At 40.4% G+C, this 115,343-nt stretch carries 97 protein-coding genes (2 of these 97 running past the window's edge); 53 read left to right on the top strand and 44 right to left on the bottom strand.

Annotation, left to right across the window (positions count from 1 at the left end):
- Together CYAN7822_RS17770 and CYAN7822_RS17765 are read left to right on the top strand one after the other, a co-directional pair.
- A protein-coding gene (locus CYAN7822_RS17770; protein WP_013323641.1) for a hybrid sensor histidine kinase/response regulator crosses the window boundary here: on the top strand, positions 1–1,583 show its final stretch. Its footprint begins 4,429 nt before the window's first position; 1,583 of the gene's 6,012 nt are visible here — the last part of the coding sequence; the start codon falls outside the window, past its left edge; its stop codon occupies positions 1,581–1,583.
- A 19-nt stretch (positions 1,584–1,602) separates the two neighbouring features.
- On the top strand, positions 1,603–3,540 hold the full coding sequence (locus CYAN7822_RS17765; protein ID WP_013323640.1) for an ATP-binding response regulator: 1,938 nt from the start codon (positions 1,603–1,605) through the stop codon (positions 3,538–3,540).
- Positions 3,541–3,554: 14 nt separating this feature from the next.
- Here CYAN7822_RS17765 and CYAN7822_RS17760 read toward each other — a convergent pair whose 3' ends face one another.
- Positions 3,555–4,532, bottom strand: a complete 978-nt coding sequence (locus CYAN7822_RS17760; RefSeq protein ID WP_013323639.1) for a bestrophin family protein — start codon at positions 4,530–4,532, stop codon at positions 3,555–3,557.
- 358 nt (positions 4,533–4,890) lie between these two features.
- Positions 4,891–6,651: a DNA repair protein RecN gene (gene recN / locus CYAN7822_RS17755; RefSeq protein ID WP_013323638.1), complete on the bottom strand. Its 1,761-nt coding sequence runs from the start codon at positions 6,649–6,651 to the stop codon at positions 4,891–4,893.
- A gap of 433 nt (positions 6,652–7,084) precedes the next feature.
- Here recN and CYAN7822_RS17750 point away from each other — a divergent pair, with 433 nt between their 5' ends.
- The 3 genes from CYAN7822_RS17750 to CYAN7822_RS17740 are packed head-to-tail and all read left to right on the top strand — an operon-like array spanning position 7,085 to position 9,104.
- Positions 7,085–7,756: a hypothetical protein gene (locus CYAN7822_RS17750; protein WP_157871823.1), complete on the top strand. Its 672-nt coding sequence runs from the start codon at positions 7,085–7,087 to the stop codon at positions 7,754–7,756.
- A gap of 26 nt (positions 7,757–7,782) precedes the next feature.
- On the top strand, positions 7,783–8,796 hold the full coding sequence (locus tag CYAN7822_RS17745) for a DnaJ C-terminal domain-containing protein (RefSeq protein ID WP_013323636.1): 1,014 nt from the start codon (positions 7,783–7,785) through the stop codon (positions 8,794–8,796).
- The gene (locus CYAN7822_RS17740; protein WP_013323635.1) at positions 8,793–9,104 is read left to right on the top strand and encodes a chaperone modulator CbpM; all 312 of its coding nucleotides are present in this window, start codon (positions 8,793–8,795) and stop codon (positions 9,102–9,104) included. Before CYAN7822_RS17745 ends, CYAN7822_RS17740 begins: the two co-directional genes overlap by 4 nt.
- 126 nt (positions 9,105–9,230) lie before the next feature.
- Here CYAN7822_RS17740 and CYAN7822_RS34660 read toward each other — a convergent pair whose 3' ends face one another.
- The 5 genes from CYAN7822_RS34660 to priA form a co-directional block, all read right to left on the bottom strand.
- The gene (locus CYAN7822_RS34660) at positions 9,231–10,664 is read right to left on the bottom strand and encodes a helicase-related protein (protein WP_013323634.1); all 1,434 of its coding nucleotides are present in this window, start codon (positions 10,662–10,664) and stop codon (positions 9,231–9,233) included.
- Positions 10,665–10,708: 44 nt separating this feature from the next.
- Positions 10,709–11,401 (bottom strand): hypothetical protein, encoded by a 693-nt coding sequence (locus tag CYAN7822_RS34655; RefSeq protein WP_049802582.1) that lies wholly within the window; start codon positions 11,399–11,401, stop codon positions 10,709–10,711.
- Between the two features lie 399 nt (positions 11,402–11,800).
- The gene (locus CYAN7822_RS17730; RefSeq protein WP_049802581.1) at positions 11,801–13,441 is read right to left on the bottom strand and encodes a hypothetical protein; all 1,641 of its coding nucleotides are present in this window, start codon (positions 13,439–13,441) and stop codon (positions 11,801–11,803) included.
- Positions 13,404–13,631: a hypothetical protein gene (locus CYAN7822_RS38430; RefSeq protein ID WP_041933295.1), complete on the bottom strand. Its 228-nt coding sequence runs from the start codon at positions 13,629–13,631 to the stop codon at positions 13,404–13,406. The genes CYAN7822_RS17730 and CYAN7822_RS38430 overlap by 38 nt, the downstream gene beginning before the upstream one ends.
- 97 nt (positions 13,632–13,728) lie before the next feature.
- A complete protein-coding gene (gene priA, locus CYAN7822_RS17720; protein WP_013323633.1) occupies positions 13,729–16,236 on the bottom strand; it encodes a primosomal protein N' in 2,508 nt (835 codons plus the stop codon).
- A gap of 480 nt (positions 16,237–16,716) precedes the next feature.
- Here priA and CYAN7822_RS17715 point away from each other — a divergent pair, with 480 nt between their 5' ends.
- A complete protein-coding gene (locus tag CYAN7822_RS17715) occupies positions 16,717–17,835 on the top strand; it encodes an RNA polymerase sigma factor, RpoD/SigA family (RefSeq protein WP_013323632.1) in 1,119 nt (372 codons plus the stop codon).
- A gap of 968 nt (positions 17,836–18,803) precedes the next feature.
- Positions 18,804–19,886 carry a PIN/TRAM domain-containing protein gene (locus tag CYAN7822_RS17710; protein ID WP_013323631.1) on the top strand — a complete coding sequence of 361 codons (1,083 nt, stop codon included), beginning with the start codon at positions 18,804–18,806 and terminating at the stop codon, positions 19,884–19,886.
- Positions 19,887–20,055: 169 nt separating this feature from the next.
- On the opposite strand, the gene CYAN7822_RS17705 is transcribed toward CYAN7822_RS17710, so the two are convergent.
- The 3 genes from CYAN7822_RS17705 to CYAN7822_RS17695 form a co-directional block, all read right to left on the bottom strand.
- Positions 20,056–21,048, bottom strand: a complete 993-nt coding sequence (locus CYAN7822_RS17705; RefSeq protein WP_013323630.1) for a glycosyltransferase family 2 protein — start codon at positions 21,046–21,048, stop codon at positions 20,056–20,058.
- Positions 21,049–21,128: 80 nt separating this feature from the next.
- The gene (locus CYAN7822_RS17700) at positions 21,129–24,323 is read right to left on the bottom strand and encodes an efflux RND transporter permease subunit (RefSeq protein WP_013323629.1); all 3,195 of its coding nucleotides are present in this window, start codon (positions 24,321–24,323) and stop codon (positions 21,129–21,131) included.
- Complete coding sequence (locus tag CYAN7822_RS17695) at positions 24,320–25,630, bottom strand: efflux RND transporter periplasmic adaptor subunit (RefSeq protein ID WP_157871822.1); 1,311 nt, start codon at positions 25,628–25,630, stop codon at positions 24,320–24,322. Before CYAN7822_RS17695 ends, CYAN7822_RS17700 begins: the two co-directional genes overlap by 4 nt.
- Positions 25,631–25,817: 187 nt before the next feature.
- On the opposite strand from CYAN7822_RS17695, the gene CYAN7822_RS17690 reads away from it, so the two are divergent.
- The 6 genes from CYAN7822_RS17690 (at position 25,818) to CYAN7822_RS17665 (ending at position 32,334) form a co-directional block, all read left to right on the top strand.
- A complete protein-coding gene (locus tag CYAN7822_RS17690; RefSeq protein WP_041933294.1) occupies positions 25,818–26,264 on the top strand; it encodes a MarR family winged helix-turn-helix transcriptional regulator in 447 nt (148 codons plus the stop codon).
- Between the two features lie 13 nt (positions 26,265–26,277).
- On the top strand, positions 26,278–26,529 hold the full coding sequence (locus CYAN7822_RS17685) for a hypothetical protein (protein WP_013323626.1): 252 nt from the start codon (positions 26,278–26,280) through the stop codon (positions 26,527–26,529).
- Positions 26,530–26,620: 91 nt separating this feature from the next.
- On the top strand, positions 26,621–27,670 hold the full coding sequence (locus tag CYAN7822_RS17680) for a restriction endonuclease-related protein (RefSeq protein ID WP_013323625.1): 1,050 nt from the start codon (positions 26,621–26,623) through the stop codon (positions 27,668–27,670).
- Positions 27,660–31,004, top strand: a complete 3,345-nt coding sequence (locus CYAN7822_RS17675; protein ID WP_013323624.1) for a pPIWI_RE_Z domain-containing protein — start codon at positions 27,660–27,662, stop codon at positions 31,002–31,004. The genes CYAN7822_RS17680 and CYAN7822_RS17675 overlap by 11 nt, the downstream gene beginning before the upstream one ends.
- Positions 31,001–31,942, top strand: a complete 942-nt coding sequence (locus CYAN7822_RS17670; protein ID WP_013323623.1) for a pPIWI_RE module domain-containing protein — start codon at positions 31,001–31,003, stop codon at positions 31,940–31,942. Before CYAN7822_RS17675 ends, CYAN7822_RS17670 begins: the two co-directional genes overlap by 4 nt.
- Positions 31,909–32,334 (top strand): RNaseH domain-containing protein, encoded by a 426-nt coding sequence (locus CYAN7822_RS17665; RefSeq protein ID WP_041933293.1) that lies wholly within the window; start codon positions 31,909–31,911, stop codon positions 32,332–32,334. The genes CYAN7822_RS17670 and CYAN7822_RS17665 overlap by 34 nt, the downstream gene beginning before the upstream one ends.
- Here the strand turns inward: CYAN7822_RS17665 and CYAN7822_RS17660 are convergent.
- Genes CYAN7822_RS17660 through CYAN7822_RS17650 form a run of 3 tightly spaced genes read right to left on the bottom strand, consistent with a single transcriptional unit; the run spans position 32,331 to position 34,052 of the window.
- Complete coding sequence (locus CYAN7822_RS17660; RefSeq protein WP_013323621.1) at positions 32,331–32,735, bottom strand: pepsin/retropepsin-like aspartic protease family protein; 405 nt, start codon at positions 32,733–32,735, stop codon at positions 32,331–32,333. The genes CYAN7822_RS17665 and CYAN7822_RS17660 overlap by 4 nt on opposite strands.
- Positions 32,736–32,739: 4 nt before the next feature.
- Positions 32,740–33,105, bottom strand: coding sequence for a DUF5678 domain-containing protein (locus tag CYAN7822_RS17655; RefSeq protein WP_013323620.1), 366 nt, complete (start codon positions 33,103–33,105; stop codon positions 32,740–32,742).
- Positions 33,106–33,125: 20 nt separating this feature from the next.
- Positions 33,126–34,052, bottom strand: a complete 927-nt coding sequence (locus CYAN7822_RS17650) for a DUF1338 domain-containing protein (RefSeq protein WP_245602594.1) — start codon at positions 34,050–34,052, stop codon at positions 33,126–33,128.
- 258 nt (positions 34,053–34,310) lie between these two features.
- Here CYAN7822_RS17650 and CYAN7822_RS39515 point away from each other — a divergent pair, with 258 nt between their 5' ends.
- Complete coding sequence (locus CYAN7822_RS39515; RefSeq protein ID WP_013323618.1) at positions 34,311–34,907, top strand: PEP-CTERM sorting domain-containing protein; 597 nt, start codon at positions 34,311–34,313, stop codon at positions 34,905–34,907.
- Between the two features lie 133 nt (positions 34,908–35,040).
- Here the strand turns inward: CYAN7822_RS39515 and CYAN7822_RS17640 are convergent, their stop codons facing one another.
- Entirely contained in the window at positions 35,041–38,817 is a 3,777-nt protein-coding gene (locus tag CYAN7822_RS17640) for a PAS domain S-box protein (RefSeq protein WP_013323617.1), read from the bottom strand.
- Positions 38,818–39,817: 1,000 nt separating this feature from the next.
- Here CYAN7822_RS17640 and CYAN7822_RS17635 point away from each other — a divergent pair.
- On the top strand, positions 39,818–40,768 hold the full coding sequence (locus CYAN7822_RS17635) for an NAD(P)-dependent alcohol dehydrogenase (RefSeq protein WP_013323616.1): 951 nt from the start codon (positions 39,818–39,820) through the stop codon (positions 40,766–40,768).
- A 17-nt stretch (positions 40,769–40,785) separates the two neighbouring features.
- Here CYAN7822_RS17635 and rd read toward each other — a convergent pair whose 3' ends face one another.
- From rd to CYAN7822_RS17620, 3 genes are all read right to left on the bottom strand, one after another.
- Positions 40,786–40,947, bottom strand: coding sequence for a rubredoxin (gene rd, locus CYAN7822_RS17630; RefSeq protein ID WP_013323615.1), 162 nt, complete (start codon positions 40,945–40,947; stop codon positions 40,786–40,788).
- A 113-nt stretch (positions 40,948–41,060) separates the two neighbouring features.
- The gene (locus tag CYAN7822_RS17625; protein ID WP_013323614.1) at positions 41,061–41,918 is read right to left on the bottom strand and encodes a phosphodiester glycosidase family protein; all 858 of its coding nucleotides are present in this window, start codon (positions 41,916–41,918) and stop codon (positions 41,061–41,063) included.
- A gap of 56 nt (positions 41,919–41,974) precedes the next feature.
- On the bottom strand, positions 41,975–42,610 hold the full coding sequence (locus CYAN7822_RS17620) for a transaldolase family protein (protein WP_013323613.1): 636 nt from the start codon (positions 42,608–42,610) through the stop codon (positions 41,975–41,977).
- 154 nt (positions 42,611–42,764) lie between these two features.
- Between CYAN7822_RS17620 and CYAN7822_RS17615 the strand changes: the two genes are divergently transcribed.
- A complete protein-coding gene (locus CYAN7822_RS17615; RefSeq protein ID WP_013323612.1) occupies positions 42,765–44,699 on the top strand; it encodes an ABC transporter ATP-binding protein in 1,935 nt (644 codons plus the stop codon).
- 21 nt (positions 44,700–44,720) lie between these two features.
- Here CYAN7822_RS17615 and dnaX read toward each other — a convergent pair whose 3' ends face one another.
- The 3 genes from dnaX to CYAN7822_RS17600 form a co-directional block, all read right to left on the bottom strand.
- The gene (gene dnaX / locus CYAN7822_RS17610) at positions 44,721–47,252 is read right to left on the bottom strand and encodes a DNA polymerase III subunit gamma/tau (RefSeq protein ID WP_013323611.1); all 2,532 of its coding nucleotides are present in this window, start codon (positions 47,250–47,252) and stop codon (positions 44,721–44,723) included.
- Positions 47,253–47,881: 629 nt separating this feature from the next.
- A complete protein-coding gene (locus CYAN7822_RS17605) occupies positions 47,882–48,337 on the bottom strand; it encodes a hypothetical protein (protein ID WP_013323610.1) in 456 nt (151 codons plus the stop codon).
- Entirely contained in the window at positions 48,309–48,776 is a 468-nt protein-coding gene (locus CYAN7822_RS17600; RefSeq protein ID WP_013323609.1) for a protein tyrosine phosphatase family protein, read from the bottom strand. The genes CYAN7822_RS17605 and CYAN7822_RS17600 overlap by 29 nt, the downstream gene beginning before the upstream one ends.
- A gap of 181 nt (positions 48,777–48,957) precedes the next feature.
- On the opposite strand from CYAN7822_RS17600, the gene CYAN7822_RS17595 reads away from it, so the two are divergent.
- The 8 genes from CYAN7822_RS17595 (at position 48,958) to CYAN7822_RS17565 (ending at position 61,170) form a co-directional block, all read left to right on the top strand.
- The gene (locus CYAN7822_RS17595; protein WP_157871820.1) at positions 48,958–49,353 is read left to right on the top strand and encodes a hypothetical protein; all 396 of its coding nucleotides are present in this window, start codon (positions 48,958–48,960) and stop codon (positions 49,351–49,353) included.
- Positions 49,353–49,490 carry a hypothetical protein gene (locus CYAN7822_RS37760; protein WP_013323607.1) on the top strand — a complete coding sequence of 46 codons (138 nt, stop codon included), beginning with the start codon at positions 49,353–49,355 and terminating at the stop codon, positions 49,488–49,490. Before CYAN7822_RS17595 ends, CYAN7822_RS37760 begins: the two co-directional genes overlap by 1 nt.
- Positions 49,491–49,637: 147 nt before the next feature.
- Positions 49,638–50,288, top strand: coding sequence for an HAD family hydrolase (locus CYAN7822_RS17590; protein ID WP_245602593.1), 651 nt, complete (start codon positions 49,638–49,640; stop codon positions 50,286–50,288).
- A 591-nt stretch (positions 50,289–50,879) separates the two neighbouring features.
- Positions 50,880–52,250, top strand: a complete 1,371-nt coding sequence (locus CYAN7822_RS17585) for an NF038122 family metalloprotease (RefSeq protein ID WP_013323605.1) — start codon at positions 50,880–50,882, stop codon at positions 52,248–52,250.
- 237 nt (positions 52,251–52,487) lie between these two features.
- Entirely contained in the window at positions 52,488–55,649 is a 3,162-nt protein-coding gene (locus CYAN7822_RS17580) for a two-partner secretion domain-containing protein (protein ID WP_013323604.1), read from the top strand.
- A gap of 29 nt (positions 55,650–55,678) precedes the next feature.
- The gene (locus CYAN7822_RS17575) at positions 55,679–58,294 is read left to right on the top strand and encodes a CHAT domain-containing protein (RefSeq protein ID WP_013323603.1); all 2,616 of its coding nucleotides are present in this window, start codon (positions 55,679–55,681) and stop codon (positions 58,292–58,294) included.
- A 256-nt stretch (positions 58,295–58,550) separates the two neighbouring features.
- A complete protein-coding gene (locus CYAN7822_RS17570; RefSeq protein WP_013323602.1) occupies positions 58,551–59,318 on the top strand; it encodes a DUF928 domain-containing protein in 768 nt (255 codons plus the stop codon).
- Positions 59,319–59,418: 100 nt separating this feature from the next.
- Complete coding sequence (locus CYAN7822_RS17565) at positions 59,419–61,170, top strand: CHASE2 domain-containing protein (protein WP_013323601.1); 1,752 nt, start codon at positions 59,419–59,421, stop codon at positions 61,168–61,170.
- Between the two features lies 1 nt (position 61,171).
- On the opposite strand, the gene CYAN7822_RS17560 is transcribed toward CYAN7822_RS17565, so the two are convergent.
- Positions 61,172–63,475 (bottom strand): two-partner secretion domain-containing protein, encoded by a 2,304-nt coding sequence (locus tag CYAN7822_RS17560; RefSeq protein ID WP_013323600.1) that lies wholly within the window; start codon positions 63,473–63,475, stop codon positions 61,172–61,174.
- A 128-nt stretch (positions 63,476–63,603) separates the two neighbouring features.
- Positions 63,604–63,804 (bottom strand): hypothetical protein, encoded by a 201-nt coding sequence (locus CYAN7822_RS17555; protein WP_013323599.1) that lies wholly within the window; start codon positions 63,802–63,804, stop codon positions 63,604–63,606.
- A gap of 653 nt (positions 63,805–64,457) precedes the next feature.
- Here CYAN7822_RS17555 and CYAN7822_RS17550 point away from each other — a divergent pair.
- Positions 64,458–64,925, top strand: coding sequence for a DUF1816 domain-containing protein (locus CYAN7822_RS17550; protein WP_013323598.1), 468 nt, complete (start codon positions 64,458–64,460; stop codon positions 64,923–64,925).
- 85 nt (positions 64,926–65,010) lie between these two features.
- Here CYAN7822_RS17550 and rdgB read toward each other — a convergent pair whose 3' ends face one another.
- The gene (rdgB, locus tag CYAN7822_RS17545) at positions 65,011–65,598 is read right to left on the bottom strand and encodes an RdgB/HAM1 family non-canonical purine NTP pyrophosphatase (RefSeq protein ID WP_013323597.1); all 588 of its coding nucleotides are present in this window, start codon (positions 65,596–65,598) and stop codon (positions 65,011–65,013) included.
- 83 nt (positions 65,599–65,681) lie between these two features.
- A complete protein-coding gene (locus CYAN7822_RS17540; protein ID WP_013323596.1) occupies positions 65,682–66,641 on the bottom strand; it encodes a PRC-barrel domain-containing protein in 960 nt (319 codons plus the stop codon).
- A gap of 393 nt (positions 66,642–67,034) precedes the next feature.
- Here CYAN7822_RS17540 and CYAN7822_RS17535 point away from each other — a divergent pair, with 393 nt between their 5' ends.
- From CYAN7822_RS17535 to CYAN7822_RS17525, 3 genes are read left to right on the top strand one after another with little or no spacing between them, the layout of a single operon-like run.
- Complete coding sequence (locus tag CYAN7822_RS17535) at positions 67,035–67,610, top strand: DUF3611 family protein (protein WP_013323595.1); 576 nt, start codon at positions 67,035–67,037, stop codon at positions 67,608–67,610.
- 11 nt (positions 67,611–67,621) lie between these two features.
- Positions 67,622–67,972, top strand: coding sequence for a DUF565 domain-containing protein (locus CYAN7822_RS17530; RefSeq protein WP_013323594.1), 351 nt, complete (start codon positions 67,622–67,624; stop codon positions 67,970–67,972).
- Positions 67,973–67,990: 18 nt separating this feature from the next.
- Positions 67,991–69,055, top strand: coding sequence for a hypothetical protein (locus CYAN7822_RS17525; RefSeq protein ID WP_013323593.1), 1,065 nt, complete (start codon positions 67,991–67,993; stop codon positions 69,053–69,055).
- A gap of 157 nt (positions 69,056–69,212) precedes the next feature.
- Here CYAN7822_RS17525 and CYAN7822_RS17520 read toward each other — a convergent pair whose 3' ends face one another.
- Positions 69,213–69,626, bottom strand: coding sequence for a hypothetical protein (locus tag CYAN7822_RS17520; protein WP_013323592.1), 414 nt, complete (start codon positions 69,624–69,626; stop codon positions 69,213–69,215).
- A gap of 344 nt (positions 69,627–69,970) precedes the next feature.
- Positions 69,971–71,152 (bottom strand): NAD(P)H-quinone oxidoreductase subunit H, encoded by a 1,182-nt coding sequence (locus CYAN7822_RS17515; protein ID WP_013323591.1) that lies wholly within the window; start codon positions 71,150–71,152, stop codon positions 69,971–69,973.
- Positions 71,153–71,541: 389 nt separating this feature from the next.
- Here CYAN7822_RS17515 and CYAN7822_RS17510 point away from each other — a divergent pair, with 389 nt between their 5' ends.
- The 5 genes from CYAN7822_RS17510 (at position 71,542) to CYAN7822_RS17490 (ending at position 75,529) form a co-directional block, all read left to right on the top strand.
- The gene (locus CYAN7822_RS17510) at positions 71,542–72,294 is read left to right on the top strand and encodes a hypothetical protein (protein WP_013323590.1); all 753 of its coding nucleotides are present in this window, start codon (positions 71,542–71,544) and stop codon (positions 72,292–72,294) included.
- A 4-nt stretch (positions 72,295–72,298) separates the two neighbouring features.
- Positions 72,299–72,724, top strand: a complete 426-nt coding sequence (locus tag CYAN7822_RS17505; RefSeq protein WP_013323589.1) for a type II toxin-antitoxin system VapC family toxin — start codon at positions 72,299–72,301, stop codon at positions 72,722–72,724.
- Between the two features lie 120 nt (positions 72,725–72,844).
- Positions 72,845–73,855: a tryptophan--tRNA ligase gene (gene trpS, locus CYAN7822_RS17500; RefSeq protein WP_013323588.1), complete on the top strand. Its 1,011-nt coding sequence runs from the start codon at positions 72,845–72,847 to the stop codon at positions 73,853–73,855.
- A 251-nt stretch (positions 73,856–74,106) separates the two neighbouring features.
- Positions 74,107–74,997, top strand: a complete 891-nt coding sequence (locus CYAN7822_RS17495; RefSeq protein ID WP_013323587.1) for a methylenetetrahydrofolate reductase — start codon at positions 74,107–74,109, stop codon at positions 74,995–74,997.
- A gap of 160 nt (positions 74,998–75,157) precedes the next feature.
- On the top strand, positions 75,158–75,529 hold the full coding sequence (locus CYAN7822_RS17490) for a hypothetical protein (RefSeq protein WP_071881443.1): 372 nt from the start codon (positions 75,158–75,160) through the stop codon (positions 75,527–75,529).
- On the opposite strand, the gene CYAN7822_RS17485 is transcribed toward CYAN7822_RS17490, so the two are convergent.
- The gene (locus tag CYAN7822_RS17485) at positions 75,526–75,705 is read right to left on the bottom strand and encodes a hypothetical protein (protein WP_013323585.1); all 180 of its coding nucleotides are present in this window, start codon (positions 75,703–75,705) and stop codon (positions 75,526–75,528) included. The two genes, CYAN7822_RS17490 and CYAN7822_RS17485, sit on opposite strands and share 4 nt — an antisense overlap.
- A gap of 275 nt (positions 75,706–75,980) precedes the next feature.
- On the opposite strand from CYAN7822_RS17485, the gene kaiC reads away from it, so the two are divergent.
- The 4 genes from kaiC to CYAN7822_RS17465 are packed head-to-tail and all read left to right on the top strand — an operon-like array spanning position 75,981 to position 80,130.
- Positions 75,981–77,693, top strand: coding sequence for a circadian clock protein KaiC (kaiC, locus tag CYAN7822_RS17480; RefSeq protein WP_013323584.1), 1,713 nt, complete (start codon positions 75,981–75,983; stop codon positions 77,691–77,693).
- A gap of 49 nt (positions 77,694–77,742) precedes the next feature.
- Positions 77,743–78,054, top strand: coding sequence for a circadian clock protein KaiB (gene kaiB, locus CYAN7822_RS17475; protein WP_013323583.1), 312 nt, complete (start codon positions 77,743–77,745; stop codon positions 78,052–78,054).
- A 29-nt stretch (positions 78,055–78,083) separates the two neighbouring features.
- Complete coding sequence (locus tag CYAN7822_RS17470; protein ID WP_013323582.1) at positions 78,084–78,446, top strand: circadian clock KaiB family protein; 363 nt, start codon at positions 78,084–78,086, stop codon at positions 78,444–78,446.
- 13 nt (positions 78,447–78,459) lie between these two features.
- Positions 78,460–80,130 (top strand): PAS domain-containing sensor histidine kinase, encoded by a 1,671-nt coding sequence (locus CYAN7822_RS17465; RefSeq protein ID WP_013323581.1) that lies wholly within the window; start codon positions 78,460–78,462, stop codon positions 80,128–80,130.
- Positions 80,131–80,216: 86 nt separating this feature from the next.
- On the opposite strand, the gene CYAN7822_RS17460 is transcribed toward CYAN7822_RS17465, so the two are convergent.
- Both CYAN7822_RS17460 and CYAN7822_RS17455 read right to left on the bottom strand, forming a co-directional pair.
- Complete coding sequence (locus tag CYAN7822_RS17460) at positions 80,217–80,657, bottom strand: response regulator (RefSeq protein ID WP_245602592.1); 441 nt, start codon at positions 80,655–80,657, stop codon at positions 80,217–80,219.
- Positions 80,658–80,909: 252 nt separating this feature from the next.
- On the bottom strand, positions 80,910–82,469 hold the full coding sequence (locus CYAN7822_RS17455; protein ID WP_013323579.1) for a ferredoxin--nitrite reductase: 1,560 nt from the start codon (positions 82,467–82,469) through the stop codon (positions 80,910–80,912).
- A 299-nt stretch (positions 82,470–82,768) separates the two neighbouring features.
- Between CYAN7822_RS17455 and cobA the strand changes: the two genes are divergently transcribed.
- From cobA to CYAN7822_RS17435, 4 genes are all read left to right on the top strand, one after another.
- Positions 82,769–83,563 carry a uroporphyrinogen-III C-methyltransferase gene (cobA, locus tag CYAN7822_RS17450; RefSeq protein ID WP_041933291.1) on the top strand — a complete coding sequence of 265 codons (795 nt, stop codon included), beginning with the start codon at positions 82,769–82,771 and terminating at the stop codon, positions 83,561–83,563.
- 12 nt (positions 83,564–83,575) lie between these two features.
- Complete coding sequence (locus tag CYAN7822_RS17445) at positions 83,576–84,751, top strand: HEAT repeat domain-containing protein (RefSeq protein ID WP_013323577.1); 1,176 nt, start codon at positions 83,576–83,578, stop codon at positions 84,749–84,751.
- 47 nt (positions 84,752–84,798) lie between these two features.
- The gene (locus CYAN7822_RS17440) at positions 84,799–85,851 is read left to right on the top strand and encodes an anthranilate phosphoribosyltransferase family protein (RefSeq protein ID WP_013323576.1); all 1,053 of its coding nucleotides are present in this window, start codon (positions 84,799–84,801) and stop codon (positions 85,849–85,851) included.
- Between the two features lie 214 nt (positions 85,852–86,065).
- On the top strand, positions 86,066–86,761 hold the full coding sequence (locus tag CYAN7822_RS17435) for a response regulator transcription factor (RefSeq protein WP_013323575.1): 696 nt from the start codon (positions 86,066–86,068) through the stop codon (positions 86,759–86,761).
- 193 nt (positions 86,762–86,954) lie between these two features.
- On the opposite strand, the gene CYAN7822_RS17430 is transcribed toward CYAN7822_RS17435, so the two are convergent.
- Complete coding sequence (locus CYAN7822_RS17430; RefSeq protein WP_013323574.1) at positions 86,955–87,239, bottom strand: TatA/E family twin arginine-targeting protein translocase; 285 nt, start codon at positions 87,237–87,239, stop codon at positions 86,955–86,957.
- 102 nt (positions 87,240–87,341) lie between these two features.
- The gene (gene psbH, locus CYAN7822_RS17425) at positions 87,342–87,545 is read right to left on the bottom strand and encodes a photosystem II reaction center phosphoprotein PsbH (protein WP_013323573.1); all 204 of its coding nucleotides are present in this window, start codon (positions 87,543–87,545) and stop codon (positions 87,342–87,344) included.
- Between the two features lie 84 nt (positions 87,546–87,629).
- Here psbH and psbN point away from each other — a divergent pair, with 84 nt between their 5' ends.
- Positions 87,630–87,761 carry a photosystem II reaction center protein PsbN gene (gene psbN, locus CYAN7822_RS17420; RefSeq protein WP_041933290.1) on the top strand — a complete coding sequence of 44 codons (132 nt, stop codon included), beginning with the start codon at positions 87,630–87,632 and terminating at the stop codon, positions 87,759–87,761.
- A gap of 109 nt (positions 87,762–87,870) precedes the next feature.
- On the opposite strand, the gene CYAN7822_RS17415 is transcribed toward psbN, so the two are convergent.
- The 4 genes from CYAN7822_RS17415 to CYAN7822_RS17400 all read right to left on the bottom strand — a co-directional run bounded on the left by CYAN7822_RS17415 (position 87,871) and on the right by CYAN7822_RS17400 (position 97,037).
- Entirely contained in the window at positions 87,871–90,969 is a 3,099-nt protein-coding gene (locus CYAN7822_RS17415; RefSeq protein ID WP_013323571.1) for an alpha-mannosidase, read from the bottom strand.
- Positions 90,970–91,113: 144 nt separating this feature from the next.
- The gene (locus tag CYAN7822_RS17410; RefSeq protein ID WP_013323570.1) at positions 91,114–94,392 is read right to left on the bottom strand and encodes a CHAT domain-containing tetratricopeptide repeat protein; all 3,279 of its coding nucleotides are present in this window, start codon (positions 94,390–94,392) and stop codon (positions 91,114–91,116) included.
- 288 nt (positions 94,393–94,680) lie between these two features.
- Complete coding sequence (locus CYAN7822_RS17405) at positions 94,681–95,745, bottom strand: tetratricopeptide repeat protein (protein ID WP_013323569.1); 1,065 nt, start codon at positions 95,743–95,745, stop codon at positions 94,681–94,683.
- Positions 95,730–97,037 (bottom strand): tetratricopeptide repeat protein, encoded by a 1,308-nt coding sequence (locus CYAN7822_RS17400; protein WP_013323568.1) that lies wholly within the window; start codon positions 97,035–97,037, stop codon positions 95,730–95,732. Before CYAN7822_RS17400 ends, CYAN7822_RS17405 begins: the two co-directional genes overlap by 16 nt.
- 359 nt (positions 97,038–97,396) lie before the next feature.
- Here CYAN7822_RS17400 and CYAN7822_RS17395 point away from each other — a divergent pair, with 359 nt between their 5' ends.
- Positions 97,397–97,654 (top strand): prefoldin domain-containing protein, encoded by a 258-nt coding sequence (locus CYAN7822_RS17395; protein ID WP_013323567.1) that lies wholly within the window; start codon positions 97,397–97,399, stop codon positions 97,652–97,654.
- 90 nt (positions 97,655–97,744) lie between these two features.
- Here the strand turns inward: CYAN7822_RS17395 and CYAN7822_RS17390 are convergent, their stop codons facing one another.
- On the bottom strand, positions 97,745–99,274 hold the full coding sequence (locus CYAN7822_RS17390; protein ID WP_013323566.1) for a YifB family Mg chelatase-like AAA ATPase: 1,530 nt from the start codon (positions 99,272–99,274) through the stop codon (positions 97,745–97,747).
- Positions 99,275–99,434: 160 nt separating this feature from the next.
- Here CYAN7822_RS17390 and chrA point away from each other — a divergent pair, with 160 nt between their 5' ends.
- Positions 99,435–100,607 (top strand): chromate efflux transporter, encoded by a 1,173-nt coding sequence (gene chrA, locus CYAN7822_RS17385; RefSeq protein WP_013323565.1) that lies wholly within the window; start codon positions 99,435–99,437, stop codon positions 100,605–100,607.
- 72 nt (positions 100,608–100,679) lie between these two features.
- On the opposite strand, the gene CYAN7822_RS35810 is transcribed toward chrA, so the two are convergent.
- The gene (locus CYAN7822_RS35810) at positions 100,680–100,856 is read right to left on the bottom strand and encodes a YqaE/Pmp3 family membrane protein (protein WP_013323564.1); all 177 of its coding nucleotides are present in this window, start codon (positions 100,854–100,856) and stop codon (positions 100,680–100,682) included.
- A 225-nt stretch (positions 100,857–101,081) separates the two neighbouring features.
- On the opposite strand from CYAN7822_RS35810, the gene CYAN7822_RS17380 reads away from it, so the two are divergent.
- From CYAN7822_RS17380 to CYAN7822_RS17365, 4 genes are all read left to right on the top strand, one after another.
- The gene (locus tag CYAN7822_RS17380) at positions 101,082–101,489 is read left to right on the top strand and encodes a phage holin family protein (protein ID WP_013323563.1); all 408 of its coding nucleotides are present in this window, start codon (positions 101,082–101,084) and stop codon (positions 101,487–101,489) included.
- Between the two features lie 222 nt (positions 101,490–101,711).
- Positions 101,712–102,383, top strand: a complete 672-nt coding sequence (locus CYAN7822_RS17375; RefSeq protein WP_041933811.1) for a ParA family protein — start codon at positions 101,712–101,714, stop codon at positions 102,381–102,383.
- Positions 102,383–103,081 (top strand): hypothetical protein, encoded by a 699-nt coding sequence (locus tag CYAN7822_RS17370; protein ID WP_013323561.1) that lies wholly within the window; start codon positions 102,383–102,385, stop codon positions 103,079–103,081. Before CYAN7822_RS17375 ends, CYAN7822_RS17370 begins: the two co-directional genes overlap by 1 nt.
- Positions 103,082–103,130: 49 nt before the next feature.
- The gene (locus CYAN7822_RS17365; protein WP_216701552.1) at positions 103,131–105,059 is read left to right on the top strand and encodes a bifunctional acetyl-CoA hydrolase/transferase family protein/GNAT family N-acetyltransferase; all 1,929 of its coding nucleotides are present in this window, start codon (positions 103,131–103,133) and stop codon (positions 105,057–105,059) included.
- Between the two features lie 17 nt (positions 105,060–105,076).
- Here CYAN7822_RS17365 and CYAN7822_RS17360 read toward each other — a convergent pair whose 3' ends face one another.
- A complete protein-coding gene (locus tag CYAN7822_RS17360; RefSeq protein WP_013323559.1) occupies positions 105,077–105,712 on the bottom strand; it encodes a Uma2 family endonuclease in 636 nt (211 codons plus the stop codon).
- 67 nt (positions 105,713–105,779) lie between these two features.
- Here CYAN7822_RS17360 and CYAN7822_RS17355 point away from each other — a divergent pair, with 67 nt between their 5' ends.
- A complete protein-coding gene (locus CYAN7822_RS17355) occupies positions 105,780–106,010 on the top strand; it encodes a hypothetical protein (protein ID WP_157871819.1) in 231 nt (76 codons plus the stop codon).
- A 43-nt stretch (positions 106,011–106,053) separates the two neighbouring features.
- Here CYAN7822_RS17355 and CYAN7822_RS17350 read toward each other — a convergent pair whose 3' ends face one another.
- The 4 genes from CYAN7822_RS17350 to crtO form a co-directional block, all read right to left on the bottom strand.
- A complete protein-coding gene (locus CYAN7822_RS17350) occupies positions 106,054–106,530 on the bottom strand; it encodes a GUN4 domain-containing protein (protein WP_013323558.1) in 477 nt (158 codons plus the stop codon).
- Positions 106,531–106,664: 134 nt separating this feature from the next.
- Positions 106,665–107,300 (bottom strand): hypothetical protein, encoded by a 636-nt coding sequence (locus CYAN7822_RS17345; RefSeq protein WP_013323557.1) that lies wholly within the window; start codon positions 107,298–107,300, stop codon positions 106,665–106,667.
- Positions 107,301–107,326: 26 nt separating this feature from the next.
- Complete coding sequence (locus tag CYAN7822_RS17340) at positions 107,327–108,430, bottom strand: saccharopine dehydrogenase family protein (RefSeq protein ID WP_013323556.1); 1,104 nt, start codon at positions 108,428–108,430, stop codon at positions 107,327–107,329.
- 108 nt (positions 108,431–108,538) lie between these two features.
- Positions 108,539–110,182: a beta-carotene ketolase CrtO gene (gene crtO / locus CYAN7822_RS17335; protein WP_013323555.1), complete on the bottom strand. Its 1,644-nt coding sequence runs from the start codon at positions 110,180–110,182 to the stop codon at positions 108,539–108,541.
- A gap of 405 nt (positions 110,183–110,587) precedes the next feature.
- Here crtO and CYAN7822_RS17330 point away from each other — a divergent pair, with 405 nt between their 5' ends.
- A complete protein-coding gene (locus CYAN7822_RS17330; RefSeq protein ID WP_013323554.1) occupies positions 110,588–110,911 on the top strand; it encodes an STAS domain-containing protein in 324 nt (107 codons plus the stop codon).
- 34 nt (positions 110,912–110,945) lie between these two features.
- On the opposite strand, the gene CYAN7822_RS17325 is transcribed toward CYAN7822_RS17330, so the two are convergent.
- A complete protein-coding gene (locus CYAN7822_RS17325) occupies positions 110,946–112,091 on the bottom strand; it encodes a PP2C family protein-serine/threonine phosphatase (RefSeq protein WP_013323553.1) in 1,146 nt (381 codons plus the stop codon).
- 273 nt (positions 112,092–112,364) lie between these two features.
- Between CYAN7822_RS17325 and CYAN7822_RS17320 the strand changes: the two genes are divergently transcribed.
- From CYAN7822_RS17320 to CYAN7822_RS17310, 3 genes are all read left to right on the top strand, one after another.
- Positions 112,365–112,802: an ATP-binding protein gene (locus CYAN7822_RS17320; protein ID WP_013323552.1), complete on the top strand. Its 438-nt coding sequence runs from the start codon at positions 112,365–112,367 to the stop codon at positions 112,800–112,802.
- On the top strand, positions 112,795–113,628 hold the full coding sequence (locus tag CYAN7822_RS17315; protein ID WP_013323551.1) for a sulfurtransferase: 834 nt from the start codon (positions 112,795–112,797) through the stop codon (positions 113,626–113,628). Before CYAN7822_RS17320 ends, CYAN7822_RS17315 begins: the two co-directional genes overlap by 8 nt.
- Before the next feature lie 316 nt (positions 113,629–113,944).
- Entirely contained in the window at positions 113,945–114,487 is a 543-nt protein-coding gene (locus CYAN7822_RS17310; RefSeq protein ID WP_013323550.1) for a LabA-like NYN domain-containing protein, read from the top strand.
- Positions 114,488–114,670: 183 nt separating this feature from the next.
- Here CYAN7822_RS17310 and pstB read toward each other — a convergent pair whose 3' ends face one another.
- Positions 114,671–115,343 carry the 3' portion of a phosphate ABC transporter ATP-binding protein PstB gene (gene pstB / locus CYAN7822_RS17305; protein ID WP_013323549.1) on the bottom strand. Its footprint extends 149 nt past the window's final position, so the window shows 673 of its 822 coding nt (coding positions 150–822); the start codon falls outside the window, past its right edge — the gene reads right to left on this strand; its stop codon occupies positions 114,671–114,673.

Raw genomic sequence — 115,343 nt, 5'->3', positions numbered from 1 at the left:
AATTGTTGTCCTCTCAGGCGGCAATTTCTCTGGAAAATGCCCGTCTTTATCGAGATTTAGCCAGTGCTAATGCTAAATTACAAGCTTCTCACCAACAATTAGAGGCAAAAGTCAAAGAGCGAACTCAACAGTTAGAAGAAAAAAATTTACAGCTAGAACAGGAAGTTCGAGAGCGCCAACGAGCCGAAGAAATTGCTGAGGCTGCTAACCGTGCTAAAAGCGAATTTCTCGCGAATATGAGTCATGAACTTCGGACTCCTCTCAATGGCATATTAGGTTACGCCCAAATCTGTAAAAAAGATAAAAACTTAAATGAGCAACAAAAGAATAGAATAGAAATTATTCATCAATGTGGGGAACATTTGTTAACTTTAATTAACGACATTTTAGATATTTCTAAAATCGAAGCCCGAAAAATGGAACTTTGTCCTACAGATTTTTATTTTGGGGATTTCCTGAGAGGAATTCTAGAAATTTGCCAAATAAAAGCAGAACAAAAAGGAATTTCCTTAATTTTCCAACCCCTTTCTTCATTGCCAAAAATTGTTCAGGTTGATGAAAAGCGACTGCGACAAATTTTGATTAACTTACTTAACAATGCCGTAAAATTTACCGAAAAAGGGTCTATAACATTTAAAGTAAGCTATCAAAAAGGAAAAGTTAATTTTCAGGTGGAAGATACAGGTATTGGCATTGCCCCCAATCAATTAGAAGAAATCTTTTTACCCTTTCAGCAAGTAGGAGAATATAGCCGCAAAACTGAAGGGACTGGGCTGGGACTATCCATTAGCCGTCAATTAGCTCAGATGATGGGAGGAACCATTACCGTCAAGAGTTCTCTAGGCAAAGGCAGCATTTTCTCATTAGATTTAGATTTACCTGAAATAACGCTCTTAACAGAATTAAGTTCGGTTTCAGAGGTCAATATTATTGGTTTTAAAGGGAGCAAGCAAAAAGTTTTAATTGTAGACGATAAAGGAACAAATCGCTCAGTTTTAGAGAATTTATTAAAACCCCTTGGCTTTAATGTTAAAGAAGCAAAAGATGGACTAGAGGCTTTAAAATGCGCCCTCGAATTTGAACCCGATATTATTTTGATGGATTTGGTAATGCCTAATTTAGATGGCTTTGAAGCAACCCGGCAACTGAGAATGCTACCTCAGTTAAAAGAGGTTGTGGTCATTGCTACTTCAGCCAGTGTGTTTAATTTCGATCAGCAGCAAAGTTTAAAGGTTGGCTGTAACGATTTTATCCCTAAACCCATCAGAGAAAGCGAACTTTTAGAAAAATTACGGAAGCATTTAGGGCTAGAATGGATATATGAAAGTAATAAAGCAATTCGAGAACAGACACAGGAGAGAGTTTTGCCCATTGCCCTATCTTCTAATCTCTGTATCCCCCCGGCTCAAGAAATCGCTACTTTACTAGATTTGGCAAAAAGAGGCGATCTTAGAGGCATTATCCAGCACGCTACCCAATTAGAGCAAAACAATTCTCAATGGCAGCCTTTTACGAGTTATTTGTGTCAACTAGCCAAAGAGTTTAAGGGCAAACAAATTCGGGAATTTTTAAAACAATTTTAAGGAAATAACAGAGGGTTGAATGAACGATATTGCTGAAAAAAGTGTCATTTTAATTGTTGATGACACGCCAACGAATTTAGAAATGCTGCTCGATATTTTAGAAGATGCAGGCTTTAAAGTTGTGGTGGCTGAAGACGGGGAAAGTGCTATAGAAATGGTAGAATATGCGCCGCCAGACTTGATTCTACTGGATATATTAATGCCGAGATTAGACGGTTTTGAAACCTGCCGTCGCTTGAAAAGCAACCCCAAAACGGCAGATATTCCCATTATTTTTATGACGGCCTTAATTGATAACGTCGAGAAGCTCAAAGGGTTAAATCTAGGAGCCGTAGATTATGTGACAAAGCCTTTTGAACATGAAGAGGTGTTAGCCCGCATTAATATTCACCTCCGTCTGCAAAATTTGACCAAAAAGTTGCTGGAGCAAAATGAACATCTCACTCAACAAGCGGCTTTACTCAATATCACCACAGATGCCATTATGGTGCGAGATTTGGACGATAAAATTAGTTTTTGGAATCAAGGGGCAGAACATCTGTATGGTTGGCAAACCCAAGAAGTGATGGGGAAAAATATTAATAAACTTTTGTATCGAGAAAGCTACCTATCTCAACCACAAAACAATTGGAAAAATTTGATCAAATATGGTGCCTGGGAAAGTGAACTGCATCAAGTAACCAAAGAAGGCAAAGAAATCATCGTCAATAGTCGTTGGACATTAATGCGCGACTCCCTAGGAGAACCTAAATCAATTTTGATTGTCAATACCGATATTACAGAAAAGAAACAGCTTGAAGCCCAATTTCTTCGCGCTCAACGATTGGAGAGTATTGGCACTCTCGCCAGTGGCATCGCTCACGACCTTAATAATATTTTGACTCCTATTTTAGGCATCGCTCAAATCCTGCCCATGAAATTTCCCGATATTGACGAGCGCACCCGAGAACTCTTAAAAATTCTTGAAGACAATTCCAAACGCGGCAGTGCTTTAATCAAGCAAGTGTTGTCTTTTGCCCGAGGACTCGAAGGAAAGCACAGTATTTTGCAAGTGAATTATCTTCTCTCAGAAATTCAGCAAATGATGCGGCAGACCTTTCCTAAATCCATCGAGATTAGAACAAATATATCCCCCGACCTTCGTCCAGTACGTGGCGATACCACTCAACTACACCAAGTGCTGATGAATTTAGTCCTCAATGCTCGTGATGCTATGCCTAATGGGGGGATTTTAACCCTAGGGGCTGAGAATTTGTTTGTAGATGAAAGCTATGCTCGTCAGCATCTCGATGCAAAAGAGGGTCTTTATAGTGTGGTTAGCGTCTCAGATACGGGTACAGGGATAGCCCCTGAAGTGCTTGAGAGAATCTTTGAGCCTTTTTTCACCACTAAAGAGCATGGTAAAGGTTCCGGGCTAGGTCTTTCTACTGCGATGGGGATTATTAAAAGCCATAATGGTTTTTTGAGTATCAATACTAAGATGGGACAGGGGACTGTCGTTAAAGTGCATCTTCCGGCTCAGGAAAGTTTTCACACTTTTACGGCACAAAGTTTAGAACTGCCACAAGGACACGGCGAGTTATTGTTACTGGTGGATGATGAAGCGGGGATTCGAGAAACCACAAAAATCCTCCTAGAAAACTATAATTATCAAGTTTTAACGGCTAATAATGGCATTGAAGCCATTGAATTATATGCTCAGTATGAACATAAAGTCTCTCTCGTATTAATGGATATTATGATGCCTGCTATGGGGGGTGATACTGCTATTCGCACTTTGCAAAAAATGAATCCTGAAGTCAAGATTATTGGCATTAGTGGGCTGATCTCGAGTGAAAAGCTTTCCCAAGAGATGAAAATGAAAACTCAAGCTTTTTTGCCTAAACCCTATACGGCACAGGAGTTATTACATACTATTGATCTCATTCTTTCACCCTCGGGAGTATCTTGCCGATAAGTTCTGTAATTTACCTATAGTTCTCGGCTTCCTGCATCAAAAGAGTTTAAATCAGGCTCTATTCTATTTAATGGTGTATCTTGCCAACGTCTGACACAGGGAGCTAAAGTAATTAAATCTTCAATATTTCTGGTCATGGTTTCACAAATCTGCTCTAAAGGCAAATCATTGGGGTCTTTGCCAAAAGGGTTTTCGATTTCTATGCCAATTTCTTCTATGCCAAAGACGGTAAAGCTAATTAAGGCCACGATCAAGGGAGTTAACCATTCAAATTGAGCAATTAGTTGAAAGGGTAAGGTAAAACAATACAAGAGAATTAATTGCTTAAGATGAATATTATAAGCTAAAGGAATCGGCGTTTTTAGGATTCGTTCGCAAATCCCTAACACATCAACTAACTGATCCACTAATTTAAACATAGCGGTTAATTGATAAGCATTCACATATCCTCGGTCAAATTGTCGCTGTAAATAATCCCCTATCCAAAAAGCCACTTCTATAGGAGGGTTATTCATGATTTTTAATTTTTCATAGCGCAGGGGAGACATAAACGGCGCTAATTCCGAGTTAACGGGTTCGCCCCTTAAATGCAGTTTTGTCGCGATAGCAAAGGCAACTAATAACCGCAAAGTAACTATCTTTTCAGTTCTATCTTCGGGTTCACGTTCTTCTATACTCACCCAAATTGATCTAGCTAAATTCCGAACCGTATTAATTAACGTTCCCCAAGCTTTGCGACCTTCCCAAAATTTATCATAAGCGGTATTAGTACGGAAAACTAATAATAAACCTAAAACTATACTCGGAACAATTCCACTTTCTAGCGGCAAAGATAAATTGAGTCCACCTGTTTCTAATAAAGCAATAATAATACTAAATGCCCCACAGAGTAAAACTTTAGGAAGTATAGAGGGAAGAACTGAACCGTGCCATTGAAAAAGTATTCGAAACCAAACTCTTTGTTTTTGTTCTCGTTTAATTTGATTTTTCATCTGAACTATCTGCTGGAGACTCTCGCTTTAATCGATAAAAGAGTTCATTGATTACTTTATCATGTTCACTCCGCAGGCGGCTAGGCTGGGAGCAGGGCAAGCGGCAACAGTTAAGAGGTAAGCGTTTCAGGCCTTTTTAAGCGTTCATTTGTCGAAAAATTTACTGAAAAACTGAGAATTTTATGCTCAATTTCTGCGCCTAGGCTTTTAGGCAAAAGTTGTCCTTTCTCCTTGGCTCAATAAAACTTAAGTTAATTCAGACGATTTATCAGCCACCAACTCATAATTATTGCCAGAAAAATTATCATTAATAATCCTTTTTTCGGTTGGGGATTTTCAACGATAGGCGGCTTAGATTCTAAGGCTTTCCCAAACGATAAGCGGCAGCTTTTAATAATAATGAGTCAGCAAAGGCGATCGCTTCATCGGCTGAATGTCCGCCAGTGAGCAAGGCTAATTCTTCCCGCCGAGTTTGATGATTTTCTAACTTTTTGACTCGCACAACGGTACGAATTTCGGGAAATTTTAATTGTCCATTATGAGACTCTTCTTCCTGGGAATATTCTTCAATCATTTCTTTTTCTACGCGAAAATGCACGTCGGCCATCGCTGCCACTAAAGGTTGATGAGTAACACATAAGACCTGATGATTTTCACTCAGTTGATGAAGTTTCTGTGCGATCGCTTGGGCAACTTTTCCCGAGACTCCTGCATCAATTTCATCGAAAATAAGGGTTTGAGAAGGATTATCCGCACCCGAAAAACAGGCTTTTAAGGCTAAGAGAAAGCGGCTCATTTCTCCCCCAGAAGCGGTACTTGATAACGGTTGAATTTTTTCTCCGGGGTTAGGACTAAAATAAAAGATGATTTGATCAGCACCGCTTGCACTCGGGGAAATAGGAATCATCTTACAGACAAAAATGACTTTTTCCATCGCTAAGGGTTTCAATTCTTTGACCAATTGTTGCTCTAATTTTGCGGCGGCTCCTAAGCGTAGTTCGGTCAAGTTTTGACAGAGTTCGTCGAGTTTTTTTTGGGCGGCTTGATAGTCTTGTTCTAATTTTTCCAGAGATTGTTCACTGTCGTTTAATTCGCTTAGTTCCTGTTGCAATTTTTCATAATGAGAAATCACCTCAGTTAAACTTGGACCGTATTTGCGGCATATTCTTTTTAAAAGATTAATTCTTTCTTCGACTTCGGTTAATCTTTCTGGATCAGCTTCTAACCCGTCTCCATAGGCATTAATTTGTTGTCCGGCTTCTATGACTTGGGTGAGGGCGTTTCTCACCATCTCCAAAATGGAATTGATTTCTTTATCATATTCTTCCATATTTGTCAAGATTGCCTCAGCATCTCCTAGCAGATCGGCGATCGCTAATTCGCCGCTATCATTTTGGTAGAGGAGTTGATAAGCTTGGTAACTGGACTTTTGCAAGTCTACCACATGAGAGAGGCGGTCGCGTTCTTGTTGGAGTTGTTCAAGTTCATCGGCATCAGTTAAGCGAGCTTCTTCAAGTTCTTTGAGTTGATATTGCAATAAATCGAGGCGTTGTAGTCGTTGTTGTTCAGATTGGCGGCGTTTTTCTAAGGCTTGCAGGGCAGTTTTAGCGACTTCATAAGCGGCGGCTACCACTTGACGTTGGGCGAGAATGGGTTGACCGCCATAGAGGTCTAGTAAGTCGCGTTGGATGGTAGAATCCATTAATTGTACGGTTTGACCCTGTGCGGTGATTTCGACGAGAGATTCTCGCAGTTGGTTCATTAAAGATAAGTTGACTAAAACTCCGTTGAGACGACAGCGCGAACGCATAGAGTTACCCGTCAGGGAGAGTTCTCGGGTACAGACTAGCGTTCCATCTTCTAAGGGGTCAATTTCTTGGGCACTTAGCCATTGCCTTATCTTAGTATTAGTCTGGAAAGTTGCTTCTATGATGGCCTGTTGGGTTCCTTGGCGAATGAGACGGTTATTGACTTTCCCTCCTAAGACAATATCAATCGCATCTAGAATAATTGATTTACCTGCCCCAGTTTCCCCTGTGAGAACGTTTAATTTTGGGCCAAACTCTAGTTCTAGCTGGTCAATCAGGGTAAAGTTTTGAATCCTAAGTACAGAGAGCATGGAGTTTTAGATAAGCCTTAAGAATTTTGAAACCGTTGATCTTACTTTTCTAGGTTAGAAAAAAATTCGGACTTTAGGTAAATTGTTATGGCTAATCTATTATAAGCTCTCGGTTCGGTTACAATTCGTAACGTGAGTTAGCGAAATGGTGATGATAGGTTACTGGAGATGCCCAACCCGGACAATTTCCTCTTAAATGAGGAAAAAGTTCAGAAATTTTCGGTTTTAAAAAAATTTTTGCCGGAGAAGGCTGGCGCTACGGTAAAATTCTGAAAGCCTTCTGTCAAACTTCATGATAAAGTGCAAAAATGAAATGTATCTATCTTATAACAAGGAGTTTTGAGGCATGAAATACACCTTTGAACAACTCCGAATTCATTTCATCGAACATACGGTCAGCCGAGTCTCACGTGACAGCAATGCAGCAGATTTAGTGATTGCGTCTCTGCTTAATGAGTTGCAAGATGAATTGACCGGTGAAGAACGCGAAGAAGCCAAGCAACGAGTTCAATTTTTGTCTAGCGAAGCCGAGAAACTCTTAAGAAGCCGCATTCCCCACGATATTGTTTCACCGAACGTCGGCGTTGAACTCTGGGGCTATGAACAGATCGAGCCGCTATCCCCTGCTATCTACATCCATCATCATCAACCCACTCAAACGGATTTCGATCTTCAATTTCAGTTACCAGAGGGGGAAGTCTGGGCGTGGAATGTGGTTTACACTCTAACCGGACCCTACTTTGGTGTCCAAAATTCCCAGGATGGTGAGCCTGCAACCCGTTTTAGTGATTTAGGACCGATAAATTTTTTCCTCCAGACGGTTGAGGTTTTGAAGGGCTTTGCCGGGTTTGACTTGTTGGGCGACCTTAGCGTCGATAACCTCGATGGGTTTACCTTAGAGTTTGATGAGTGTCAAACCATGTATGAAGCCCTGCAACGGCAAGGCGATCAGATCGGTGCAGCTTTGTCCCAATTGATCCAGGGGGAAGAAAATTACCAGCACGCACAAGAGTTGGTTGATCTCTGGGCAAAACCCTTGGCCTCTGGCATGAAACAGGGCATTGCTCAATTCAAGCGCGGCAAAACCATCGGCTTGAGCAAGTAAGACTAACGTCAAGGAAATCGGCAGATATGGCTACGGCTCAGGGTTTTAAAGACTATTACCAGATTTTGGGAGTGGACAAGACGGCGACTGCGGATGAGATTAAAAAAGCATTCCGAAACTTGGCCCGCAAGCACCATCCCGACCTCAACCCGGATGATAAAACCGCCGAAGAGAGGTTTAAAGAAATCAACGAGGCTTATGAAGTCCTCTCAGATGAGGAAAACCGCAAAAAGTATGATCAGTATGGTCAATACTGGAAATATGCCCAGGAAGGAGCAACGCCGCCAAGGGGAGCCGCACAGCCCGATACAACGGTAGACTTCGGGGAATACGGGAACTTTGAGGACTTCATCAATGAGCTATTACACCGTTATAGCACCGGAGATCGCCAAGGCCGCCGGGTCTATCAGTATTCCACCTCACCGGATCACGGTGAAGGTCCAGAGGACTTCGATGAAGGCTACCGTTCCACCTACCACAGTTACGCACCACACCCTGACACTGAAGCGGCGATCGTTTTGACATGGGCTGAAGCTTTTAAGGGTACGGTTAAACAGTTACAATTAGAAGGGGAACAGCCCTTTAAGGTGAGGGTGCCGGCAGGAGCCAAACCAGGCAGCCGTATTCGTATTAAAGGTAAAGGCCGCATGAATCCTTTTACCAAAGAACCGGGAGACTTGTATCTGACGATCGACCTTGCCCCCCATCCGTTTTTTAAGTTTGATGATAATGACAATATTACCTGCGAAATTAGTTTGGCTCCTGATGAGGCGGTACTGGGTACCCAGTTACAGGTGCCAACACCAGACGGGTTGGTGAATCTAAAAATTCCGGCTGGAAGCAACTCCGGCCAAGTGTTGCGACTACGCGGCAAGGGCTGGAAACTGCCCAAAGGTCAACGCACCGATCAATGGGTGAAACTGAAAATTGTCACACCACCGAGTAACGAACTCAGCGAAGTGGAACGTCAGAGTTACGAAACGATTCGCAGTAACCGTCAATTCAATCCCCATGCTGATTTGGAGAGCATTACCCTATGAGCGAAGCTGATATCGATCTGTCCCAACTTGAGGTACAAGAGAGCGAAGAACGTTTTTACACCTATGAAGAGGCGGCTGGTATGGTGGCCATTTCAGTCAACCTGATCCAACGGTTGGTCATTCTCAATGTGGTTGAGTCAGACAATGCCCAACTGCGTGCTAGAGAGATTGCCCGTATTGCCCAAATCCTGCGCTTGCGTCGTGACCTCGGTGTGAATTGGGTAGGGGCGGGCATGATGCTGGATATGGCTCAGGAAATTGCTCGCTTAAAAGCCCGGTTGCGTTTATACCACTCGCCAGAGGATTGACTGGCAGCACTATGGCAAAAGGCAAGAGACCACCGTAACTCCTTGCCTTCTCTAGGTTTGACGCTTTAAGGCTATCTTAAGCACCTTGGCGGTTGATATGTAGTGCCTAGACTTTTTGATGTACTGTTAGTTGTCTTGATAAAGGATCAAATTTAAAACATTCAAATCATTAGAAGTTAAAAAATATTTATCGGTAAAAAGTTTACTTCTAATTTCATTGAGACTATAACTTCTAAAAACGAGAAAAGGAAAATCTTTATACTTATGTCCAATCGGTAAAACGTTGCCCACAGGATAAATCGAGCGAATATAATTTTCTAATATATCTCGAAATCTTTGGTCTTCGGGTTCTTCCTCACCCCTAGAAAAATACTCATTGATGAACTCACCACTAAGAAAGGTAAATAAAGGGAAAAGATAATATTGATCATTACACTGGCTATTTTGCTCTAACCTTTGGGTCTTGAAAGGTTGCTCTTGTAAATTTTGTACTAATTCCATTGCTTCATAAATGGCAAAACGTAAATTAGGAGGGTTATTAAGGTCTTTATAAATTTCATTTAATTGATTTAATAAATTTTTATTTTGCCCATTCATCTGTTTTTGATCAATTCGCATTTTATATGTTTCTTTAACGATTCTGTGTGCAACGGGAACAATTAATAAACTCCCACTAATATAACCAGTTTCAACAGGAGCAAAATCTAATAAGTCAGCAAAATTAGTATTTAAAATTTTTATAAATTCGCGTTTGAGTAATTCTTGTAACTTTAAATAAGAGCTTTTTTTATCTTCTTCTGAATAACTGTTATCGCCCTGCAAAGTAAATTCTGCTGATTTTAGTAATTTTTCTAATTGAGAATAAATTTCTTTTAAACGCTCATTATAACGATCCTTATAATGTTCTTTTTTCAATTGCTTAATTAGGGAACTCATTTTACTACTAAAGGTGTAACCGGCAGTAAAAACGGATTTTCCCCCAATAGGAATGAGAATAAACTTATCATTACCAATTTTACCATAGCCAAAAATTCGAGTCATTATCGAGACTTTTAAAATTAACAAAATGTTGAACAGACTCAGTACACTTTCCCGTAGAGATAATTTCCTTTTCTCGGCAGAATCTTCTATAGATGAGTTGAGGTTATTAGGATCATAAATGGCCTGTTCAGACAGGTAAAAAATTAATTCTTTTTCTTGATCATCTAAAGTTTTTTTGACACCATCTTGTTCATAATTTCCACGACCTCTATAAATCACCTGTATGACTTCCATCAGGTTTTTTTCTATCTCAAAACGGGGAATATCCACGAGGATATGTTTAGTTTTTGGAAAAGATAACCCCCGACTTGCAGAAGCAGTCATAAAAATAATTTTAACTCGGTTTTGATACTCAAAAATTTGTTTTTTTTCAGTTTCAGAAAGACTAGCATGAATTTCTAGATAATCTTGATATTTGATAAATTCTTCTCTTTCGTCTTTCATTTGAGAAATTAAATCAGCCAAACGTGCTTTATCTTGGATATAAACAATAATTTGCCCTGAAGAGGGTTGAGACAAGATTGCATTAATATCCTCGATGATTTGACTTTGAATCTGTTCGGTTAAATCCTTTTTTTCGTTAAATAAATTTTTTCATGAAACTTAAGCGATTCAATCAAAATTTTATAAGTAATGTTTAAACTTTTTGCGGGATAAGAATTAGCATTAATGACTACGGCATCTTCGGGTTTTTTAAACTTAAATTTTTGGATTGATAAGGGAACAGGTTCAGAAATAGCTTTTGCTTTTCTAAAAAATATTTTATTCGGTTCTGCTGAAGTTTCAGAAAGATGTTGTTTAATGACATCGGGTTCCACAATAGAAGCATCAGCAACAATTATTTTGAGGTTAAAACCATACTCAGGCTCAAATAGTTTAAAATTTCTCAAAATACCACTTACTCCGTTTAAAAATTCAACGCCGCTATGATCTCCTGTAATTTCATCAATCATGATAAATAAATTTTTTATCCGCCCGGAGAGTGCTTTCATTTCTTTTTCAATCGGGTTACCTTCTGTGTCGTTATAAACACCTCTAAAAATATTTTTAAAATAATTTAAAGTATCTTGACCATTCGATAATTTTTTCAAAGACTGAACAGCGACAGTCGCTACAATATTATTAGAAATTTTTTGATTAATAAGCGTGTAAATTCCCTCACAAATACTATCTAATACGGCTCGGTTTATTCGACTTACATGGTGCAGGTCTTCTTCAGTTAATCGCTGAAAACTTTTAGAAGATTTTGTTATCAATTCAGAGTCTTTTCTCTGATCAATAAATTGAACCGTTTGCGCCTTAAAATTATCGTGATGTCTATTAGAAACATAATGGACTGTACAACCTCCACCATGATTATTAATGAGGATAGAATTAGTATTTATAGTAAAGATTCGGTCATCATGTAGAGACTTAGTGACCGGATCTGTGAATTTTTCAATAATATCTAGGTTAACTTGTATTCGGGGACTAATATAAAAAAATAAAAACCCTTCATCTAAACACTTTTTGGTTTTGAGAAACTCGGAAATTGCTGTAGTTTTCCCAATCCCAGGATTCCCGGTTAAAAAGATATAATTGGCATCAGAAGCTAGTGCTTTTTTGATTAGTTCAGCGTGAGCTTGTCTAAGTTCTAAATTGGGACTAAGCTGTAATTATTTGGCTAAATCTGGCGAAAGAGGAGCAACTGAGTTAGGAAAACCTTCGATATGTTCTTGATGAACAATAGTAGTAATTCCTTCTTCCGAAATATTTAAAAGTTTATCGAAAAAAACTTTTCCACCGTCAAAACTTCTAATGACTTTACGTTTCATTAACTCGAAAAGCTGTTGACGCGCTTCTATTATTGTTTCATCTCTTGTTTCATTCTTATATATATGGGAGCAAGTCTCTAAAATCTCAGAATTATCTTTATTAATAGTCATGGCGCTAATGCCGCGATCACTATACCCGACAATATTATAAATAATTGAATCTTCATCCCTCAGAAATTGCTTGGCTTTTAAAAATTCTGTGAAACTATGCGACCTAGCTATATATAAAAAATGTCTAAATCCTTGTTGATAAAGCTTATTAAATTCTTCGATGAGAATATCTGGATGAGTATGAATTTCTTGACTATTGTAATTAGCTGAAAAACTTCCGCTTGTATAGAGTCGAATTGTGCCATCTTGCTGACGGGTTATTCCTACCATTTCTCCATATAAATTAGCAAGTCTATATTCATCAGTTGTATTGCGATCGCTTTCTCGACTAGATACAACCACAATAGCTAATTTGTCTATCTCAGTATGAGGAGAATCCTCATTAAAGTTAAATGTTTTGGGTAAAATAGAATATAGAGAGCTTAAAGCATTATTGATTTTATTTATGTTAATATTTTTAATACAAAATCCCTGAGAATTAGAGCGATGTTTTTCATTGAGCAGATGGGAAATAACGAAAAATGCTGAACGCATAAACTCTTCTTCGGGCGAGGGATCTTTTCTATCGGTTAAATGCAGCCGCAAAATAGGTATAAAAAAACGACGTTCAACAGAATCTAACAACAGTTTTAGACTGATATAACTCAGCAGCATAAAGGTAAATTGATAAATAAAAATATTAGGATTTTTTTCATCGGTAAAAAGGGTTTCTTTGAGCCGCTTATAGTTATAAGTAAATTCGATTAATTTTTTTAAGTTAGCTTCTTGATTATTTGCACCGAGTAGCTTACTAGCAATTTTTTGACACCTTTCATGTTGAGGAACTAGAATCACAGGAATAGCTTTAATTTTTCTTAAGTCATATTTCATACTAAAGGTTTGTTTATCCCCAGTGGCATAATAATGAATATCACTAATCTGGATACTAGCAGGTAGACTACATAGAGATGTATTATCAACCTTGGCATCACTGATAGATATATATGGCAATGCGGCTGTTATATTTTTTCTTAAAACATCTTTAAAAAAACTACTATTGTTATCAATTGTTGTATAGTCTCGCTCTAAAATTCCTTGTTTAACACTAATATGTAGAGGGTAAGTCCGGGATTGTAGTACATTAGGTTTTCCAATCACCGTAAGCAAAAGTCTTTTAAGTTTTTCAATTTTTTCATTAACTTTATAGGTTTCTAATCCTCGTTTAATGCTAACTAAGCGTCTTTGTTTGTCGCTCTCATTAGATTTTTTAAGGACTGATAAAACTCTTTGCTCAAAGGTAGATACTGGATCATAATCTAAATCAGATTCAGGTGTATAATTTTCGGCTGAGGGATCATTGCCGGCAAAAACAAAGTAATAACGTAATTGCAAGAGGTTTAGATCCCTTTAAAATAGCTAATCTGTAAAAATGGGATGCTCCCAACAGCTTCTTATCTTTAGGGAACTTAAAAGGATTCTTTGTTTCTTGCTCTTGTAAGACTGTAATAATAGTATTGAGTAAATCGCTGTAGTCTAAACGGACTAATGTGTTGTCATCCTCTTTTAAAATATTTTTGGGCATATTTACTCCATTACGCTGTCTTTACTCAAGAGCGTGAAACTATTTTAGTACAAAAGTATTATAAATGGGCAAGCTCTATCAAACAAGCGTGAAAATATCAGTCTATACTCAAGGGATCAACATCAATCGTAATACTGACTGACCCAGGACATAAAGCGCGTAACACGGTTAAATCCGGCAAACTATCCTCTACATCCCCAGGAAACTTTAATAAAATATGCCAGCGATAGCGCTGTGCTACCCTCATAATACTTGCCGGTGCAGGTCCTAAAATTTCACACTCATTCCCTAAGCGATCACGACAAACATCTGCTAACATTTCAGCAGTTTGCTGTACTTCTACCCCATCTATCCCACTAAGCCGCAACAAAATCAAGCGACCATAGGGAGGATAATTTAAACTCTCGCGTTGGGGTAACTCTCCTCGAATAAATTGATCATAATCATGGTGTCGTACTGCACCAATAACAGGATGTTCAGGAGAATAAGTTTGAACAATGACCCTACCGGGTTCATCTCCCCTACCGGCCCGGCCTGCGACTTGAGTTAAGGTTTGAAAAGCCCGCTCCGATGCCCGATAATCAGAATGATACAATAAGCCATCAGCCGCTACTACCCCCACCAGCGTCACTCCGGCAAGGTCTAACCCCTTGGTTAACATCTGAGTTCCCACCAAAACATCCGCCTCCCCTCGAGCAAACTGACTGATTAATTCGCGGTGAGCGCCTTTTCGACTGGTGGTATCACTATCAAACCGTAGAGAGCGCAAATCCGGAAACATTTGTGTTAACTCTTGAGTGACTTTTTGCGTTCCACTCCCGAAGAATTTTAAATAAGGAGAACCACATTCAGGACAATTACGGGGATGCAGTTGTGTATGGTTGCAATAATGACAGCGTAACAGTTCCGTTGCTCCCTCATGGGTGTAATGATAGGATAAAGACACATCACAATCAGGACATTCCATCACATAGCCACAATTGCGACAAGAGACAAACGTGCTATGGCCTCGACGGTTGATAAAAAGGATACCCTGTTGTTGCTGTTCTAGCAGATTTTGGAGTGCCGCTTGCAGAGAACGACTAAAAATCGAACGGTTTCCCGCCTGCAACTCCTGTCTCATATCTACAATTTCCACAGGCGGTAAAGGACGAGATTGAATTCTTTCGGGTAACGATAAATAATAACTCGTATGTCCTGAGCGTTTTTGATTAGTGCCTTCTGGTTCCACATTAACCCAACTTTCCAAAGACGGGGTAGCAGAACCCAGAATAAGCGGACAATTTTCTAAAGCCGCTCGCCAAGTGGCCACAGTACGCGCATGATAAGTAGGAATGGGAGACACTTGCTTAAAACTCGAATCATGTTCCTCATCGAGAACAATTAAGCCTAAATTCGACAAAGGTGCAAAGATCGCCGAACGAGTTCCTATCAGGACTTGAGGCGTTCCCATCAGCATTTGCCGCCAAGTGTCATAACGTTCCCCGTCCGAGAGTCCACTATGATAAACATACACCCGTTCCCCGAAACGAGCGCGAAAACGATCCGTTAATTGAGGCGTTAAGCCAATTTCTGGCACCAGCACTAACACCGACTTTCCCGATTCTAATAAAGGTGCAATGGCTTGTAAATAAACCTCTGTCTTTCCTGAACCCGTTACCCCATGTAACAAAACTTGAGCAAACCCGTTTAAATGAGAAATCACCTGTAAAGCATCTGCTTGTGCAGGGGTTAAAGGTTTCGCCTCATCTGTGATCATTTCTGGTTCTTGCAAAAAGCGTAATTTTTCCCGTTCTTCGATCACCACACAGCCTTTTTTTTCTAAGCTATTTAAAATAGAAAGACTGATCTTAAAATGCTTCTTTAAATCGGTGATCCACATTTCACCCCCTTGATGGCGGAGAATTTCTAAGGCCTCTCGTTGTGACTTCGTTAAATCCGGTGGAAATGACTGTACTACTACAGTAGCCGCTTTTTGCAATTTAGCCCGTATCGGTTTTGGAGCTTCGAGATAACTTTCAATCCATCCCCGTTTGATTAACTCGCGAATCGCTCGATAAGCACCTTTCACCTGTCGCTGAAGATACTGGGCACTATAGTCTCCATCTTTCTGAGATTTTAGCAGTTTAAGCACCTCTTGGGCAGGCCTACTACAAAATGCCTCTGCTCCTTCTGGTAACACCTCGGTATTTAAACGCAAACGACGCTGAGATTTTTCTAATAATCCTGGCGGCAAAGCCATGCGAATCACCGTAATCAGTTCTGTACAGTAATATTGAGCCACCCGGTTGAGCAACTGCCAGTAATAGGGAGGAAAAAACCCAGAAGTAATCACTTCTTCTACCTCTCGAATTTTACTAGCGTCTAAATCGGCTGGAGGAGAAGAAATATAACGAATGGCAATTGCACCGATGATCTGCGGGCCAAATGGCACACTTAAAACATCTCCCGGTTGTACCGACAGTTCACTCCTGACGCGATAGGTGAACAACCCCTCAACCCCAGGACAATCGACCAAAACTTCTATCAACCGTTCCCGAACTCCTCTGGAGTCGTAACTAGATGTGGGTTCAGCTAAAACAAGAGTCTTAGAGGAATTAGACATAAACAGAAGTTATCGAAGGGTTGATTTGACTAATTTACCATAGCTTAATTGTACGCCAGTTGGCGATCTACATTCGGCTGTCTTGACCTTGTCTGCAACGTTTTTACACCCTTTCCCCCTTTCCCCTGTTCCCTGAGCCGGTGTTCCCTTTGATAAAAGTTTGAAAAAAAGTTAAGAACTGAGTGATTCTACTAGGCTTTTTTTTATTAATCGGATACAGTGTAAAGATAGACAATTATTTATTACTTTCATAACCACAGGAGAAGAAACCCTTTTAGCCATTTTGTAATTATACAGACAAAAGCTTAAAACACTTCTGGTAGGCTTATTACTTAGTAGATTGTCGAGGACGAATAATTAAAAAAAGTTTAAAGATCACAGCCAAAGTTGATCAACTGTAACCATCAGCCCATCAGGGAAATTAATCTTTCCCAAAAACAACCCTTAATTTGACAAGAGTGAAGCTCAAAAATAACAGTTATGAAGACCGCGAACATAGACTCAAACGACTCCCTCAAAACCCAAGTTAGTGCAGAGCAAAGAATATCCCAAGAAAAGGATAAAATCATGCAGCAAGTGGAATTGGAAATTTCATCGATGAATGATGAAACGGGCAATCCCTATCCCCCGGGATATACAAAAACCAATTCAGATGATACAGTTGGGGCTTTTTTCAAAGAAATGGCCCGTTATCCACTGCTGAAACCGGAAGAAGAGATCGAGTTAGCATATACAGTCAAATTTTTAATGGAGTCCGAAGAAAAACGGCAAGAACTCCAAGTTCAATTAGAGCGTCCTCCTAGCAAATTAGAATGGGCGCAAGCAATGGGATTAAAGAATGAACGTCAATTAGAAAATAGACTATATCGTGGGCGGGCAGCCAAACGAAAAATGATTCGCTCGAATCTAAGATTAGTGGTTTCTATTGCTAAACGTTATCTGAATCGGGGAGTGCCTTTTTTAGATTTGATTCAAGAAGGAGCCATCGGTTTAAATCGAGCCGCCGAGAAATTTGATCCCAATAAAGGCTATAAATTTTCTACTTATGCTTATTGGTGGATTCGCCAAGCGATTACCCGAACAATTGCCAATGATGCGCGCACCATTCGTTTACCGATTCACATCGTAGAAAAGCTAAATAAACTCAAAAAAGCTCAACGAGTTCTTAAACAACAACTTCATCGCAATCCCACCGAACAAGAACTTGCTCAAGCTTTAGAGATAGATTGTGAACATTTACGGCAGTTATTGCAACTACGCCGTCAATCCTTATCATTAAACCATCGAGTCGGAAAAGGAGAAGATACCGAATTAGTAGACTTGCTCGAAGATGAAGAGTTACAACTGCCAGAAGAGAAAATGAATGAAGCAATGATGCGTCAGGATATCGCCGCCGTGCTGACAGATGTACTCACCGAGCGGGAAAAAGATGTGATTGCCTTACGCTATGGCTTAATTACCAGTCAGCCTTATACTCTAGAAGAAGTCGGCGGAATTTTCAACCTCTCTCGCGAGCGGGTGCGCCAGATTCAAAGTAAAGCCATGCGAAAATTACGTCGTCCTCAAGTCGCTCGTCGTCTGAAAGGATGGCTCAACTAAAAAAACTTTCTCTCAACTGATGAGGTTGATTTCCAGTCCTCAATAGGATTGTACTTCTTCTGTAGCTTTCAGGTTATGGAAAATAGGTAATCTTGCTGCGACTTCAGCCAATTGTCAAAATCTATACAAAATTCTTTAAGGAGCGCCGAGTACCCCCCTATGCCGGGTTTTTTATCCTCTATCTCAAGTATCAAATTTATGAAAGGACGACTACTTATTGATCAGCGTTAGTTTTCCCCACTGACAGAAAAGTTAAAGGATTAGTTTCATAATCCCATAGCTATACCCTGAAAACCTTTATAGCGAAAATAAGAAGCCCATAGGTTAAAACCGCCAGAAGACTACAAGCGGCTTGGAAATCCTCTTATTCTAGTTGGCTTTAAATGTCATCTTCGAGATCAACCCTAGGCTAATTAACAAAAGTCAACTGTCACCCTTACCAGCAACAACAAAGAAAAATGTGTCGAATGTTTATCATTTTGATAATTTTCATTGATAAACATTCAACACCAACTCTACCACCAAATTTGTCAAATCAGCTTTTTGTACTCTGATTTTTTTGAATAACGGGCTTAATTCTCAATTGTTAATTGAACTAAAATAATTTTGCTTATTAATTATCATCTTAATATTTAATGAGCCATTTTCCTCTATCTGTGAGTTGATCTTTAGGGAATCTATTCCCTCTAAAGAACTAATCGTTACCTACCCTAGAAGACAGATGGGGAATTCCAGCCCTTAAACCATCCTAAGAGTTAAAACAGCGATCAAGGTTTTGAGCTATCAAATCAGAGATTATGGCTAAGACTAAGGGTTTTCAGTCCCAAAAAGGATAAAATGTATCAAAACCTTACAAGCAAATGAAAAGCGGGTCAAAGATATAATAGTTTAAAGGTAAACTATCTTAGTCAGCAAATCCCTGAAATTTGCTCGAACTGCCCATATCTATCAATGATGACTAAAAAATTATGTTTGATGCAATTATTATTTTATTATTTGTCATAGCGGCTGCCAGTGCCGGTTTTAGTAGCGTTGATTTACTTCCCCCAGAGGTCAAACAGCAAATTTCCAATATGGAGGCCTTGCGGTGGTTAGCGGCGGGTTTTACCTCGATTTTAGGTTTAGCGATGGGTTTGGTGGCACAAACCACCTATCGCCGCTTAGAAATGAGAATTCGCAATACAGCGATCGAGGTGTTATTAACCCGTGCTATTGGCTTAATTATTGGCTTGTTAATCGCTAATCTAATGTTAGCACCCATTTTTCTCTTGCCTATTCCTCAAGAATTTTCTTTCATTAAGCCCTTAATGGCCATTTTAGGCAGTGTCATGTTTTCTTATTTAGGGGTTAGCCTAGCGGATATGCACGGACGGACTTTTCTACGTCTAATTAACCCCAACAGTATCGAAAGTATGCTAGTGGCCCAAGGAACTCTCCAACCAGCCGCCACTAAAATCATTGATACCAGTTGTATTATTGATGGACGAATAGAACAATTATTAGACACTGGGTTCATTGAAGGACAAATTTTAATCCCTCAATTTATTTTGCAGGAATTACAGCAATTAGCCGATGGAAGCAACGATCAAAAACGAGTGCGAGGAAGACGAGGACTCGATATTCTCAATCGAATTCAGCAAACTTTTCCGGACCGCATCGTGATTCATCCGGCTGATTATGAGGAGATTGCCACCGTAGATGCCAAATTAGTTCATCTGGCTCAAGAAATCAATGGTACTCTCTTAACCAATGATTATAATCTCAGCAAAGTGGCCAATTTACAAAGAGTCCTCATTCTCAATGTCAATGATTTAGCCCAAGCGGTGCGTCCCATTTATCTCCCTGGAGATACACTCGACCTAAAAATCCTCAAACAGGGAAAAGAACCCTCTCAGGGTATTGGCTACCTAGAAGATGGAACAATGGTGGTAGTAGAAGAAGGACGAGACTATGTAGGGGGAGAAGTACGAGTGGTAGTGACTTCGGCGTTGCAAACCTCAGCCGGACGTATGATTTTTGCCAAACCTCAAACCTCTCTCATGGCATCATGAAAAAAGTCGACAGTTAAGAGTTTCATCGATACTAGGACTTACGTACTGTAACGATCAGCTTATGGCTGACGCTGCTCGATGACATAAAATAAAATCGTTGTTTTTAATCAGAAGTGCGTAACTCCTATATCCTAAAACGAATGACTGGTAACTGTTAACTGTTAACTTTCTAGGGTTTGGCAGATAGTTTTTCTGACTCTCGATTAAAAGAATTATCGATAAAACCATGAGATTCTCGCACTAAATACAGGGGACGTTGTTTGACCTCTTCATAAATTCGTCCCAAATATTCCCCAATCACTCCTAAACTAATCAATTGAACACCGCCAATAAATAAAACCGTAACCATCAAAGAAGCATATCCAGGCACATCAATACCAAAAATTAACGTTCTAGCAATTAAAAAGCTGGCATAGGCAAAAGCCAGTAGGGATAAAATTAAGCCTAAATAACTCCAAACCTTCAAAGGAACTAGACTAAAAGAAGTAATACCATCTAAAGCAAAGTTCCACAGTTTCCAATAATTCCATTTCGTTTGTCCTTTATAACGGGGTAGGCGATCATAAAGAATATAAGTTTGTTTGAAACCCACCCAAGCAAAAAGCCCTTTCATAAAACGAGTTCGCTCCGGCAATTGTTTAAGGGCTTCTACCACACGTCTATCTAATAAGCGAAAGTCCCCAGTATCTCGAGGAATAGCAATGGAACTAAGCCGCTCAATCACGCGATAAAAAGCATTAGCACTAAAGCGCTTGAACCAAGTTTCGCCTTGTCTAACCCGTCGTTTCGCATAAACCACTTCATAACCCTCACGCCATTTAGCCATTAACTGTTCAATCAGTTCAGGAGGGTCTTGAAGATCAGCATCTATGGGTATAACCGCTCGTCCCTGAGCATGATCAATGCCTGCGGTTAAGGCAATTTCCTTGCCAAAATTACGAGATAAAGCCACGACTTTAATTTCTGGATGACGAAAATGATATTCTCTTAAACGCTCTAAAGTTTTGTCTCGACTGCCATCATCAACACAGACAATTTCATAAGTTATATTAAGACTATTTAACGTCCACAGCAGCCGCTCAAACAGCTTATTGATATTAGGTGCTTCATTGTAGAGAGGAACAACTATCGATAATTCAATGTGATTTGAGTAAAGAGACATATCTCTATATTGTCATTTAATGGAGTTTTATCATAATTAATCAATGATGACTAAACTCAGAGGATTTAAGTGCCGCGTTTTTAAGAGGAGCGGCTTGAGGATTGATCAGCCGTAGAAGCTTGCTTAAATGACTCTTTTAAGTCTGACTCGGACTGTTTTAAGTCTGAGGAGGGTTTTTTACTCAACGCTTCCATATAAGTGTAAAAAACCGGCGTGAGATAAAGCGTCAGAAACTGAGAAAATAGCAGCCCTCCCACCACCGCTAAACCCAGAGGACGACGAGCTTCTGCCCCTGCTCCCCAACCAAGCGCAATGGGAAGTGTCCCCATCAGGGCGGCCATGGTAGTCATCATAATCGGCCGAAATCGCACGATACAAGCGGTATATATAGCATTGTAAGCTGTTTTTCCTTGCTGACGGGCTTCCCGAGCAAAGTCAATCATCATAATGCCATTCTTTTTCACAATTCCTATCAGCAAAATAATGCCCACAAAGGCATAAATATCCAGAGCATAACCAAATATTAATAAAGTTAATAAAGCACCAAAACCGGCTGAGGGCAAACTCGAAAGAATGGTTAAAGGATGAATAAAATTCTCATACAAAATTCCTAACACAATATAAATGGTCACAATGGCAACCACTAATAACCACCCTAAACCTTGTAAAGAAGATTGAAACGCTTGTGCTGAACCTTGAAATCCTGTGGTAATACTTGAGGGTAAAGTAGAAGCGGCTAGTTGGTTAATTTTATCAGTAACACTTCCCAAGGACACACCCGGTTTTAAATTAAAAGATAGGGTAACTGAAGGAAGTTGCCCTAAATGAGTAATCGTTAAAGGGCCAACGCTTTTATTAATCGTTGCTACCGCATTGAGAGGAATTAGCTGTCCACTCGGAGCGCGTACAGAGAGTAAATCTAGGGCTAAGGGGTCTTGTTGATAGGGAGTTTCTACCCCGATAATAACTTGATATTGGGCATCAGGCGCATAAATCGTAGAAACTTGGCGAGTTCCGTAAGCATTCCCTAAAGTCCGTTCAATTTGATTCGCACTCAACCCCAAGGCCGAAGCTTGGTCACGATTAATGTCTACTCGTACTTGAGGGTTATTAATTTGTAAATCACTGTTGACATCTTGTAATTCGGGTAAAGAACGCAGTTTATCTTCGAGTTTGGGTGCATATTCATAGAGTTCTTGAATATTGGGACTTTGTAGCGTGAATTGATACTGAGCTTTGGTTTGCTGTCCCCCAATATTAATAGCTGGCGGATTTTGTAAAAAGACTCTAACCCCTGGAACTTTTGAGAGTTTCGGGCGTAGTTTTTGGATCACTTCATCAGCACTTAAGGGGCGTAAATGCCGAGGTTTCAGTTTAATAAAAATTCGTCCTGAATTCGCACTTGCATTGGCTCCTCCTGCCCCGACACTAGAGTTAACCGCTTCTACATTCTTGTCTTTGCGGATAATACTCGCTACGGCCTGCTGATGTTTGACCATTTCATCAAACGAAATATCTTGCGCCGCCTGAAGATTTACCGTTATTTGTCCCACATCTACATTGGGGATAAATCCTTTGGGTACAGTCATAAATAGATAGCCGGTCATGACGACAATTAGGGCAGAAATTGCCATCGTGATGCGATGATGCTTAAGGGCTAATTTTAAACTCCACTCGTATAAATAAAGCCAAAAATCAAAAAAGGATTCTAATAAGTTATAAAAATTTAAAAGATTGCGTTTTTGGGAATTTTTATGACCGTTTCCGTTGCCGTTCCCGTTTGGCACTTCGTGATGAGTAGCACGCAAAAAACGCGAACATAACATCGGCGTTAAAGTTAAAGAAATGACTCCATAGATTAAAATTGCTACGCTAATAGTGACAGCAAATTCATGAAATAATCTACCTAAAATGCCGCCCATAAAAAGAACCGGAATAAAAACAGCTACTAAAGAAATAGTCATAGATAAAATCGTAAAACCGATTTCTTTAGAACCATTTAAAGCGGCACGAGAGCGGCTTTCTCCCATTTCTTGGTGACGCACAATATTTTCGAGCATCACCACCGCATCATCTACCACAAACCCCACACAAAGGGTTAAAGCCATCAAGGAGAGATTATCAAGCGAGAAATTTAAAAGTTTCATTACGCCAAAGGTGGCGACGATGGATAAAGGAACCGCTAAAGAGGGAATGAAGGTGGCCCAAAAGTTGCGAAGAAAAAGAAAAATCACGCCTACCACCAGCGCAATGGTAAAAAGCAGGGTGAATTGTACATCATTTACAGACTCTCGAATCGATTCGGAACGATCATAAAGAATATTGACATTGATAGCCGCCGGAATTTGTTCACGCAAACTCGGTAACAACTTTTGAATGGCTTCGACCACTGCAAGGGTATTGGTTCCGGGCTGTCGTTGTATCGCTAAAACAATGGCTCTTGTGCCGTTATACCAACTTGCAACCTTATCATTTTCGACACTATCGGTAACCTGAGCGATTTCTCCGAGCCGCACGGGTGCCCCATTTTGGTAAGTGACTATCAGGGAGCGATAATCTTCAGCATTATTGAGTTGTCCGGATGCCTGAATGGTATAGTTTTGCTGTGTTCCGTAAAGGGTGCCGGTGGGTAAATTGGCATTTCCAGAAGCAATAGCATCGGCCACTTCATCGAGGCCAATTCCTTTAGCACTAATCGATTGAGGATCAACTAAAACCCGAACCGCGTACTTTTGTGACCCGTACACCTGCACTTGGGCCACTCCCTCAACCATAGATAAACGTTGTGCGATCAGCGTTTCAGCGTATTTATCCACAGTTGACAGAGGTATGATCTCACTGTTGAGAGACAGAAAAAAAATCGGTTGATCGGCGGGATTGACTTTGCGGTAAGAGGGAGGAGAAGGCATATCATCCGGCAACTGTCTCTGAGCTTTGGCGATGGCCGCTTGTACATCTTGGGCGGCTCCATCGATGTCTCGAGTCAAGTTAAATTGTAGGGTAATTTGAGTGGAACCTAGAGCGCTCGTGGAGTTCATGGAACTCAATCCATCAATACTAGAAAATTGTTGCTCTAGGGGAGTCGCCACTGAAGCCGCCATAGTTTCTGGACTCGCTCCCGGCAGATTAGCACTCACTTGAATGGTGGGAAAATCTACATTCGGTAAATCACTCACACTCAAAGAGCGATAACCGATCAACCCAGAGATTAAAATCGCCACCATCAGCAGGGTGGTCATAATAGGGCGACGGATAAAGAGTTCAGAGATATTCATCGGCTCAGTCCAGGTTTAATGTTGACTTTGGCATGGGGGACTAAGTTAAACTGTCCGTCTGTGACCACTTGCTCACCGGCTTGTAATCCCCGTTGAATGACTGTCTGGTTGTTGAAAGTTTGGCCCACCACGACCGGACGAACTTCTGCGGTTTGGTCGGCTGTGACCACATAGACATACTGTCCCTTTTGTCCCGTCTGCACCGCTACAGAAGGAACCGTAATCATATTCGGTTGTTGGGTTAGTCTCAGTACCACATTGACAAACTGACCCGGAACTAGGCTACCCTCTTGATTGGGAAAGGTTCCTTTGAGTTCAATGGTTCCTGTCTGGGGATTAACCCCGCTATCGACAAAAGTCAGTTGACCTCGTACTGGACGACCTGGCGTTTTAGGCGGCTGCGCTTCCACGATTAATTTATTTTCGGCACTGTATTTTTTTAGGTCTGGTAAAAGCCGTTGAGGAAGGGAAAAGGAAACGTAAATCGGGCGGATTTGACTAATCACAATAATGGGATCATCAGCATTGGCTTTGACGAGGTTTCCTTGATTGATTTGTAGGTTGCCGGTACGTCCATCTATGGGGGATTTTATGGAAGTATAGGAAAGTTCAATCTGAGCATTGGCGATAGCGGCTTCATCGGCTTCCACTACCGCTTGTGCATTGGTGACATCGGCTTTAGCGGCGGCTACGGCAGCGATCGCATCGGCTACGGCATTTTGAGCGGCGGTGACTGTGGCTTGTTGAGAGATGGCGTTGGTTTGAAATTGTTCTGCTTGTTCTCGACTGATGGCCCCTTCTTTTTCAAGGCTTAAGTAACGTTGAGCCTGGGCATTTGCATATTTACTCTCGGCTATTGCTTTAGCTAAATTGGCTTTTGCTTGATTCACTTGGGCTATGGCTTTACCGACATTCGCTTTTGCCTGTTGTATTTGGGCTAAATCTTTGGCTCGCATTGCCTGTGCCTGCCTCAAATTGGCTTCTAATGCACGAGAATCAATGGTAAATAATAGTTTACCCTTTTTGACCTCTTGTCCTTCTTGAAAATAAACTCCCGTTAACCGTCCTTCTACTTGCGACTTAATAGAAACTGTAGAATAAGCTTTGACCGTTCCTGTGGTGCGTACTTGTACAGGAACCGTTTTTTGAGCCGCTCTTGAGACAACGACGCTCACCACTCGATTACCCTTGTCGCCTTTCCCATCTCGGCTTGATGTCGCGTCAGAGGCATTACAAGCGGATAACCCCATCAATGCTACTAGCAATAATGAGAATTTTATTAATTTTAAACCGTCTAGATTGAGCATTTTATCCGATAGTAGATAGAGATGCAGTTGCTTGTTGCCTAACTTAGAAAGACCCCGATAGTTAGTTATACTAATAATTAGTTTAGCTAACTATTTTAGATATAGTATACTTTTTCGCTTGGATTATTTCCTCTAACTAAAGTAGCAAGCGGGATGTCTATCTTTATTTTAATCAGTCAAGATCATCATGAATCTTAAATCAAACTCAGAAAAATGTGCATCTGACTTAATGGAAGTAATGCCTTTGGTGATGAATTTTATCCGAACCCAAATGCGTAGTCATAGTGCTTCGTTGTTGACTGTACCGCAATTTCGGGTGTTAGCGTTTCTCAAGCGTCATCCGGATTGTTCACTTTCTGCGGTCGCTGAACATTTGGGAGTGAGTCGTCCGACGGCCTCGGCCATGGTAGAAAGATTAGTACAGCAGGGTTTTGTCAATCGAAGTGAACATCCTCAAGAGCGTCGTCAGGTGGAGTTGAAGCTGACGGAGGCAGGTTATCGTTATTTTGAGCAAATTCGTGAAAAAACCCGTAAGGAAATAGCTGATCAGCTAGGCAATCTCTCAGAAACTCAATTGTCTAGTTTAAGAGAAGGTATCGCTTTACTGTATCAGGTGTTTAATCAGTGGCATTAGCCTGATAAAATTTATGATCAAACGCCTGTTTGATGGAGAAAAAAAACTCGGGAGCGGCTATATGAGTGAAAATCCTCCGGTTTTAAATGCGGCTGAACTTAAAGAATGGCAAACAAAAATTGAGACGGCTAACCGCTATAATATTTTTTGCCATTGTCGCGGTTGTCATGCCCAATGGGTTGATTCTTCGTTTGATGTGATTTGTTCTTCTTGTGGGAGTAAGGATGTAGAGCAGATTTCTTGTTGGCAATTTCCGGATGATTAGTTGAATTATATATTAGTTATATCAGAGAATATAAGAGTTAATTAAACCTATAAAAATTTTTATCGTTAAGGTTTTTTGAGAGCCAGTAGATATGCAATTTAGCAAAGAACAAATACTTTTTATTAAGTTATGCAAAGGACTTGTGCAGATCTGCGATCGTATTAACCGAGGCGAGCCTGCTTATCTTGTTGATGCCTCCCAACCCTTTCCAAAGCCCTTGTATGAAGCTTTTCAGGAATTAAGTCTTAAATGGATACTGCGGGATGGAAAAATGCGGCATCCGTCGATATTGTGCATGATTGAGGCAGCAAGAGACAAGGTAGAGGCAGTTGAACCTGAGTTTATTGAGTGCGTTGACTTTCCTGATGAACCGTTAATTGAAAACATGACACGCCCCTCAGAAGAATGCGAAGCATGGGCCAGCAAGTACGCAATAAATCTAGAACGGGATCAAAATCAAAGTTATATCCCTCGCCTAATACAAGAAATTGAAAGGCTAAGTCTCCCATATAGTACCTATCCCTTATTCCGTAAATTTATTGCAGAAAACCAATTTCCTTCGGATTTTGACCTTACCCGTTTTGGGTCTGATAATCCCAATATTAGGCCAGTTCAAGAGTTAGTCAGGCAGGCTTATCGAGAAGCACCTCCCCAGTCTGTATCAATGCCATTATGCAAGACTTGCGGTGGCTATTTAGACTGTGCTGCCAGAGATATTGAAGACTGCTGTGAGCCATTAGATAGAAGAGTAGACCGAGTGCCAACTGAAGATACTGTTATTTGTCTAATTCGACCATCTTTCCTTGAGTTGCGTTTAGCTCGAATTTTAGAGGAAATGGGATTGCAGGTAGAATTATGGCCTGACTTAGATAAGGCTGATTTAAGAGTGAAATTTCCAACCGGCGAAGTTTGGGCACTAGATGCCAAGGACTGGGGAAGTGCAACCCTTTTAGCTATAGAGTTAAATCAAGACACTATTCCTGATCTTGGTCAATCTCAGTCATTTTTTGTTGTACCTGATTACCGATGGCAGAAATTAGCCTATCAGGCAGCCTTTGAGAGTCGTTATAAAAATGATATTTCGGTTCTTTCTGAATCAGAATTAATTAAGCGTGCCAGAGGGTACTTAAATGAGAGATAGCTCAAGTTGGATTAATAAGCTCAGAAAAAAATTGGCTGATAGCGTCCCTATGGAATTTTCAAGCTTTGCTCGCATAGAATTGATGCTTTATGCCCTACAAGCTTACTTTCCTGAGCAACCTATCCGCCAAGCTCACTTATTAATGCAGGGTTATCGAGAACCAAACATAACAGATTTCCAATGGGGAATTTTGCAACATTTACACCATTTAACCCCAGAATTTCGCAGTTCAATTAGTTGGGAGATTGCCCTCCGTGCTTATGATGATATAGCTAATGATGGTGCTTCTAGTTGCCTTGGATTTGAGATTAACTACGCTACCAATCAAATTACCCTTACTCATACGATGGTACGAGAACGGTATGAAATTTATGAAAGCTTACTGATTAAAGAACCTCTAAAGTTTGTCAAGCAAAAATATAAACCTGCACCCGTTGGTGAGTATGAATTTAATATTAACCCAGAGCAGGTGCGGCTCATCCGAATAGAACCAGAAATTGCCAATATTGGAATACAGTATGCTTCGAGAATTCCTAGTATTAACCTTTCTAAAAATCGTCAAGCCATTAGAGTATCCTTAGCTGATTTAATTCAAAAGGGAAGGGAACTAGAACCAGTATTAGGGTATGACGCGGGGGCAGTATTAGAGCAATCCAATTATTGGAATATTCAAGAAGATCAACAAGCAACAGAAATTATTATTGATGGGGAAAGTGAGATTTTAGGACCGACTGGAAGCGGCAAATCGACCAAAGTTGAATGTTTAGTAACACTACTCACCAGTCAGGAAAAACGAGTAGCGATCGCTACAAATAGCGTTGGAGAGGTTCAAGACTGGCTGGAATTTGCTCAAAAAGTCGGCATTAAGGCAGTTCCCATTATTGGAGACTCTGAACGACACCAGCATCTAAGTCGATTAAATCAGGCAGTGATGTTTAGTAATAGACAGCAACCTTTTACTCATCCGGGTTTTCGGTGGCTGAGTCAGTCTTGCCCATTATATGCTTTATCAGAGCCTAATATTCCACAGTCAGGGGATGGTCAACACCATAAACCCCCGTGCTTTGGTAAACTACGAAATATTAACGATACCGATAAAGCTTATGACTGTCCCCTAGCTCCCATCTGTCCTAGACATATCCAAGCTGATGAATTAGAAAAGGCTCAATTAATTGTCGGAACGTTGCCAGGATTTATTCACAAAAAAATTGCCCGTCACAATCTGGAGGAAAACATTACTGTTTTTGAATATTTAGCCTTAACAACAGACTTATTTATCATTGATGAAGTTGATCTCGCACAGCCCAAACTCGACGAAATATTTTATCCAATAGTTACCCTTGAATCCTTCAATTTGACACAAGATACTTGGACTCGTACCGAATCTTATCAGCACGTTCATGGTATTCTCAAAGGCTCAGTGGTCGTACCGGGAAAGTATAGTGATCCCTATTTAGAGCAATCTGAGGATCAGCGACATTTGGCCAACCGAGCGATTGAAATTTTAATGTATTTGCTCAGAAATATTGGGGCTACTCTTAAGGGTAAAAAATCAAGCAAACAGCAAATAATCGAAAAAATTTTAAAAGACTATAGTCGGGAAGGAAGACTCTTTTCTGCCTGGACATTGTTTGATAATTTAGCTGAACAACTCTCAGGAGAAGCCCATTTAAAAAACGAGAAAAAAAATACAATAACCGAAGAAAGCCGAGAGCAAATTAAGCGTAGTTATGAACGATATCGAGAGATTTTTAAGCGAATCCAAAATAATCCTGTTAGACCTAATTATACTGGGCTTAATGATACTGATACAAGAATTGTAGAACGACTAGCATTACTTTCTGGAGCCGTATTAGCAGGGGATTTACTGACAACCGTTCCTCATCCAGATTGCAAAAGATTTATTACAGAAACGCAATGGGATATACAATTTGAGCAACTAGAGTCGGATGTTGAGCGATTTAGCAAAAATTTAGCGATATTACTTCAGTTAGCCATTTGTACAGCCCAAGCACTAGGCGCTTTAGGCAAGCACGTCTCTGCTAGAGGACGCACCAGCGTAGATTTAGACTCTAGCTTGCCCTTAATTCCTCCTGTGGATTTTGATCGCTTGCTTCCTAAGTGTCCGGTTGGCTCTGTAACTAGCACTCAATTTCTCGACGGACAACTTAAAATATTTCGTGGAATTGCCATCGGGAGATCACTGTTAAGCCAATGGCGGTCAATCTTTAGCGTGGACGGTCTTACCCCGTCAAATCTTTTAGTAACATCAGCGACCAGTTATTCAGGAGATACTGAACAATCTTACACTTTTCACGTCCAATTAATGCCAACATTATTAATTGAGCCGCCACCCGAAAAAGCTCAAGCAGTCGCTCATGATAGTGAATTTTTCTATTGTCCCGTCATTGATGATACAAACGAGCCGATTTTTATCTCAGGTTCACAAGGAGATCAGCGCAAAGAGAATATTTATCGAATGGTTTCAGGTTTGTGTCGTTCCAGTAGACATGGCAGAGCTTTACTTGATCAATTCCAAGATTATTTAGCTGAAAATGTGGGGATTGAGCGCAAAAATTTACTGCTGGTTACCAATAGTTATGTAGAAGCCGAAGTCTTATATAATTCTTTGCAATTCCCCTACAAAGACAAAGCCTCTTTTGTAGTTCGGGATGGTCAATGGAAATCAGATATATTAGATAGTAAAGTTGCCCGTTCTAAGATTACTGAATTTCCCACCAAAAACAAAGAACTCTTAATTGCTCCTATGGGAGCGATATCACGGGCGGTTAATTTAATGAATCCTACCACAGGAGAACCCTATTTTGGTGGCATAGTCATTGTTGTTAGACAACATCCTAGCCCTGATGATAATCAATTAGTAACTAGCGGTGTTAATAAAGAGACAATTGATCTTATCGGTCAACACTCAGTCGAAACTATTCAGGAACACGCCCGGCACGTGCGCGATGTTTTTTTAGCAGTTCCTCAGATTTTCTCAAAGCTACCTGAACAAAAAATAGCTGGTGTTGCCTTCAAAAAACCCCTTGTCTGGACTCTGGCGGTGAATTTGACCCAACTAATAGGACGCAGTACCCGTGGCGGTCGGAAAACGGTTATTTGGTTTGTCGATGCCGCGTTTATGCCAGAAACGGCTAAAGGAAACCCCTCTGCTGACTCAGAACAAAATTCTCTTTTAATAGCAGTCCGCAAGCTTTTAAGAGAAGCTATTAATAAAGGAGGGGTTTCTGGACGCATCATCCAAACTTTATACGGGCCTGTCTATTATCCCCTAACTCGACTCACCCATTTTATTGACGGAAGAAATCTATGAAGCAAAAGAAAAATGTAAATCTTAATTACCTTCAGCCCATCTATCTTGACTATACCGAGAGTCTGACTGAAAATATTAGCGGCTATATCATGCCCTTTCCCAATATAGAAAGATTTAATCAGCATTACGGAAAACCACACGAAAATGCTCGGACTTCTGTTTTAGAAGATATTATGCGGCTTTTGCTGCCTCAGATTCGAGTTATCAACAAACCTACCGTTAACCGTCAACCGAACCCTGCCGCTTTTTTGGCTTATACACCCGTCGATCCACAAATTTTAGCTCTCTTGTTTAAAATATGGGTTGAAGTATGTTACCCAGCCTCTCAACATACAGCATTAATGCCATTTTGTCAAGCGGATCAATTTCATTGGTTGCCAGCAACAGCAGAGGATTTGAAATTTTGGGCCCCTTCTTGGGTGATCGCAGTGGAACTTACTAAACATGAATATCAAATAGGAGACTATCATTTTAAGCTTTTATTTGGCCCAGGTCGACAGAAAAATACTGTTGAGTTAGTCTCTTGGCCGCCGCGTCAAAACATTCATGGTCATCGAACTTCTATTGCGATTATTATTTCAACTCAAAGTGATCTTGCTCATCTAAAAGTCAATCTCCACTTTCAGATGAAGCGTTGGATAGTCAAGCAGGGAAATACTCCAGAGGTTCGGTTGGAGGATAAAACCACCCGATGCTACGTTCGACGACTACGGTCTTGGTTAGGAGATTACACCTTACTAGAACCTAACGCATTTACTGTTATTGAAGCTCATTATCGTAAAGAAAAAAAAGGCTATGTTACTGAATGGAAAAGCCCAATATTCAGGGAAATGTTACAACGTTTAGAGGTAGCGAACGTGCTGCCTCTTTTGCACAAGGAATATTTATTCCCCAAGATTTTAATTTGGATACCACTAAATTCACTCAAACTGTGTTAAGTGTTGCTAAAAAAGGAACAACAAATAATAATTTAGGCAATCAAATGAGTCGTTTTGACACATGGGAATCAAAGGGATATGAGCAAGAGACTAACGAAGAGGGAAAGAAGGTAAATCGACGCGACCCTGAGACAGGTATGTGCATTCCCAAATATATTCCTCGTAACCCATCTCAAACAACATATTGGAAAGCCCCACAAGCTCGCGCTTATAATATTTTAGCAACGCCGTCTCCTGAAAAATTTTATCTTCATCATGCAATTACTCACGAACTTAGAGATAGTCATTGGTGGACTTCTGAAGAGTGTGAATATCCCCTACCTCTTTCTTTAGCTAAGAAAACTAAAGAGTGGTCATATAATCAGTCTGAAGAAGAATCCGAAAACTCTTAATCATTAATGATTATCTGTTTGTTAATCCCGTCGAAGGTGATACTAAATCTATTAAGAATGTTTCTACCGATAATCATGATTCCCTGAGTATCATCTTCTGCACAACCATAAACTATTGTCTTAAAAAAATTTCCCGTGTCTAGGCTGACAGCAAGGCGGTAAGCAATACCTATTGTTTTTTTATTACCTACTCCGTAAAATTCAATAGGCTTTCTTTTCGCAGTTAAAGTATTTAATCTAGAAAGTACAGAAAAAGGAATGAGGGTAATATCAGAGCCAGTGTCTAATATACCTAAGTCTTTGATTTCAAAGTCAGGATTTTTAAGATTTCTAATTTTGATTTCAATAATAGGAAGATATTGTTGGGTAAGTTGATTGTATTGATAGGGATAAATTTCCATTCAGCTAAAGAGTATATTGAGGCACTTGTCTAACATAAATAGCATTTCTTGATTGATAAAAATCAGTTTCTTCAACTCTATCTAATAAAGTATCTTCATCAAGGTCATAATCTATAACTTTTCCATCCTCAAATAAAACATACTTACCTGAATACTGTTTAATCAAAATCGGTAAATTTTTGTTAAAACTTTCCTCTTGTCGTTTTCCATAATAATATTCTTCTTCCCCTACATATTGAAAGTACAATTTTTTTAATTTTTCTTCTTGTTCTTCGGTTAGCTTATCTTTTTCAATAGCCGCCTCTGCTATTTTACGGATTTTTTCATCAACTTCGTGAGAGTTGTAAAGGTCGGTATTATGAGCAAACATAGTTTTTCAACTCCTACTTTCTAACTTTTTCGGGTCATTTCAAATAAATTCTTAGCCTGGGCATCCAAAAACCCTTCAAAGAGAATCGTTTTCCCCGCTTCACTTTCTATTATATTGCGCTGGGCTATTTCATAATAAGCATAAGTCCAAGGAATCTGGGTTAATTCTCCTGTAGTATCATCCTTGAGTGTCACCATTTCTGTAACCGCATGAGTAGCTGTTTGTCTTAAGCCGCTTCCTCGACTTCCCTCAATAGTAGATTTCATCGGCACACCCAAATCAGCCAACCCTTTAGCCGTACTTTCAATATCCGGATATTTAGCTGTATTTTGACGGTTAATATAGCCTGTAAAATGATTAACGCCGTAACCATGAATTAGCACCCAAGCGCCATATTGAGACACCTCATTAACCGCTTCTACCACTGACTTAGAAGGCACAGCCCAAGGACGAGTAAAAACCCCTTGTAATTGAGTTAATAGCTGTTCTTTTTCCCCATCAAAAGAAACTTGCTCTAAATCAAAAAATGTGCCAGAATCAACGGTTTTTTGAATTTGTTGAATAATAAACTCTGGTAACTCATCAACCATCAACTCACTAATAAAAAGCTTAGGTAAATCATATAAATCTTGTTCAGGGTGCTGATAATGGCGGGCGTAGAGATGGGAAGAAGGAAAATGGTATTCTCCCCTAACAACATAGCCTAACTTTTCCACCAAATTAGCCAAATAAGGAATGCCTAAATTAACACTTTTATGATCACAATTAACCGTCAGCCGCAAAGAACGAAAAGCAATATGATCATTAGCCACCTTTCCCCCTGCATCCAAAATCATCTGCTCATAAATCCGGGCATAGGTTACCCGTTCACGGTAATCAACCCATAACCGGTGCCACAATTGAAAAGTCAACTCAGAATAATTCATATCTAAAAAAAACATTGCCATCGACATCTTGTACCATGCACCCTTGTCTTCGGGCAACCACCAGAGGATAATCACGGGTATTAACCATCGGCTCTGTCCAGAAAAACAATAAGTTTTGTCTTATTGAAACACAATTTTTTAAGATTTGTCAGGCTAGGGTTAATCTGGCTGAACAGACCTTGCATTTTAGTGACAATTATGACAATTTATAAATAGATCTATCTAGAGTATTTACTTAGCTAAGTCTTTAGATTGAAAATTCTTTACACAGGGGTACTTATGAGCTTAAAACAGGTCATATCTTTAAGCTTAGGAACTATAATTGTTATAGGTTCTAGCTTGTTCGCCACTTCCGCCAAAGCCGTCACCTTTTATTTCAGTTTTAACCTGAATCCTTACCCTGATGATTTTACTTCTCTAACGGGTAAATTCAGCACATCAGGAACCATTAACGAAGGTTTAGCGAATGCAGTCTCTTTAGATAGCTTACCCGACTGGAGTTTTGCCTTTACATACCAAGGGCCTGCGGGAGAACAAACTTTAAGAGCATCTAAATCTAACTTTGAAAAAGGAGAAGGAGACTTAATGGAGCGTGATGGCATTAGCCTCTATATAGATGGGGGAAATTTGCTCTTTGATGCCCCACCAGAGCGAGAGGTCATTACTTTTTTTAACGGGGGTAATTTCGTACAATTTCAAGAACATACAACAGAGCTTTCACAACTCATTTATATATACAATAATACTTCAGCGAGTCAAAACTCAGGAGCCTTTTACACAGCCACATCCGTTGTACCTGAGCCGCTAACCCTTCTCGGTGTAGGAGCGGCTTTAGGATTCGGGAGTTTTTTCAAGCATAAATTAGCCAAAAAATAGGCTTTTCGCTATGCTCAAACCTTTGTAGTGATCAGCTAATCTTCTTGCAAAGAGGACGCAAGCAAAGTTACCGACAGTGAGGAATTTTTTCACCATCTAGGGAACTGTGGGGAGTTCATTTGCTCAAATAGGATTATTTCGGCCAGCTAAAGTGAAAAGTTGTCCCTTGATTCACTTCAGACTCAACAGTAATATTACCCCCTTGAAGCTCGACAATTTTTTTAACAATTGCCAAACCAATGCCTGTACTTTCCGGTTTTTCAGATTTTTCTAAGGTTTGAAAAATGCCAAAAATTCGTTGGTGATGTTCTGGGGCAATGCCTTTCCCATCATCAGAAACGGCAAACTCATAAAAATTTTCTAGCTCCTTGGCGCTGATCCAAACATGACCATCAGCACGAGGATGATGGTTAATGGCATTACCAATTAAATTAGAAAATATCTGCCCTAAAAATAATTTAATTCCCGTTAACGTTGGCATAGGTGAAACAATTTCGATAGTAAACGTTGGCGGTGGAGATAATGAATCAATCACATCTGTTAATAGTTCCAAAACCGAAAAAGTTTCTATGGTGGTTTCCTTACGCCCAACCCGAGAATATTCTAAGACCCCATTAATTAAATTTTCCATCCGATAAACACGCTGTCGTAACAACTGCAATTGTTGTTGATTTTCCGGAGGCAGTTCAGCTTGCAAGTCTTCTTCTATCCATTCCGATAAATTAGCAATTGCCCTCAAGGGCGCTTTAAGGTCATGAGAAACAATATAGGCAAATTGATCTAATTCCTGATTGCGTTTTTGCAACATGGCAGTAGTGCTGGCCAAAACCGTATTGAGAGAGGTCAATTCTACTGCCCGTTCTTGTAAAGCCCTTTCTGCTTGTTTGCGTTCACCAATCTCTTCTACAACAGTAATAAAATATTGAGGCTGACCTATTTGCTGGCTGGAATGACCGGCTTCTCGCACCAAAGAAACGGTGATTTCAACCCAAATTAGCGATTGATCTCGGCGGATATAGCGTTTTTCCATTGAGTAGGTTTCAATCTCACCGGCTAACAGTTGCCGCACGTAATTGAGGTTGGTTTCTAAGTCTTCGGGGTAGGTAATCTCTTGAAAAGTCATTTCTAGTAATTCTTCTGGAGAATATCCCACAATAAGAGAGAGTTTGTGATTGACTCGCAACCATCGACCCTCAAGATTCAAAAGGGACATCCCCACCGCCGCTTGCTCAAAGATACCCCGAAAGCGTTCTTCACTTCTGAGTAATGCCGCTTCTACCTGCTTACGTTCAGTAATATCATCACTAATTGCTAAAATAGCAATGGGTTGACCATCTGAATTATATTGTAGTGTCCAGCGACTACTGACAACAATTTGACTACCATCTTCCCGGGTTTGAGTTAATTCTCCCTGCCAGTATCCCAAAGTTTTGAGGATATCGTGAATTTCTGAGATCGATTGAGGAAAAACGGTTTTGAGTAAACTATTAATCCGTTGTCCTTGTACTTCCGCTTTTGTCCAACCGTAGAGACGTTCGGCTCCCTGATTCCAATAAGCGATAGACTCATCTAAATCGCAAATAATAATACTATCATTGGCTAAATCGAGCATTTGAGCGTGTTGCTGGAGTGCTTGTTCGCTTTCTTGCAAAGCTTGTAGGGCGCGTTGTCGTTCTGTAACATCGGTACAAGAGCCAATATAACCGCTAAACTTAGCAAACTTAGTAAATCTAGGACATCCGCGCTCCAAAATCCAGCGATATTCACCATTGGCGGCTTTAATACGGTATTCGATTTCAAAAGGTTGATGAGCGTCTAAAGCATATAAATAAGTATCTAAACAACGGGATACATCCTCTGGGTGTAGGCTTTTTGTCCAACCGTCTCCTAATTCTTCTTGAAAACTCCGTCCGCTTAAATTTAACCATGTCTGATTGACAAAAGTACGCCCTCCAGTTTCATCGCTTACCCAAATCATCACAGGGGAACTATTAGCCATCATGCGGAAACGCTCCTCACTTTCGCGTAAGTTGTCTTCTATGCGCTTGCGATCAGTGATATCGTTAATGAGGGCCACAAATCCCTCCACTTTTCCCTCACCATCAAACCGGGGCACATAGTTAGCTCTAATGTAACGACACTCGCCGATGGGTAAAAATATTTCCTGCTCATAGCTGACTTCTTCTCCTTTCAAAACTTGCTCAATGCGAGGACGAATATCTTGATAAAGTTTGTCTCCGATTGTTTCTTTAATGGTTTTTCCTTTGATTTGCTCAATGGGAATGCCAAACCACTGTTCATAACGACCGTTATTGAATCGATAACATTCATTAGCATCTACATAGGCAATTAAGGCCGGAGCCGCATCAGCAATTAAGTGTAATTCTTCTTCTCGGCGTTGTAAGGCTTTTTCGGCTTCTTTGACGCGGGTTAAGTCTAGAAAAAAGCCGATCATTTCTGTCGCTTTTGAGTAGGGTTCATCGAGAAAAGCCGCACCAATGAGAATGGGAACTCGTTGACCTTTTTTGTGAAAATATTCTTTTTCAAACGCAGTAGCTACTCCTTTGATTTTCAGTTCTTCTAAGGCTTTAAAATCTAGAGGTAACCATTCTGCCGGAGTCATCCGCTCCCAAGAAATTAAACCCGCTTGTAATTCTTGTTGAGTGTATCCTAGCATCCGCAGATAATAATCATTGGCATAGTGAACTTTTCCTTGGGTATTAGCAAAGGCTACGCCAAAAAGATTTGATTCTACTAAACGACGAAAACGCCGCTCACTTTCTTTATTTGCTTCTTCTGCTCGTTTGCGTTCGGTTATATCTTCAGCGAGTCCTGCCACTCGATATTTATTGCCATTTTCATCGCGAATAAAAAAGGTTCTGGCGGCTATCCAACGAATTTCTCCGTCTGGTCGAATAATGCGATAATCTTCCTTAAAGTCTTCTTGCGTACTTCGCAATTTTTCAGTGGCTTTAGCCACTCGTTGTTGATCTTCTGGATGCACAGAATCTAGCCAAGAGCGAGGAAATTCATAAAGACTATCACAGCTTTTTCCCCAAATAGTTTGATAGGCTGGACTAATATAAAGTAAATTGGCTTTTTGAGCCGAGGAAATCCAAAAAACTTGGTCAATATTCTCGGCTAGTTGTCGAAAACGCAATTCCGATTCTTTTAATTGTCGGTTAGCCAGTCGTTGCTCTGTCACATCTAAAACATACACCGCTAATCCTTTTGGAATTGGGTAAGCACGGATCTCATAATATTGTTCAGATTGACTAAAAATACTTTTTTCTAAACGGATTGATCTTTGTTGAGCGAGGGCTTGATGAAATTGTTCATAAACGGTGGCTTCGACTTCGGGTAGCACTTGCCAAATATTTTGACCTAATAGTTCTTGCTTTGCTCTCTCAAAAATCATTTCACAATGATGATTAATATAGGTAAAACCCCATTGATGATCTACCGTAAAAAATCCTTCCGTAATGCTTTCTAAAATTTGAGAAACTTGTGTATTAGTCATCTCGAGCAGAGCTTCTTTTTCTTGAAGAAATTGTAAATTTTGCTCCACTCGTTTTTTAGCTTGATGTAACGCTTCGCACAAGATACAAATTAAACAACATTCTATGAAAAAAATTAGAGTACGAAAAGCCTCGGTTAAAATTAAATCAAAGCTGTGAAGCGGCAGAACAAACCAATAATAACTAGCCAATGCCGATAAGATGGTTGCCACTAATCCGGGTTTGATTCCCCCATACCACGCGCTGACGGTAACAGCCAAGAAAAACATTAAAAAAGGCGATGATTGCATTGAAATCCAAGGATTAATGAGTAACATCAGCAATAGGGCTATTGTGACGGATAAAACCGCGATGGTGTGGCGTTGAATCTGAGGGCGATAATCTATCAGCATAGGACAGGATGCACAAAAGTTGGAGCAAATTTAACCCTAAATGGCTTTGAAGCGATGGCTTCTCTATAAATCCATTTTAATCTTTTTTTAACAGATAATTTTAAGATTGTCATTTTTTTAAGTATGCCAATAAGCTCTATGAATTATATATATTTTTTTATTTAACTTTTTTTTGATCTGATAATTTTTGACAAATTATCACAAGTTTGGCTTTTATTCATACCGCTTGCGATAGATTTTTTGGGGTTTGGCTTAAGAAGAGAGGGCTTAATACATACCTTGCCCTCGCTAAAAGTCTTAAATTTTAACAATTATTAATGGTTAGGGAGCCTATTTTAGGGTAAGATATTTTTTGCTTAATTTTTAATTAAATATTAAGAAAAAAGCTTAAATAGATTGACTAATGTATAATTCATTTTAAGAACTCTGTTTGGTGAATAATTAGTTGATTGACTAATAGTGCCCCTCCCCATTTAATTAGGAGAGGGGTTTAAATTATAAGAGACAATTTTTAAAATAAATCGGTAGGCTACTGTAGGGTGTGTTAGCGGAGCGTAACGCACCTAAATTGTTCTTGGCGGCAGGGTGTTTCTAATTCAATTTTGTTCTGCCGCGAGGCAGTATAGCGGAGCGTAACGCACCTAAACCGTTCTTGGCGGCAGGGTGTAGGGGAATGGGTGTAGGGAAAGGGTTAGAGGTTTATTTCTTAACTTGAGCAGATTAAATTAGGACTTACGCACTCTCCACGATATCATTGGGGTCTGAGATTGTCCGCGATCCTTCGCAAGGCTGGGGTGCGGAACGCGTTCCGCACTCGCTTGGGACATAAAATCGTTGTTTTTAATTGGGAGTGCGTAAGTCATATAAATTTAAATGCGTCCTAGGAGCGGCTAGTTTACATTTCTTAAGAGCATTCTCTTTAGCCATTCAAAAAAAGTTACCCAGGCAGCCGAGGAACTGATTAAAATTGAGCGAGTAACTTGTAAATTTATGGGAAATTATGAAAGCCGTCATAATTAATCGCTACGGAAGCGCTGATGTATTGCAATATCAAGAAGTTGAAAAGCCTTCGCCGTCACCTGATGAAGTATTAGTTCGAGTGATTGCATCAAGCGTTAATCCGGTAGACTGGAAACTCAGAAAAGGAGATTTGCAACCCTTATCCAATTTAGTCGGACTTCAGAGGTTAGGATGTGACTTTGCTGGTGTGGTGGAAGTTGTGGGAGAACGAGTGACACAATTTCGAGTGGGAGATGAGGTTTATGGTATGGTTAACCCGCTCTTTGGAGGTGCTTATGCTGAATATGTTGCGGTTAATGCTTCTGCTGTGGCGCTTAAACCCAAACAGGCAACTTTTGAGCAAGCGGCGGCGGTACCGGTTGCCGGTTTGACTGCGTTTCAATCTTTGGTAGATTTAGGAGAATTACGCCCAGGATACCAGGTTTTGATTAATGGAGCATCGGGAGGCGTGGGAGTTTTTGCGGTTCAAATTGCTAAAAATTTATACGCTGAAGTCACCGGTGTTTGCAGTGGAAAAAATCGAGAATTAGTTTTAGCTTTAGGCGCTGATGAAGTTATTGATTATACCCAAGAGAATTTTCTGGAGCAGGGGAAAAAGTATGATTTAATTTTAGATGCGGTGGGCAAAAGTTCTTTTAGTCAATGTCAAAAAATTCTCAAACCTGAAGGGGTTTATATAAGTACCCTGCCGAGTTGGGATATTTTATTAGGTATGGGACAAAGTTTGCTGGGTTTTGGTCAAAAAGCTAAAATCGTTTTAGCTCTACCTAGAAGTCGAGATTTTCAAGCTTTGAGTCAATTAATCGATCAAGGTAAAATCCAAATTATTATTGATAGTGTTTATCCTTTATCGGAAATTGCACAGGCTCATCGTTATAGTGAAACTGGGCGAGCAGTGGGGAAAATCGTTTTAAAAGTCGCTTCAAGTTAAATCAACCGAGCCATAGATTATTCTTGTTGCTGAAACTCAGATTTATCGGCTCCGCACACGGGACAAGACCAATCGTCGGGTATATCTTCAAAGGCTGTTCCGGGTGCAATATTATTATCCGGATCGCCTTGAGTGGGGTCATAAGTATAGCCGCAAACGGTACAGATATAAGTTTTCATCTTTTGCCTGCTCATCAATAGGTTTTTATTTGGCTCATTTTAGAATAATAATCCTCAAAAAATATCCCCCCTTGGTAAGGGAGAGTTAATTACAGGATTAGAGAAAAATGGGTTCACAGCTTTTTCTGCAAAATTAACACAGACTTAACCGGACGCTCAAGAAAATTCTCCTCCCGATCTAATTTGCCTTTGTAGGTTTTCCCTTGATAATAAAAGGTAGATGAACTGCCCCCGTCAAGATTTAAAGCCTCTTGAACTCCCAAGGTTTTGAGAAATTCAGCTAATTCTAATAAAGATAAACCCGTAGCACGAGAAGAATGGGCCTTTTGAGCCGCCATGATCCAAATTAAATCCCCATTAGCAGTAATTCCTATAGCCGTGCGAGCATTGGGTTCTTTAAGTCCCAAAGCATCTTTAATCATCGTGCCGTTAACTAAGTCAATAAATCCCTCTGTTTGTGCTGTCATTTCTGGAAGCAGACGAGGCCCTGCCCCCAGAGAATCTAATAATTGACATCCTGTGAGCGTTGGCTGATTATGAAAGGAAATACTATATCGAACCGTAGCCCCACATTGATAACGTCTCCATTCACTGCGGTTGAGAATTTTATCGAGATAACGAGTTAAATCTGGATTTTTCATCAACCGTTCATTGTTTTTTGGATCGGCTATAATTTTTCCTTGGTGAATAATATAAGAGGTCGTTTTGCCATTATTTGGATCAAAAAAACCGCCGTTAATGGCTGCCATTGCCCCTTGTTTTTTAGCCAGATTTTCCACAGTTTCTAAAGAACGAGCAAGAGTTACCGTTACCTGATAGGGACTATCAACAGGAATCGTTAAAGTATGAACCGTGCTTTGGGGCAAATCATAAACTTTATACAAGGGTTCCGGTTGCACAACAGCAGACTCTGATCTTTGGGGTTTTTCTGATGAGGATTGAGTGGGAGTACAAGCCGAAACAACACCCATGATCAAACTTATTATAATTAATTTGACTAACCGATTCATGCCCTGAAACTGAAATGTTAACTTAAAATCCCTCGTCCGTTTTGATTAAATTCTTCTACGGTTTGGTTAGATAACTCATGGTAAGTCATCGCCTCTAAAATATTTAAAGGTAGGGTGAGATGATGAGAACCCGCCATGATGGCATTCGCCGCTTCTTCGGGTGATTTAAGACTGGCGGCTAAAATTTCTACCCCACTGCCTTCTAGAACGGCTGACATTTCCCGCACTAATTTTAACCCATCTCCTAAAAGTCGGGTGGCACGATTGACATAAGCGATCGCATATTTAGCCCCGGCTTCGGCGGCTATGGCGGCTTGTGCTGCACTATAAATAGCGGTTACCGAACAGGGAATATCCGATGATAAACAGGCCACCACTTGAAATCCTGTAGGAGTAGCGGGAACTTTTAAGACGGTTTTTGAGCCAATAATCTGAAAAGCTTGCCAAGCTTCCGCCACCATCGAGTCAAAATCCGTTGCTGTCAGTTGATAATATAATTCTCCTGGGCTAATAACAGCCAACTGTTTTAATGTTTCTTGAGGAGATAAATCGCTCTTGGCGAGTAAAGTAGGATTCGTGGTAATTCCCTTAACCCATCCCAATTTTTCAGCGATTTGCGCTTCTTTAATAATTGCTGAGTCCAGATAAATCATAATTTAAATACGGTATACGATTATAGAGTAAATCTGGGATCAAATCGGTTATGATCCAGTTAAACTAGCTCAAGTTTAATCACAGATTCTAAACTATTGTGTATTAAACGGGTCTTTTTTAGATCATTAATTTTGAAGCGTTTATTTTAGCGTTATGAATGAACCTGTTCTCGATGTCCATAACCTACAAGTCAAGTTTACTAACGATAATAGAGCAACTATAGCCGTTGACGATATTAGCTTTGTTGTTGAACCTGGACAAGTCTTAGGGATAGTAGGTGAGTCAGGTTCAGGAAAATCTATCACTTCTTTAGCGGTGATCGGATTAGTGCCTAGCCCTGGTAAGATTACTCAAGGAGAAATTTGGTTTCGCACTGACCCTTCCACTCAAGGCGTGAATTTATTAACTATCGGAGAAAATGCCAAGCGAGATTATCGCGGGGAAGCCATCGCTATGATTTTTCAAGAACCGATGAGTTCCCTTAATCCTGTGTATACAATCGGATTTCAAATTACAGAAGCCATCCGACTTCATCAACGAGTAACGGCTGAACAAGCGGATCAGCAAGCAATAGCCCTTTTACAAAAAGTGCGGCTTCTTCCCAGTGATGAGCAATTAGAACAAAAATATTTAGAAAAAATTAAATCTGAATACGATCCTCAACAAGGCTCATCTGGCCTTACCGACAACATTAAAGCTTACATCGCACAGGAAAAGCAAGCCATGCTTAAACGTTATCCTCATCAGTTGTCCGGGGGACAATTACAACGAGTGATGATCGCTATGGCTATTTCCTGTAATCCTACTCTGTTAATTGCTGATGAACCGACAACCGCTTTGGATGTCACGGTGCAAAAAGAAATTCTTGACTTATTGCGCGTTTTGTGCAAAGAAGACACTCAAGAAAAGAAAATGTCGATGATGTTTATTTCCCATGATTTGGGAGTGATTGCTAATATTGCTGATACGGTGGCGGTGATGTATCGAGGCAAAATTGTTGAGTACGGAAAAGTCGAACAAATTTTAAAGTATCCTCAGCATCCTTATACTCAGGGGTTGTTAGCTTGTCGTCCTGACATCAATAGAACCGTGAAAAAATTAGCGACGGTTTCGGATTTTATGGAAGAGGTAAAAGACCCCGTAACGGGACAGATTCAAATTCAACAAAAAGAACAAGTCAATTTAAGTTATATTCCCTCACCCGAAGAACAAAATAAAATTTTAAAAGAACAAAAAAAGAGATTATTAAAGTTAGAAACGAATGAAGATATTTTATTTATAGAAAATCTCAAAGTCTATTTTCCCATTAAGGGGATGTTTGGTCAGGCGAAAGATGTATTTAAAGCGGTAGATGATGTCAGTTTTATTGTGAAACGTGGAGAAACATTAGGATTAGTGGGAGAGTCCGGCTGCGGAAAATCTACTTTAGCCCGGGCAATTTTACGTTTGATTCCCACTACAGGCGGTACTATTCGCTTTCGGGCTAATGATTCCGGATGGGAAGATATTTCTAAAATGTCTATAGCTGATCAACGGTTACGACGTTTACGCCAAAATTTGCAAATTGTTTTTCAGAATCCCTATAATTCTCTCAATCCTCGTTTAACCATTGGTCAAGCCATTCGAGAACCGATGGTCATTCATAAACCTAAAGAATGGTCAACCGAAAAACAAAAAAGAGAGCGGGTTAGAGAAGTTTTAAAACAAGTTAAATTAGACCCAGATTGGGAAAACCGTTATCCTCATGAATTATCGGGAGGACAACGCCAAAGAGTCTGTATTGCAAGAGCGATAGTCTTAAAGCCTAAGTTTATTATTTGTGATGAATCGGTATCAGCTTTAGATGTTTCAGTACAGGCTGAAGTTTTAAATCTGTTCAAAGATTTACAAAAACAAATGGATTTAACTTATATTTTTATCTCCCATGATTTAAGCGTAGTGAAATTCATGAGTGATCATATTATGGTGATGAATAAAGGAAAAATAGAAGAAAAAGGGACAACCGAGGAAATTATTAATAATCCTCAGACAGAATATACTAAACGATTAATTTCATCAATTCCTAAGTTTCCTGAAGAATTTAATTAGACGTTTTAGAGAATAAAGTTATTAAAACTCTAAGTCATCCTCGGATATATCTGATATATCTTCACGTCCGATAATTTTAGGTCGGGTTTGAGTTGAGGGTTCTTGTTGTTCAAGCCGCATTTCTTCAGGAGGAGGAACCGAGTTAGTTAATTTTGAGTCTAATTCGTTATTAATATCTTCTTTAAATTTGGGTACAATATCAACTAATTCTCCATCAAATGCTTTAATTAATTGCTCAACAGCTTTTTGAATTTCTTTGTCTGAATAAACTTGTTGAGTTTCTTCGGAAGAAGCCGCAGAAAAATTTGAGATGGCAGGAGATTCTCCCCCAGTATTATCATTCTCAACAGATGGCGGCTGAGGAGCGGCTTCAGGAGTTGATGAGGGTTCTATTGGAGGATGTTTTCCATTCGTATTAACCGCCGGCTTTTCCTCTTGAAACGAAGTTGGATTTAACGGTTCAAGTTCTTTAACTGATTCAAGGGGTTTAGGTGGAGTCTGAAACCTTGCAGGTTGTTCGGGAGATTTATCAATAGTATTAACTTCGATCTTAACTTTAATCGGTTTTTGATAAATCTCTTTAAAAGCGTCTTCAATCTCAGCAGTTTTCCCTTTAAAGAGGATTAATAAATTTGGTGAACTAATCCTAACAATGGCCACTGAACCATCAAAACTGCTTAAATGTCCCTGCTGAGAAAATAAGGCATAAGTTGATGGTACTTTTAAATAAGTCAGTACCATTTTCCAAATTTCTTCGAGATCTTCTAAAGGTTGAAGATTGTGTTCAGGGGTAAAGGGTTCTTCTCTTGGGGGTGCAGGGGGAGGAGATTCTTGAATGGGTTCAGGTTTAACTTCAGGTTTAGTTTGAGGTGGTGGAGGAGTGACTCTCGAGGGAGGGATAGAAGGAGTTTGTATCTCTTGATAATTGCCTTTTCCATTGTTTCCATTGCTTCCATTCACAGATTTTTGTTCAACAGAAGGCGCAACAGTCACCCCGACAGATAATAATCCTAATAAAGTTACTTCTAACCATAAACGGGGTTGAGTGGTATTTTTTAACTGTACTTCACTGTCTTTGAGATGTTGTTGTCCTTGCAAAATTTCTTCTAATCTCCACTGTTGCGCTTCTTCACATAAGGCATTCCAAGTAGAGGCCGTTACTGCGACTAAATCTGCGCGTGAGGGGGCAGTTTTTGCGATCACTAAATTAAGATAAAATCCGGCTAAGTTTTGTAAGACGGTTAAAGGTTCTTTTCCTCGGTTCATTAAGCCGCGACATAGATCAAGTATTGTATCTGGGTTTTGGGTGCGAATGGCTTTGATCAGATCTAATAAATCAATTTCAGGAATAGCGCCGACTAATTCCCAAACTCGCTCAGGGGTAACTGTACCCGATAATAAACTTAATTGATCTAATAAACTTTCTGCATCTCTAAGTCCGCCATTAGCAATTTGAGCCACTAGAGTAATGGCTTGATCATCTATATTAATGTTTTCTTGATTGGCGATATATTTTAAATGGTTCACCATATCTAAAAGCGGAATGCGGCGATAGTCAAAGCGCTGACAACGAGAAATAATCGTGGGTAAAACTCGTTGAGGATCGGTAGTAGCTAGTACGAAAACTACACGATTTGGGGGTTCTTCTAGGGTCTTTAGTAACGCATTAAAAGCCGCCACCGATAACATATGACAGTTATGAACGGTTAATCCATTGGCAACAAAGTTATGATTGTCTTCTACTTCAATATCATAAACATTTTCTTGTTGTCCCTTTTTAATAGATTCAACAGTTTCTAAATTTGTAGTCCATAGAGGTAATTGAATATTTTTTACGGATACGTCCATCTGTCGCGTATTTGTCAATGAGTTAACCATCTCCACATTCACAGGGGATAGTATTTTCATTCCTTGTTTTACGTTTCGCGCCTGTATCCATCCTTCATCAGTTCTGATTAAATGATTTTCCGTACAGCGAATGACTCGGTTAGTGGTTTTAATTACTAGAGTGGGTTTCACGCCTTGATCTAACCAGCGTAAAACTTTTTTGTATTCCCAGACTCCTGTCTTGTCATGATAACTGAGAACCATTTTGCCTTGAATATTGGCATTATCAAGCCGCATTAAGCCTTCACGGGTTAATACTAAAGAATCTCCGGTTAGACATTCATCTATGACATAAACCTTATAACGACACTGTACCGGCGCAAATTGTGACCTTTCGATAATTTCTCGGATGTTATCTACCCCGGTGTTACTCGCCGCGTCAATTTCGATCACATCTAACGCTGAACCTCGGGCGATGGCCTTACAAACGTCACATTTTCCGCAGGGGGTAGGCGTGGGTTTGTCAGTTTCAAGACAGTTGAGGGACTTAGCTAAAATTCTCGCACTCGAGGTTTTACCGGTTCCTCTTGGCCCTGTAAATAGGTAGGCCGGGGCGATGCGGTTAGTATTAATAGCATTGATGAGGGTCACAGATATAGCATCTTGACCTACCAAGTCTTTGAAAGTTTGAGGGCGGTATTTGTGATGTAGGGGTTCGTATGACATTTGGCTAGGGTGTTAAAACCTCCGAGAGTCCTTATTATCCTAGGTCTGCTACCTTTTGGGTCAGAACACTTGTATTATTTTCCAGTTCGATTTTAACCTATTTTCTCGTGCTATGTCATGGGGAAAAATAAGGTAAGAGGCAAGGGAAACAGTAGTACAGAAATATTGACCCTGAGCCACCTCTACAACTGGCCACTGACCTCTGACAACTGACCACTGACCCAGTAAAATCTTCTTGAGACAAAAAGGGTTCCTATAAACAATAAAAAAATAATAGATTTTTTAAACAGTTAACCGTTAACAATTAACAGTTAGCCTGGATTATTTATGACTATTAATATAACTTTTTAATCTTTGTAGAATTGGCTAAGTGAAGGGGGCAAGATCAACAAAGAACAGAATAAGTTTTAGAAAAACTTTTAGCACAAAAAAGTTAAGAAATTAGAAGAAAAATTGTCAAATTAAAGAATTAAGTTACAATAATATCAATCAAATTAAAGTAAGGTAAGTAACTTTTTTATCGGGGAATCAACGATCTTTCGGTGTTTTCCCCTATCATTATTTATCATTGAATGATCAAGAGCCAAGGAAAATAAAAAGAGAGCCTGCGTAGGGAGTTCATAACTCGATCATCTAACTATCAAAGCCAAAGAAAAACCACCGCGCCAGGGCTGGCCAGCCATCGTATTTTGTGAAATATAGATAATGTATGTCCCTGATCTAGGCAGTTCAATAGTATTCCCCTCTCCATCAAAAGGGCCATCCCCACCACCGCCCGGAAACGTAATTCCCGCCCGCAACGGTCCAGCACCCGCAAACGTAAGGGTTAAACGCTGACCCCCTGTAGCCGCCAGAGAATAGTAGCGCGTTTGAGGAGAAGAAGACAGACGATCATTCACCAACGCCCCATAAGCGCCCTGAGCAAACGTTATCGGTTGGGGACAACTTTGAGAAGACCCCCGTTGTGCAGTGGTGCAAGCTTGGGCGTACTCAATGGGTAGCGGCTGATCAGAAAAACCCATTAAACCAAGAGACAGAAACACCCCTAAAAATACATTAATCATTCGCCAATTTTTGCCTCTCATAAAAATCTCCTACCTCAAATATAAAATGTTGCCAAATTTCATTAGGTTGCCAAATATTATACATCGGATAACGCGCATCTTTTTCAGACAAATTTAATCCATATTTTTGATACAAATAAACAAAACAAGAAACCCTTTTATTAACAGCACAATGAACCCAGACTTTTCGCTCCTTCAAAGCCTCCATCACCGAAAAAAACCACCTCACATCATCTAATTTTGGGGCTTCCCAAACCACCGGAATGTTAAAATAAGGCATTCCTAACCCTGTCACTATAGCCGCTTCATTCGCCAAAGCCTGATCAGAAGTCGGCAAAGCTAAATTAATTACTGTTTCATAACCCGCATTTTTAATTACTTGAAACTGTTCTGATGTCGGTTGTCCAGAAGTAGCAATATTAGGATTAACTTGATAATAATTTTTGATATCTTCTAGCATACAATTAAAATTTTCTCTCGATGAATTAGCTTATCTTTACACTCATCCACTCACTATCCATGAGTATAATCATTGCCTATATGGAGACTAAAAAAATCTTCTCAGCTACCTATTCACAAAATTAATTATCCATGTTATAGTTCAAATGAACTATGTTAAAGCGAATAGCCGCACAATAAAAATGAAACTATCCAAAATAGATTTAAGTAATATCGTAGCAATTAATCACTCTCAAGACAAATTAGGACTACTTATTGATCGAGGTTCAGAGGTGGAGTATTTAGAAATTCCTGCACCCAGGGCAGCCTATCAAGGACTCAATCAGGTGGCTAATTTAGCTAATAAGATTTCTCCTCTTGCAACTCCAACCCTTTCTGATGCTCTTAATATCCCTAATCAACCTAAAAGTGTATCTTATGGGGCTTCTATAGAGGTTGACCAACTCAAAAAAGTTGTCCGAGTAGAATTATCTTGTGAGTTAGTTTATTCTCTGGAAGAGTCTGGGGATTTTGAGGAGGAATACGACGATTTTGAGGATTTTGATGAAGATTTTCATTGTGAAGAACAGGACTATTAATGATTATTTTTTGGGGTAGAGATTGTCTGAGGTGCGGAACTCGTTCCGCACTGCCCCATTTCCTCGAGTTAGTTAATCCTTTAGAAAGTAGGGAAGTCGGGAGTTGTGCTAAAGGGGAACTAACGACTAATGACTAATGACTAATGACTATTGACTAATGACTAACGACTAACGACTAATGACTAACGACTAAGAGTCAGTTACCTTCTACACAAGAAAATTTGAAAAAGTAAGCTACAATAACCTATGTTGTCAATGTTACAAAATGTAACCAACCGGAATGAATGATGCTGTCTGCAATTCTGTTTGACTTAGACGGAACTTTAGCCAATACAGATCCCCTACATTTCCTAACTTGGAAAGAGATTTTAGCTCACTTTGATTTGTTCATCGATCAGGAGTTTTATAACCGACGAATCTCCGGACGATTAAATGAAGTGATTATTAAAGACATTCTGCCTCAATTATCCGACACTGAAGGAATTAAGTTAGCCGAGGAGAAAGAAGCTCAATTTCGACAATTAGCCCAAGGACTGCAACCGATGAACGGTTTAATCCATTTACTCGAATGGGCACAATCTCGTCAAATTAAACAAGCTGTGGTAACTAATGCGCCTCGGAAAAATGCAGAATTTATGCTAGAAGTTCTAGGTCTTCAACAACGATTGCCTACAGTGATTTTAGCTGAAGAAGCCCCAAAAGGAAAACCCGATCCTGCTCCTTATCTATTAGCCTTAAATCGTTTGGGAGTCAGTGCGGCTGAAGCCGTCGCTTTTGAAGATTCACCTTCAGGAATTCGTGCGGCTACGGCAGCCGGAATTTTTACCATAGGAGTCAATTCAACTCATGACTCTAATCATCTCCTTGAGTCGGGTGCTAAATGGATCATTGAAGACTTTAACGCCTCACAGTTATGGCAATGGTTAAATCAGTAACCTTGGGTTAAAACTTAAAATTCTTGTAGAGACGTTGCCGGTAACATCTCTACTTTTAAGTATCTGAACAGAAATCAAGCACTCTGTCTAAAGAAATCTAAAAAACTCTACACTTGGGCCTTTGCTGTTCCCACATCCGGTGTTCGGGTGTTCCCTTGTCACAGAGTTAACTTTAATGAGAGTCCATTTACCTATTATATTTTCTAGTTTTTTCTCGACCAACCTATAAATTTTAATTAATCAAAAAGTGAAAATTCCGTAAAAATACAGAAGACTTTTAGGGGAATTAAGTATTTTCACAGAAAAGATTTTCAGTTTTTTTATCTTATACAAAAGTTAAGGGTTAAAATTATTAACATTTATGAATCATTCCGCCAAAAAATCCGCAAATTTTCGCATTAAAAAATTTCTCAAACTGCTTATACTAAAGATGAAAATACTGAGAACAATTCAAATAACGAACCCAATCAACCCTAGTATTCATGAAAAATACCGAAACTCCCTTAAGTAGTTAATCACAGCTATTGCTGTTATTGTCATCCAAGAGATAACTGATATCTTAAACTTCTATTGAAAAAATCTAAGCTCACCATGACTAACAACCTTGTCAACTCGGAATCTCAAAACCAACTGTCCTCTCAAGCCCATCAACTGAAATCTCGATGGCAATCAGTATTATCCATGGCCAAAACCGTAGGAGGAACCCGATTAGGTAAACAGTTAGCCAAACGATGGAAAGGAAGAGTCGCCCTATCTTTAGCAGGAATCGTAACAGTCGCCGCTCCCGCACAAGCCCTAAACTTTAACATCACTTATGCCCCAGGAACAACACAACAACAAATCGAAGGGGTAGAATTAGCGGCGGGGCTTTGGTCTTCTTATCTAAAAGATGACATCACTGTTAATTTTCATTTTCAAATGACCGATGGCTCACTAGGAACCGCCTTAGCAGGAGCCACTCCCGGCATTCAACGTAACATCAACTATTTTAATTTTCAAACGTCGGCCCTCGCCGAAGCCAAGGCAGCCAACCAAAGCTTATTTCTTCCTCAGTCTCAATCTTTCAGCCAACTGTTGCAAGATGGCACGGTTAATAATAGCTCCAAGATAATGCTCACCTCAGCCAATGCCAAAGCTTTAGGACTCAACACTAGCACTAACAGCAAACTCGATGGCTACTTACAAGTCTCATCCTCTGCCAATTGGAATTACAGTTATGATTCCCAAACCATCAATAAGAATAAATATGATTTTGTCAGTGTGGTACTTCACGAGATGGGCCACAATCTAGGTTTTATCAGTGGATTAGACGCAACCGATAACAGTGCCAAAAATCAAAACCAAGCCACAGCATTAGATCTGTTCCGCTACTCAACAGAAAGTGCCGCCAAAGGTGCAATTGATTCTACTATTGGCAACAATCCTTACTTTTCCCTGAATGGAGGTCAAACTGCCTTCAGCATTGATCTTAATAAAAACCAAATCATTGAAAGCGGCGAACAAGCTTATTTTGCTCAAGGAGAAGACCGTAGCTTAGGGGGCGACGGTTTTCAAACTGGACATTGGAAACCGAGTGCTAACAATATTATCGGCATTATGGACCCACTCATCAGCAAAGGAAAAGTTCGCTCTGTTTCTCAGTTGGATATGTCCTTATTCGATGCTATTGGTTGGGATATCAACTCGGCGGCTCAGACAAATATAACCCTTCTTAAATCCCAAGCTAAAGCCAAAGCTAAAAATGCTGTGATTGTTGAGCGCAGCAGTGAAGTTGAGGAGATGATGCAAGAAAGTGGAGTGTACAATATTGCTAGTAGTCGAGGAAGTGGCTGGTGGCAAAAAGCTAATACGGCTGAGGCTTCTCCAAATAATAGCGTTTCAGTACCAGAACCCAATTCAACGATGGGATTATTTGCCCTAGCGGGAATGGTAGGAATGGGAGCCATGTTTAAACGTCGTTAAACTATGGGTGCAACTCAGTGCCGTCTAACTACAGGATCAATCCATCAAGCAATTAAGAGCGAATCTAAAAGCAGATCTAAGTCTTTTCACTCCCTAAGCGTTTCTGAAATAGCTCTAAATGATTTGTAACTGATAGTCTCCTTTGCCCACTGATTATTGATTAACATGAAGATACTCTCTAAAGTTGAGAGATTAGATTTATGATTAGAATAAGAAGAATGGGAAAATCTGTACCCTATGAAGACATTAGCGACGTTAACCATCTCTTCAAGCATCTGTCTGGCATGGGGAGTATTGTTTCTAGATATCGCCCAAGGCCAAATTGTCCCCGATACGACCTTATCTAATCCTACGGTGGTAACGGTTAACGGTAATCGTCAAGAAATCACAGGGGGGACAACCGTTGGTAATAATCTTTTTCATAGTTTTCAACAATTTTCTGTTCCAACAAATATAGAAGCCGCTTTTAATAATAATCTTAATGTCGTCAATATTTTTAGTCGAGTAACTGGCCATTCTATCTCCACTATCGATGGAATAATTAAAGCCAACGGCACAGCAAATTTATTTTTAATTAATCCGAATGGAATCCTTTTCGGCCCCAACGCCTCTCTCAATATTGGGGGGGCATTTGTGGCTAGTACAGCTAACAGCATTCAATGGGCAAATAACCAAGAATTTAGTGCAGTTAATCCTCAAGATGCCCCATCCCTACTAACTCTGAATGTGCCAATGGGATTACAATATGGCTCTAACCCAGGAAAAATAGTCGTTCAAGGAATGGGGAATAATTTAGAATTAAATCTTGACAATTTTGAAATTATTAGAAATTTTCGACCCGTCGGACTAGAAGTTAATCCCGGCCAAAGCCTAATCTTAGCCGGTGGGGATATAGAATTACAAGGAGGAAATATTACCAGCCAAGGCGGACAAATAGCACTCACTTCTGTGCGTAATGGTCAAGTGGGCGTTATTAATAATAATGGAACCATTAAACTGAGTGCCCCCGCCACAAGTATAGAGTATGGAAATATACAGCTTACAGGAGCCGCTTCTATTGATGTTAGTGGTAATCGGGGAGGAGATATCGACATCCTCGGACAAAATTTAATCCTCAGCGATGGCTCGATTATTTTAGCTGATACCCTCGGGAGCTATATAGGGGGAAATGTAACCATTAAAACCCATGAGTCCCTACAAGTTCAAGGAATTTCCCCAACAGGTTCAATTTTTAGCGGAATCTTCACCGATGTAGCCTCAAATGCTACAGGAAAGGGCGGAAATTTAACCCTTGAAACCGGACGTTTACAACTGACCCAAGGAGCGCAGATTGGTGCTAATACCTTTGGGGCGGGCAATGCAGGAACCCTAACTATTAAAGCCAATCAGATAGATTTAATCGGCGAATCCAATTTAGGGGGTAGTGGTTTATTCACCGTCGTAACCCCCTTGGCAACGGGTAACGGAGGTAACTTATCGATTACAACTAATAATCTATCTGTTGTAGGTGGAGCGCAAATCTCTGTAGGGACTTTTGGAAGTGGTAACGCAGGAATATTAACAGTCAATGCCTCTAAAATTGAAATAATCGGCATCAGTAGCTTATTCCAAAACACCCCAAGCAGCATACTCGCTAATGTAGAAAACCAGGCAACCGGTAAAGGAGGCCAAATAGCAATTACCACCAACTCTTTACAACTGATTGACGGGGGACAAATCGGTACAATCGTTTTTGGAACCGGTAATTCAGGAATATTAACCATAAAAGCCTCTCAAATCGAGATTAGAGGCGGAACACAGGCCAACCCGAGCGGCTTATTTACTACAGTTGTTCCCACCGGAACAGGTAACGGAGGAGTCGTTAATATAGAAACTCAATCCTTGCGGCTCGTTGACGGAGGACAAATCGCCGTCAGTACGGCAGGAACAGGTAACGCCGGAAATTTATCCATACAAGCAGATACCATAGAACTGCTTGGTACATCAGAATTTGGGGCTAGTGGTTTATTTGCTAATGCTCTCGTGGGTATAGGAGAAGGTGGGAATATTTCCTTAAGCAGTGAGCAACTCATACTTAGGGATGGCGCAACGATTAATATTAGTAATTTTTCCAGCCGCAACCCCAATATTCCGCCGGGCCAAGGTTCTCCAGGGAATCTAAACATTCGCGCTAACTCGGTATCGCTAGATAATCAAAGTACCATCACAGCCGCCACCGTAACCGGCACCGGAGGCAATATGACTCTCTCTTCCCAAAACCTGCTACTACGTCAAGGAAGTTTCATTACAACCAACGTTTCAGGAGAAGGCAAAGGGGGAAGTATTACTATCACCAGCAACCATTTAGACATTCAAAGCAATAGCGGCATTACGGCTAATGCTACAGGTTTAGGGGCAGCCGGTAATATCTTGATTGAAGCCAATAATATTAACCTCAATCAAGGCTTAATCTCTGCTAGTGGCAATCAAGGAAATATTACCCTCTCTTCCCAAAATCTGATCATCAGTAATAACAGTGCGATCACCACTCAGGCTTCTGGGGCAGGAAGTGGAGGAAACATCTCCATTACCACCGCTAACTTAGCCCTCACAGAAAACAGCGACATTTCTGCTAATGCTGTTGGCATAGGATCAGGAGGAAATGTCAGTATTCGCACATTTTCCCCTCTATTACTCGACCAAAATAGTAAAATTACCGCTACTGGAGGACAAGGCAATATCTTCCTTCAATCTCCAGGGGTAGCACTTCGTCGCCAGAGTAATATCAGTACCAATGGGATTGGAGAGGCACAAGGCGGTAATATTGTGATCACCGCCAATTATTTATTCGCGATTCCTCAAGAAAACAGCGATATCACCGCTAATGCTCAAAATAGTTTTGGGGGTCGAGTCATCATCTCTAGTCAGGGAATTTTTGGCTTGGAAGTTCGCCCACAGCTTACCCCTCTCAGTGATATAACCGTTTCTTCTCAACTCGGTGAGGAGTTTGGGGGAGTGGTGCAAATTAATAATCAAGGTCTTGATCCTCGTTCGGCATTAGTTAAACTCCCGACACAAGTCATTGATACTAGCAATCTAGTGGCGACGGGATGTCCTGCTGATCAAGGAAATGTTTTTGTGGTCACCGGACGAGGAGGTTTACCCGAAAATCCTAATCAAACCATACAAGGCCAAACTCTATGGCAAGATTTGCGAACTTTATCGGAAAATAATCCTCAATCCTCGCCTTCCACTCCTCAAATTTCCCAAAATCAGCCTATTACTGAAGCTGAAGACTGGATCATTGATATTAATGGTCGAGTAACTCTCATTTCCCACAACCCCAACCAAAAAATATCCGTTTCATCAGCGCAACCTAGCAGTTGTAATTTAGAAGGGAACCAAGAGAGGAAAAAATAGAAAAATTAATCGAGAGGGTAACAAGCTTTATGCGCCTATTATTGATCAAAAATACGGCTCAATTTTTGATGATGCGGGCAAAAAGATGTTTTGCTTATATCATAAACTTTAAAAAAAGTCAATATTTATGGGTAGCAGTCCTAACTCTCTTCCTCGTGACTGGCATACATAGCGCAGTGGGTCAACCGCCGGTTATCCCCATAGCACAACACCTCCTCGAAGAGGGCAGACAATTCTATAGAGACGGACAATTTAATCAAGCTATTGAAATCTGGAAACAAGCCGCCGAAACCTATCAACAGCAAGGCGATCCTCTCCGTCAAGCCTTAAGTTTAAATTATCTATCCCTAGCTTACCAAGCTACCGGACAATGGAACAATGCTCAAACAGCCATTAATCAAAGCCTAGAACTGCTCAAAAATCGATCTACACAAGAAACAATCTCCATTCGCGCTCCGGTTTTAAACACCCTAGGTAGTCTTCAATTAGCTCAAGGCGAAACGGAAAACGCGCTCGCTACCTGGCAAGAAGCAGAATCCTTATATACTCAACTCGGGGACCAAGAGGGACGCATAGGAACACAAATTAACCAAGCTCAAGCCTTACAGCAATTAGGACTCTATCGACGCTCCCAACAAATCTTAACTCGAGTCGCTCAAACTTTACAATCTCAACCCGATTCTTCCCTGAAAGCAAGCGGGTTACAAAGTCTCGGCGTGGCTTTATCCAGCATCGGGGACCTCAAAAACGCTCAAGAAATTCTCCAAGAAAGTTTAGCCATTAGTCAAAAATTAGCCGATAAAAATAGTCAGTCTACTACTCTCTTAAGTCTGGGTAATATCATGCGCTTAGAGGATAAACATTCACAAGCTTTAAAGTATTATCAACAAGCGGCTGATATGGCCCCTGACACTCTCCTACAACTAGAAGCTCAAATTAATCAACTCAGTTTATTGATCAAACTGCAACAATGGGAAAACGCGACTATCGTTTTATCTCAAATTGAGTCTCGAGTGCCTACTCTAACCCCGAGTCGTCGTAGTATCTATGCAATTGTCAATTTTGCTTCTAATCTGATGGAAGCTTCCCCCTTGCTCACCGATACACGCTCTCGCCAGTTAGCTTCGTTACTCGCTTCCTCGGTTCAAGCGGCAAAAACCCTCTTTGATCTAAGGTCCCAGGCTTATGCTTTAGGTACATTAGGGAGACTATATGAACTTAAACAACAATGGAGAGAAGCTCAAGACTTAACTGAACAAGCCAGACAACTCGCACTCGCCATCAATGCAGACGATATCATTTATCAGTGGCAATGGCAACTGGCCAGATTACTAGAAGCGCAAGGAAATTACCCCCAAGCGATCGCGGCTAATACGGCGGCGGTTGACACCCTCCAAAGCTTACGCAAGGATTTAGTGGCGATCAATCCTGATGTGCAGTTTTCTTTTCGAGAAAGTGTAGAACCTGTCTATCGAGATTTAATCCGATTATTATTAACTCCTTTAACCCCCTCAACTCCCATTAGTCAACCTCATCTTCAGCAAGCTCGTCAAGTCCTTGAATCTCTCCAATTAGCCGAATTAGAAAATTTCTTTCGGGAAGCTTGTATTACAGCCCAACCTAAACAAATTGATCAAATCGATCAAACGGCGGCTGTTATTTATGCCATCATTTTAAAAGATCGTTTAGCCGTTATTTTATCTTTACCAGGACAACCTCTAAGCTACTATGAGACTCGGATTTCTCAAGAGGAAATCGAAAATACTTTAGACTTATTATTTCAATCGTTTAATCCCGCTTATTCTAATCAAATTCGTTTACAATTATCTCAACAAGTATACAATTGGTTGATTCATCCGGCTCAAGAAAAATTGACCGCCGCCAAGGTAGAAACCCTGGTTTTTGTTCTCGATGGTTTTTTACGCAATTTACCCATGTCTGCGCTTTATGATGGGCAAAACTATCTCATAGAAAAGTATAAAATTGCTTTGACTCCCGGCTTACAACTTCTCGACCCTCAAGCTTTAAGCACTAAAAATATTAAAGCTATTTTAGCCGGAGTTAGTGAAAAAAATGAAGGCTTTTCTGCCCTGCCAGCCGTCGAAACAGAATTGGCGGATATCTCTCGAGAAATTATCGCCACTAAATTACTTAATCAAGATTTTACTCGCAGCCGCTTCACGAAACAATTAGAGCAAACTCCTTTCCCGATTATTCATTTAGCGACTCATGGCCAATTTAGTTCTGATCCTGAAGAGACTTTCATTTTAGCTTGGCAAGATCCCATTAAAGTCAAAGACTTACAAAACCTCCTGCGAATTCGCCAACAACAAAACCCGATTCCCATTGAGTTATTAGTTCTCAGTGCCTGTCAAACTGCAAGCGGAGATAAACGCGCTACTCTGGGGTTAGCTGGTATGGCGGTGCGTTCCGGGGCCCGCAGTACCGTCGCTACCTTATGGTCCGTTAGAGATGAATCTACCGCACAATTAATGACAGAATTTTATCGCTCACTCTCTGAGCAAAACCGTCAAACTAGCAAGGCGGCGGCTTTACGTCTAGCTCAGTTAAACTTGATTAATTCTCCTCAATTTGAGCATCCTTTCTATTGGGCACCTTTTGTCTTAGTGGGTAATTGGCTTTAATTGAGGTCTTGCACCTGTGTCATAAACTATTAGTGAAGGTGGGGTGTGGGGTGTGGGAAAAAGGTTTTAGGGTCTGTTTTGTAGCATCATAATACTCAGTTTAAATGCACATCAGCTTAAGCATATTCACTCCGTATTTTTACAGAATTTTTGGGTAGTTTTACTGATGATTTTTACTAACCTCAGTAAATTCTCTATCTTGTTTACCTCATGAAAATTGGCTATAATATGGCAAAATAACTAATTTTTTGGTAAAATGACGTTTAAAAATTTTAATAAACAATTAATATTATTATTAATCTTGGTAGAGTCAGTAACAATAATCTATTCAGGATTGCTTTTAGCTAAAGAAAATGCACCCATTAACAAAAATCCTAAAATTGTCTTTAAACCTCCTGAAAGTGCTAAACCGAGAACCTCTGTAGGAGGAGCTTCAAGACGTGACGAAAAATGTCCAGAAGATGCTCAACAAATAGGGCCTTTTTTAACGGCTGTTATTCCAGCTAATCAACAAGCATTAACATTACAAGATCATCCAACAGTTTTAGTTTATTTACCCGCGACATCAACTGAAGTAGCCTTTTTTAGCATCACAGAAGAGACTTCATCTTCCTCTAATAAACAACAACATTATCAGACCTTTTTCCCCCTTCCTAAAAAAGCGGGAATTATTAGGCTGAAATTGCCCGCAGATGCTTTCGACTTACAAATAGGGAAAACCTATAAATGGTCTTTTGTGATGATGTGTAATAATAAACTTAGACCGGATAATCCTTCAGTAGCAGGGACCATTGAAAGAGTTGCTTTGAGTTCAACTTTGACAGAACAATTAAAACAAGCAAAACCTTTAGAACAAGCCGCCTTATACGGAGAATTCGGTCTTTGGTACGATGCTATCAATACTTTAGCAAAACTCCGTGAAGCTGACCCCAATAATTCAGAATTAATGATGGTTTGGCAAGACTTATTAAACTCAGCAACGGTAGGTCTAAATATGCTTGCTAAGCAACCCTTAGTTCATTAAATTGTGATCAGATTTGAGGTGGTAGAAGTTGAAGTTTGAAAACCTCAGAAAAGCCAATTTAAACTACACCTCGCGGGTCAACTCACCAAGAGGAACTACCATGTGGTCAACCATTAAAAAAACGCTCGAACAATGGCGAGGGATAGTGATTACAGTGCCGCCTATGGTGGCTTTAACTATCGCGGGAAGTGTCGCCGGTTTATTTCAGATGGGAGAAATGAGAGCTTTTGATTATTTTATCAGTAGGCGACCCGAAGAAAGCAGCAGTTCGAGAATTGTAATTGTTACCATTGATGAACCCGACCTACATAACTATAATTTTCCCATTCCTGATCATCAATTAGCTCAAGCAATTGAGATTATTAAAAAACAACAGCCTAGAGTGATTGGATTAGATATCTATCGAGATATGCCGGTAGAACCTGGAACTGAAGAATTGAGCAAAGTTTTTAGAGAAACGAACAATTTAATCGGAATAGAAAAAGCCACAGATCAATTCACCGCTAAGTCGGTCAATCCTCCTCATAGTATGCCGGCTGACCGAGTAGCCATCTCTAATATTGTTGTAGATCCTGATGGAAAAGTCCGTCGGGCTTTATTATCTATTGAACGGGAAAATGGCGATATTCAATTGGGCATAGCAACAGAATTAGCTTTAATTTATCTCGCTCAAGACAATATTTTTCCCGAAACAGTAAAAGCAGATAACTCTTCCTCTATAATCCAGTTGGGAAAAACCCAAATCACCCCTTTTCGTTCTGATGATGGAGGCTATGTTAATGCTGATAATGGAGGCTATCAAATTTTATTAAATTATCGAGGTGGAGAAGATAAATTTCCCACAGTTTCTTTCACCGATGTCCTGGAAGGTAAACTGCCTCGTGACTGGGCCAAAAATCGTATTGTTTTGATCGGCTCAAAAGCAGAAAGCCTCAATGATAAATTTTATACGCCTTATAATAATAAAGATCTATTCGGCAATAATCCTATAATAATGGCTGGCGTTTTTATTCATGCTAATATGGCCAATCAACTGCTGGATGCGGCTTTAGAGGGTCGCCCTTTAATTCGGGTGGTTGCTGAACCTTTAGAGACTCTCTGGGTGATCTTTTGGGGATTGGTGGGCGCTTCAATAAGTTGGTTATTTTTTGAGCAAAAGTCTTTAAATTTTAATGTGGCCTTGTTAGGGAATTTATTAATTGTTAGTATTATTCTTCCTAGCGGCATTTTAGTGGGTATTAGTTATTTAGCCTTTGTGCAAGGCTGGTGGATTCCGGTTTTTACTCCCTTTATCGCTTTAACCTTATCAGCATTAGCACTTCCCAGTTATAAAAATTATGAACTAAAGCGCATAGCCTGTTTAGATGGGTTGACTCAAATTGCTAACCGTCGTCATTTTGATCAATATTACGAACAAGTATGGGAGCGCCTTAAAGCGGCTCAACAACCGTTATCCGTTATTTTATGTGACATTGATTATTTTAAATTTTATAACGATCAATATGGACATCAAGCGGGTGATCGCTGTTTACAACAAGTGGCTCAAACCTTGGCTAAAGCAGTTCGTTCTACAGATTTTGTTGCCCGATATGGCGGAGAAGAATTTATTATTGTTTTGCCCTCAACCGATGGAGAAACCGCTTATAAAATTGGGCAAAGAATTTGTTCTCAGGTGCGAAGTTTACAAATCCCTCATAGTAAATCACGAGTCAGTCATATTGTCACCCTCAGTTGTGGGGTAGCCACCTTGATACCTGACACAGTCAGTAGTTCAGGGATTTTAATTGCTACTGCTGATAGTGCGCTTTATGAGGCTAAAGAAAAAGGGCGTAATGGTGTTGTTTTAAAATAAACTAAAGCTTATGGTCTAAGGCCTTTTCCCCTTGACACTGAGTGGAATTGAGTCCCGAAGAGCTTGGGGTTACCTGAGAGCCAATAGCCGTTAAAATAACATTACCTTCACTATCTCTCATCCAACCTTGGGCTTCAATAATCGATTCAGGGGCAGCATTAACCTTTGAAGTCTGTTTAGGGGCATCCTCACGGGATACAGGAGATGGCGAAGAACTGGAAATAACCCCCACATCAGCTATTCCTGTATTCAATTCAGGAATTTCGTAGGGATCAGTGGGAAATCCTCCTCTGCCCTTAATGACAAATTCTCCCCTCGCTAAAGTGCCGCCACTGCCGCAACTTTGGGCGACGACTTTTTCACTATCGACGATTTGAGATGGAAGGGTAACAATACCGGTTTGAGGGTCTACTTCGGGACGGTTAAAAATGACATTGCCCGGTTTTCCTAACTGTGAACTCGCTGTAATATCGCTTAAAGGCGTAGAACGAGCGCGGAATTCTATGCCAAAAAGACCGGTTTCAGTAATGGTGACTTTACCCCCAGTGCCGCTAAAAGCATTAGCACTAATATCACTGTTTTGATTGGGAACTGCAAAAATAAAGGGCGCAGTAATGGTAATATTGCCTCCATTGCCCCCGGCTTGAGCCGTACCGGCTGTGGCGGAAATGAGGCTATTATTTCGCAGGATTAATAAATTCGAAGCGTTGATAAAAATATTGCCGCCGGAGCCTGCCGTACTTTCAGCTAAAATTTTACCGTTATTGAGGGAAATCGAACGGGCATTAATGGTTAAATTGCCGGCCTCTCCTCCTCGGAAACTGCCCGCAGAAATTCGACCCCCATCAGAGACGATTAACTGGCCGGTATTAATGTTGAGATTGCCGGCGGTTCCGCTTCCGGAGAAATTGAATATCTCATAACCCGATGTAGTGGAGATCTGACTGGGTGTGATAACTCCTCTTACGGGGAGTGGTCTTGAGCCAGTCACTTCTACAGATTGAGAAGCATTAATATTAATAATCCCGCCCTTTCCTGTACTGGCTGTAATAGCGACGATTGCTCCTCCATCAGCCACAACCAAGCGTTCTGTGTTAATGGTGATGGAACCGGCATCGGCTGGGCCACCTGTAGAAGTCGTCAATAGACTATTGTCTCTGGCCGTTGCTCCCACAATTTCTACTAACTGGGCATTAATCGTCAACTGCCCTCCTCGCCCTTGACCAGTGGTCGCTAAACCAATGGCGGCTCCTTCTTGAAGGGTTAAGCGAGGTGTATTAATGATTACATTACCCCCATTCCCCTGGGTACTAGTAAGCACTGCCGCGAAAAAACCACTCGGGCGTGAGAGTGTTGGTCTTCCGCTCAGTTCTATCGCTTCAGAAGCATTAACAGTTAAGCTTCCAGCCGATTCTGTTCCTATCGCATTTACATTAATTTGCGAACTTCCCGTTAGGGTAATATTTCTGCCTCTAACTTCACCAGTTCCTCCTGCACCACTAGCATCCACCGTGCTTGTATTCGATAGGGCAATGTCTTGAAAGTTTGTCACGCCTTCATAACCCAATTGCCACCCTTGGTTAATCGGAGTCAGAGCAACAAAACTGTTATTTCCCACACTCCCGAGTTCAACTCGTCCTCCTGTAGCCGTGACATAACCTCCTTCTAGCTTTATATCACCCCCCACTAAAGCAAAAGTATTACCCGCTTTGATTTGAAGCCCGACGGTAGTAGGACTCAGTTGAGGGTTAGGGTTTTTAACTTGACTGACAGAGCGATTGATGATCGGACCTGGATTATCCGCAAATTGTAAACCAAGGGGAACACTGACGGTTAAAACTGGTGAGCTAGAGGGGTTAGTGCTGCTAAATTGAGTACCATCAGCAAATTTAATACTACTGGCGGTACTAGCCACAAAGGAACCCGACACATCGAGTTGAGCATTGGGCCCAAAGATAATTCCATTGGGATTGATGAAGAAAAAATTATTGATCCCATTAGCCCGCAGAGTTCCCTCGATGTTAGATAGGGAGCTACCCGTGACCCGAGTAAAAATATTTTTGATATTTGCCCCCTGCTCAAAAACGGCTGTGATCCCTGCGGGAATCGAAAATTCCCGGAAGCTATGGAAAAGATTATTGCCTGCCGTTCCGCCTCCAGTGATCTTATATTCATTGCCCACCCGTTGAACTTCTGTGGGGACAGTGCTATCGGGGACAATTTGACTTGAGGCTGAGGGAGCCAATAGCCATAAGACTATGAGTTTTGTAGCAATTGCCGTACTCAAAAAATAATTCAGTTTCATTACTTACTGGTCTGAGCTTCTCACTCTGGGCAATAGGATAGGAGGAACCGATACTTAAAATTTTTGCTTGGTGGGAACTGATCTAACTTTAGCTCCTATCCTCATCTTACCAGTGAATTTCAATGGATTTAACAATTTGGAAAGCTGGGACACTTGCCTGCGGCGGGGAGGGGTTTGTGAGGGGTAGTTGAAGTTTTTGTATTTTTTTGTATAATAGGAGTGGCTACTCCGTCATTATTAATTTTAGTTTCTTTGGCAAAAGACACAGAACTGAAGCTAAATGCTAAAATAATACTGGTTGCGATAGCGGTCAATTTAATAGCTGGCATAGTTAACTCCTTGAATTTCATTTCCTTCTGATACTGTTATAGTAAGCCTCTCAGCTATGCCCAGGCTTCCGAAGAAGCCCTAAAGTTTGAAAAGTTTATTTCTTGAGTGAAAGTGAATCCACTTATGTTATTCGAGGCAAAAACCTCCTTAAAGCAATCCGTAAGACCACTAAACTCTATCGCTCAAATCCTTACCGGCTAAAGTATGTTATAATCTATAGAGAAAGTTAAATTTGTTACGATAGATTAAGGATTGCCAAAAAAACAAATACATAGTATTATATTAATAAGTCAACAAGTTTCCAGTTAAAGGGTAAGGGTAAAGGTTAAGGGGCAATCGAGAGGAAGTTGCCGAATGTTCCTTAACTTTTTCCTTTTTTACTTTTTAAGCGGCTTTTCCCCCATCTAGCAAGAGAAGTTACACTAGCACCTAAGCTCTACAGAGCTAGTTAAGAGGCGTTCATTCAGCCGTTAACGGTCTAGATGGTCCGCTCGGGAGATAGCGTTTTATGACTGTAATTGTAAATTTAAGGATTGGTCTATAAATAAGCGAGGTTTTCAGCCCGACTATTGGTAATCTTTTAACAGGGGCAGCAAAAATTTGCTGTTTTCGTCAGTCAGGTTAAAGAAGGTTGAGCGACTATTGAGCAACTATGGACAGTTTAGACCGAACCAGCCAGAACAATTCTCCCAGTACACAGGAGCGAGTATTTATTTATGAGGTTGTCATATCCAGTCAACCAACTAACGCCAATAGAGGTTCTCTTTATCGTCGAAGTAGGTTGTCTTTCAGAGTTACTTACTCTCAAATGAGTCCTATGATCAAGAGAATTGCCCGCTTAGGCGGCAAAATTGTCAATATTACACCTATACCTCTAGAGGTTCAAAACCATCAAGAGGAGTGCGGAACGAGTTCCGCACCCCAATCTAAGCTACCTTGGTGGGTAAAAATTTCCACTGCCGAGCCAAAATGTCTTTATTATTTCGGTCCCTTTGATAGTGCTAATGAGGCTCAAGCGAGTAAACCTGGCTATATAGAAGATCTTTTAGAAGAAGGAGCTAAGGTAATTTTTGTCGAGATAGAACAGTCTTCTCCCAGCATCTTGACTCAGGAAGGCTAAAATCTGCAAGAGGAAACAGGGAACAGGCAAAAGGCAATAGGTAAAAAACACTCGCCCTATTTCTGATGCCGCTTTCCCCTTTTCCTTATTTTTTATGTCCTATGCCCTGTTGTTTCAATACAGGTAACAAAATTTCAAAAGCTTTGCCTCGATGACTAATCTTGTGTTTAATTTCTGGGTTCATTTCCCCAAAAGTGAGTTGAACAGAAGGAACATAAAAAATCGGATCATAGCCAAAGCCTTTTGTGCCTCTAGGTGCTTGGAGAATTTCCCCTTGACAGATCCCTTCAGCGCTAAAAGCAATGGAACCATCCGGCTCAGCGATGGCAATAGCACAGACAAAATAAGCTTGGCGGTTTGTTGTCTCCCCTAACTCTTTAAGAACCCGCTCAATGCGTTCAGTATCAGTATTTCCATAGCGGGCTGAATAAATACCGGGGGCCCCATTGAGAGCCTCTACAACCAAACCCGAATCATCAGCTATAGCCCATTCTCCCGTAGCTAGAGCCACCCCAGAGGCCTTCAAACAAGCATTAGCGATAAAAGTCTCACCGGTTTCTTCTATTTCTAGGGAGTCAGGTTTTAACTGTAATTCCCAATCCAATTCAGTTAGGTATTCTTGGAGTTCCTGCATTTTACCAGGGTTACTGGTAGCAACGATTAACTTTTTCATATTTTGACTTATAAACAGAGAGCGACCGCCCCAAAAGAATGTTTTTTTCAGAGTGCGATCGCTGTTAAATTCAATTTTAGCGATTAATAACGGGTTTCTTCCTCATATTCAGGGATTCTTTCCCGTTGTTTTTCGGGAATATTGACCCGAGGAGGATTATAGGGTTCAGGTTCCACATCATCATCCCAGACATCAGAGGCCACATCATCATATTGATAATCATAAGCTTGTTCTGGCGCATCTTCATAGCTTTGTGAGCGTTCGCGTTGGATTTCGCCCCAATTATCCTCTTCTAACTCTTCTTCTTGATAGCGCATAGCTTCTTGTCGTCGAGGAGGAGCCGCATTGCGAACCGGTTCCCACTCATCCTCATCCCATCGTTCTTCTACCACAGGTTTTTTAGCTTCCACAGGGGTCCGCACGGGGATACCTGTACCCAGTTGATTCTCCGGACGGGCAGTCGGAGGATAATAGACTTCCTCTTCTTCTTTTTCCCAAGGGGGGCGACCAATACCCAAGCGTTCTAGAAGTCCTACACTCATCCGAGTCAGGCGTTCTTCTGCTCCTTCAAAGACAATTAAGCGGTTAGGCCCACTGCTCACCACTTCTTCGATTGAGATTTCATAGGTACTGATCAACTGTTCAGGAATTTGCGGCAGTCCAATCGAAGCGATAATAATCGAAATGATTCTGCCTTCGTCGGCTGAAAATTGAAAATCGCGCACTCGGCCCAAAGGTTCACCGGTTTCTGTAATCACTTCACTGTTAACTACAGGAGTATAAGCGTCTAGATCAATGGGTTGGAATACCTCTTCATCATCAACTAAAATTACATCACCGGTTTGTCGGATACTTGAGAGGTACATATACTGAGGCATTCCCGATAAGGCCAGAATATTATCCCGTAATCCTAGGGCCACGACTTCCCGTCGGTCTATATCCACTAAAATTTCTTTAACGACTCCTAACTTCTTGCCTGTGTTACGAGTAATCACCTGAGTATTTATATATTCGGAACGTAAACGAAAGTTCTCTGTTACCATTTTTTCCTGTGTTTGAAGCTCTAGCTTCCTCTAAAAATTTAACGTAAATGTTTATAGGAGGATGATCCGCGAATCTTAATTTATTGATAATAGCTTATGATTAAAATTTTGTTACATACACTTTGAGTGCATATGCACAGCGTCTTGAAGCTTAACCTCCTAAATACAAGCTCAGAAAGCAGAGTTGGAGTTAGACATTACCTCTCCCCTACTGATCTGAGTTAGCTACACCTTTTTATCCAGTCTAACAAATCGTTTGACATTTTCTGATCAGTCCTTAGTCATTAGCCAGTTGTCGAACCCCTTTCCTTATTGAGTGGCAACTGCTCCCCAAAAATACGAAAATAAAAACAGAATAACTCAAACCTTGATCTTTACAAGAGTAATAAAGTGATGAATAGAGATGGAGAACTAGCCGCTCCTTTATCCCAGGGAGCCGTTAAAGCAGCCTCTACCTTAAGAATGGCTGGAAATATCGGGTTTTGGCTACAGTTAGTCTTCGGTGTGTTAGCGGCTGTTTTGCTGCTATTAGCGGCGGCTGGATTAACGGCGGCAGGGGACACGAAAACCATTCAAGGGGCAGGGTTCAGTCTTTTTTGTGCTACTGGAGGGATTTTAGCCCTAATTATCAGCCTTATCTTTTTCTTCCGTTATCGAAAAATTGCCCAATTAATTCAATATGGAGACCCCGCCATTCGTCCGCACAAAAAATCCACTCTCCAAGCCATTAAACTTGGATTAGTGGCCAATTTGCTGGGAATGCTCTTAGCGATTTTGGGGGCTGAATCTTTTGTCGGTGTTCTTTGGCAAAAATTGTCTAGTCTTCCTCAAGGAACCACCATTTATAATACTTCTCAATTGCCGCAACCGAATGAAATTTTATTAGTTTTGGCGAATACTCACACCATTTTTTGTCATTTTATCGGGATTGTTATTGCTTTATTGCTGTTAGATCGTCTCAATAAATAAAAAGATAAATTATGCAACGAACTCGCCTAAATACCCTAGTCGATGCAACGGCTTTTAGGATACAACGCTTTTTAAGTAATCCTTGGCGGCGTATTTCTGTATTATTAATTGGTTTTCTGGGGGGATTTTTTGCCGCTCAAGCAATTTCCACAACCGGCGGACAAAAAGCCGACTTAGACGTAGTGATGGCCGCGTTAATTTTGCTCTTTACAGAAGGGGCGAGTATTTTTGTTTATCGTTTTTCTGGCCGGCCATCAAAAGCCGGGGAAGTGCGGCAATGGCTTTTTGTCGAGACTTTAAATTTATTTAAAATGGGCATGATTTACGGGTTATTTCTAGAAGCATTTAAGCTTGGATCTTAAATTTTTGTGGCTTGGGATATGTCAATTATAGATAGTTTAAAATCTCTAAGTGCTGGTGAGGGACTCTCAAGAGAAAAGTTAAAAGATTTATATAATCAAGAGTTAACTAACTCTCTAGCCGCCAACCCTTGGGAAATTACGGCAGAAAATGGCTTAGAAAAGATTCAAGAGCGCTCCTTTTGGTTTACACAAGTCTATCCCCAAGTTAAGCAACTCAGTCAACAATTAGGCTTAAAAGATTCAGAAATGATAGGAGTCACCCTGTGGCGGCTGTGGTTACCCTTAGCCTTACAATTAGCTGAAGCCAAACAGAGGAAAGGATCACCCTATATTGTCGGTATTTTAGGGGGTCAAGGAACGGGTAAAACCACTCTGACAACCATTATCCATACTATTTTAGCGGCTATGAATTATAGGAGTTTTGGCTTCTCCATTGATGATATTTATAAAACCTATCAAGAACGACAACTTTTAAAAACTCAGGAAGGTTTAATTTGGCGTGGGCCTCCTGGGACTCATGATCTTGAAGCAGGGTTAAAAGTTTTAGATCAAGTCCTTCAAACTGAGCGAACTGAACCAATTTTAATTCCTCGTTTTAAAAAATCTCTCTACAATGGTGAAGGGGATAGAATTGAACCGCAACCCCTGACTGGAGTAATAGATATTGTTATCTTCGAGGGTTGGTTTGTAGGAGTTCGCCCCCTTGATGATACTGTTTTTGAAAGCTTATCCTGTCCGATTGCTTGTGAAGATAAACCTTTTGCTCGCTCTTGTAATCAGCGTTTGAAGGATTATTTACCTTTGTGGGAGCGATTAGACTATTTAATCATCTTAAATCCTCGGGATTATCGCCTCAGTAAACAATGGCGTAAAGAAGCAGAACATCAAATGAGATCCAGGGGAGAAAATGGGATGAGTGATGATGAAATTGAGCAATTTGTTGACTATTTTTGGCAAGCTTTACATCCTGAATTATTTATTACGCCTTTAACCCAAAACCCCGGAGCGGCTGATTTAGTGGTGGAAATTAACTCAGATCATAGTCCTGGGAAAATTTATAAGCCTCAATATAGCATTTCCTAGACTACTGAGGGACAAAGTTCTGGATTTTAGGGAACAGGGAATAAAATTTAAGGTGTAATAAAAAAATCCTGCTGATCAGGCAGGATCATCTAAGCTCTTTACACCCATACTCAATAAACAAAGAGTAATTAATTAGCTTTCAATAACTTGTAAAAAGTTATTTTTTAATCGTATCAGGAACCGAATTTTGGGGTTTTGTGGTTGTTGGGGTTACCTGGGGTTTAGTTGGATTTTGAACAGGATCAATGGTTTGAGAACTCGGTTTTGGATTTTCACCAGAAGTATTGGTCATTTGTTCCAATCTTGGCTGAGAAACCGAACTTGTTCCCGGCTGAGATTCGCTGTTAGTTTCCGAAGTAGAGGAAGACCCATCAGGCGACGACGGTTTATCATTCATTGGTGTTAGTTGCTCAGGAGTTTGAGACGGTGTATCTTCTGTCATCGTCTCGGAAGTGCTTGGGTTAGATGTATTTCCCGAGTCAGGTTTGGCAGAATTTTGAGCTAAAACTGGCCAACTTAAACAAAGGCTAAGTGCTGCCACACTTAAACCACTTAAAAAACGAATTTTCATAAAATTGTCCTCACTTTTTTTAACTAGGTATTAGGTGAAGGATAAAAGGGAATTGAACGCTAACAAGTTTTATTAACACAGGCAAAAGTAAAATTTTAGATAAATTTTAAACCCAAAAATAAAACTCTATCTAAAGGAATAGAAAGTTACCAATTTAATTAATAAATATTAAAAAAATAGAAAACTAATTTAATAAAATTTCGCTCTAGGTTATCGCCTACTTTTTACGACTTTTGGACTAATCCTTATTGCTTATTGGGTTGTTCGTTTCCCCTGCCCATTTAAACCATAACCAGGGACTTTAATCCCTGGCTAAATAACAGTAATAAAAGTTTTAAAGGGAATTAACGGTCTACAGAACCCATAATAATGTCGATACTTCCCAAGATAGCGACAATATCAGCTACTTTTACCCCTTTCAAAATATGAGGCAAAATTTGCAGATTATTGAAATCAGCCGCGCGAATTTTCCAACGCCAGGGAAAAACATCATCATTACCAATAATAAAGATGCCTAATTCACCTTTCCCGCTTTCTAGACGAACATAGTGTTCACCAGCAGGAATTTTAAAGGTAGGAGCAATCTTTTTAGCGATATATTGGTACTCAAAATCATTCCACTGAGATTTTTTCCCTTCCATCAAGCGCTTGGCTTCCAGGTTTTCATAGGGGCCGCCCGGCAGACCTTTAAGAGCTTGACGAATAATTTTCACCGATTCGCGCATTTCCCGAATACGAACGAGGTAACGAGCAAAACAATCACCCCCCGTTTCCCAGTGAACCTCCCAGTCGAAATCGTCATAACATTCATAGTGGTCCACTTTGCGTAAATCCCACTTCACCCCAGAAGCGCGTAACATCGGGCCTGAAAGACTCCAGTTAATCGCCTCGTCTCGGGTAATAGTGCCAACCCCTTCAACCCGGCGGCGGAAAATCGGGTTATCGGTGATTAACCTTTCGTACTCATCCACTTTCGGGTCAAAATAATCACAGAAGTCTTCACACTTATCGACCCAACCATAGGGCAAATCTACCGCTACCCCACCGATGCGGAAATAATTGTTATTAACCATGCGATAACCGCTAGCGGCTTCCCAGAGGTCATAAATCATTTCCCGTTCTCGGAAAATATAGAAAAAGGGAGTTTGAGCGCCAACGTCCGCCATAAAGGGGCCTAACCATAATAAGTGGTTAGCAATGCGGTTGAGTTCCAACATGATCACGCGGATATATTGCGCCCGTTTTGGTACTTCAATATTCGCTAATTTTTCCGGCGCATTGACGGTAATCGCTTCATTAAACATCCCCGCCGCGTAGTCCCAACGGCTAACATAGGGAACGTACATAATGTTTGTGCGATTTTCGGCAATTTTCTCCATCCCTCGGTGAAGATAACCAATGACGGGTTCACAGTCGACTACATCTTCGCCATCGAGGGTGACTATTAGACGGAGAACGCCGTGCATTGAGGGATGGTGGGGACCCATGTTAAGAACCATGGGTTCGGTACGGGTTTCGATTTTCATGGTCTAGTGACTTGCTACACTTTGGTGATGTCGTTTTAACCTTGATGTCGGACAATCGACACCTCTGTTTAAATCATTATAAAGGGATTGAAAATTAGAAATGACGCTTTTGAGCAAAAATATTGAGTTTAGTTAGGGGAGTCCTTGCTCCCATTCGTAACTTATAGGGAAAAAAGGCGACAGGCATTCCGCAGCGATGTGCGCTTTCTCGGATTTAATAAACTGTTTCCCTTGCTTGAGCTATCATGATTAATTTTCAATGGTTTAGCGGCTCGTCAGGCAAAATCGGCTGTTATTATAAAATAAGACTTTTTGAAAAAAAGTTAGGTAAGTCTGTGTCCTTTAATGATTAATGAATTTGCTTTTTTTAACTTTAGGAAATATCTATTATGTATGACCTACAACTTAAAGGATTTGAAAATAATCTCACTACAGATATTTTAAAAAATATTGAATATTTAAAGGAACATCTTGATGATATTCTCGAAGTCTCTGAAAAAATATTAATTAAAAATTTAATCAATGAGACAGAATTTTGTCTAGAGCAAGTAAAAGATAACTCAAAATCCTATCAACAAAAAACCGTTATTTTTGAAAAACTAACGGAGCATTTAAATCGAGTACTTCAACATTATAAACAGTACATTGATAAATTTAATGATAATTTTATAGCTATTAGTTTATACTATTTAAAGAATTATTCAACAGCTTATTTTAGACTTTTTGGGGCACTTTTTTTTATTAATGAAGGAAAAACAGGTCAGTATAAAGATGATCTTGAGAGAGTTGTTAAAGGTTTTAATATACTCGCTGAAACAATTGACGTTTTTTATGATTGTTTTTCTATTTCAACACTAAAACAAATTTATGAGAGTGCTAAACATACAATATTTGTTTCTGAACGCAATCAAAAAAGATATTGGGAAAGCGAGTTAGAGTTATCAAATTTGTTCACTCAGCTTAGAGCTTATAGTAGTCTTATTATTTTGAAGCTCAAAGACTATATTGAGCAGTCAAATAGCTCTTTTGACTTTTGGGAATCTGTACAAGAGTTTCGAGAAAAAAATAATCTCGATGAAGAGGGAATAGAACCCGAAGAATGGTTACAAAATCTGCGAGATGATGCCCAGGACGTGAGGTAAATTTGTGAGCTTACGTTACCTGCTTGATACAAATATTTTATCAGAAATACCTCGAAAAAGTCCTAATGCGAATGTGATGGCTAAATTGGAAGAACATCAAAGAGAAATTGCCACAGCCGCTATTGTTTTAGATGAGATTATTTATGGTTGTAACTGCTTACCCCCTTCTAAAAAACGTCAAAACATAGAAAAATTTATCAACAATGTCATTCTCCCAAGAATTCCGATACTTCCTTATAATACAGAAGCCGCTATGTGGCATGGCGTAGAAAGAGCGAGATTAAAGAAAATGGGTAAAACTCGTCCTTTTGCCGATGGTCAAATAGCCGCCATTGCTTATGTAAATAACTTAATTATCGTGACGAACAATGTGTCAGACTTTGATGGCTTTAAGAACCTACAGGTAGAGAATTGGCATTTAGATCAATGATGAATTAGATCAAGATTTTGAGGAGATTGAATTTTGGTGTTAATAACTCCTAAAGATGATAAAATATGCCGATAACAATTTTGCGGGAAAACTTCTGGCATTAAAAGTAAAATCACCAGCATGAGTAAACAGCGAGTTTTATCGGGGGTACAACCCACAGGTAACTTACATTTAGGTAACTATTTAGGGGCGATTCGCAATTGGGTCGATCTTCAGCACGAATATGATAATTTCTTTTGTGTGGTGGACTTACACGCCATTACCGTTCCACACGACCCCAAAAAATTAGCTCATGATACTTATAATATAGCTGCCCTATATTTAGCTTGTGGCATTGATCTACAGTATTCTACGATTTTTGTACAATCTCATGTCAGCGCTCATAGTGAACTGACCTGGTTATTAAACTGTATCACTCCCCTAAACTGGCTCGAACGCATGATCCAGTTCAAGGAAAAAGCGAAAAAACAAGGAGAAAATGTCGGTGTGGGTTTGCTGGATTACCCAGTGTTAATGGCTGCCGATATTTTACTCTATGATGCCGATAAAGTTCCTGTGGGAGAAGACCAAAAACAACACCTAGAACTGACCCGAGACATTGCCGCACGAATCAATGATCAATTTGGCAGCCCGACTCAACCGGTCTTAAAAGTGCCTGAACCTTTGATCCGCAAAGAAGGGGCGCGGGTGATGAGTCTAACGGATGGAACTAGCAAAATGTCTAAGTCTGATCCCTCGGATATGAGTCGTATTAATTTACTAGATCCACCTGAACTGATTGAGAAAAAAATTAAGCGTTGTAAGACTGATCCCGTTCGAGGATTGACCTTTGATGATCCTGAACGTCCTGAGTGTAATAATTTGCTCAATTTATATGCCATACTTTCTGGTAAGACTAAAGAAGAAGTGGCTACAGAGTGTGGGGATCTCGGTTGGGGACAATTTAAGCCTTTGCTAACTGAAGCGGTTATCAATAGCCTGAGTCCTATTCAAGAAAAATATACCGAAATTATCAATGATAGAGGCTATTTAGATTCTGTTTTACGGGAAGGCCGTCATAAAGCCAATCTAGTGGCTCATCAAACTTTAACTCGAGTTAAAGAAGCTCTTGGTTTTTTACTTGTCCTTTAGCTAACCCGCTCAAAGTCCCACGTCCTACGCGCAGTGAGGCATGGGATGAATCGCGGAACAATATTGATCATAAGACCAATAAATTATAACCTTGTATTGGTTGATCCCCGCCCAGAGGTAGGAACAGACAGGTTAACATCAAAGTAGTCAGCCTTAGCTCAGCCTAATGACTAATGACTAATAACTAATGACTAATGACTAATGACTAATAACTAATAACTAATAACTAATAACTAATAACTAATAAAATTATGATTAACAATTTTCGTCAGGCTGTTAAAGAAAAAAATTTTTTAATTACGGCTGAGGTTTGCCCTCCAAAAGGAGGTAATCCAGCAAGAATGTTAAAAATGGCAGAATGCTTAAAAGGACGAGTTCATGCTGTCAATATTACTGATGGTAGTCGTGCCGTTTTGCGGATGTCTTCCTTAGCCGCTTCTGTTATCCTCTTAAAAAATGGCATTGAACCCATCTGTCAAATGGCTTGTCGAGACCGTAACGCCATTGGGCTACAAGCAGATTTAATGGGGGCTTATGCTTTAGGAATTCGCAATATTTTGGCTTTAACCGGTGATCCGATGAAAGCCGGGGACCACAAAAAAGGACGGTCTGTTTTTGAATTAGAATCTGTCCGCTTGCTCAAAGTTATTGATAAACTAAATCAGGGTTTTGATTTGAATAATCAACCTCTTCCTGATGAAGCCTTAGATTTATTTCCGGGGGCGGCGGTTGATCCTCAATCCGAAAGTTGGTCAGGTTTAAAGACCCGTTTTGAACGTAAACTAGCCGCCGGGGCGCAATTTTTCCAAAGCCAACTAATTACTGATTTTGATCGCTTAGATAAATTTATGCACCAGATAGCATCCGCCACCGATAAGCCGGTCTTAGCGGGTATTTTTCTGCTGAAATCTGCTAAAAATGCCATTTTCATTAAGCGTAATGTACCCGGGGTTCATATTCCTGATGAAATCATAAAACGTCTTGGCGAAGCAAGCGATCCTCTTTTAGAAGGAGTAAAAATCGCAGCCGAACAAGTCAAAATGGCCCAACAACTCTGTCATGGGGTTCATTTAATGGCCATTAAGCGAGAAGATTTAATTCCTCAAATTCTCGAACAAGCCGGAATTGCCCCTATTGAATAAACCTCAGTCAAAATCTCGGGCCAAAGCCAAGCATTCTCAAAAAGCTCCTTTGCGCCCTTTGCGCTCTATCAAAAAACAAAAACTTTGACAGCTTGTCTTTTGACAGCCTTGTAGGTTTCCAGTAGGATAGACTTCTATGCAAATCTATCTACAATCTCTCATGGATGCCAATACCGAAAAAGATCAGCGTGGAATAATCCAGAAATTTAGCTGCAATTTTCAAAAAAATAAACTGATTAGTATTGGTGTTGTGCCTACAGGTTATATTTCTATCGGAATAGTGCCGATGGGGCTAATTGCGATTGGAATTGTGCCGATGGGATTGGTATCTTTTGGGGTTGTAGCGATGGGGACCATTGCCGGGGGGTTAGTGTCTATGGGAATATTGACCGCAGGTTCCCAAACAATGGGATTAATGAGTTGGGGAGCTAATCCAGTTGGCCCCACACACGAGGAAATACACTCACCCACTCAGAAAAACCTTTCCGATCCCAATCAAGAGCAAGGTCATCATCACCATCACCATCATTAATCAATGGTGGCTGAGTTGGGCGGCTTATGTTGAGAGACGCGCCTCATTCCTTTAGATAGATAAGCCAAAATAAAAACAGTCAACCCCATCATGCCAAAATTAAAAAACCGGGTTGTCAGTATTACAGTGCCGATCACCAGTAACGCGAGTAAGTAAAATTGGATTTTTGTTGACATAGATATAGTTTACAATACATTAAATAGACTTTTCTTGATTTTAGCGGCGCAGTTTTTCAACCTGAGTTCCATAACTCTTTTAAAAAAAATCAATATCATAAAATCCAAGTTTTGTCAATAACCATTAGAAATAAACCTGTCGCTCTCAGAGGTGGACATTCTCCGGTTAACCGGCAGAGTTCAGAAATTCTTCATTTTTAAAAACTAAAATAGCCTGATGTAAGTGATCAGCACAAGGGATATTTTAATATAGATATTATTATAGACATTAACCTATGGCTGAACTCAATCCAATAGTAGAGACTAAGCAAAAAAAACAACTTCGCAAATGTCCAACAGGTATTAGCGGCTTAGATGAAATTACCGGTGGAGGATTGCCTCAAGGTCGCCCCACCTTAGTCTGTGGTTCAGCCGGTTGCGGGAAAACGTTGATGGGGGTAGAATTTTTAGTCCGGGGGGCAACCGAATATGATGAACCCGGAATATTGATGTCTTTTGAAGAAACTGCCCAAGAATTAACGGAAAATGTCATTTCTTTGGGATGGGATTTAGCTGAATTAATCGCTCAAAAAAAATTAATCATCGATCATGTCTCCATTGATCCTCAAGAGATTGCCGAAACCGGAGACTATGACTTAGAAGCCCTCTTTATTCGTTTAGGCTGTGCTATTCAGGAAATAGGGGCGAAAAGAGTGCTTTTAGATACTACTGAAGTGTTATTTGCGGGTTTATCCAATGCAGCCATCGTGCGCTCAGAATTGCGTCGGTTGTTTCACTGGTTAAAAGCGCAAGAAGTCACCACCATTATCACCGGCGAACGAGGCGAAAAAACCTTAACTCGTCAAGGGTTAGAAGAATATGTCTCTGATTGCGTGATCCGTTTAGATCAACGGGTAGACGATGAATTATCCACTCGACGCTTGCAAATAGTTAAATATCGAGGGTCGAGTCATGGTAGTAATGAATATCCTTTTTTAATCGAAGAAAATGGTATTTCAGTTTTACCCATCACCTCTTTAGGATTAGAGCATAAAGTATCTAATGAGCGCGTCTCTTCTGGTATTCCCCGATTGGATAAGATGTTAGGGGGACAGGGATACTATCGCAATAGCAGTATTTTAATTACAGGAACAGCAGGAACCGGTAAAAGTACCCTCGCCGCTCATTTTGCCGCCGCGACCTGCCGGCGAGGCGAACGTTGTCTATATATGGCGCTCGAAGAAGCCCCTCAGCAAATTCTTCGTAATATGCGCTCAGTGGGATTAGATTTAAACCCTTTTATCGCACAAGAATTATTAAAATTCTATGCAGTACGTCCCACCACTTATGGTTTAGAAATGCACTTAGTCAAAATTCATAATTGGATCAAAACCTTTGCACCTAGCACGGTGATTATTGATCCCATGAGTAATTTAAGTTTAACAGGTAATCTGATTCAGACCAAAGCCTTTTTTATGCGGCTAATTGATTATTTCAAATCTGAGAAAATTACGGTTTTATTGACCAATCTTACCCCAGGTGGCAGTCCTCTAGAACATACAGAAATAGGGGTATCTTCTTTAATGGATACCTGGTTAGAAATTCGTACACTAGAAACAAATGGAGAAAGAAATCGAATTTTATATGTTCTCAAATCTCGGGGTATGGATCATTCTAATCAAGTGCGAGAACTGCTATTTAAGAGTGAGGGAGTAGAACTTCTCGATGTTTATTTAGGCTTGGGAACAGTGCTGACCGGTACAGCACGAGTGGCACAAGAAACACAAGAAAACTTAGAAAGGGTAAAACAACAGCAAGAAATAGAACGAAAAAAACGAGAATACAAGCGTAGAGCCGCCGTAGCCAAAGCTCAAATCGAAGCTCTGCAAGCCCAGTTAGAAGCCGAACAAGAAGAATTAGATGTTTTGAGCTTACAGGAACAACACTATCAAACACAATTTGTTAAAGACCAAGCCAAGATGGCACAATTACGAAAAGCAGATACATGAAGTTTATTTAAAAATAGGAGCCAAAAAAGATGATGAGGAGTCAATTAGAATGAATGAAGATCAAATTAATACTATAGAGACTGAAATTTGGGAATTAAGGCTTTATGTGGCTGGACAAACACCTAAATCGGTTATGGCTTTTGCCAATTTAAAAAAAATTTGTGAAGAATATCTTCAGGGTCAATATAGGATAGAAGTCATAGATTTATTGCAACATCCTCAGTTAGCCAGACAAGATCAAATTTTTGCTATTCCTACCCTCGTTAAAAAATTACCTCCTCCTATTAAACAAATTATTGGAGATTTGTCCAACAAAGAAAAAGTTTTAATCGGACTTGATATTGAAAAAGTTAAATGTTAAAAAGTGGAACTAAACGGTGAAAAATAAGTATGGTTAATGAAAAAGATGATTCCTTAGAAAAAAGTAGTACAGCTAAATTTGAAGAGGCTGTGGCTGAAAAAGATGATAGATATTACAGCCTACGACTCTATATTGCTGGAACCACTCCCCAATCTATAAAAGCTTTAAATAATATTCAAAAAATTTGTCAAGAATATTTAGCTGGACGTTATGAACTAGAAGTTATTGATGTTTATCAACAACCTAATTTAGTGGCTCCTCAAAATATTGTTGCCATTCCTACGCTGATTAAAGAACTTCCTTTACCGCTACAACGCTTAATCGGGAATATGTCTAATATAGAAAAAGTTTTGGTCGGTTTAGATATCAAACATAAGGATTACATCCCTTGAATAATAAGACTGTATGAACAATAAAGATCTATCCAAAGAACACCTACTAAACATTATTGAAGACCTAGAGAAGCGCCTAGCCATTGCTGAAGAAACGCTAGAAGCAATTCGGCAAGGTGAAGTCGATGCTCTAGTAATTTTTGACTCTGAGGGAGAAAAAGTCTTTACCCTTCAAGGATCTGATTATGTCTATCGTCTTTTAATCGAACAGATGAAAGAAGGCGCGGCTACCATGACTCCTGATGGATTTATTTTATATTGTAATCAAAGTTTAGCCGACCTAGTAAAACAGCCTTTAGAAAAAGTTATAGGTTCTAATTTTAAACAATTTATTTGTCCAAAAGATTTAGCGATTTGTCACCCTATTTTCAACCATCAGGGAGAAATTAAAACTTTTGATGAAGAGATTAACTTATTAACTGGGGATGGCCGAGAAATTCCCGTTTATTTATCTTCTAATGAACTGATTGTAGAACATAACGTAATTCACTATGTTGTGGTCACTGATCTCAGTCAAAAAAAGCAAAATGAAGCCGCTCTTCGTCAAAGCGAGGAACAGTTTCGTAAGGCTTTTGAATATGCCCCCATTGGCATAGCCTTAGTGGGATTAGATGGTCAGTGGTTGAAGGTGAATTCTTCATTTTGTCAAATCGTCGGCTATCCGGAAGCTGAACTGTTAAGTAAAAAATTTCAAGACCTCACAGTGGCAGAAGATTTAGCGGTGAATATTAAATACATCAATCAACTCATTCGAGGAGAAATGAATGCTTATGAAATCAAAAAACGATATATCCACAAAGACGGACATATCGTCTGGGTACAGTTGCATAGTTCATTAATTCGAGATAGTAACGGCAAGCCACAACATTTTATTACTCAAGTTGAGGATATTACTCAACGGGAACTGATGGAGCAAATGAAAAAAAATTTTATTGCTTTAGTCAGTCATGAATTACGCACACCTTTGACCTCTATTCATGGTTCTTTGGGACTTTTAGCGGCTGGTATCTATGACAAAGCACCAGACAAGATGAAAAAAATGTTGCAGATTGCCGCTACACAAACCAATCGTTTAGTTGCTCTGGTGAATGATATTCTTTCCCTCGAACGAATGGACTCAAGCCGATACAAACTGAGCAAGCAAACTTGTAATGTCAAGACCTTAATCGAGCAATCAATTGATGCGATGCTTGGATTAGCCGAGCAAAATAGTATTATTTTTAAGACTGATGTAGCTAATCTGAAAGTCTGGGCTAATGCAGATGCTATTATTCAAGTGTTGATCAACTTATTAAATAACGCCATTAAATTTTCTCCACCTAACACAACTATTGTCATCAGTGCTGAACTTTTTGAAGCATCTAAAAGCCAAACCATCAAGGTGCCTAAAGCCTGTCTGTCTTCGACTTGTGATTGTTCAGGCTCTTTTTATCCCTACGTTCTTTTCAAAATAGAAGATCAAGGACGAGGAATTCCCCCTGATAAGTTAGAAACGATTTTTGAGCCTTTTTTACAGATTGATAGTAGTGATAGTCGTGAAAAAGGAGGAACGGGTTTAGGATTAGCTATATGTCATTCTATTATTAAACAACATCACGGAGAGATTTGGGTAACTAGCATTTTAGGCCAAGGTAGCATCTTTTATTTTACTCTTCCCCTCAGTTGTCAAATCCAAAAGCCTTAAATATTGTTTCAAACTTTTTGATTTGATTTAAATAAAAATTTTTATTTTGGCTCTGTAGTAGCCGCTTAAAAATCTTTAAAAATTATTTAAGCCCATCCTAACAAAGCCATAATTTGACGATGAAGCAAAATGGCATTAAAGGGTTTACCAATTACACCAACCACTCCCAACTGAGCTAAACAACCGCCATTAGGCAATCCCGTTTCAGCCGTTAATAAGATCACAGGGATAGAGGGATTATTCGGATTTTGTTTAAGTTCTCGTAAAAACGCCAGCCCATCTATCTGAGGCATTCTCAGGTCTAGTATCAGTGCATCGATTTGTTGCCTCACCACTTCCACTAATCCCTGTTGAGGAGAATTAATCGTCATCACTTCCCAACCGGCAAGGTCTTCTAAAGCGCCTTTAACTACTTCGCAGATAGCTAGATCATCGTCAACCATTAAGAGTTTTCTAGCTGTCAAGTCTTCAACTTCTGCAAACATCTGGACTCCAGTATGAACTGGAGATAAAACAATACTGTTCATAATGACTTCAGGCTTAGGTGCTATCTCCAAAATAAAGCAAAAATTTGAAGATATTATGAAGTCGAGTCAATAACAGGGTGTCGGGTGTCGGGTGTCGGGGGAAGGCATCATCTCGGGGCTTGTACCCCTCCCCTAGCAATCGTCTTAAAAAACGGGGCTTGTAACCCACTGGCTGTTGGGGCGGCTTTTTCCCCACACCCATTCCCCTAGACCCGCCCCAACGGGGCTTGGTCACTCCCTACTCCCTAATCTCTATGGGGTACTTTCTTTTGGTTTGGCTCCAAATTGTTCAATGAGTAATTTTTTGAGCATGGGTTTGAGGTCTTCACAGGGGATGCCTTTTTGGATGAGAGTACCTAGTTTAGCATCTTTACCCACTTTACCGCCCATGTAGAGGTCAACGCCTTCGACAGTTTTACCATCTTTGCGGGCTTTTGTCCCCATTAAACCAATATCTCCGGCTTGTACCTGTCCGCAGGAATTAGGGCAACCTGTCCAGTGAATGCGAACCCGTTGCGGAATTTCTAGCTCAGAATCGAGTTCTTGAGCTAATTTTACCCCTCGTTGCTTGGTTTCAATCAGGGCAAAGTTACAGTAATGGCTTCCTGTACAAGAAATCAGTGAGCGCATTAAGGGAGTAGGATTAATGGGAAAACGTTGTAATAAAGGTTCTGCTAAAAAGGTTTCTAGATTTTCAGTCTTGATGTAAGGAATAATAAAATTTTGTTCGACAGTGGCGCGAATTTCTCCATTACCATAGACATCAGCTAGTCTTGCCATCTCAAACATGGTTTCTGCATCGAGACGACCTACAGGAACGTGTAAACCGACATAATGATAACCGGCTTGTTTTTGCGGATAAACACCGATATAGTCTTTTTTATCTTCAGTGATTTCATCGGCGGCGGCGGCTCTTGCCAAGGGTTGACCGAATTCTTTTTCCACTTCGCTGCGGAATTTTTCAGTGCCCCACTGATCAATTAACCACATTAAGCGGGCTTTTTGTCGATTTGCTCGTAATCCTTCGCTTAATCCATTTTCTGTATAAACCGTTAGGATAGCGCGACATAATTCTACCACATCATCATTAGCCGCTACCCAAACATCCATTGGAATTGCTTCTGCACAACGTTGAGCAGATAAATACCCGCCGACTAACACATTAAAACCTAATTCTCCATTTTTGTAGGCGGGTACAAAGGCAACATCATTAATTTCTGCATGAATCGAGTTATCTCGTCCACCTTCTAGGGCAATATTAAACTTACGCGGTAGATTAGTAAAAGCATAATTGCCTTCACCGCTATTAGTAATCATATCCTCGATTTTTTTGCCTAATTCTCGGGTATCGATTAACTCATCCGCATCTATTCCGGCTACGGGTGAACCCGTAATATTACGGACATTATCCATACCGGATTGTACCGCCGTAATACCCACCGTTTCTAGTTTACGAAAAATCTCGGGGATATCTTCAAGACGGACTCCTCTAAGTTGAATATTTTGACGAGTGGTAATGTCAGCACTGCCATCTTCGCCGTAGCGCTGCACAATTTCAGCTAACACCCGCATTTTTGCACTGTTGAGTTCGCCGTTAGGAGTCCGTAACCTAAGCATAAACTTACCTGGGGTTACGGGACGATAAAAAATTCCTAACCATTTCAGGCGCATTTCTAGATCGGTTTTGTCAACCGCTTCCCAGCCAATTTTGGCAAAGTTTTCTATCTCGTCTTTAACGGCTAATCCATCTTTTTGTGCTTTAGCTTTCTCAATCTTATTTAATTTTATTGTTGGGTCAAGGGCGACGGTCATGGCGTTTATCCTCAAGGTTGCTCCGATTTAACTGCCTGAAACCAGAATGTAAAAATTTCGTATTACTTCGTAACTTACGGAGAAAACACGGCTTACTTTGTGTACTTTGTTACCAAATTTGGGTCGGCTTGATAAATAAGCATTTATATAATGCGTATTTTGCATAAATTGAGTAAAATCCAAAAACTGCATAATTTTCATGGAAAAATCACATTAAAAAACGCTTTCTGTAGTTAAAATTACTAAACAGTTTCAAAAAATTTTTAAGCTAAAAGAAAGGAATTTTTTCGTGCCTGATGATGAATCAATGTAAATGTTTAGGAAAAGTTTATTTAGTGGGTGCAGGGCCAGGAGACCCAGGGCTATTAACCTTAAAAGGAAAAACCTTAATAGAAATGGCGGATGTCGTGATTTATGATGCTTTAGTCAGTCCCGAAATCCTGGCAATGATTAATCCTAATGCCGAAAAAATTGATGCCGGAAAACGTCGAGGTCGTCATTCTTTAGTCCAAACAGAAACAACAAATTTATTGAGAGAAAAAGCCCAAACAAATGCCATTGTCGTCAGACTCAAAGGCGGTGATCCCTTTATCTTTGGACGGGGTGGGGAAGAAATGCAAGACCTGATCGAGGCAGGTGTGCCTGTAGAAATTGTCCCCGGCATCACCTCCGGAATTGCCGCCCCGGCTTATGTAGGAATTCCCTTAACTCATCGAGATTACAGTTCTTCAGTAACTTTTGTGACCGGCCATGAAGCCGTAGGAAAATATCGCCCCAAAATTGACTGGAAAGCGATCGCAAAAGGATCAGAAACGATTATCATTTATATGGGAGTCCATAATTTAGCCCAAATTATCCCCCAACTAATCGGTGCCGGACTATCCCAAGAAACTCCTATTGCTCTAATTCGTTGGGGAACCCGTCCCGAGCAACAGCTACTGATCGGAAAATTAAGCACCATAAATGAACAGGTAGAAAGGCTCGGATTTGAAGCCCCGGCCATCGCTGTTATCGGCTCAGTCGTTAACTTACATCAAATTTTAACGGGTTGTATGCCTCAAAGAATTGATCCTAGCTTAATCTCTTATAATTAATTCAAGTCAAGTATGCTCACCCAAACCCTCCAAGAAATAATTACAGCAACAGAACAGGAAAATTGGTGCCTTGCTAACCAGTATTTACAACAATTATTGCCAGAAAATAGCATAGAAACAGAGCAAGCCCTTTCAATGGCCATCGAGATTCTCACCGGTGGCGCGTTTCAAAACCGTTGGGAAGTGGCAAAACTGTTTCCTAGATTGGGAGATAAAGCCATAGCGCCCTTGATGCAAATTTTGAATGATGAAGATGCCGATTTAGAACAAAGATGGTTTGCCGGACGAATTTTAGGCGAGTTTAATCATCCAGAGGTGATCGCCACCTTAGTCAATTTGCTGCAAACCACAGAAGATGAAGATTTAGCGGCGATCGCAGCCAGTGCCTTAGCCAATTTAGGAACGGCCTCGATCAATGTGCTTTCAGACTTGCTCACTCAACGCGAGTCTCGTCGTTTGGCTACCTTGGCCTTAGCCCAAATTCGCCATCCGGCAGTGATAACCCCCTTATTAACAGTAGTCAAAGATGAAGAAGTCGCTGTACGCGCTACAGCCATTGAAGCCCTCAGCAGTTATCAAGACCCCCGGATTGCTCCTGTTTTAATCGAAGCCTTAAATGATTATGCCGCTATTGTTAGAAAAGAAGCCGTCACCGGGTTAGGCATTAGAACAGACCAAGCTCTAGAATTAAACTTATTGACCCATCTTCAACCCCGGCTCTATGATCTTAATCTGGAAGTGTCTCAACAGGCGGCTCTTGCCTTGGGCAGACTAGCAACAGCCGAAGCGGCTAGTGCTTTATTTGAAGTGCTGAAAGCCCCTGCTACCCCCATTTTTCTACAAACGACGATTATTCAAGCCCTAGGCTGGATGGAAACCCCAGCGAGTTTGCAATATTTACAACAGGCTTTGACTTATGTGGTGCCGGAAAGTATTTTAGAGATTATCCGCATTTTAGGCAGAGTAGAAAACGGCGAACTCAAAGCCCAAGCCGCCGACATTCTCTTAAAATTTTTCCACTCGAGACACCCCATGATTCATCAACCTCCCATCAAACGGGCCTTAGCTTATGCCTGGGGACAACTCGGCGCAAAAACCGCCCTGTTAGCTTTAGATAAACTCAAAGAAGATGCTGATCAAAGTGTGAGAATACACGCGATCTCTGCCCTAAGATATTGTTTGACCTAGCACCTTTAAATGTTACTTTTTAAGGGTTAGTCATTGTGTAGGGTAAGATGAGCAGTCAATTTCGAGAGTTACTCAAAAAAGTTGGCAGTGGACAGCACACCAAAGAAGATTTAACCCGTACAGAAGCCGCTATGGCAACAAAAATGATGTTGCTTGGAGAAGCGACGGCGGCTCAAATTGGTGCATTTATGATTGCTCATCGCATTAAGCGCATTGCCCCTCAAGAGTTGGCGGGAATGCTGGATGCTTATGACGAACTCGGGCCAAAACTTTACCCTGAGAATGAACAAGAAAAAACCGTGATGGTTTTTGGTATCCCCTATGATGGACGTAGCCGCACAGCGCCCATTTCTCCTCTAACAGCACTCATCCTGACTTGTGCCGGTGTCGGTGTCATTATGCACGGGGGAGACACAATGCCAACTAAATATGGTGTTCCCTTAATCCAATTGTGGCAAGGGTTGGGGTTAGATTTTGCTCAATTATCTTTAGAACAAGTGCAAGAACTGCTCAAAAATAGCGGTTTAGGTTTTGTTTATTTACCCAAACATTTTCCTAATGCAGATGGGTTAACCCCCTATCGAGATCAAATCGGTAAACGTCCTCCTCTGGCTACTCTAGAATTAATTTGGTCGCCCTACCAGGGGAAGATGCACTTAGTCACGGGTTATGTTCATCCCCCTACAGAAGTTTTATTTCGAGAAACCTTAAAGTTACGGGAATTAACCATTCCTTTTACTTTCGTCAAAGGGTTAGAAGGAAGTTGTGATCTTCGTTTGTCTCAAACCACCATTGTCGCCGCTTCTTCTGTTAATGCTCCCAATGGGTTTGAATATCTGAAACTTCATCCTCATGAATATGGTATTGATGATAAGGAAATGCCTCTAGGTTCGATTTCTGAATTATTGTCTCAGATGGAGGCACTTATCGAAGGTAAACCTTCTAGACTAGAGCAGGCGGCGGTTTGGAATGGAGGTTTTTATTTGTGGCGTTATGGGGTTTGTGCTGATTTATCTATCGGTTTGGAAACCGCCCGGGAACTCTTAAGCAGTGGGAAAGTCGCTAAAAAACGAGAGGAAATTCGAGCCGCGATCCCTTAATCCGGTACTTGATGTTCAATCATCGACTAAAATAATATCTATAGCTATCCTAAAAAATCTCTAAAAACTTGGTCTAGCGCGGATCAACCCAGCGCCAAGAACTGCTTTGTTCCCTTTTGATAACTATTTTTATTTACCCCTGAAGTAGGAAGGCTATATATTACTGTTTGATTTCCTAACCACTACAGTAAACTATGACTAAATTTAAGCGATTATGGCATCTGCCAAGATTCTGGTGGTTGAAGATGATACTCCCACTCTCAAATTAATTGTTCGGTTTCTCCAGCATAAGAGTTATCAATTACAAATGGCCAGTAACGGTCTATCGGCTCTAGCCGTTTTTGATAACTTCCAGCCTGACTTAGTGATTCTCGATATTAATTTACCTGATGTTCTTGGTTATGAAATCTGTGAACAAATGCAGCTTAAGAGAGATGTTTGTATTTTGATACTTACTTGCCGAACACAACAAGAGGATATAGCTGAAGCCTTTCGCAAAGGGGCTGACGACTATATTACTAAGCCATTTCATTTAGAAGAATTACAATGGCGAATTCAAGCTCTTTTGAAACGTCGGCGAAATAATTCTGAGCAAGTCTTAGAACAGATCATATTTCCCAATTTAATTATTGATCCAAATCGACGTGAAATTATCGTCAATGATCAATTGTTAAATGTTACCTCTCTGGAATTTGAGCTAATTTATTTTCTAGCCTCTAATTCTGAGCGGGTGTGGTCTCGGGCTGAACTCATTGAAAAAGTCTGGAAATATTCTTTTACTGGCGATCATCGAGTGGTTGATGTTCATATTGGCCAAATTAGGAAAAAGCTTCAAGCTTTTCTTTCTCCTCCTTTGTTTATTCAAACCGTGAGAGGGATCGGCTATAAGTTTGAATATTTCAAGTCTTAAAACACCGATTTAGCGCTTTAGTTTGACTTTCTCAACCCTGAAAAATCTATTGTTAAATATTATTAAACTAAGAGTGCCAATCAACCTTAAACTGTTACCTGTTCACTGTTTAAGTGGCGGCTTGGCTTGGATAAGGGTTAACAACAGGACCTGTGTAGCGCACCCGCAGCACCCTGTTCCCTCATCTAACCGTTTAAGTTTGTTGAGAAGTATTAACCGGATTGGTTTCCGCGTCTTTGATGGACTTCGTTTGTGAAGATTCTTCTAATTGAGCCTTCATTTTCACTGACTCCTCGATTTCTTGGTCTTGTGTGGCTCGCTGAAATTCATTCTCAAATTCTTTAGAAGCGTCTTGAAATCCTCGAATCGCTTTGCCTAAACTCCGGCCGATTTCCGGTAATTTTTTGGGACCGAAAATTAATAAAGCAACTACCAAAATCAAGATCATTTCTGGTAGCCCAATGCCAAAAATATTCATATAAATTCTCCCATTTATTGATTAAATATCCTTGATAAATCAGGAGTTACCCAGGAGTCAGTATTTAGGAAAAATAGCTGTTCCCAGGTAACTCAAATAATTTTATTGACCTAAGCTTCTCCAATCAACTTTAAACCCTTCAAGTAAGAGGGAAGAGTTATAAATTTGTAAGATGATCAACAAAAAGACGAAGAACAATAACATAAAAACTCCCATTAGTGTAGTTGTTCCCCAACCAGGAGCAACTTTACCATATTCAGAGTTAAGGGGTCTGAGGATATCTCCCAACCAAGTCCGTTGTGCCATAAGTCACCAATAATGTCTCTAAAATGATTTTTTGTAATGTTCTGTAATATTATAAAAGAACAAGTATCATTATTAATCTCGTCTATGGAATCTGCAACAGTTCTTAGCATCAGTATAGGGGTTATTGTGGTAGGGATTACGGCGATCGCTATCTACACCGCTTTTGGGCCACCGTCTGCCCAATTAGAAGACCCTTTTGAGGACCATGAAGACTAAGTACGAGTCGTTAGTCATTAGTCGTTAGTCATTAGTGAGGAGTCAGGAGACGGCGAGACAGTGGAATTATTTCTGATTCTCTATACTCTAGTCCCCCTTACCCTTTCTCCTATTTCCTTACTTTATAAGTAACAATTTTCCAAGGGTTAATGGGAGTATCCGTCTTGAGGGGTTGTTCAAGAAGGTCCACAGCACCCACAAGGCTTAACCCTAAATCACTCGTGAATGATAACTCACTCATCTGTCCGTAGCTTTCAAAAAAGCGTAAAACTAAGCTATTAGTCTCTTCTTCTGCCCGTTTAAAAGCCATTAATACTAAATTATCCGCTCCTAACTTTAATAAGCTACCACTAGCCGCCAGTAAATATGATGAAGCGTTACAATTTGTAACCCCTAGCCGCTCATCACAAACAACTTGTAAAGGCAGGTTAAATTCATAACCCCGATGAACCGTTTTAGCCGCTTCCCATGTTCCTGCATGAGGATAAAGGGCATAACTAAAATGATGAGTTTCGCGATCTGCCTGGGGATCTGGCCAGTTTGGACTGCGAAGTAAGCTTAAGCTTAACCCGTCCGGACTTGCATCATAACCGTATTTACAGTTATTGAGAAGACTTACCCCATATTGAAGAGACTGATCAGTTATATCGGCCCAGTGTAACGCAGGAACTTCCCATTTCGCTTGTTCTGATGGAGTTTGAGGACGAGTAGGACGTTTGATCGTGCCGCAGGGAATTTCATAAGTGCTATAGTCATTGTCTAAGTTTAAGCGGAAATTTGCCTTAACTAACACATGAGTTTCTTGCCAAACGACGCTTGTCTCTATTTTTAAGATAGGTGAGTCAGTCTGAAGGATATAGTCTTGAGAAAATTGAGAGTTTCCTATCACTCGGATCACTCTCACTCGCCATTGTAAAGGCCCTTTTTCAAGGTATTGAATTGATTTTAACTGTGATGGGGGTAAAGGATATTGCTTATAGTTAGGATCGATATTCCAAGCATCCCAATATTGTCCTTGATCTTGATAAGCTTGTAATTGATTTCCGGGTTCTTTGAGGATTTCTCGCTGTTGGATTTTATCAAAAATACTATTTATATCTCCCGTATGATCGTTAATAATAACCCTTAATTTCTCATTTTCTAAAATAAACTCTTCAGCCAGTTCTAAATTTTGCGCTTTGAGATTTAAAGGTTCAGCAGGACATAACCAATAAAGACGATAACCAATAGAAGGGATAGCGGCTAAAAATAGCAACTTATTGTCTACTGAATACTGACAAGGTAGTGGGTTTCCCGCTAAATCATAAATGCCCCAAGCATCAGAAACCACATCCACCGCAACGAGTTCAGAACGTTCCCAGTTCAAAGAGTTAAAAATTAAGATCGGTTTGGCATTGGGGTGAGGCGGACGAGGGAAAATAATTTGAGAAGCGATGGTTCTTAAAGAGTGGTCTAAGATTTGCTTGCCCGTTTGTTGTACTTCTTGCCAAGTTTGGTTAGCATCTTCAAACACTTCAGGGATAGAAGTACCAGGTAAGATATCATGAAATTGATTAAAAAGTCCCTTTTTCCAAGCCGCTTCTAACTCTGTTTTGGGATAGGAATAGTTAGGAATAATGACCGATGCTAAAGTCGCCCATAATTCAGCTTCATATAGTAACTTTTCTGACTGACGATTCGAATTTTTTTGGTCAGCATGAGTGGTATAACATCCCCGATGAAATTCTAAATATAACTCATCTTTCCAAACCGGCAAACGTTCTAAATCTTTATTATTTTTTGATGACTGATGACTAATAGCTGATAAATATTCACTAGCTTGAGTAAACTTAATTTCAGGGAAAAAAGGAGACTGTTGCCAACGATAAGCCACCTCTAACATATCACGGGTAGGGCCACCCCCATGATCTCCCACACCCGGCAACCAAAAAGCCGTTTTTAACCCGGTTTGTCGTTCCCAATCAATCGCATAATTAGACATAGTAATGGGGTTAGTATCCATCACGCCAGCAACGTTAGGAGGAGACATCAGAGTTAACAATTTTGTCCCGTCAGGTGACTCCCACCAAAACCAACTATAAGGAAATTTAGTGGTATCATTCCAGTGCAATTTACCAGTAACAAAATAGTCGATTCCGGCTTGTTTAAAAATTTGGGGAAGTTGCCCAGAAAAACCAAAACTATCCGGCAACCAGGCTATTTTAGTAATTGCGCCGAATTTTTCTTTGATGTAGCGTTGACCATAGAGAAGTTGACGGACTAAAGATTCTCCTGAAACGAGATTAACCTCGGGTTCTACCCACATACCCCCTAAAACTTCCCAGGATTGAGCCTTGTGTGCCTCCCTAATCGCTTTAAACAGGTCGGGACGATTTTTTTCTATCCATTCATATAAAGCCGGGCTAGTATGGCAAAATGTGAGGTGAGGATAGTCTTTTTGTAAATTGAGAACCGATTCAAAAGTGCGTTGGGCCACGTGCCAAGTTTCATTAACTGGCCATAACCAAGCCATGTCAAGATGAGCATGGCCGAGTAAATTTAGACTGCGTTCTTTGAGAGGTGCGGCTAAGGGTTGAAGGGTTTGTCTTAAGGATAAAAGAGATTGATTGAACTGCGCGGCATCATTAACCACATCCCAATTAATATGATTAAGTGCGGCTTGAAAACTGTCTAATTTTTCCGGGTAAAAAGCTTGTAAATAGTTGTGTAATACGGTTAATTCATCCGCCACAAAACCGGGGTCAATGCCGTTAAAATGGGGGCTTTCATAAAGCAATTTTGAGCGCATTAAACCGCCGACATCATGACCGGGACTTATCAGACGTAAAGTAACGGTAATTTCTTCTTTTGGGGTTACTGAAGGGGCCAGGAGTAAACGAGTAGAAGAGTCAAATAAATCCCCTTGTTGTACCAGTTGACCATTAATAAAAAGTTGAGCATCTTCGGCCCACCAAGTCAAGAGTAAACGAAGGGCAAGACCTTTGAGGGGATATCCTTGTAAGGTATCGGGGATGATGAATTTTTGGGTTAAAGTACAGACTAGACGACCTTTAGGCCAGGTAATATATCCTTTATCATTCAGTTGGGCAAGTTCGAAAAGATCAGGGTTAAGGGTATCAGGGGGTACGTCTTGTAAAAGATAATGCCACTGAGATTGAACATCAATTTCAATCAATTGGCGTAACTTTTCTAGGGTTTGAAGGATCATATTCAAAAAATTGCTCGGTCTTCGGTACTAAAATAGTCTATTACGTAGGGTGTGTTAGGCGGCTATCATCATAGATTATGACAGAGACCTAAAATCCGCCGTAACACACCAGATTAAGTTACCTAGGGCGCAAGCAAGATTTACCTACCGCCATTCCCCCTGAAGAGTAAACGCCGCCCAATAATAAGGAGACTTCCATTCAGTTTCTTGATACATCTGTAACTGTGCCGCTTTTAATGCCTCCGTTGGGGGTAACTTTTTCTCCAACATTAAGCGATAAAATCGAGTCATCATCTCTTTAGTTGCCCGATCGTTAACCTTCCAAAGACTGACTAAAACACGCGGCGAACCGGCATACATAAACCCTCTTGTTAATCCTACCAAACCTTCTCCTTTAACTGCCTTGCCTTTGCCGGTTTCACAAGCGCTTAAAACCACCAGATCGGCAGAGAGTTTCAGGTTAAAAATTTCATGAAGCCGCAAAAAACCATTAATTGTATTTCCTTTATTATCCACCAGGGACATTACCACCCCTGATAATTCTGGTGAATTAGTATTGAGAATACCATGAGTTGCAAAATGAATGATACGGTATTGATTGAGTTGAGGACTGGTAGCATTGGTTAAATTAGCCTCAAAATCAGAGGTGTAGCTTCTTTCATTCTCGGACATCAATTTAACTATAGCTTCTGCTTCCTGACGAGTTCCCTCTAATCTAATTAATTTTATCTCTGATTCTTCTGCTGAACGAGTCAAGGCACTTATGGATAAATCTTCGGTTTTAGTTTGGGCATTTACGGGGTTTTTTAGTCTTTCATCATTGCTACTGAAGACCGGATCGGCAAAAATAGCTAAAGTTTTTGGGGCTGTTTTTCTTTCCTTGGTTTCATTTCTAATCGTTGCTAGAGTTGAACTAGAGGGCAAATTAACGACTTCATATTGAGTCATCAGGGGTTCTTGGTTACCAGGAAGGGAAAGGGCGGCAAAGGGGATATATTGTAAGATGCCATCTGCAACGACTAAGATCCGCTTTTTGTTCAGTTGAGGGGCGGCAGGTGCTAAGATTTTTTGACTTAGTTCGGAAGCGGCTTTAGTAATCCCATCGAGATTATCTTTATCATATAAGATGCCATTTTGCAACTCTTGGGCTAATTTTTCTATTTCTTTTTGGGAGGGGAGAGGATAGCTAGTCATTCCTTCTGTGGTGACTACCCAGAGATAACTCCGTTCCTGTCCTAAAGAATACTCTAATAAAACCGTATCTTTGTCTAAAACCTGCTGTTGAACTTCTTGGAGGGTTAGAGGTTGAGGATATTTTAATTCGGCATAGCGGGGACTTTTAGCGCGAATTTGAGCTTGTATATCTTGATATTGAGATAAAAGGTTGTCCCGTTCTTTTTCAATAGCGGTTTTTTGTTCCTCTGTTGGGTTGCCGCTTAATACTTCTATACGTCGTTTTTCAATAGCATCTAGTTGTTGTTCTAGCTCCCTTTCTTGTGCTAATAGTTCAGGTTTCACTCCCTGACGAATATCTGCCTTGGCTTCGCTGAGGAGTTCTAGGAGAGTACGGGCGCGAGTCTTTTCACTGGCATTAAAGGCTTGGCTATTGTATCCTTTATTGGGGTCTTCTTGGTGCAACTGCATCAGCAGGTCGATGTAGAAAGCATAATAATTTTGTACTGTAGAAAAGTAAGACTCTCGCAGTTCAGGACTAGCCACGTTGCTGCGGAGGTCTTCAATAATTTTAATCGAGTCTTCCATGAAGGGAAGCGCGGCTTTAAGATTGCCTCGATTTTTTTCAGTGTAAGCTATCCAGTAAAGGGTAAGAGCTTCCCCTGAGCGATCGCCGGTTGCCCGATATATGGGCAGCACTTGGTTGTAATAGTCCAAGGCTTTTTGCGGCTCTCCCAAATTGTGGTACACAGCGCCAATATTGTTGAGGGTATCCGCTTCCCCATAGCGATCGCCGGTTGCCCGATATATGGGCAGGGCTTGGTTGTAATAGTCCAAGGCTTTTTGCGGCTCTCCCAATTTGTGGTACACAGCGCCAATATTGTTGAGGGTAACGGCTTCCCCTGAGCGATCGCCGGTTGCCCGATATATGGGCAGCGCTTGGTTGTAATAGTCCAAGGCTTTTTGCGGCTCTCCCAATTTGTGGTACACACCGCCAATACCCGTCAGGGTAACCGCTTCCCCTGAGCGAGCGCCGGTTGCCCGAAATATGGGCAGCGCTTGGTTGTAATAGTCCAAGGCTTTTTGCCGCTCTCCCAATTTGTCGTACACACCGCCAATACCCGTGAGGGTAGCAGCTTCCCCATAGCGATCGCCGGTTGCCCGCAATATGGGCAGAGCTTGGTTGTAATAGTCCAAGGCTTTTTGCGGCTCTCCTAAATTGTCGTACACAGCGCCAATACCCGTGAGGGTACGTGCTTCACCATAACGATCGCCGGTTGCCCGATATATGGGCAGGGCTTGGTTGTAATAGTCTAAGGCTTTTTGCGGCTCTCCCAATTTGTGGTACACAGCGCCAATATTGTTGAGGGTAACGGCTTCCCCTGAGCGATCGCCGGTTGCCCGAAATATGGGCAGAGCTTGGTTGTAATAGTCCAAGGCTTTTTGCCGCTCTCCCAAATTGTCGCACACACCGCCAATACCCGTGAGGGTACGTGCTTCCCCTGAGCAATCGCCGGTTGCCCGAAATATGGGCAGAGCTTGGTTGTAATAGTCCAAGGCTTTTTGCCGCTCTCCCAAATTGTCGTACACAGCCCCAATACCCGTGAGGGTAGTAGCTTCCCCTGAGTGATCGCCGGTTGCCCGTGATAGGGGCAGAGCTTGGTTGTAATAGTCCAAGGCTTTTTGCGGCTCTCCTAATTTGGAGTACACTAAGCCAATACCCGTGAGGGTAGTAACTTCCCCTGAGCGATCGCCGGTTGCCCGTGATAGGGGCAGAGCTTGGTTGTAATAGTCCAAGGCTTTTTGCCGCTCTCCCAAATTGTCGTACACAGCCCCAATACCCGTGAGGGTAGTAGCTTCCCCTGAGCGATCGCCGGTTGCCCGAAATATGGGCAGAGCTTGGTTGTAATAGTCCAAGGCTTTTTGCCGCTCTCCTAAATCATCGTAAACGTAGCCAAGCCAGTAAAGTGTCTCAGCCTCTTGAGATTTATCTCCCAAGGTTTTATAAAAAGGTAGTGCTTCTTCCCATTTTTGTATCGCTTGTTGCCTAGACTCTGCTGTGAGTTGCTTATACAGTTCCATCCCTTCATTAAAGAGTCTTTCTGCTTGGGCGGCTTCATCTTTTTGAGCAATTTCTCTGGTTTGTTGCCATGAAATATTGACTTTTTTTTCGGTTAAACTGAGTGCTGTTGCTTGGGGAAAGGTTAATAAAATTAGACTGAAGAATAAAATATTACTGGATTTTAGCATAAGTTTTCCTGGTTTTTATAAATATGTAAATTTTTAATCAAGTTTCATAACCCGCCCTGAAATTAATTTCAGGGCTAATAGCTTAAGTCCACTAAAGGGACTAGCATTTCATTTATAGATTTTATATTAGTCATCTAAAGATGACTTTTCCTGTGACGCTTGAACTTAAGTTAAAGGCGGGTCAAGGTTCTGACTTAAAGCCAAAGATTTCCTAAATGTATACTACAAATTCGATCCCCCCAACCCCCCGGGAGGGGAGCAAAGGATTCATCCATAACAATACCTCCCTTAAAAATTATTAGACATTAATTCATCCAACTCTTGCACTTGAGAACAATCTCCCAATGCCGCATAATTTGCCTTGGCTTTTTCAAACCATTCCCTTGCCGCATTCTTACTTCCTAACCCATACTCTACCATTCCTAACTCTTTTTCTATGTCCGCTTGTCCTTCGGTATCCTCAGACTTTTTTGCCAATTCCCAAGCTTTTAAATAAGGCTGTTTAGCCAATTGATTTAATCCTACCTCAAAATAAAGATCTCCTAGTAGCCCATAAACCGCCATTGTCTGACTTTTCTGCTTAACCAACCCTTCCAAAAGTGAGATCGCCTCTGCCCTCAACTCATTTTGGCGATATAAAATAGCTAAGGCTAACTTTTCGGCTTCTGGGGTTAAGTTTTGTTGTATTATTTGCGCCGCTTGTTGTTGGACTAACTTGGCTTTTTCCTCATCCAAAATATTAAACCGCATAGTAACCCCTTGTTCCTCCTCAGAAGAAGTGCCTTTATCTGTAGTAACTACCACAAGATAGCGCATTCCTTTTTGTAGAGGTTGTTGGCCAGAATAGACGATCTCAGTATTGCTGTTTTGAGTTTTCCAATCTAAATCACCTCCTTGTATCTGTACTATATAATTAGTTGCTCCTGCTACCCCATTCCAACGCAATAAAGGACGGTCATTCAGTAGCGCCGTATTTCGGGGACTGATGATATAGGGAATAGTTTCATTAGGAGAACGAGTACCACTTTTAGAGGGTTTAGGAGAGTTTTTAGGACTTGTTGAACACCCCTCAGAAACCGAAGATACTTTACCGTCAGGAACTATCCACCGATTGGAATCACTACACATGATGAGGGCAGATGCACCCTTGCCTAAATTTAATTTGTCAGAAGAACTAAGGCGATCTTTTTCTTTAGCCGCTTGAAACTTTGCCGAGTTAATGCGTTTAATCTGAACATTCCCTTTAACTTTTAAGATGACATGAAATTCTGCTGCATAAACTACACTAGAAAAAACTAACTCCGGCAAAACAAGACCGAGAAAAGCTAAATAAAAAATTAGTGACTTTCGCATGATTTGTGAGCCTCTTTTAATTTATTACAAGCAAGATAAAGCCAATCATCCTCCTCTAAGCTACGCTCTTTGGCAGGAGTATAAGAGACTAGCTCATAGCATTGTTGCCATTGTTTTAATATTTTCTGTTCCTGCTTTTGTTGTAAAGCTATTTGCTTTGCCCTTGGTCGTTGTGTTAGTATCTGCCCTAGTAAACAAGAGGCAGAACCTCGATTCCGGATTTGAGCAATTTCGTCTTTAGTTGCCGTTTCCACCAAATCAATAGCAGTAGAAAGTGCTTCCTCAGCCTTATCATATCTTTTTTGCTCAAATCTTACCCATCCAAGATTTTTATAAAGACTGTATTGAACGTTAAGAGGTTTTGACCCTTGTATTCCTATTCCTTGTTGTAGCCAAAAGACTGCCTGTGGATATTTTTTCTCTACAATTGACAAACGACCTAAGTTATTATAAGCCTCTGGAATATCGCCTTTAGCGGCAATTAAATAATACTTGCGAGCTTCTTGAAAGTTCTGCAAATCTTCATAGAGATTACCCAAATTATAATGAGCAGATAGATTATCAGGATCGACGGCAATCGCTTTTAAATATTTTTCTTCTGCTGTTGCCAATTGCCCGTTTTTATAAATTTCGTAGCCTCGTTTATTAGATAATTCAGCAAAGAAAGGTAAACCCTGCCACCAAATTAAAAACAATACAAGCGAAACCAAAAATGTCAATCCTAATTTTATCTTTTCATGGCAATGGGGTTTAATCCCCCATTTAACTAACCATTTTTCCAGTTCTTTTTGTCCAGTTTCCGTGAATTCACTTCGGGCATTAACTAGGGTTAATAAGCTTGGTATAACTACCCCCAAAGCCCCTCCTAATCCTGCTCCAGCACTCAAAAACCGAGGAATGATTGCTATTAATAGTGATAAATTGCCTGTCCATAAAATGGCTCTTAGAATCTTCCATAACCCATCCAAATTATCACCCGAATGACCATCTCCTGTGGTTTCTAAATGCCACCACCAATCTTCAGGTTGAGTAGGCAAACTACCCCGATATCCTTCTAAGTTTAGAACTCGATTGATTTTATAAGCCTGTTTTTTCAAACATGAATCTAACTCGACAATTTTAAATACAAGGTCATGGGGGATTTTTTCTTGATTACTTAACGCATTTTTGAGACTATCTCTAGCCAATAAAACATCTAAAACTTGTTCTTTTGAAGGAGAACGTTTAGACTGTGCAACGATTTCTAAAGCAGACTGATAAATTTTTAATGATGAATCTATGGGGCTGTCCATAACTTTTGTTCAGTTTTTCTCGCCTATTTAGCTGAAAGAGGCAATAGAAAAGTCAATAAAATAGACCTTATTAAGGTAACAAAGGCTATCTATCCCCTATATAGCCAGAAAATCCTAAATTGTCAAGTAAAACTCATTTAAGTAGGTGGGCTTCCATTAAGCGTAAAATGTAGAGAGGGAACTACCCTCACCCCCTACCCCTCTCCCCTCTGAGAGTGGAGAATAGGGGAACGCTCGAACAGGGAATAGCATTGGATGTGCAATCTGTTGCTTAGGTACTTACTGACACCAGTTTGTTATCCTAAATGTAGAATCCGTTTCAAAAGAGCATCTGATTATATGGGAGTATAAACTAACTGATGAGTGAAAATACAAGAATTCATGACCTTTATAGAAAATATGCCGCATTAGAACGTCGAATTAATAAATTAGAAGATGGACTACAAGAATTAGATCAAGTAGTTGATCCTCAAGGTTGGATAGGTGAAGCATTTAAATTATTAGAGGAAGATGTTGAGAAATTGACCACCGAAATGTCGGAACTTAGACAAGAAGTTAACGGTAAACTAGACCTAATTTTGAAACATTTAACAGGATTATCAGATAATCAACAATAGACTTATTGCCAGATAATAACTCTACATTTCTAGCAATTATTATCGTTTAATTCATCTGTGTTCATCTGCGGACAAAATTAACCTAATAAATCAACTCATCCTATCAATAGTCCGGTATTGAATCGCCTCAGCAACATGATGAGTTTTAATCGCCTCCTCTGCCGCCAAATCAGCAATAGTTCGTGATACCTTCAAAATACGGTCCATCGCCCTTGCAGACAGTCCTAAGCGGCGGATAGCCCCCTCTAACAAATTGCGACTAGCATCATCCAACTGACAAAAATTCCGTAAATGATTCGATTGCATTTGAGCATTGCAGCGTATGCTAGAATCATCTTTAAAACGATAATATGCCCTTTCCCGTGCCGCTATCACCCTATCCCTAACATTCTCCGACGCTTCCCCCGTTTCAGAGGTGGTCATCTCCTCGGGTTTAAGACGGTTAACCCCCACCTGTAAGTCTATACGGTCCATCAACGGACCCGATAATTTAGCCCAATACTGCTCTCTTAGCCTAGGAGAACAAGTACAGTTTTGAATAGGATCACCAAAATAGCCGCAAGGGCAAGGATTTGTACTCGCCACTAAAGTAAATTGTGCCGGAAAAGTCACCGATTGACGAGTCCTAGAAATACTCACATACCCATCTTCTAGCGGCTGCCGCAAAAACTCCAGAACACTACGCTTAAACTCAGTCAGTTCATCGAGAAATAACACTCCCCGATGTGCCAATGATATCTCACCCGGACGAGGAAAAGACCCCCCACCCACCAGAGAAGGACCCGAGGCCGAATGATGAGGACTCCGAAAAGGACGCTGTTTAATCAAAGACCCCTTATTCTTAAGAAAACCAGCCACCGAATGAATTTGAGACACTTCCAGAGACTCATCAAACTCTAGAGGCGGTAATATGCCCGGTAAACGCCGCGCTAACATCGTTTTCCCCGAACCCGGCGGACCCACAAAAATTAAATTATGTCCCCCGGCTGCCGCAATTTCCAAGGCACGACGGGCATGATTTTGTCCTTTAACATCTTTTAAGTTTAAAACTGGTTCTGCCGCGCTTTTCAATTCTGTCTTAGCATCAAGTTTTACTGGGGTATAATCTTCTGGATGAGAGAGAAACTCAGCCACTTCGGTTAAATGTTTAAAACCATATACCGAAAGATCTTTCACCACAGCCGCTTCTCTAACATTATCAGCCGCTACCACCATTCCCACCATTCCCAAGCGTTTAGCGGCGGCGGCGATGGGTAAAACCCCTGTAACCGGGCGTAAACTGCCATCAAGCGATAACTCTCCTAAAAATAAATAATCCCCTAATAACTCGGCATCCACTTGTTCTGAAGCGGCTAAGATGCCTAGACTAATAGGTAAATCAAAACAGGGCCCCTCTTTGCGTAAATCGGCGGGGGTCAAATTAACGACAATTTTCCGCACAGGAACCGCAAAACCGGCATTTCTAAGAGCCGATTTTACTCTTTCTCGAGACTCTTGAACGGCTAGATCCGGTAAACCCACCACAGTAATTGCCGGGAGTCCTCCAGACACATCCACTTCCACTCCCACTTTCACCGCATCTATGCCAACAATTGAGGCACTCCAAATCGTAGCCAGCATCGTTTTTAATAATTTAAAAAAAGTCTTATAAATAGCTTAAATGATTTACAGAGGGCACAAAAGCGAAAAAACACCGAAACCCAAATTAGGAATAAAGTTTCCGGGAGTTTATAATTCTTGACAAAGACCTATTTATCATTAGCGTTTTGGCTATTGCACTATGAATACCCCGAACCGGCTGATTGAACTAGCTACCGTTTTTCTCAAACTTGGGATCATTGGGTTTGGGGGTCCGGCAGCCCATATTGCTATGATGGAGGATGAAGTCGTCACCCGTCGCGCTTGGATGGAGCGATCGCAATTTCTCGACCTAGTTGGGGCGACTAATCTAATTCCTGGCCCGAATTCTACAGAAATGGCCATTCATATAGGCTATCTTTATGCAGGGTTACCCGGATTAATGATTGCCGGCATTTGTTTTATTTTACCGGCTGTTATCATTACTGGCATTTTGGCTTGGATGTATCAAACCTACGGCAATTTACCTCAAGTCATTCCCTTACTTTACGGCATTAAACCAGTGGTGATCGCAGTTATTTTTAATGCCTTGTGGCGGCTAGGGAAAAAAGCCGTTAAAAGTCGTAAACTCTTGTTAATTGGGATAGCCGTTATGGGGCTATGTTTATTAGGAATTGATGAAATTGTTGCCCTATTAATGGGGGGAATTGTGGGGATGATTTGGTTAGTCTTGTTACCTAATCAACCCACCAGTTCAATGATTCTTGGAGGCTTAGGACTGAATCTTGCCCTGGCCGGCTCAACGGTTACAACCGCAACGGTAACGCCTAATCTCTGGCAATTGGGGTTATTTTTTCTCAAAGTCGGCAGTGTCTTATTTGGCAGTGGATATGTCTTATTTGCCTTCTTAGAAGGTCAATTAGTGGGTGCCTATCATTGGCTAACTCAGCAACAGTTACTCGATGCGATCGCTGTAGGACAATTTACCCCGGGTCCGGTTTTATCCACTTCGACGTTTATCGGCTATCAGATCTTAGGAATTCCTGGGGCAATTGTGGCCACGATTGGGATTTTCTTGCCTTCTTTTATTTTCGTTTTGATTCTTAATCCTCTGATTCCTAAGCTACGCCAGTCAAAATGGACAGGGGCATTTTTAGATGCTGTTAATGTTAGTTCAGTAGCTTTGATGGTGATAGTAACCTTGCGGTTAAGTCAGACTGTTATTTTTAAATCTTCAGGAAGATTACCCATTGATATTGCTGCCATTTTAATAACCCTAATTTCGGCTGTTTTATTAGTTCGCTATCGCCTTAATGCGGCTTGGCTAGTGTTAGGAGGGGCAGCCATCGGTTTAGTCATACAAGTTAACAGTTAAAAGGGAACAGGCAATCGGCAATCAGTAATAGATTCTCTCTCCTGACTGCTGCTCCTGCCTGCTGCTGACTCATTAAATATTGTAAGGTTCGGATTGCTTACTAAGCACCCATACAGCATGAATAGAACCCGGCAACCAACCTAATAAAGTTAGTACAATGTTTATAATAAGAGTAGTGCTGACTCCGGTGGCTAAATATACTCCTAAAGGAGGTAAAACGATAGCAAGAATCAATTGTAATAGTCTCATTGTTTTCGTTTAATATCACTCAATATTTATACTTTTATTTTGTCAAGCAAAAATCGACATAGCCTCCTCCACAAGGATGAATCTTGATTACCGATTTTGAACCTCAACAGGCAAAACCTACTCTAAATCTGTCTCGGTAGAGAGGAAAAACAAGTATTTTGACGATAGAGTAGAAATCATGAAAGCTAATTTCAATATTACAGATTGTAAGTTTAAGGAGAAACTATGTTAGGAAATTTATTAACTTTATTAGCTACCGCTCTCAGCTTATTAGTGGTTGACATAATTTTTCCGGGAGTAGATTTAGCAAATTTCCCGGCGGCTTTAATTGCTGCGGTGGCTATTGGTGTAGTCAATGCCTCAATTCGTCCAGTTTTATCATTTTTTTCCACGCCCATTAATTTTCTCAGTTTCGGAACATTTTCTTTAATTGTCAACGGGCTTTGTTTTTGGTTAGCATCAATTCTTGTGCCTGGATTTAGAGTCTATGGTCTTCTAAGCTTTATTTTTGGGCCAGTGATCCTCTCGTTAGTCAATACATTTTTAAATAGCTATTTCGTGGAAAAATTTCCCGAAACAATGGGTCAGCCAAGCATTTCAGGAACCCCCAGCAACAAGCAAATTACTGAATAACGTGCATCCTTAATACTTCTGTGGTCGGGTGGGCATTGCCCACCTAAATTTTTATAATAATTAAATTTAAATCTGAGAAAAGAACTAAGCATCAAAGCAGCAAAAGCCGAGAGGACGATCAGCGAGAATCAAGGTACTGATGCAAGGCAATAAATTAAATATCGATTTAAGATTTCCCTCTCGGCGATAGAATAAGGGGTTAAGCAAATGCTGGCCGAAACTATGAAAAAAGCAAAACCGCCCGCGACAACCGAAGACAACAACCCCAAAATACTCGCCATCGTCAACGGAAAAGGAGGAGTAGGAAAAACCACCACCGCCGTTAATCTTGCCGCCATTTGGGGAGAAAAACAAGATGTATTACTGGTAGATGCTGATCCTCAAGGTTCAGCCACCTGGTGGGTAGAACGTTCCGAAAAAGGCATGGAATTTGATCTCTCTCAAGAAACCGACACCAAACTCCTCGCCGAAATGCGCTCTATCAAAGACTATAACTTAATTGTCATCGATACCCCACCGGCCTTAAGGTCAGAAGTGCTTGCTACTGTCATGGATGCTTCTGATTATATTGTCTTACCCACCCCCGCCGCGCCGATGGACTTAAGCGCTTTAATTGAAACTGTACAAAAAGCCGTCATGCCTTTAGGGGTCGCTTATCGGGTATTGTTAACTAAGGTAGACTCCCGCAGCCTAAAAGAAACCTTAGAAGCACAAAACACGCTTCTAGAATTAGGTATCCCTGTATGCCATGCTTTTGTCAGAAACTATAAAGCCCATGAGCGAGCAGTTTTAGAAGGGGTTTCAGTCAAAGAATGGCGGGGAAAAAATGCCCAAGAAGCTTCCGCAGACTATCGCCGGGTAGCCGATGAATTAAAACGAGACTGGAGTAAATAATGGCTAAAAAACGTATATCAGACCTACTTCGAGAAGAAGTGAACCCTACCAGTACAGAGACAGACCATTCCCCCTCTCTTACTGAAGGGACTTCAAATACATCCCGTTCTACGCGCAAACGACCTTCTACTGGCAATCTAGAAAAAATCCCAGCCTCAACCCCCGAGGAGGCTAATCCTAGACTTGAGCCACTAGAGGATTTACAATCTCAATTAGAAACTCAAAAAAATTTAGTCAAAACCCTGCAAGAGCAATTACAGCAGGCTAATCAAAAGTTAGAACAAGAACAAACCCAGATCGATCAACTCCATAGCGAACTTGCTCAAGCACAAAGCTTAAAATCCCAACTAGAACAGCAAAAAGCCTTAATTGATAAACTCAATACCGAATTAACCCAAACTCAAGCCTTAAAATCTCAGCTAGAAACACAACAAACCCTGATCAATAATCTAAATGCAGAACTCGCTCAAGCACAAGCAGTAAAATTAGAATTAGAAGAACAAAAAAAACTGGTTGAAAAACTTTACGCTTCTTTAGCCGCCGTTCCTTCTCCTAAACCCCAACCAGAAACCTCTTCAAATAGCGCCCTCACACGAAAACCCATTTATGACCTTCGTCCACGACCCGATCACCGTTATATTGCTCCGGCTGCTGCATCCACCGTCTTATCTAATGAACAAATTGGCTGGTTTGATTGATATAAGATAAAGGCGGCAGATGGGTAAGCTAGGAGAGGAGGAATTCACCATGCACTACTATCCATCAATGCTCAAAACTCAACCAGAGATAACGCCTAATCTGGATGCTTTTAAACAGCAATATTCTCATAAGTTTGCCTCTTTAGACCACATCTTTAGCCGTATTCATCTTGGCGATCGCATCTTTATCAGTACCGCTTGTGGAGAACCTCAATATCTGGTGCGATGTTTAATTGACTATGTTCAAAGTCATCCTAAAGAACTGTTTGACACCGAAGTTCTTCAGGTTTGGACATTAGGCGTTGCTCCTTATACAGATGCCAAATTTAAACGCAATTTTCGTCATAATTCTTTTTTTATCGGTCATCATACCCGTTCGGCTGTCAATCAAGGGTTAGCTGACTATACCCCCATTTTTCTCTCTCAAGTTCCCGATTTATTTAAACGGGGGTTAGTGCCCATCGATGTGGCCTTGATCCATACTTCCCCCCCAGATCAACATGGTTATATGAGTTTAGGCGTTAGTGTGGATATTGTCAAAGCGGCTACCGAAAGCGCGGCTTTAGTCATTGCTCAGGTCAATTCTTATATGCCTAGAGTTCATGGCGATGGCTTTATTCATATCAATGATGTAGATTTTATTGTCAGCTATAATCAACCACTTTTAGAATATGATATCTATACGGATGATGAAAAAACTGAGCGGCTCGGCCGATATGTGGCCAGTTTAATCGAAGATGGAGATACAATTCAGGTCGGTTATGGCAGCGTTCCCAATGCTATTTTGTCTCATTTATCCCAAAAAAAGAATTTAGGAGTACATACAGAATTGCTCTCGGATGGCATTATTAAATTAATACAGCAAGGAGTTATTAATAATAGTGCTAAAACACTTAACCGTTGGAAAACCATCGCGACTTTTTGCATGGGAAGCCAAGAAACCTACCATTATATTAATGATAATCCTGCCATAGAATTTAGAACGGTTGACTATACGAATAACCCCCTTAATATCGCCCGTCATGATAATATGGTGGCTATTAATAGCGCTTTAGAAATAGATTTAACCGGACAAGCTACAGCAGAATCTTTAGGACAACAATTTTATAGTGGCATTGGCGGACAAGCAGATTTTATGCGGGGTGCAGTATTATCTCGTCATGGAAAGACGATTCTAGCTCTTGAGTCCACTGCTGAGAATGATACTATCTCTCGTATTGTTCCTTTCCTTAAAGAAGGAGCCGGAGTTACCCTTAACCGAGGGGATATTCATTATGTCGTGACTGAATATGGCATAGCTTATCTACATGGAAAAAATATTCGAGAACGAGCAATGAGTTTAATTGCTATCGCTCATCCTAATTTTAGACCTTGGTTAATTGAACAAGCTAAAAAACAGAATTTAATTTATTCGGATCAAGCTTTTATTCCCGGCAAACGAGGCGAATATCCTGAAGAATTAGAAACTTATAAGACCACTGATTCAGGGTTAGAAATTTTCCTCAGACCCGTTAAAATTACTGATGAACCCCTATTAAAAGAATTCTTTTATTCTCTTTCTAATCAAAGTCTATTTCGTCGTTTTATGTCGGTTCGTCGGGATATTCCCCATGAACGATTACAAGAATTTGCAGTAATTGATTTTACTCAAGAAATGGTGATTTTAGCTTTCTTGAAAAAGGAAGAAAAAGAACAGGTTATTGCTATCGGACAATATGGCATCGAAGAAGATACTCACATCGCTGAAGCGGCTTTTGTGGTCAAAGATGAATATCAACACCAAGGCATAGGAACAGAGCTACTTTCTTATCTGACTTATTTAGCTAAAAAACAAGGGTTATTAGGATTTACTGCCGAACTTCTCCTAGAAAATAAACCGATGTTACATTTATTTGAAAAAATGGGTTTTGAAATGAATAAAAAAATGGGGGATGGAGTATTTGAATTGAAAATGATGTTTAGACGGGATGAACAGTAATTTTAGCGACTTGATTATTAATTATTGTTTAACAGTTGTTTGAGTTCTCGAATTGCCGCACTCGTATTACGCTCATAGGCAGTTTTAATACATCTGGCGATTACTTCCTCAAGTTGGATTTTTGGGAAATAAATACTTTTATCTTGAAGAATATAGTCTGTGTCTTGTAACAGATAAATTAATAGTTGTTGTTTACGCAATAGCCAAACTTCAGGAACTCGATAGGGAAGATAATCCTGCACATCGGAATAACTGGTGACATCAATTTCGATAATTAAATCTGGTGGCGGATCTTGCCGCCAGTCGATGCGTTTTTTGCCGGATACTGCTTGCCAATTATCGATATAAAAACAATAATCTGGCTCGATTCCGCTTTCTTCGGGTAAGGTCATGGTGACGGGTGTGAAAGCATCGTATTCTCTTCCATCGCGATCTAATAGTGCTTTAACAATGTCGGCGAGTAGGTTCGCATCTCGACCATGCACAGGTAGCGGCGACATCAATAATACTTCTCCATTGCGATATTTAAGGCGTGGAATTGACCCATCGCCGCGTTGGTCACACAAACATTGATACTCTTGCCAAGTAGCCGGTAAGCGCACGACAGAACCAGGCGGCAATTGAGTCTTTTCTTGAGAAACGAGGGCGAACATGGCTTAAACTTCCTTGTACAACGGCTTACTGCAATGATAATGGCGCAATAATATTTTTTCTAGTCAAGTGTTAAGCGACTTGAAAACGCCGGCTCAATTTGATGATTTGGGTAAGTTTGTACATCCTGAAGATTTAAAGGAAATGGTTCGTATTTCTGCGAGTTATGAGGAACATATTCAATGGTTAAAGCAGGATATTGAGTTAGGTTTTGATGAGTTTATTTTACATAATGTTAATCGAGAACAAGAACGGTTTATTGAAGTTTTTGGTCAGGAAGTTTTACCTAGTTTGAGTTAATATTTTTTTTAAAAGTTTTAAGTGTATTCATGATCTAACTAGGCTACAATTCGGGTCGGCAGATCAAAGAAGACCACTGTCTAAGTCTCGATCCCCAGTGGCCCTCTCCTAAACAGCCTAATTGAGGGAGATGACCTCTAGGTGCTTTTAAATTAAAGTTTAATTGATTGTAGTATAGCCATTTTCCCTGATTACGCCATCCGACGCTATCACAAAATTTTTTCCAAATAAATTCATTATATACTGCTGTCCCACCTAGATTTTGAAAAATATCTTTTTGAATGCTTAGTCCAAAATGGGCTTTACTATAATCTATCCACAGCCGATTAATAATACATAAATCTTCGGCTGGTAAATTTTTAATATCTTCCTCAGTTAAATATTTTTCTGCAAGTTTATCAGCAATTTTTAGCATTAATAAAGCTGTTTCTTGATCGGCTTCTTTCCATCTTCCTGCCTCTAGTAGTTGCCGTAAAACACTATAGCTAACTTTGGGTGTCATGGGTAAGTATTTGGACATAAATAAACTCAAATCAATAGTTAAGGGGCCAATCAAATTTACGTTGAAAACTTTTAACTATTGTTAGAATTCCTCTTTTTGATTTGAGTTATCTCACCTATTTACATTTTGTAATATTTTTTAGATTCCTCAATTCAAAGTTGACTAATGGCTTTGAGGACTTGTAGCAATTGCAGTCCACTTTCCAATTCTAATAAACTTAAAATCGGCATAGATAAATAAATAGGAGGATTTCCTTGCTGAATATAGACAAATTGATAGTGCATTCCATTAGTGGTTAAACCCCAGACTGCCTCTTGATATTCTAAACTTTTATAAGCATAAGTTAAAAGCTGAGGTAATCCGGCTACTGCATTAATAGCACTTCTTTTAGATTCAATTGCTAACACCCAAAAGTAAACATTATCGGCAATTTGCTCTTGTTTGTTAATGGCAATAATATCAAATCGGCCGGCAATGGTTATTCCTTTTTCGTCTTCGATTTCTATCGAATCAATATTATTTTCTACTTTTATTTGTATGGGATAATTGTAAAACCCGGCTAATCTCAGTAGCGGCGCAATAGCCACCAATTTTACTTGTCCTTCTGAGGCATCTTCATCTAGATACCGTTCAAAGTCCTCTTGAATTTTGAGTAATTCTTGTTCTTCGACTTCGGTAATCTCTGGTAAAGACAAAAAGGATTCAAAGCGACCATTGCGGCGTTTTTGAAATCCTAAAAGACGCTCAACATCAGCGATTGTTAAGTTTCGAGCCTGTAAAATTGGCATAAATCTCTTTATTTTCTCTTTTTCTCTTAATTATAAACTAACTTTTTCTGAATTTCAATTCCTCGATTTTCCATTGCCGCCTTAAATAAATCTGTGGTTAAAACTTGTTCAACGGGATAAATTCCGGGTTGATTTAACTTTCCTTCTAACAAAAATTGGGCCACGCTGCCGGTTCCGCAACCTGCCGAAAAAGCGGTATTTTCATGTACCATTGTGGAATAATAAGTAGCGGCTTTTCCCTGTTTTTCTCCGCGAATTTCTGCCCGCATGGCTACCCCGATCCCCGTGAATTTATCGGTAACAGCAGTCATGTTATAACTCACCTTAGAAAAAAATTCGATTCCCGCATGACTTTCTATCCAAGCGGTGGGAAATACATGAGCGGTAATCCAAGTTAAATGATTATAAAAATCGGGAATAGAGCCAAATTTTGTTATAACATTTTTTACCTTAAAAGATTCAGCAAATGTATAGGTTTCTGGCACATCAAACCAATAAACACCGGTTTTTCCATAAGGTTTAGGAAACTCTACAGTTTCGCGCTTAGTATAAGGTAAAACTTTTTGCCACTTCCCATCTATCCAAGCATCAAATGCTTCTCGCAAGCCTAAAAAAGTGGTCCGCATAACGGTTATTCCTGCCCCCCCAGAACCGGCAACGGTATAACTTAAATGAATGGTGTCTGCTTGATCTAATTGTTCCACGCCTTCCCGTACCATACTATTAGAAATCCCCGGGAAAACCCCTGTATTTAGAATTGCTGTAATGCCGGCTTTTTGGGCTTCTTCTCGGTATTGAATCACCTTTTGAAAAAAGGAGCGATGATCGCTCACATCAATATAATTTACTCCTTCTTCAATACAAATTTTTAGCACTCTTCCATCTCGGTAATGAAATGGCCCAGCGCAATGAACCACTAAGTCACATCCTTTAATGGTTTTTCGTAATTCTTCGAGATCATCTAAATCCAACATCAACAATTTAATAGATTTGTCAAGGTTATGTTGTAAAAGTTCATTCTTGGCTGTGCGTCCTGTGATGATAATTTCTGCATCAGTATGACTCACTAAATCTTGAGCGACACTACGGCCAATTCTTCCTTTTCCGCCTAAAATTAAAACCTTGCTCATCTCATCTCCTACAATCTAACTTGAGTTATGAAGTACCGCACCTAAAATCAATTACACATTTTATTTTATAAATCCTTATTGCAAGAATGCCTCTTGCCTATTGCCTAATTAAAACAGCCTCGACAATAAAGATCGATGATCCCGTATAAAAACCCTAGCACAATTACGCCCCGGCATCCCCGAAATTGATCCACCTGGGTGAGTCCCCGCACCCGTTAAGTATAAGTTCTTAATGGGGGTTTTATAATTAGCAATCTCTGGCAAAGGACGTAAAAAAATCATCTGCTCTAAGGTCATATCTATATGATAATAATTTCCTTTATAAGACCCCAAGCGCTCGGCTAATTCTGCTGGACTTTCTACCCGACGAGCAATAATTGCCTTTTTAATATTGGGAGCATATTCAGCTAATTTATCCATCACCCGATCAGCCACTTTATTTTTTAATTCATCTGTCCAGCCGGTTCCATTTAAGCCGGTTCCTTCGGCCCCGGCAATTTGATAGGGAGCAAAAAATTCTATCCAAAGGGTATGTTTTCCTTCTGGGGCCATTGAGGGATCTAATACTGTGGGAACATCTACATAAATCGAGGGGTTCTCATCAGGAATTTCTCCTATAATGGTGGTAGCGTGTGCCTTTTCTACATGAGCAACTGAGTCAGCAATTAGCACCGTTCCCATTAAATACTCATCTTTATGCTGATAGGCTTCAAAACGAGGCGGCTCAGATAACGCACAGTCAATTTTTAAAATGGTTTCATTATTATTAGTTATTCTACGCTCTAATCGGTTTCGCAACTTCGGGGCAGCCGCATCTATATCGCCAGCATCGATTAATTGCAGAAACAATCTTCGAGCATCTATATTAGAAATCACTCCTTTGCTGGCGCGGTATTCAAGGCCACTAACGACTCGAACCCCTACAGCACAACCATTATCAACTATTACCCCTTTAACCGCTTGATCCGTTAAAATTACCCCTCCTTCACTTTGCACTAACTTGACTAAAGCGGCGGTTAATGCACCTGTACCCCCTCGGGGCCGGGCAATGCCGGGTTGATGACGCATCGCCATCATGATCATGCCGGCAGTAATGCCTTTTTGAGAAGGGGGGGCCCCAATTTCGGCGGCGAGTCGTGCTAAAGGGGCCTTAACAATTTCGCTGTCAAACCACTCTTGCAGAATATCATCCGGCGAACTCAGCATCGTTCGCAACCAATCTAAGGCTTTTTGAGGAGTTCCCACAAGACTAAACACCTGTTTAAGGCTATTAAAATCATAGCTAGAGAGTAAATCTAAGACCGATTGAGGAGGTATATTAAATAAAGGAGCGATGGCATTCATTAACTTAGACCAATAGTCCACAAACTCGCCATATTTTTCGGCATCTCTCTCACTGTAACGGGCAATTTCTGCACAGGTTTTTTCTACAGAACGATAGGATAAAAAATATTTGCCATCGGGATGAGGACAAAAAACGGTAGGGTCACAAAATAGATATTCTAATCCGTATTTACTTAGTTGCAACTCTTCTATCACAGGCCCGAGAAAAATAAACTCATGATCGATGGCACAGAGGTTAAATTTAAAACCCGGTGCATCTTTGGGGATCACCTCTTCTGTGGTTGCTGCCCCTCCGGGTACTGAGCGCTTCTCTAGTAACAAAACTTTATAACCAGCTTTCAGTAAGTAAGCCGCACAAACTAAGCCATTATGGCCAGCACCAATAATAATTACATCATAGCTTTCCATTCATTTTGAGTCCTGCTACAAAACATTTTTTTAACTTAACACATCAGCAATTTTTCCTTCTCTCTCTCTTACCTAAAATGGTATAATGAACCCAGATAAAAATTGTTTCATGCCAAATTTAAAATGCCAACGCCTAACATCTAGTTAAACTTCTGAGTTGAGCTATTATACCATAAACCTCTTAGATCATTAAATTTTTCTTCAATTCTCTTGCAAGAGTTTAAGAGTGTATGAGCGGCTTTTTGACCAGTGAAGTGATGAATTGTGCCCGAAATTTTCTGAGGGATGAGTGTTATCTTAATTATTTTAATCCTTAAATACCGAACCGATGGAACAATTTTTTGAATTTAAACTTCAAAAGCTATCCCCTTTTAGGTTTTTCTTGAAAACCAAGTAGAGAGTATTATGAGCAGTATGATAAAAGTGGTTAAACCTTCGGGAATTCTAGATGCTACGCAAGCCCCCGATTTCCGCCAAGAAATTAGCCAGCTTGTCAAAGAAAAGATTGATATCATTGTGATTGATTTTAGAGATGTTACTTTTATGGATAGTTCCGGTTTAGGAGCATTAGTTTTATCTTTAAGAACGGCTCATTCAGCCGGATCTAAACTTTTTCTTTGCTCGATCAATGAGCAAATCCAAATGTTATTTAAATTAACCAGTATGGATCGGGTCTTTGAAATTTTTTCTAGCCGCGAAGAGTTAGAACAAAAAATTTTAGGAAAATAATCATTAATTAATCTCTCGGTAAAAAGCTGGCATTTTAATCCTTGAAAAAATTAATTTGTATAATAGAAAAATCATCTTGAAAATGAGTATTTTGATGAAAATATTGAATGGCTTTGATAAGCTGATCTAAACTTGGGAGAGAATAGGTATGAAAATTATTTAAAAATTGCAGAAAATTTTCCAGCCCCCAGATCTGACCGTCTTTTTGTTGTATTTCATAAATTCCATCACTAAAAAGATACAGGCTAGAACCTGAAGGAATTTGACATACTGATTGTTCATAGCGACTCTCAGCAAACATCCCAATAGGGAGTCCGGTGGTTCTCAGGTGTTGCTTACAAACCTTCCCCTGAGAAGAATAGGATAGCAAAATAGCCGGAGGATGTCCCGCACTAGCATAAGTCAAATAACCGCTAGTTTGATGATAAACCCCATACCAAATTGTCAAATATTTATCATTACGTTGGTTCATTTGAAAAGTTTTATTTAAGGCAGTTAAAACCTGAATAGGCTGATAATAATCAACCTGATTTAAGCCTTGATATCGGATTAAATTAATCACCGATAAAGAAGGTAAAGCCGCTCGCAACCCATGACCGGACACATCAAGTAAATAAATAACCAAATGCTCCTCATCGAGCCAAAAAAAATCTAAACTATCTCCACCGAGTTGAAGAGAAGGAATAAACCGAAAATCAATGCTCAAGTTGGGGGTGGTTATGGGTTCAGGTAAAATAGAACAAACATAGTTAGCCGCTTCAGTGAGTTCATCTTCTAGCAACTGTTTTTGCTGTTGTAGGTCATGGCTGAGTTGATGTAATCTTAAGCCGGCTCTAACACGTGCTTGTAACTCATTAATTTCAATCGGTTTACACAAAAAATCATCGGCTCCGGCATCTAACCCCATAATTCGATCATTCAGTGATCCCTGTGCCGTAAGCAAAATAAAAAAAGTCGTCGATAATTTAGGAGTCGCTTTAATCTGACGACAGACTTCAAGTCCATCGAGGCCAGGCATCAGCCAGTCACAGATAATCAAAGCCGGACAATATTGTAGAGCTTTTTCTAAGCCTTCATTACCATTACTGGCCACAATCACTTGGTACTGACTACGCATGAGCGATTTGCTGAGGAGTTTTTGAATTGCCAGATCGTCGTCAATAATTAAGATTTGAGCCATAACCCATTAAAATTTTAGTTGCCTGTGTAGTGTAGTTAGTCTTGTTGTTTGTGTAGATGAGTGCCGTTAGAAATCTTCAAAGACAATGAGATAATGACTATAAGCCGTTCAGCGCGGAACCCGTCGAGTGCGGATCTTCGTCATCCAAGACCTGACCGGGTCCTTATCCTAATGTTAAGGCAGCCCCGCCTGATGTCAACACCAAACCGCCAAAAATAGTTCTTCTAGAACCGATCGAGGCGGTCTCGAAGAAATTTAAGAGGCTTGAAACAGTTGAAAGTTTCTTTTAAGGTGAAAAGCGACCTCAAAGCGTTAGATCAAGTCTTATCTGATTTCGAGCAAATTAATCAACCTTGGATTCCCAGAAAAGATTGGTTACAGTGTCAACTCGCTCTAGCTGAAGGCTTTACTAATGCTGTACGCCATGCCCATAAAGGATTATCTTCTAATATTTTGATCGACATTGAGATTACTTTAACTCAACAGGAGATCGAGATCCGAATTTGGGATTCGGGAAAACCTTTTGACTTAGAAGGATTTATCGAGAAAAATTTGACCCAAGATAATCGCTGGTCTGGGCATGGACAAGGACTCCGTATTTTACAACAAATTGCTGATCGCTTAAGTTATATCCGAACTGAGCAAAATCGCAATTGTTTGATCATCACAAAGCAATTTTTAGTTAGCGAAGTACAAAAAAATTATGAATGAATTTCAGTCAATTGTATCTGCTCAGTGGCTCGCTGATAACTTGAATAATCCCAATTTAGTCATTGTTGATTGCCGCTTTCGTCTGGCTGATCCACAATGGGGATACCAACAATATTTAGTGAGTCATATCACAGGAGCATTTTACCTTGATTTAGATCAAGATTTATCTTCCCCTCTACACCCCAAAAAATACGGAGGTCGTCATCCTCTACCCGATCCTAACGCTCTAGCTGCTAAATTGGAAGTGATCGGCATCACTAGAGGAGAAACTTTGGTCGTAGCTTATGATGACTTTAAAGGCGCTTTTGCGGCCCGTTTATGGTGGCTATTGCGTTATTTCGGTCATGATCAAGTAGCTTTGTTAGACGGGGGATGGCCCGCTTGGACCCGGGGCGGTTATCCGCAAAGCTCCCAATTACCCACTCGTCAACCGGGTAAATTTAGTCCTCAAGTCCAGTCTGATTGGATCGTAGGCATCGAAACCGTTAAGGCTAAGAGAGATTTACCCTCAGTAGCCTTAATTGACTCGAGAGCCGGCGATCGCTATCGGGGAGAAACAGAACCCACTGATCCCATTGCTGGCCATATTCCAGGAGCCGTCAATTCTTTTTGGGGTCTGGTGCTTGATGAACAGGGATTTTTCCTGCCAAAACAAACACAACAACAATTGTGGACTCCTTATCAGGATGCTGAGGAACTGATTCTTTATTGTGGCTCAGGCGTGACCGCTTGTGTTAATCTTTTCTCTTTAGACCAGTTAGGCTACAAAAATACTAAGCTTTATCCGGGAGGATGGAGTGATTGGTGTTCTGATCAAAGTTCATAACTCTATTTAACTCTATTTAACTGTCTAATGGTTTATCTAGTCCTTTTTTAAGGGGGAAATGTTCATTAAGGTTATTTCTTTCCTAAATGTTTTAACTAACTTGGCCAATGATCCTGTAAAATTCAGATACTATAGCCTTAATTCTAGCTAAAACACTATCGTTAATTCTATTTCACTTAGTCAATGTTCTTTTTTATTAGAGGATCTTCCTCTTTATTTAGACAGATTACTCTATTCAGTCCCAATTGCTAAACTAGACAATTAATCTAACTATTTAGCTTATTTTTTATCTAAATAAAATTAGGCGTTAAATTCTATGACGGCTGCTCAAAACTGTACTTGTCCCTATCCGAAAGACCGTCTATCGATTTTTGTTGACGGAAATAATATGTTTTATGCACAACAAAAAAATGGATGGTTCTTTGATCCGCGCAGAGTTTTAGACCATTTTACTAATGATCCAACCGTAACTTTAATTAATGCGTTTTGGTACACAGGCTTAAAAGATTCTCAAGATCAACGAGGCTTTAGAGATGCTTTAATTAGTTTAGGATATACAGTAAGAACTAAAATACTTAAAGAATATTATGATGATAGTTCGGGTCGATATTCTCAAAAGGCTAATTTAGATATAGAAATTGTCGTGGATATGTTTAATACTGTTGATCAATATGACAGAGTTATTTTATTTAGCGGCGATGGAGATTTTGAACGAGCCATCGAATTATTAAGGTCTAAAAATACTCATATTACAGTTGTTTCTACAGAAGGAATGATTGCCAGAGAGTTAAGAAATGCCACTGATCGCTATATCGATTTAAACGATATTCGTACTTTTATTGAGAAAACCGATTTTTAAAACTCAATAGATGTTTATTTTGATCAAGATGGCATAACCCCAGTGGAGTCAAGTCAATTGCAACCCGCCCGCCAAGCATTTACCCCTCAATTATGGTTTTTTTGATGGGGATAATAGCCTCTGGGTCTGTTGCCCTTTATTTACATTTAGTTACAGTAATTGACGAATGACAAACAACTATTTTTAACCGAACCTTCCCGCTACATAATCTCGAGTGGCGGGTTGACTCGCATCAGTAAAGATCTTTTGGGTGGTATCAAATTCAATCAGCCGCCCTATGCGAGTTTCATCGGTATTAAAAAAGGCTGTATAATCAGAAACTCTGGAAGCTTGCTGCATATTGTGAGTGACAATAACAATGGTCAATTGTTTTTTAAATTTGTGAATTAATTCTTCAACTTTTAGCGTAGAAAGAGGATCAAGCGCCGAACAAGGTTCATCCATTAAAAGCACTTTGGGTTTAACCGCCAGTGCGCGAGCAATACAAAGTCGTTGCTGTTGTCCTCCAGAAAGCCCTAAAGCCGATTTACGAAGATTATCTTTGACTTCATCCCATAAAGCCGCCTCTTGCAAGGCAGATTCTACAATTTCATCTAATTTAGAGTGGCTGGTATGGCCAAAAATTCTGACACCATAAGCAATATTGTCATAAATACTAGCAGGAAAAGGGTTTGGCCGTTGAAAAACCATGCCTATTTGCCGCCGTAAACTATTGATATTAATGCCTTTAGCGTAAATATTCTGTCCAAAAAATTCTACTTTCCCCGTGACCTTAATTTGTCCTTCTAATTCCCCGATGCGGTTAAGGGATTTCAGTAAAGTGGATTTACCACAGCCGGAAGACCCTATCATCGCC

Source organism: Gloeothece verrucosa PCC 7822 (assembly GCF_000147335.1).
GTDB classification, from domain to species: domain Bacteria; phylum Cyanobacteriota; class Cyanobacteriia; order Cyanobacteriales; family Microcystaceae; genus Gloeothece; species Gloeothece verrucosa.
This window is presented reverse-complemented; position numbering and strand designations above follow the sequence as displayed.

What these genes read in the sequence shown, in the direction of transcription:
- CYAN7822_RS17495 (WP_013323587.1), top strand. Translation starts at nt 74,107, where the DNA reads ATGATTAACAATTTTCGTCAGGCTGTTAAAGAAAAAAATTTTTTAATT.
- CYAN7822_RS17510 (WP_013323590.1), top strand. Translation starts at nt 71,542, where the DNA reads ATGTATGACCTACAACTTAAAGGATTTGAAAATAATCTCACTACAGAT.
- CYAN7822_RS17380 (WP_013323563.1), top strand. Translation starts at nt 101,082, where the DNA reads ATGTTAGGAAATTTATTAACTTTATTAGCTACCGCTCTCAGCTTATTA.
- CYAN7822_RS17650 (WP_245602594.1), bottom strand. Translation starts at nt 34,052, where the DNA reads ATGGCAATGTTTTTTTTAGATATGAATTATTCTGAGTTGACTTTTCAA.
- rd (WP_013323615.1), bottom strand. Translation starts at nt 40,947, where the DNA reads ATGAAAACTTATATCTGTACCGTTTGCGGCTATACTTATGACCCCACT.
- CYAN7822_RS17590 (WP_245602593.1), top strand. Translation starts at nt 49,638, where the DNA reads ATGATGCTGTCTGCAATTCTGTTTGACTTAGACGGAACTTTAGCCAAT.
- CYAN7822_RS35810 (WP_013323564.1), bottom strand. Translation starts at nt 100,856, where the DNA reads ATGAGACTATTACAATTGATTCTTGCTATCGTTTTACCTCCTTTAGGA.
- CYAN7822_RS39515 (WP_013323618.1), top strand. Translation starts at nt 34,311, where the DNA reads ATGAGCTTAAAACAGGTCATATCTTTAAGCTTAGGAACTATAATTGTT.
- trpS (WP_013323588.1), top strand. Translation starts at nt 72,845, where the DNA reads ATGAGTAAACAGCGAGTTTTATCGGGGGTACAACCCACAGGTAACTTA.
- CYAN7822_RS17485 (WP_013323585.1), bottom strand. Translation starts at nt 75,705, where the DNA reads ATGTCAACAAAAATCCAATTTTACTTACTCGCGTTACTGGTGATCGGC.
- CYAN7822_RS17430 (WP_013323574.1), bottom strand. Translation starts at nt 87,239, where the DNA reads ATGAATATTTTTGGCATTGGGCTACCAGAAATGATCTTGATTTTGGTA.
- CYAN7822_RS17365 (WP_216701552.1), top strand. Translation starts at nt 103,131, where the DNA reads ATGCACTACTATCCATCAATGCTCAAAACTCAACCAGAGATAACGCCT.
- CYAN7822_RS17710 (WP_013323631.1), top strand. Translation starts at nt 18,804, where the DNA reads ATGTTTGATGCAATTATTATTTTATTATTTGTCATAGCGGCTGCCAGT.
- CYAN7822_RS17490 (WP_071881443.1), top strand. Translation starts at nt 75,158, where the DNA reads ATGGATGCCAATACCGAAAAAGATCAGCGTGGAATAATCCAGAAATTT.
- CYAN7822_RS17640 (WP_013323617.1), bottom strand. Translation starts at nt 38,817, where the DNA reads ATGCTGATAGATTATCGCCCTCAGATTCAACGCCACACCATCGCGGTT.
- priA (WP_013323633.1), bottom strand. Translation starts at nt 16,236, where the DNA reads ATGTCTAATTCCTCTAAGACTCTTGTTTTAGCTGAACCCACATCTAGT.
- CYAN7822_RS17765 (WP_013323640.1), top strand. Translation starts at nt 1,603, where the DNA reads ATGAACGATATTGCTGAAAAAAGTGTCATTTTAATTGTTGATGACACG.
- kaiB (WP_013323583.1), top strand. Translation starts at nt 77,743, where the DNA reads ATGAATGAAGATCAAATTAATACTATAGAGACTGAAATTTGGGAATTA.
- CYAN7822_RS17655 (WP_013323620.1), bottom strand. Translation starts at nt 33,105, where the DNA reads ATGTTTGCTCATAATACCGACCTTTACAACTCTCACGAAGTTGATGAA.
- CYAN7822_RS17445 (WP_013323577.1), top strand. Translation starts at nt 83,576, where the DNA reads ATGCTCACCCAAACCCTCCAAGAAATAATTACAGCAACAGAACAGGAA.
- CYAN7822_RS37760 (WP_013323607.1), top strand. Translation starts at nt 49,353, where the DNA reads ATGATTATTTTTTGGGGTAGAGATTGTCTGAGGTGCGGAACTCGTTCC.
- CYAN7822_RS17375 (WP_041933811.1), top strand. Translation starts at nt 101,712, where the DNA reads ATGAAAAAAGCAAAACCGCCCGCGACAACCGAAGACAACAACCCCAAA.
- CYAN7822_RS17685 (WP_013323626.1), top strand. Translation starts at nt 26,278, where the DNA reads ATGATCAAACGCCTGTTTGATGGAGAAAAAAAACTCGGGAGCGGCTAT.
- CYAN7822_RS17600 (WP_013323609.1), bottom strand. Translation starts at nt 48,776, where the DNA reads ATGCTAGAAGATATCAAAAATTATTATCAAGTTAATCCTAATATTGCT.
- CYAN7822_RS38430 (WP_041933295.1), bottom strand. Translation starts at nt 13,631, where the DNA reads ATGCCCAAAAATATTTTAAAAGAGGATGACAACACATTAGTCCGTTTA.
- CYAN7822_RS17465 (WP_013323581.1), top strand. Translation starts at nt 78,460, where the DNA reads ATGAACAATAAAGATCTATCCAAAGAACACCTACTAAACATTATTGAA.
- CYAN7822_RS17340 (WP_013323556.1), bottom strand. Translation starts at nt 108,430, where the DNA reads ATGAGCAAGGTTTTAATTTTAGGCGGAAAAGGAAGAATTGGCCGTAGT.
- CYAN7822_RS17520 (WP_013323592.1), bottom strand. Translation starts at nt 69,626, where the DNA reads ATGAAAATTCGTTTTTTAAGTGGTTTAAGTGTGGCAGCACTTAGCCTT.
- CYAN7822_RS17540 (WP_013323596.1), bottom strand. Translation starts at nt 66,641, where the DNA reads ATGGTAACAGAGAACTTTCGTTTACGTTCCGAATATATAAATACTCAG.
- CYAN7822_RS17395 (WP_013323567.1), top strand. Translation starts at nt 97,397, where the DNA reads ATGAGTGAAAATACAAGAATTCATGACCTTTATAGAAAATATGCCGCA.
- CYAN7822_RS17675 (WP_013323624.1), top strand. Translation starts at nt 27,660, where the DNA reads ATGAGAGATAGCTCAAGTTGGATTAATAAGCTCAGAAAAAAATTGGCT.
- CYAN7822_RS17625 (WP_013323614.1), bottom strand. Translation starts at nt 41,918, where the DNA reads ATGGGTGTTGTTTCGGCTTGTACTCCCACTCAATCCTCATCAGAAAAA.
- CYAN7822_RS17350 (WP_013323558.1), bottom strand. Translation starts at nt 106,530, where the DNA reads ATGTCCAAATACTTACCCATGACACCCAAAGTTAGCTATAGTGTTTTA.
- CYAN7822_RS17680 (WP_013323625.1), top strand. Translation starts at nt 26,621, where the DNA reads ATGCAATTTAGCAAAGAACAAATACTTTTTATTAAGTTATGCAAAGGA.
- CYAN7822_RS17620 (WP_013323613.1), bottom strand. Translation starts at nt 42,610, where the DNA reads ATGATTTATCTGGACTCAGCAATTATTAAAGAAGCGCAAATCGCTGAA.
- CYAN7822_RS17660 (WP_013323621.1), bottom strand. Translation starts at nt 32,735, where the DNA reads ATGGAAATTTATCCCTATCAATACAATCAACTTACCCAACAATATCTT.
- CYAN7822_RS17345 (WP_013323557.1), bottom strand. Translation starts at nt 107,300, where the DNA reads ATGCCAATTTTACAGGCTCGAAACTTAACAATCGCTGATGTTGAGCGT.
- CYAN7822_RS17460 (WP_245602592.1), bottom strand. Translation starts at nt 80,657, where the DNA reads ATGAACAGTATTGTTTTATCTCCAGTTCATACTGGAGTCCAGATGTTT.
- rdgB (WP_013323597.1), bottom strand. Translation starts at nt 65,598, where the DNA reads ATGAAAAAGTTAATCGTTGCTACCAGTAACCCTGGTAAAATGCAGGAA.
- CYAN7822_RS17615 (WP_013323612.1), top strand. Translation starts at nt 42,765, where the DNA reads ATGAATGAACCTGTTCTCGATGTCCATAACCTACAAGTCAAGTTTACT.
- CYAN7822_RS17390 (WP_013323566.1), bottom strand. Translation starts at nt 99,274, where the DNA reads ATGCTGGCTACGATTTGGAGTGCCTCAATTGTTGGCATAGATGCGGTG.
- CYAN7822_RS17575 (WP_013323603.1), top strand. Translation starts at nt 55,679, where the DNA reads ATGCGCCTATTATTGATCAAAAATACGGCTCAATTTTTGATGATGCGG.
- CYAN7822_RS17690 (WP_041933294.1), top strand. Translation starts at nt 25,818, where the DNA reads ATGAATCTTAAATCAAACTCAGAAAAATGTGCATCTGACTTAATGGAA.
- chrA (WP_013323565.1), top strand. Translation starts at nt 99,435, where the DNA reads ATGAATACCCCGAACCGGCTGATTGAACTAGCTACCGTTTTTCTCAAA.
- CYAN7822_RS17405 (WP_013323569.1), bottom strand. Translation starts at nt 95,745, where the DNA reads ATGCGAAAGTCACTAATTTTTTATTTAGCTTTTCTCGGTCTTGTTTTG.
- CYAN7822_RS17565 (WP_013323601.1), top strand. Translation starts at nt 59,419, where the DNA reads ATGTGGTCAACCATTAAAAAAACGCTCGAACAATGGCGAGGGATAGTG.
- CYAN7822_RS17745 (WP_013323636.1), top strand. Translation starts at nt 7,783, where the DNA reads ATGGCTACGGCTCAGGGTTTTAAAGACTATTACCAGATTTTGGGAGTG.
- dnaX (WP_013323611.1), bottom strand. Translation starts at nt 47,252, where the DNA reads ATGTCATACGAACCCCTACATCACAAATACCGCCCTCAAACTTTCAAA.
- CYAN7822_RS17535 (WP_013323595.1), top strand. Translation starts at nt 67,035, where the DNA reads ATGAATAGAGATGGAGAACTAGCCGCTCCTTTATCCCAGGGAGCCGTT.
- CYAN7822_RS17530 (WP_013323594.1), top strand. Translation starts at nt 67,622, where the DNA reads ATGCAACGAACTCGCCTAAATACCCTAGTCGATGCAACGGCTTTTAGG.
- CYAN7822_RS17455 (WP_013323579.1), bottom strand. Translation starts at nt 82,469, where the DNA reads ATGACCGTCGCCCTTGACCCAACAATAAAATTAAATAAGATTGAGAAA.
- CYAN7822_RS17470 (WP_013323582.1), top strand. Translation starts at nt 78,084, where the DNA reads ATGGTTAATGAAAAAGATGATTCCTTAGAAAAAAGTAGTACAGCTAAA.
- CYAN7822_RS17585 (WP_013323605.1), top strand. Translation starts at nt 50,880, where the DNA reads ATGACTAACAACCTTGTCAACTCGGAATCTCAAAACCAACTGTCCTCT.
- CYAN7822_RS17370 (WP_013323561.1), top strand. Translation starts at nt 102,383, where the DNA reads ATGGCTAAAAAACGTATATCAGACCTACTTCGAGAAGAAGTGAACCCT.
- CYAN7822_RS17400 (WP_013323568.1), bottom strand. Translation starts at nt 97,037, where the DNA reads ATGGACAGCCCCATAGATTCATCATTAAAAATTTATCAGTCTGCTTTA.
- CYAN7822_RS17315 (WP_013323551.1), top strand. Translation starts at nt 112,795, where the DNA reads ATGAATGAATTTCAGTCAATTGTATCTGCTCAGTGGCTCGCTGATAAC.
- kaiC (WP_013323584.1), top strand. Translation starts at nt 75,981, where the DNA reads ATGGCTGAACTCAATCCAATAGTAGAGACTAAGCAAAAAAAACAACTT.
- cobA (WP_041933291.1), top strand. Translation starts at nt 82,769, where the DNA reads ATGAATCAATGTAAATGTTTAGGAAAAGTTTATTTAGTGGGTGCAGGG.
- CYAN7822_RS17700 (WP_013323629.1), bottom strand. Translation starts at nt 24,323, where the DNA reads ATGAATATCTCTGAACTCTTTATCCGTCGCCCTATTATGACCACCCTG.
- CYAN7822_RS17310 (WP_013323550.1), top strand. Translation starts at nt 113,945, where the DNA reads ATGACGGCTGCTCAAAACTGTACTTGTCCCTATCCGAAAGACCGTCTA.
- CYAN7822_RS17570 (WP_013323602.1), top strand. Translation starts at nt 58,551, where the DNA reads ATGACGTTTAAAAATTTTAATAAACAATTAATATTATTATTAATCTTG.
- CYAN7822_RS17695 (WP_157871822.1), bottom strand. Translation starts at nt 25,630, where the DNA reads ATGCTCAATCTAGACGGTTTAAAATTAATAAAATTCTCATTATTGCTA.
- CYAN7822_RS17550 (WP_013323598.1), top strand. Translation starts at nt 64,458, where the DNA reads ATGGACAGTTTAGACCGAACCAGCCAGAACAATTCTCCCAGTACACAG.
- CYAN7822_RS17705 (WP_013323630.1), bottom strand. Translation starts at nt 21,048, where the DNA reads ATGTCTCTTTACTCAAATCACATTGAATTATCGATAGTTGTTCCTCTC.
- CYAN7822_RS17595 (WP_157871820.1), top strand. Translation starts at nt 48,958, where the DNA reads ATGAAACTATCCAAAATAGATTTAAGTAATATCGTAGCAATTAATCAC.
- recN (WP_013323638.1), bottom strand. Translation starts at nt 6,651, where the DNA reads ATGCTCTCTGTACTTAGGATTCAAAACTTTACCCTGATTGACCAGCTA.
- psbH (WP_013323573.1), bottom strand. Translation starts at nt 87,545, where the DNA reads ATGGCACAACGGACTTGGTTGGGAGATATCCTCAGACCCCTTAACTCT.
- CYAN7822_RS17740 (WP_013323635.1), top strand. Translation starts at nt 8,793, where the DNA reads ATGAGCGAAGCTGATATCGATCTGTCCCAACTTGAGGTACAAGAGAGC.
- CYAN7822_RS17580 (WP_013323604.1), top strand. Translation starts at nt 52,488, where the DNA reads ATGAAGACATTAGCGACGTTAACCATCTCTTCAAGCATCTGTCTGGCA.
- CYAN7822_RS17605 (WP_013323610.1), bottom strand. Translation starts at nt 48,337, where the DNA reads ATGAGAGGCAAAAATTGGCGAATGATTAATGTATTTTTAGGGGTGTTT.
- CYAN7822_RS17515 (WP_013323591.1), bottom strand. Translation starts at nt 71,152, where the DNA reads ATGAAAATCGAAACCCGTACCGAACCCATGGTTCTTAACATGGGTCCC.
- CYAN7822_RS17435 (WP_013323575.1), top strand. Translation starts at nt 86,066, where the DNA reads ATGGCATCTGCCAAGATTCTGGTGGTTGAAGATGATACTCCCACTCTC.
- psbN (WP_041933290.1), top strand. Translation starts at nt 87,630, where the DNA reads ATGGAATCTGCAACAGTTCTTAGCATCAGTATAGGGGTTATTGTGGTA.
- CYAN7822_RS17440 (WP_013323576.1), top strand. Translation starts at nt 84,799, where the DNA reads ATGAGCAGTCAATTTCGAGAGTTACTCAAAAAAGTTGGCAGTGGACAG.
- CYAN7822_RS17410 (WP_013323570.1), bottom strand. Translation starts at nt 94,392, where the DNA reads ATGCTAAAATCCAGTAATATTTTATTCTTCAGTCTAATTTTATTAACC.
- CYAN7822_RS17325 (WP_013323553.1), bottom strand. Translation starts at nt 112,091, where the DNA reads ATGGCTCAAATCTTAATTATTGACGACGATCTGGCAATTCAAAAACTC.
- crtO (WP_013323555.1), bottom strand. Translation starts at nt 110,182, where the DNA reads ATGGAAAGCTATGATGTAATTATTATTGGTGCTGGCCATAATGGCTTA.
- CYAN7822_RS17555 (WP_013323599.1), bottom strand. Translation starts at nt 63,804, where the DNA reads ATGCCAGCTATTAAATTGACCGCTATCGCAACCAGTATTATTTTAGCA.
- CYAN7822_RS17560 (WP_013323600.1), bottom strand. Translation starts at nt 63,475, where the DNA reads ATGAAACTGAATTATTTTTTGAGTACGGCAATTGCTACAAAACTCATA.
- CYAN7822_RS17715 (WP_013323632.1), top strand. Translation starts at nt 16,717, where the DNA reads ATGAAGACCGCGAACATAGACTCAAACGACTCCCTCAAAACCCAAGTT.
- CYAN7822_RS17360 (WP_013323559.1), bottom strand. Translation starts at nt 105,712, where the DNA reads ATGTTCGCCCTCGTTTCTCAAGAAAAGACTCAATTGCCGCCTGGTTCT.
- CYAN7822_RS17525 (WP_013323593.1), top strand. Translation starts at nt 67,991, where the DNA reads ATGTCAATTATAGATAGTTTAAAATCTCTAAGTGCTGGTGAGGGACTC.
- CYAN7822_RS17330 (WP_013323554.1), top strand. Translation starts at nt 110,588, where the DNA reads ATGAGCAGTATGATAAAAGTGGTTAAACCTTCGGGAATTCTAGATGCT.
- CYAN7822_RS17670 (WP_013323623.1), top strand. Translation starts at nt 31,001, where the DNA reads ATGAAGCAAAAGAAAAATGTAAATCTTAATTACCTTCAGCCCATCTAT.
- CYAN7822_RS17635 (WP_013323616.1), top strand. Translation starts at nt 39,818, where the DNA reads ATGAAAGCCGTCATAATTAATCGCTACGGAAGCGCTGATGTATTGCAA.
- CYAN7822_RS17760 (WP_013323639.1), bottom strand. Translation starts at nt 4,532, where the DNA reads ATGAAAAATCAAATTAAACGAGAACAAAAACAAAGAGTTTGGTTTCGA.
- CYAN7822_RS17415 (WP_013323571.1), bottom strand. Translation starts at nt 90,969, where the DNA reads ATGATCCTTCAAACCCTAGAAAAGTTACGCCAATTGATTGAAATTGAT.